A 115,343-nucleotide genomic window follows, 5' to 3' on the forward strand; every position below is an offset into this window, starting at 1 on the left:
TCTTCTCCGTCAGTAGAAAAAGTAAAACTGATGGTAACAGATATAACTGGTAAACTGGTTGCTCAGCATGGCGCGCAACTTGTAACTGGAGACAATCAACTCCAGGTGCCTGTTCAGCAACTTGCACCAGGTACATACATCATAAAAGCTGTATGTGCTAATGGATGTGAAACTGCTGTACACAAGTTTGTAAAACAATAGAACTACCCATTTGTAATTAAGAAGCCTGGCTAAATGCCGGGCTTTTTTTATGTGCATAATTTAATGAAAAGCAGGCAGTGCCTGCTGGTTTCCCCAATTTTAAGACTCATTAGAATGCGGTTAGAATACACCGTAACAGAAGCTGCCGGTGCTCTTTTAAGATAATTTTAAAGTTCAAATCATTATTCATGTACGGCATCAAGATCTTCTATCACCAACATCCTGGTGAATGGATACTCATTCCTTCACCTCCTTTTCTCTAATGTTTTTATTGCATTTGAATTCCCCCCATTATTCAACTATTACTTCTTCATTATGAGAAAACTTTACGCGTTTTTATTTTTTACGATGTGCTTGTTTGGAATAAGTCCTTCCACTACAGGCCAAACAGTAACCATAGAAGGTACTGGCACAGCCAGCAGCCATCTTTACGGTCCCATCTATACGTGGAATGCAGCGCCCCGTAGCTACAGGAGCGCACTTATCTATCCAAAAACTTTGCTCACAGGTATGCAGGCTGGTAGTATCATTACGCAGCTATCATTTAGTCGTGGTGCAGATGGTGTATCGCTTCCTGCCGGGAACAACCTGAAACTTTACCTGATGAACACCACTCTCAACGATTGGGGTTCTGGCTCACTTCCGTGGGATGTGTCAGGAGCTGTATTGATATACGATGGAGATCCTGCCAACATTATTGGAAGTACAGCAGGTTATAAGGGATTTCCTGCCATGCAATCATTTACCTACTCAGGAGATAACCTGGTTGTTTTTTCTGAATATGCACAAGTGGCTGCTCCATCAAGTACCATAGGATGGCATTATAATACATCTACCACACAGCCTGCTTATTCTACCAATCAAATCAAGTATACGGCTAACAGTAATACGACAATGCCTGCTTCGCTTGGCTCAAGCAATGCCAACCATGCTAATATGATCATTGATTATGCTGCCAGTGGTCCATGTACCAATCCTCCTATGGCAGGTACTGCTGAATCAAATCCTGCCACGGCTGTGTGCAGTGGAGCTTCTGTAAGTTTAAACCTAACTGGTAATACAAGCGGTACTGGTCAAACTTACCAATGGCAGGAAGCGTCAGACCCTGCAGGTCCTTATACCAATTTTGGTTCTGCTTCAAATACTGCATTCGTTACGGTTAATCCTACCACTACTACGTACTATCGCGCAGTGGTTACTTGTAATGGCGTTAGCGATACATCGCAACCCGTAACTGTTATTGTTACTCCGCCAATGTCCGGCAGCTATACCATCAACAACGGCCTGCCAAGTGGCAGTGGTAACTTCCAGACATTTGCTGAAGCCATCAATAGCCTTACTTGTGGTATCAATGGCCCGGTACGTTTTGATGTAACACATGGTGTGTACAATGAACAGGTAGTTATCCCTGCAATACCTGGTGCATCTGCTACTAATACAATTACTTTCAAAGGTAATCTTGCTACTATTTCTTTCAATTCTACTACCTCTGGTTCACGTGCTGGTATCACGCTTAATGGTGCAGATCATATCATCATCGACAGCCTGAATGTAGATGCAGGCACAGGAACTTATGGCTGGGGTATATTACTTACCAACCAGGCAGATTCCAATGTCATTTCCAATTGCCAGGTCACTACTAATACCTCTGCTACAACTACCAATTATGGTGGTATTGTTATCAGTGGCTCTGCTACTTCGTTAAGCTCAGCTGGTAACAATGGTAACTATAACCTGATAACTGGCAATACGGTAACGGGTGGTTATTATGGTATATCAGCTTATGGTAGCACAACCACATACAACAAAGGAAATGTGATCAGCAACAACCTGGTGACCGACTATTACTACTACAGCATTTACAGCTATGGTAACGATAGCATCACCATCAGCAGCAACGAGCTAACAAGACCAACACGTACCAGCGTTTCCAGTTACAATCTCTATTTATCATCAAGTACCGGAATTTTGGCAGAGAAGAACAGGATGCACAACTTGTTTGGTGGTGCTACCTCTAGTACTTCTGCCTTCTATAATATTTACATCAGCACTTCTGGTACAGCTACTGCTGTAAACAGGTTGGAGAATAACCTGGTGTATAATATCAACAATGGTGGCGGAGCTATATACGGAGTATATGCATTAGGCTACAACTACTGGAATATTTACCACAACACCATAGTACTAGACGATGCTGCTGCTACTGCAGGTACCACCTATGGTATATATGCATATGGTTCTACGGAAATGCATGTAAAGAACAACATCGTATACATCACTCGTGGTGGTACGGGTACAAAATATGCCCTGTATTATTCTACTACAGGTGTTACATCTTCTAACAACAACGTGCTGTACATGAATGCACCTGCAGGAACAAACAACCTGGCATATCACAGTACAGCTTATGCTACACTGGCTGATTGGCAGCAGGCACCTGCAGGTTACGACCAGAACAGCCTTAGCTTAGATCCTATGTTCCAGGCGCCGGGAGCTGGCGACTTCAAACCAATGGAGCCGAACATCAACAACATGGGCGACAACGTAGGTGTAACAACAGATATATTGGACAGTGCACGTTTGGTAACAGCACCTGATCCTGGAGCATACGAGTTTCAGCTGCCTGCATGTACCAATCCTCCTGTTCCTGGTATGGTATCTACAAGTGAAATGAATGCATGCGCCGGAGCAGAATTCACGCTTGATCTTTCTGGTAACAGTGCAGGTGAATACCAGCTTTACCAGTGGCAGTCATCTACAGATAACATCAACTTTACAAACATTGGTGCTGCGCAAACAATAACTTCATACACCACATCGCAACAAACCAGTACATGGTATAGAGCAATGGTAACATGTAGTGGAGGCGCACCAGTATATTCTGATACAATACTTGTTTCCACGCCAGCATTTGTGTCAGGAACATTTAGCATCAATAGTGGCCAGCCTACAGGTGGTGGCAGCTTCCAGACATTTACTGAAGCAATTAACCACATTAAGTGCGGCATCAATGGTCCTGTAGTATTGAATGTAGCGCCAGGAAGCAGCTACAACGAACAGTTTACCATTCCTGCTATTGCGGGTACTTCGGCTACTAACACCATTACTATAAATGGTAACGGAGCATATATTTCTTATACTTCTACATCATCGTCGGACAGGGCCATCATCAAACTGGATGGTGCAGATTATGTAACTGTTGATAGCTTATTCATAACAGCTACCGGCTCTGCCACTACAGAATATGGTTATGGTATACAGCTGGTGAATGATGCAGATCACAACACGATCACAAGAAACACGATCATGTTGACATCAACTCCTGCAACTGCTGCATCATCAGCTTTTGCCGGTATAGTAGTAAACAGCAGTGGTGCTACTTCACCTACAGGTACAGGCGATAGCAGGAGCGATAGTAACTACATTGCCCACAACAGGATCTCCGGAGGCTATTCTGGTATATCACTTACAGCAAGTGGTACCACCAGCAACATCTTTGGAAACGTAGTTGCTAATAATATTATAGAAGACTTCTACCTGTATGGTATTTACCTGAATGGTACACATGGTACTGTAGTAGAAGGTAACGACATAAGCAGGATGACACGTAGTTCTGTTAGCACATTTAACGGAGTGTACATGAGTACAGGAAATGTAGGTGTGCATATTAACAGGAACAAAATTCACGATGCATTTAATGGTAACACCAGCAGTACCAGTGCAGCATATGGCGTGTATACTTCAGGTAGTGACGCCACAGCTGCTAATCCAAACATCATTAGTAACAATATGATCTTTGGTTTCAACAACGCCGGTACACAGTATGGTATTTATAATACAGGCTCCGATAGCGCGAAGTACTATTTCAATTCTATCCTGCTTGATGGACAGGCTAATACTTCTACCACTTATGTTACACGTGGTATATACCAAACCACCCTTGCATATGGATTGGAGTTCAAGAATAATATAATAGTTGTAAGCAGGCAGAGCGTTGGCCAGAACCATGGTATTTATATGAATACTGCTACCACTACTTTCGTATCAGATCACAACAATATTTATGTTCCTACTGCTACCGGTTCAGTTAATAATGTTGGATATGCCGGTGGATCAGAATATATCACCTTGGCTGACTGGAAAACAGGAACATCGCAAGATGCAAATTCGTGGAGCGTAGATCCTCTGTTTGTTTCTTCATCTGATCTTCATCTGATTGCAGGTTCGCCTATGGATGATAAAGGCACTCCTGTAGGAATAACAACAGATATTGATGGCGATGCAAGAGATGCTAATACGCCTGATATAGGTGCTGATGAAATGCCATTGAGCACAGGCGTAGATCTTCAAATGGTAGGGTTGGTTTCTCCTTTATCCACAACTACTTGTTACAACCAGGAGCCTGTTGTGGTTGAAATAAAGAACAACAGCCAGAATCCAATAAGCTTTGCAAACAACAATGCTACTGTAGTAGTAGAAGTAACCGGAGCTACAAATGCTAACTTCTCTGCAATAGTAGATACAGGTTCACTAGCTAGCGGTGAAACCAGGTTGATAACGCTTAGTCCTGCAACACTTAATATGAGTGCTCCGGGTGGTTACACTTTTAAAGCTACAGTGGCTGTTAATGGTGATGTGAATCCAGCCAATGACCAGGCGCCAATTGTAACATTGACAAAAGAAACACTTGCCGCAGGTAATATAGAAGCTGAATCTACTGATCTATGCTTGAGTGGTACGCCATCAATGAAACTGCAGAACGTGCAAGGTTATGGTTCATTGCAGTGGCAGCAAAGTACTACAACGGGTACCGGGTTTGTAGACATTGCCGGTGCTACCGATACTGTATACACTGCAGCTGCACCTATCAACCAGACCATGTACTACAGGGTTATAGCTGTGTGTGGCAGTGACTCTGCTACTTCTCCGGAACAAATTATAGTAGTAACCCAGCCATTGGTGATGAATACCACCTCAGGTGCACGTTGCGGAAGTGGAACAGTAACTATGAGCGCAACCGCAAATGCAGGTGCTACCATTCATTGGTATAAAGATGCTATTGGCGGAGCACCTTTGTATACAGGAAACTCCTTTACCACAACCATTAGCTCAGATACCAGCTTCTTTGTGTCTGCTTCTATTGGTGGTGCAAATGAAACAGTAGGAGCACCAAACAATTCCATAGGAACGACCAGTGCATACGCTACTGATTTTTATTACCTGACCTTTGATGTGCTACAACGCGTTACCATCAGGTCGGTGGATGTTTATCCAAATGTGGCAGCAGGTACATCGGCTTATATAGAAATACTCAACAATACAGGGTCTGTACTTCATAGCATACCATACACTACAACTGTAGCAAGTGGAAGTGTGCAGACCGTGCCGCTAAATGTAACCCTGCCTGCCGGTTCTTATCGTATGAAGCAAGGTTCTGGTTCAGGTAATTATATATCCTTGTTTAGAAATACAACAGGCGGGTCATTCCCTTACCAGTCGCAGGCGCTTAATATTACCGGTCACAACCTTTCTGGTAGCCCGCAGTACTATTATTTCTTCTACAACTGGCAGATCTCTACAGGCTGCGAAAGTGGACGTACAGAAGTACTGGCTACGGTGAATGATTGTGCGATGCCGGTAACGCTGGTAAATTTTAAAGGTGAGCGTAAAGGAGAGGTGAACCAACTGGATTGGACAACACTAACAGAAGTGAACAATGCAGGATTCGAACTACAACGCAGTGCAGATGGTGCAGCGTTTACTAAGCTGGCTTATGTAGCCTCAAGAACTGTTGATGGCAACAGCACCAGTAGTCTTACTTACACATTTGATGATGTAAGACCATTTGCAGGCAACAGCTACTACAGGCTGAAGCAACTGGATAAGGATGGTAAGTTTAGCTACTCACCGGTTGTTTTGATCAAAGGAGCTAAAGCCAATTCTGTAATCATCAGCAGCATTTACCCTAACCCGGTAAGGAACCAGCTGAATATGGTAGTTGCAGCACCATCAGCAGAAAAGGTGAACTTGCTGGTAACAGACTTTAGTGGTAAAGTGGTGATACAGCAAGCCGCCCAACTTGTAAGTGGCGATAACCAACTACAGGTACCGGTGCAGCAACTGTCTTCAGGTACATACATTATTAAGGCAATATGTGCCAATGGATGTGAAACTGCAGTTCACAAATTTGTGAAGCAGTAACTTTTATGCTATAGTTTCAAAGGCCTTGCACTATGCAAGGCCTTTGTTGTTATTCTAGTTTTGAAAAGACAAAATTGAGAAGGAGAAACCTAATGATCCATCCTTGCGGCTTCCTCAAGTTTGGCTATATCCATCTTATTCATTTGAAGCATGGCATCCATCACACGTTTTGCCTGTTGAGCATCCTGCACATAAATCAGCCGTTGCAAAGCGGAAGGTATGATCTGCCACGACACACCAAACTTGTCCTGGAGCCAGCCGCACCGTTGCTGTTGTCCTCCGGCAGAAAGCTTTTCCCATAGTTCATCTACCTCTTCCTGTGTTTCACAGTTTACAAATAAAGAAATGGCAGGAGAGAATGAGAACATCGGCCCGCCGTTCAATGCCATGAATTGCTGCCCTTCTAACCAAAATGTAGCAGTAAACAAACTTCCTTTGGCGCCAGGCATGCTGCCATTGTTATACACTTTGTGACCTATTTCAGAATTTTTGAAGATGCCGGTATACATTTCAATGGCCTCTTCAGCATTATCATTGAACCATAGAAAAGGAGTTATTTTTTGCATATATATTTATTTTATTAAATAGCAAACTAGCATTCCTTTCTAAAAACCTGCAGGTATTTTTACGGCAAAATGCGGGTATTTACGGTTTTTCTTATAAATAATTTCTATTGCTTTTTTGACAAAATAGTAAGTATAACATTAGAAATAGAGCAGGCTATTTCGAAGAAAATACATGAACAAATGATGGTAAATAACCTGCGGAGTAATAAGCTTATCTAAAAAAATGCAGCCATTATCTTTTTATTAACCTCTGTATAAATAGTAGGAGTGAAACTGTAAAGAAGGTGAATTTATATTATGATATACAATTAAGTTGTAATCTGTATAGACGCATAATGCATTTCAATTTATTTGGATTTGATGTGCTAGTGAGCTTGAAATGCTGATGGGGAGGGCTTTTCAGCAAATTAATGAGAGAGGAAAAACGTGAGTTGGGAATTTATTCTACATTAAAATTTGCCACTTTTTGTGCCGAGCGGTAAAAAAGTTTGTGAATTAACCTATTTTTAGAACGTCATTTTAAACACCCCCAAATAATTCATTGATGTTTTTTTACAAAGAGCACCCTATCGAGTGGCGTTTGATTCCTTCACCGCCTTTTCTACAGTAGTTGCCGATTGCCCCAGTGAACTATACATATAACGATATTTTTTTGCCGCTATTATTTGATCTCTAGATTTTTTTTTCAAACTCGTTCATGATGAGAAAACTTTTTACACTGCTTTTCCTTTTTGTACTTTCTTGTGTTACAGTTTCAACGGCCCAGACCGATATTGCTATTGGAACTGGAAACGTAGGAAATGGTACAACAACCTACCCTGCCCCGTTACAAGACTACTGGGAAGGACACAGGCAGCAATACCTTTACCGTGCTTCGGAACTGACCGCTGCAGGTATGGGGCCTGGTTTCATTAGCGCTCTTAAGTGGAATGTGCTTGCGCTAACTACCAGTACAAATGCTTTCCCTGCGCTAGAGCAGTACACCATCAAAATAGGAGGAACTACAATTGCTTCGCTTGGTACTACTACCTGGGAGCCTGTAAGCAGCACGGTATACGGACCGATAGACTACCTGCCGGTGATGGGTGTAAATACGTTCAATTTCTCACAACCTTTCTTTTGGAATGGAACAGATAATATAATAGTAGAAGTATGCGGCGGCGATCCTAATAATGCTTCTGACTTATATTATACAAATAATAGCGTAATTCCCTGGACTACCGGTTTGTCGTTTAATGCATCTAGAGTATACGCAGCAGATAATTTAGGTAATGCTTGTGGTACAACCTTAAATACTAATGGCTCTGCTACCACTACAGCTACCTCTCGTCCTAATGTTACTTTTAGCTGGACACCTGCTGCTACTTGCAACGGCATGCCAACTGCAGGAAATGCAGTTTCTACATTAACCACCATCCTTTGTGCTGGTTCTAATTTTACCGTTAGTTTATCTGGCGCCACTGTGGCAACAGGGCTTACTTACCAGTGGCAATCTTCTACTGATAATGTAAACTTCACCAACATAGCTGCAGGTACTTCTTCTAATTATACAACTACACAAACAGCTCCTGTAATGTATTACAGGGCAATCGTTACTTGTGGTGGTCAAAGTGCTACTTCTGGTTCAGTACAGGTAACCGTTAATACTGCACCGCAATACGCTACACTACCTTACAACGAAAGCTTCGAAAATGAATGGCTGAGTGCATGTAACACAAGAGAACTTCCTAACCAGTTCTGGAGAAATACTCCAGGTACAGGCAACAACTCGTGGAGAAGAAATGATGATGGTGCTTCTGGTGCATGGACATCTATAACTACCGGAGCATATACTCCTACAGGTTCTGTAGGAAATTTCTCTGCACGTTTTCATAGTGACATAGCTACCAACGGTTCTAAAGGTCAACTAGATCTTCACTTTGATGGTAATACTGCTGCTTCTGCTAAAAGGCTGATGTTTGATTACATCAACACAACAGGTAATGATAGCCTTGTTGTATTACTTTCTACAAATGGCGGTACCAGCTTTGTTCGCTTAGACAGCTTCAGAACTACTTCTGCATGGTCTACCAAAACCATCACATTTACTACTACATCCGCTACCAGTATCATTCGTTTTGAAGGAACTGCAGATGCTGGTGTAAGTGACATTGGTCTAGATAATATTATACTTACAACATTTGCTGATTGTTCAGGCACGCCAGTAGGTGGAACCACAAGTACTACTAAAACCAACGTATGTGTTGGTGAAACATTTACCATCAGCTTTACTGGCTCTACAGATGGAAATGGTATAAGCTACCAATGGCAGCGTTCTATAGATGGTGGAACTACCTGGACTGATATCACTGGTCAAACCGGTTTTACCTATACAGGTACACAAGTACAAACTACATTATATAGAGTATTAGTAAGATGTAGTTTCTCAAACGCTTCAGCTCCTTCTACAGCTGTACAGGTTAGCTCACCTACACCTGTTATAGGTAATTATACCATAAACAATGGTGCACCTACCAATATACCAGCAAGAACTTTCAACAGTTTCAACGATGCCTATAACTTTATTAAGTGCGGTATTGCCGGCGCAGTTACATTCAATGTTCAGACCTCTAACGTAGGTCCTTACAACGAGCAGCTGATCATGGATGCCGTTCCTGGTGCATCTCAAACTTTTACGGTTACATTCAAAGGAGATGGTACAGCAGCAATTGGTTTCAATGCTACTACCAATACACAGCGTGCGATCATCAAACTTCGTGCAGCTGACCATATCATCTTTGATAGCCTGATCATTAATGCGAATACAGGTACTTATGGTTACGGTGTACAGCTGGTGAATATTACCGGAGGCGATGGTGCTGACTTCAACGTAGTAAGGAATTGTATTATCAATAGTTCCATGACTGCAAGCAACGGAAACTTTGCAGGTATTGTTGTTAGCGGATCTGACACCGATCCTATAGCTACAGGTTCTAATGTAGTAGCCGATAACAACACCTTTGAGAATAATACCATCATTGGTGGTTTCTACGGTATCACTTTAAGTGCAACATTTACCGGGGGTGCAAATGGTAACAACAACATCTTATATAATGACATCAAGGATTTCCATCAGACAGGTATATATATAGCTGGTAGCTACGGAACGAACGTAGTAGGCAATCGCCTTCACCGCCCAAGCCGTACTACAGTTGGTGCTTTCACAGGTATATTGGCTACTGCCCAAAAGAGCACTTTGCTTAATGTAGCAAAGAACAGGATCTATAATCCTTATGGTGGTGCACCTACTAATGCAAGCACCTTTACCGGTATCAGCTTCGAGAATGCAGATGGTACTTCAGGTACAGGTGAAAACTTTGTTTCTAACAACTCTATCTTCCGTATCAATGGTAATGGTGCATGGACTGGTATCAACAACATCAGCTCAGACTATGTGTATTACATGCACAATACAATAGACTTCAATGACTCTGCTTCAACAGCTACGGCTGCTACAAGAGCGTTCAACCAGCAGACAGCGGCAGCTTCATTGTTCTTCTATAATAATATGATCTCTATTACCCGCGGTGGTTCAGGAAGTAAGCATGCAATGTACCTGGCTTCAGGTACACTGGCTGGTCTTGACTTCAATAACTACTTTGTAGGAAATGTAGGGACCAACAACTTCACCGGCTTCCTTTCTTCCAATCGTGCTACACTGGCTGATTGGAGAACTGCAACCAATGATGAAGCAGGTTCTTATGCCATCAATCCTTATTTCGTTAACAGGGCAAGCGACGACAGGATACCTGGTAATGCTGCCATAGACAATAAAGGTTTATTTGTAGGTGTTCCTGATGATATCAATGACGTTCCACGTGCTGATGGTACGCCTACACCTACCAATCCAAATGGTAATCCTGATATTGGAGCACACGAGTTCACACCTCCCCCATGCGTTATTCCACCAGCTACAGGTCCGGTGGCAATCACTCCAACAATCACTTGTCAAAATACGCCAGTGTCTTTGACAGCCAATGTAGGTCCTTACGGTTCTGCACAAACATTCCAGTGGCAAACATCAACTACACAAAGCGGAACATACACCAGCATAGGCACACCAATGAACACGCCTGATACAACTATCATGGCATCATCTACATTATGGTATCGTCTTGCTATCACATGTTCTGGTGTTACAGTATTTACTGATGCTGTTCAATTAACAGTTAATCCTGCTTTACCAGCAGGTACTTATACCATCAACAATGGCCAGCCTACTACTTATGCAGGTCCAAATACAGGTACCAACTTCGCTAGCTTCAACGATGCTAAAAATGCAATGTTTTGTGGTATACTAGGTGCAGTTACTTTTAATGTAGATGCTAACTCTGGTCCTTATGTGGAGCAACTGATACTTGATAGCATTAAAGGTGCAAGTGAAATCTTTACCGTTACATTCAATGGTAATGGTAGAACCATTCGCTTCAGCCCTTCTAGTACAAGTGGAAATGAAAGAGCTGTTATTAAGCTGAAGGGTGCAGATCACATTATTTTTGATAGCCTGGTGATAGATGCAACCGGTGGTACGTTTGGTTATGGTGTTCAGCTAATAAACAATGCTGACTCTAATACCATCCGCAGGTCTACAATCATTACTCCGGTAACTACCAGCACCAACTTTGCAGGTATAGTAGTAAATGCTACTGATGCAGGTGTAATAGCAACTGGTAATACCCTAAGCGATGGCAACACCTTCCAGGGTAATACAGTGATCGGAGGCTTCTATGGAGCTACTCTTATAGGAAGCACAACTTCTACAGCATACATCAACAACAATAAGTTCATAGGTAACACCTTCAGGGATTTCTACTCTACAGGTATACAGGTAACTGGTACATCTAATACAGTGATAGAAGGTAACAGGTTTAGTCGCCCGACTATCACCAACCATCCTACTATTGTATATGGAGTATTTGCTACCGTTGCTCCTAGCTTACGTTTGAAGATCACAAGGAACAGGTTCCATAACTTCTTTACCGCTACTCCTACAAGTACATCTGTTTTCTATGGTGTAAACCATAACAACGTAGATGTGTCTTCTGGTAGTGAAAATGAGGTAAGCAACAACCTGTTCTATAACATTGAGCACAATGGACCACTGTACGCTATGTACAACACCAGCGCCGACAATGTTAACTACTACCATAACACTGTTTCTTTAGATAATACTGCAAGTACTGCTACAGGTGCTACTGCTGGTTTCTTCCAGACAACAACTGCAGTTGGTATCAACTTCCAGAACAACTTGATCACCATTTCACGTGGTGGTAATGGTTTGAAGCACGGGCTTTACCTGGCTACTACTGCAAGTGAAATAATCTCAGACTACAACAACATCTTCCTGAATGGCACTAACAGCTATTTTGGTTTCAGCGGTGGTAACAGGCTTTCTTTGGCTGACTGGCGCCTTGCTACTAATAAGGATATGAATTCGTTTGACATCAATCCACTTTATGTAGATAGTGCCAACGGTAACTATGCTCCTGGCATCACACCACTAAACGACAAAGGAAACTTTGTAGGAGTATCGGTTGATATCAACCTGGCTCCAAGACCAACAGATCCGAATGCACCGGCTCCAACGCCACGTCCTGATATCGGTGCTTTTGAATTTATGCCACCAACATGTGCTAACCCTCCTGTTGCAGGTACAGCTACAGTTACACCAAACAGCAGTATCTGTTTGGAGACGCCACTGCGCCTTGACATCACAGGTCATTCACCTGTTGGTTCTATTACTTTCCAATGGTTCTCATCTCCTGATGGCACCAACTGGACTCCATTAAGCGGCATCCAGTACGGACCACGTTACGATACATTGGCAACTACCAACACATACTACCGTGCAGCGGTAACATGTAATGGCGTTACTACATTCACAAACGTAGTACAGGTAACACTTGGCAACATATTGCCAGCAGGTACCTATACTATCAGCTCAAGCCCTACCACATACCCAGGCGGAACAAACTTCCAGGGTTTCCAATCTGCAGTTAATGCAATGCAGTGTGGTATTGGTGGTAAAATAGTATTTAATGTAGCTGCAGGTACTTACGACGAGCAGATTAGGATCGGTAACATTCGTGGTGTAACAGCTGCGAGAACTGTAACCTTCCAATCAGCTAACGGCGATCCTTCAAGTGTAAACCTTACTTACAATTCTACTACTGCTACTAACTATACTTTAAGGTTAGACAGCACCAGGTACTTCATATTTAAGAACCTGACCATTAGCGCAACCAATGCTACATTCGGTCGTGCAGTAGAACTGGCTGGTAATTCTTCTTACGACAGCATTCTTAATTGCGTGATAACTACTCCTGTTGCCGGTGCATCTACACCTAATATAGTTGGTGTATACGCAGGAGGTTTCCGTGGTACGGAGATCGTTGTAAAAGGAAACACGATCAACAATGGTTCTTATGGTGTGTTCTTTACCGGTGTAGGACAGGCAGCTAACCTAACAGTTAACCAGCTGATTGATAGCAACACTGTGAATAATGCTTTTGCATACGGTATCTATACCAGCTTCCATAAGCGTGCAAACATTACACGTAATACGGTAAATGTTACTTCGCCTGCTTCACCTACTACTTATGGTATCTATGCCAACGATAATGACTCTGTCTTCAACATCTCTGGCAACCGTGTGAACATCAACAACACTACATCTAATGTGTATGGTATCTATGTAAACAATAGTGACAGTTCGCTTACTGAACTCAGCAGGCTAGCTAATAACATTGTTGCATCTACTGGTACCAATACAGGATGGTTGTATGGTATATACATGAACAACTCTCATGGTCACATGGCAGTTAACAACGTGGTATCGCTAAATAATACCGGCACCACTTCATGGGGATTATGGACAAACTCCACCGGTACATCGTACTGGAATAACTCGATTAAGTTGACTGCAACATCTACAACCAACGGTTACGCAGCCTACTTCCAAACTACGGCTAGCACAAACATGAGCATTCGCAACAACATCTTTAGCAATGAGGGTGGTGGTAGAGCCATGTATGTAAATGCTACAAACCAAAGCGGTGCATCAGATTACAACATGTTGTATACAACAGGTAGTGTACTGGTACAACGTGGAACACCAGCAGCCAGCTTCAATACCCTTGGAGCATGGTCTACAGCAAGCTTCTGGGATGCAAATTCAATAGTATACCAACCGGCATTTGCAAATAATACCACCCTGCAACCAAACCTTTCTAACCCGGATGTTTGGGCTATGCATGGACGTGGTGTGCAGATACCTGCAAACAATGTAGATTTCAATGGTCAGGCTCGTCCTACCACACTTACAGCTGGTGTGCCAGACCTGGGTGCTTATGAATTCTATCCAACAGTACAGCCAACTGTACTAACAGCTATACCGGCAGTACCAGCGCCAAATACTACACAGGCCTTCATGTATGGAACCGATACAGTAATGAAGGTGACATGGGGTGCAACTGCTCCGCCAACAGTAGAAGGTAGAAGGTTCTCTGGAGTAGTGCCGCAAGGCTTACCTGCTGGAATGGACTCTATGTACTTCTATACTAAACTTGAGTCTCCTGCCGGCGGAACATTTCCGTACACTATGGAGCTGTTCTACCTTGATCCTTGGCAGGGTTCTATACCAGATCAAAATCAACTTGGTCTTGGTAAAACAACACCTTCTCTTGTGAATTGGGTTGTTGGCTTTAGCAGCAGGGTAGAAGTGAGAAGAAAACTCATCCGTCAAACTAATCTTGACTTCTTTGATAAGTTCACTGGATTATTAAATCCATATGCACCACCGGTACTTCCTGAAAAGGACAGCTCGAACCGTGGTCGCAAATTCTGGGTAGCTTATGGACACCACCAGAGCATGGGTGATGGTGGAAGCTCAGGTGCACAGAACATGGTGCTTTACCTGAGTGCACAAGAGCCTACTACAGTTAAAGTAACATTGAACAGTACCGGCTGGACACGTACTTATAACATTCCAGCTAACACGGCTATAGCTACAGATCCAATGCCTAAAGTTGTAGGTGGTGATGACGCAAGGATCGTGAATGAAGGCTTCTTTAACCGGGGCATCAGTATAGAAAGCCAGGAACCGATAGAGGCTTATGCTCATACTTATGATGGAGCAAACTCTGGCGCTACCATGCTATTCCCTGTTGGTGTGTACGGGTATGAATACATCACGCTTAACTCGTCGCAGTACTATGCTTCCAATACTTACTCATGGTCGCTGGTAATTGCAGATAAGGATAATACTGTTGTAGAAATTACACCGTCTGTTACCACACGTGCTGGTCGACCTGCAGGTGTACCATTCACTGTTACACTAAACAAAGGTGAGGTGTACAACATCATGGGTACAACCAGCGGTTCTGCAGGTACGGATCTTACAGGTACCAAATTCAAATCAATTCCTAACTCAAATGGTGATTGTTTCCCAATAGCTGTTTTTGCAGGTAGCAGCCGTACTGCCCTGTGTAATACTTCTAACGGTGATAACATGATCAACCAAATCTTCCCTTACTCAGCGTGGGGTAAGCGTTATGCTACATTCCTTACTGCTCAGTCTACATCTACTACCAATTACAACACTAATAAGTTTAGAGTTCTGGTAAAAGATCCAACTACCATTGTTATGGCAAATGGTAACCAGCTTACGGGTATGGTTACGCCAGGCAACTACTATGATTTCTTTATTAACTCAGCTGGTGCTGCTAACGCTGGGGTGTACATAGAAGCTGATAAACCAGTACTGGTGGCTCAATACCTGATCTCAACTTCTGCTACCACTGGTGGTGCAAATGGTTGTCCTGGTATTACTTCTCCAACGGGTGTTGGTGATCCATCAATGATCTACCTGAGCCCGATAGAGCAGGGTATTAAAAAAGCGATTTTCTACAACACAAATGCAAGTGCAATTACTGGTAACTATATAAATGTGGTGATACCTACACCAGGTTTGGCATCACTTAAGATAGATAACCAGTCTGTGTTCACGCATACTTTCCCACATCCTACTTTGCCGGGTTATACCTGCGTAAGGCAGAACCTGCCGGCAACTGCAGGCCAGCACAGTATTGAAAGTGACTCTGCCTTTACTGCCATCACTTATGGTTTAGGTAGTGTAGAAAGTTATGGTTACCTGGCAGGTACGTTGGTGAAGAGTTTAAATGCATTAGGTGCAATCAACAACACACTGGATACCTTGAACCAATCACACGAGTATACCTGCGTTGGTTCACCGTTCAGGATTACTGCGCTGCTTCCGCTTCAGCCAACCAGCATTACATGGAAATTCAGTGCTGTTCCTGGTTTGAACCCTGGCCGCGATACAACGATCAGCAACCCGGTTTCTCTTAGCACGCAAGTGATCAATGGAACTACTTATTATGAATATTCAGTAAACCAGGACTTCACACTTGCTACTCCAGGTTTGTACCCAGTGCAGATATTCTATGCACACCCGGATGTAGAAAGCTGCGACAACACGCGTCGTGATGTGATCTACATACAGGTACTGCCTTCACCAAAGACCAACTTCACTATCAACTTTACAGGTTGTGAAGGCGAGACAGCACAATTTGTTGGTGATGCGCAAACTGACAATGGTGTAACCATCAACAACTGGAGATGGACATTCCATGATAACAGTGTAACTACTGGTCAAAATACCAGCTATACCTATAACACACCTGGAACCTTCAACGTTACCTTACGTACCGTTACACCGGATGGATGTTTGGGTGATAGTACCAAACCTGTAGTGGTTAATCCTAAGCCTGTAGTCAACGTGGTTACAGATTCTCTGAATGCTTGTACGGGTGCTTCTGTTACTTATAACGTTGCTAACCCTGCAACTGGTGTCACCTACAACTGGTATAGTACTTCTACCGGTGGTACACCAATCAGTACAGGTACAAGTTTCACAATTAATCCTATCACAGGACCGGCAGAATACTTTGTAGAAGCTGTTTCTGCAGTGGGATGTACAAGTGATGTTCGCAAACGTGTGGTACTAACAACATTGTCACCATTTGCTCCTACAGTAGCAACGGTTACAGGTTCCGGACCAAGCTCTGTAACATTTACTTGGACAGCAGTACCAGGTGCTAGTTCTTACCAGGTATCATTAGATAACGGTGTTACATTTATAACGCCAAGCTCAGGTGCTCAAGGGCTTACTCACACTGCTTCTGGTCTATCTACTTTACAATCTGTTTGTATCATAGTTAGAGCTAACGGAAGCACACCGTGCGAAACAAGTATATCAGCCCCTGTATGTGGTTGTGCGGTTTCATCGGCTGTGGTAGTTACAGACTCTATAGCTGTATGTAGCGGTGCAGACGCAACCTTCAATATTCAATCACCAGCAGCAGGTGTTACCTACACATGGTACAATGCAGCAACCGGTGGTACTGCGGTAGGTACAGGATCTACATTTACTGCAACAGCCATTACAGGAACCAGCCAATTCTGGGTAGAACAAACAACTGCCGCAGGATGTAGCAGTGCAGTAAGAACAAGAGTTGTTGCAAGTGTATTAACTGCATTAGCGCAGCCGGTTGTAACAGTGAGTGGAGCAAACGCTACTTCAGTATCCTTTACATGGGCTGCTGTACCAGGTGCAACAGGTTACCAGGTTTCTACCAATGGTGGTACTACTTTCGGTGCAGTTTCTACCAATACTACACATACTGTAAGTGGTCTTACAAGTCTTCAGTCTGTATGTATCATAGTAAGAGCGGTAGGTGCTAACAGTTGTCAGAATAGCCAGTCTACAGAAGTATGTGGATGTAATGTTTCTACTGTTGTTGTTACACCAACTACTACTTCTATATGTAGCGGTTCTACTACTACATTCAATGTACAGTCACCTGTAGCAGGAAGCAACTACAACTGGTACACTACAGCTACTGGTGGTACGCCTATCTACACAGGATCAAGCTTTACAACACCAGCTGTTACAGGTACTACAGAATATTTTGTAGAACAATCAGCAGGAGGATGTACTAGTCCTACACGTACAAGGGTAGAGGTAACAGTACTGGCTCCATTGGCAGTGCCTGTACCAACTATGACGTCAGCTACCGCTAACAGCATCACGTTTACATGGTCTGCTGTACCGGGTGCTACAGGTTACCAGGTTTCTACCGACAACGGAACAACATTCGGCGCAGTTACTTCCAGTACTACACATACGATTACAGGATTGAACCCAATGCAGCAAGCTACAATTGTGGTGAGAGCAGTAGGCAATATTGCTTGCCAGAACAGTACATCGGCTGCGGTTACGGGTAGATCATTAGGCGACCAGGTATTTATACCAAACACCTTTACACCAAACGGTGACGGAGTGAACGACGTTCTGCAGGTGTATGGTGATATAGTAAGAGAAGTTGTATTTATGGTCTTCAACCAGTGGGGTGAAAAGATCCATGAATCTAGAGACAAAAACAGGGTTTGGGATGGTACCTCAAAAGGTAAAAACCAACCTGTGGGGGTTTATATATATGCTTGCCGTGTGACATTGCTTGACGGATCAGTGATAGAGAGAAAAGGCTCAATAAACCTTGTGAGATAATAACTGCACACATACTATACTATGAGAGTGACTTCTAGGATATTTACGTTAATTGGCCTGCTATTCTTAGGAATAGCAGGTTTTAGCCAAGGTATTTCCAACAAGGGAAAAGAATTCTGGGTAGGGTATGGCCACCACCAGTTTATGGAAACTGGCACCAACACCCAGGAGATGACCATCTACCTAAGTGCTGAAGAACAACCTGCTACTGTTACCGTTACAATCGACAGCAGTGGTCTGTTTCCGGCTAATTGGTGGAGACGTACCTACAATATTCCGGCATATACAGTTATCTCCATAGAAGATGTGAATGCAAATACATTCTCAAATGCTGCAGGTGCCAGGGGACCAATACCCAAGGGAGCAACCGGGCAGCAATATGATGCAAGATTGTATACAGACCCTCCACCTTCAGGTACCGGCGGAGCGGGACTTTTCCGGAAAAAGGGTATCAGAATCCAAAGTGATGTTCCAATTGTAGCCTATGCACATATCTATGGTTCAGCATCATCAGGTGCTACTACACTCATTCCTGTAGAAGCATGGGGATATGACTATGTATCTATCAACAGCAAGCAGAGCTACGCTTCTAACTGCTACAATTGGATGTACATAATTGCATCACGCGATAACACAGTGGTAGAAATAACTCCTTCAGTGAAAACAAGAGCACAGGATAAAACAGGTTTACGTCCTGGTCAGCCTACGCTGGTAACGCTTATGAAGGGGCAGATGTACCAGGTAATAGGTGCGAATGATGGATCGGACGCAAATGGTAATGGTGGAACATCCAGTACAGGTTTGGAGCTTACCGGTACGCGTGTACGTTCGTTTGCACAGCCAGGTGGTGAATGTTTCCCCATAGCTGTTTTCTCTGGAAGCAGCCGTACTTCTAACCCTGCTTCTTGTGGCAGCGGTGGTGGCGATAACGACAACTACCAGATGTACCCGCAGCATGCATGGGGCAGGCGCTACCTGTTAGCACCATTCTCAAGTGGCGCAGGGGTAAGTTCATATGCCACAGCTACCTATAAGATTGCTATTAAAGATGTAGGCCAGACTGAGGTAAAAAGAAATGGACAAACCGTAGTTGCTGTTGGTCAAAATACAGCTGTCTACCAGTTTGAAAGCAACGGTTTTGAGTACATTGAATCAACAAAGCCCATCACCATTGTTCAGTTTATGACTGGCGGTGGTTGTATGCCAGGCAGTATAGGTGATCCGGCTAAAGTGGCTATCAGTCCACTAGAACAGGGAATTAAACAAGTAGGGTTTTATAGAAATACAAAGGAAGGCATTAGTGTAAATTACCTGACACTTATAGTAAAATCAGCTGGGGTACCTAGTTTACGCATAGATAATTCTAATGCGTTTGACCAGGTAGTGCCTCATCCGAGATTGGCCGGATACTCTGTAGTGACCAAAAGGTGGAACGCGGCCAAAGCCCAGGTAATTGTGAAATGTGATTCGGCGTTCAATGCCATTACTTATGGATTGGGTAGTGTAGAAAGTTACGCATACAGTGCAGGTGCTTATTTCAATAACCTAAACGCGATCTCCAACATCAGCAATATACCTGATACCAGTAATGGTGGTAACAACAGGCACTTGTATACATGTGTCAATACGCCATCGAAACTTTCGGTGTTGATGCGTTACCAACCATTGACATTGAAGTGGAACCTTGCCAGCATGTGTAACGTGGTGGCGCCTTGCCAGGATGTGACCATGAATCCCGCATCTACTTATTATGAAGGTCCTGTTACCGTAGATGGTATTGTGTACCACAAGTATACTTTGCCCGGTACTTATACATTTAGCCAGGTTGGTATGCACGATATAAAAGTGGAGGCTACCAGTCTTACCCTTGACCAGTGTAATAATAAAGAAGACTTATATATTTCAATAGATGTAAAGCCAAAGCCATACGTCAACTTTAGTATAAACCACACTACCCGCTGCGAACTGGATACGGCTTATTTTAATGGACCTGCCTCCTCGGCTAACGGCTATACCCTTGGATATTGGGACTGGTCGTTTGACAATGGAGCAGTGATAGATAGTGTTCGTAATCCAAAACATTTGTTTGCACCGGGTGCGCACACGGCCAAACTTACTATTGCCACCACGCAAGGTTGTGCTGCTGATACTAGTATCAACTTTAATGTTGTGGCAAAACCTACAGCTGATTTTACAGCTAACCCACCAGCTGTTTGTTTAGGGCAGGCCATTACCTTTAATGGAACATCAACCTATACAGGTCCAACGGGTATCAATGGATGGCATTGGGATTTTGGAAATGGAACAACTGTAAATGCTACCAATGGTAATGCACAAACTGTTACCTATACAACACCAGACCAATACGTGGTAAAGCATATGGTAAAAGTGTCAGCACTTTGTGTGAGTGATACGGTTGAGAAAATTGTTCCAGTTCATCCTGGTGCTGTACTTGGATTTACTTATCCTACCGGTTGTTTACCATCATCAGGAATTGCACAGTTCACCGCCGATGCTACCGATGTAGGTGGGCAACCAATCGTTTCTTACCTATGGAATTTTGGTGATCCAAATGCTACTGCTAGTAATCCTAATACTTCTACTGCTCAAAATCCAACACATACTTACTCAGCTTTTGGCAACTACACAGTTACGCTTAGTGTAGTTACTGCAAGTGGTTGTGCCGGAGATACTGCAGCATTGATATCAATGAATGTGCAGCCTACGACTACATATCCTGCACTGAATCCTGTTTGTATAAATAGTGGAGTTATATCAGTTGCCACTGCTTCTGTTACCAATGGTGTTCCTGGAAGAGGTAAATATTTTGGGGCAGGTACAGATACATTAGGAAACTTCAATCCTGCTGTTGCAGGTGCAGGCCCTCATGAAATCAGGTGGATCTTTGTTTCAGATGGTGGCTGTACAGATACTGCTCGCCGAACAATAATTGTTAATCCGCTGCCTGCTAAACCAGTTGTTTCCTCGCCGGTAAATTATTGCCAGAATGCTACTGCTACGGCATTAACTGCTACCGGTGATGCAGGAAGTACTTTCATCTGGTATAATAATGCAGCGCTTGGTAATGGTAGTCCTACCGCACCTACGCCTTCTACGGCTACGGCAGGTTCTACTACTTACTATGTTACTCAAACCAATACAGAAGGCTGTACAAGTGATACAGCTACTATAGAAATAGTAGTTAGCCCGGGTATAACAGGTAATACAATAGGTGCTGATCAAACATTATGTTCGAGTGGCGCTTCGGCTGATACACTTCGCTCAACTACAACTGTAGGAGGTGGAAACGGAACTTTGAATTACCAGTGGCAACAATCAACAGACAATGGTGCTACCTGGACAAATATACCTGGTGCAACGACTGAAGCATATTTCCCTGGTGCAGTTAATGGTGAAGTAAGATTTAGAAGAATAATCACCAGCGGCCTTTGTACCAGCACATCAAATGTTGTTACTGTTACAGTGGTACAAGGCTTCACCAATGCTGATATTGCTGCAAGTCAAACGATATGTGAAGGAAGTGCTCCGTCATTGCTCAATGGTCAGACCGCACAAGGTGGTGGAACCATTGCTTACCAATGGCAGGTTTCTACTGACGGTACCACATGGACAAATATTGCCGGTGCTACTGGTGAAGATTACCAACCAGGCAGCTTGACCACAACAACCTATTACCGCAGGCAAGTTAGCAACAGTGTATGTACTGCTACTTCTTCTGTGGTAGAAATAACAGTAACTCCAATAGCAAACGGAGCCATCACAGGTCCTGCAGCTATATGTGCTTATGATGCTGCCGCAGTTACATTTAATGCATCTGCAGGCACTGCACCGTTCACTGTTCAATTAACTATCACTGCTCCCGGAGGCGCTAGCAGCACCATAACAGAAACTGTGAATAATGCTGGTCCTGCTACTATAAATGTATTAGCAGCCAACAGTGCAGCAGGCAATTATACAGTTGCCATCAGCAGTTTACAAGATGTAAATGGTTGTGCTCGTACTACAGGTTTTGCTCCTGTAAACATCACAGTGCATCCTAAGCCAGTGCTTACTGTAACTGCTGATGTAGCAGTTTGTGCAGGCACATCTACTACTTTACAAGCAAGTGGTGCAACTGACTATAGCTGGTCGCCAGCCACTGGACTAAACGCCTCAACAGGAAACCAGGTGATAGCAACACCAACTGCCACAACTACTTATACAGTAACTGGAACAGCAAATGGCTGTGCCGCTGACCCGGTAAGTGTAACTGTAACAGTTAATCCTGTTCCAGCAAAACCTACAGTAACTACACCTGTGGCTTATTGCCAGAATGATGTAGCTACCGCACTAAGTGCAACAGCTGCTGCAGGTAATACACTTACCTGGTACAACAATGCTGCATTAACCAACGGTACAACAACTGCTCCTACGCCTTCTACGGCAGTAGGTGGTACATCTAATTATTACGTAACACAAACCAACGCGGCAAGCTGCGTAAGCGATACAGCTACTATCACTGTAACTGTTCAGCCATCTATTACAGGAAACAATATTGGTGCAGATCAAACATTATGTTCTGCCGGTGCTGCAGCTGCTCTAAATGGTACTGCTACAGTAGCAGGTGGAACAGGAACTTATACTTATGTGTGGGAGCAATCAGTAGATGGTGGTACTACATGGACTAGCATTACTTCAGCTACTGCAGCATCGTATAGCCCGGGGACACTGACCACTACTACAATGTACAGGAGGTCGATCACAAGTGGTCTTTGTTCCAGCACATCAAACGTAGTTACCATTACAGTACTTGCACCATTTACCGGTACAGGTATCAACGGTAGCCAGGTTGTTTGTGCCAATGTAGCACCTTCTGTTTTAGATGGAGATGCTGCATCAGCAGGTACTGCTGCTGTAAATTACCAGTGGCAACAATCCCTGGATAACGTTACGTTCAATAACATTGCTGGCGCTGTTGCAGAAGATTACCAGCCGCCGGTTCTTACCGCTACTACACATTTCCGCAGGCAGGTAAGCAATGCTACTTGTAATGCAATGTCTAATGTGATAACTGTAACGGTTAATCCTTTACCTAATGGTGCTATCACTGGTCCTGCATCTATTTGTGTGTATGACGAAGGTTCTGTAACATTTACTGCTAATACAGGTGCAGCACCTTATACCGTTCAACTAACAGTTACAGGTCCTGCTGGTTATTCCAATACAGTTACGCAAACTGTACCTAATAATAATGCTGCAACTATTAGTGTGATACCTGCCAATAGTGCTGCAGGATCTTACCAGGTAGTTATCAGCAGCATTACTGACAACAACACCTGTTCGCGAACTACTGGTTTTACACCGGTTACTATTACTGTAAATCCAAAACCTGTATTGACTGTAAGTGCAAACACTGCAATATGCGGAGGAGACTCTACTGCTCTTACAGTTACAGGCGCCACTACGTACACATGGTCACCAGCTACAGGACTTAGCAATACTACCGGCAGTACAGTGATGGCTAAACCAACAGCAACCACTACTTATACTGTAAACGGAACTTCTAATGGTTGTACAGCTGACGCGGTAACTGTAACGGTAACTGTTAATCCTGTTCCGGCTAAGCCTGCGGTTACACGCCCGGTTGCTTACTGCCAGGATGCAACTGCAACACCATTGAACGCTACCGCAGCAGCAGGCAATACGCTTACATGGTATAACAATGCTGCATTAACCAATGGAAGTAATACTGCTCCTACACCAACTACTGCTTCACCAGGAAGTACCAGCTATTTTGTAACACAAACAAGCAGTGCAGGATGTACAAGTGATACTTCAAGAATAGTGGTAGTGGTGAGTCCATTGCCTACTGTCAACTTCCAGTTACCAGAAGCAATGTGTATGACCAATGGCCGGGCTACGGTTCAGTTTATGAACCAAACATCAGTAGTTGGTGGTGGTGCATTCACCTCTAGTTGGAATTTTGGTGATGGCAATACATCAACTGAAAGAAATCCTGTTCATTCATATTCTACTCCTGGTCCACACCAGGTAACACTGGAAGTAACAACCGCCGGTGGTTGTATAGGCCAGGTAGTGAAGACGCTTCCTGCTTTCCTTCAGAAGCCGGTTGCAGACTTTGCTGTTACACCTGATACTCTTTGCCAGGGAACACCTAGTTCATTCACTGATCTAAGTACTGCACAAGGCAGCACTGTACAATCATGGAGATGGTCGTTTGGTGATGGTTCTACATCGCAACTAAGAAACCCTGTGAAGAACTACCCGCTTCCAGGTAATTATACTGTGAAGCTGACTGTGATGAATGCGCAGGGATGTCAATCTGATACTACACGTACAGTGAGGGTATACCTGCAGCCGGTGATTGATGCAGGTCCGTCATTCGTGGTAGCGCAAGGTACAGTGGTCACTTTTGCTCCTTTTGTAAAAGACTCTACTAACCTTACCTACCTATGGACTACATCTTCTAATACGCTACCACCAGCTTCAGGATTAAGTGATCCAACCATACTTTCACCTTCATTGGTTGTTGAGCGTGACCAGGTGTATGCGCTTACTGCTACAGGCCAGGGTCAGTGTACGGCTAGCGATACATTGTATGTAAAATCACTGCTGCCACTGCGTATTCCAAATGCGTTCTCTCCAAATGGCGATGGCATCAACGACACATGGGAAATCCCTAACCTGAGAGATTACCCGGGAAGTACCGTAGAGGTATTCAACAGGTATGGCCAGAGTGTGTACAGGACTATTGGTTACGACAAAGGATGGAATGGAACCTTCAACGGTTCTCCTCTTCCTGTAGGCGTTTACTATTACATCATCGAGTTGAAGAATGGTTTCAACCAGGTAACTGGTTCGGTGACCATATTGAAATAAAGAAATTGAAGAGTACAAGTTTTTAATATTACAACTAGAACACCATGAAATATTTTTACCGTCTTTCGCTGTCATTGCTCTTGCTAACTGTGTGTAAAGGTTTAGTAGCGCAGATCGATCCACATTTCACCCAGTATTATGTTTATCCTTCGTGGCTCAATCCTGCATTAACAGGTGCTTTCGATGGCGACTACCGTATTTCGGGCATTTACAGGAACCAGTGGGGAAATGTATCAGCTCCTTTTAGCACACCGGGTATATCAGTAGATTTCGCTGGAAATAAGAACCTGAACTATGGTGTAAGTGCTTTGAATCAAACAGCGGGAAATGGCGGTTACCGCTACCTTACTGCGTACGGATCATTAGCATATACTGGTGTTCGTTTTGGTGCAAATGGCAATCAACGCGTAGTATTCGGTATGCAGGCAGGTTTGATCAACAGGCGCTTCGATCGTTCTAAGTTCACCTTTGGTGACCAGTACAATCCAACTACAGGTTACAATCCTTCAAATCCAACTATGGATATTCCTACCATCAACCAATCTATGGTGTTAGACATTGGTGCAGGTGTGTTGTACTACGATGCACAGCCGGGTAAGAAGGCAAACTTTTATGGTGGATTTTCTGTGGCACATCTTAACCAGCCTGAAGATGCATTTGTACAGTCAGCAAAAGAAAAGCTGCCAATGCGTTTTACAGGTCACGCAGGTGTTCGCCTATTGGTATCGGATGTGCTAAGCATTACACCCAATGTAATGTACGCACGCCAGGGAACTGCAGAAGAAAAAATGGTAGGTGCGTATGCACAACTTCGTGCTACTGAAAATACAGAGCTTTTGTTAGGAGCCAATATGCGTTTGAATGATGCCATCTCTCCTTATGTTGGTTTTTACCACAAGAACATGGTTTTAGGTGTTAGCTACGACATCACTACTTCAGACCTGGGAAAGATAGCAAGGTCTGCCAGCAGCTTCGAGATCTCTTTATCATTTATTGGCAGAAGATCAGTTAGTACACCAGAACAAAACTTCATCTGTCCAAGGCTGTAATTGTTCCAGTTTTAACCAACACGTCGTGGAGACACATTCTAGTATTATCGATGAAAAAATATATTAACCCTCGTATGAAGAAAGCCTTGTTGTTTGCCGGATGCTTTATGCTGGTACAGGCATTGGATGCACAGTTTGCTTATAATTATTTAAAAGCAGCAGACGACTACTATAAAAAAGGTGACTATTTTTCTGCAGCACAGTATTATGAAAGAGCGCTTGGCCAAAAACCAAGCAAGCTGGATAAAGTAGATCCTTATAAAATTGAGTCTCTAAAAAAAGAGGCGCAGACCAATACTGCTAGCAACCGCGAACAGGTATTGTATAAGACAGCTGAAAGCTATAGGATGGTAAATAACTACCTGAAAGCTGAGCCTTATTATAAAGAAGCTGCTGACCTGGCGCCTGCTGCTTTTCCATTAGCCCGCTACTGGTATGGTAAAAGCCTTCGCTACAATTCCAGGTTTGCTGAAGCGGAAGCTGCACTTACACAGTTTTTACAAGAATTTACATCCACTGATGAACAGGCAGCTGATGCCCGAAAAGAGATAGCTAACCTGCAGTTTATACAGAAAGAACTGAGAAAAGATACAAGTGTATACACGGTGCAGAAAATATCTGCAGATGCATATACCAATGGTGCCGATTATGCTCCATCATTGATGAACAATTCGACGCTTGTTTTCACTTCTACAAGAGCAGACGAGAAAGCAACTAAGAACACTCCTCACCTTAACCGCCTTTACAAAGGAACAGCAGGAACAGGTGTAACCTTTGCGGCTACTAAAGTAGAAGTACCACAGGCATTAGATGTGCACCAGGGTGTAGCTACTTTTACGCCTGATGGCAACACCATGTACCTTACTCGCTGGACTGGTTTGAATGGCCGTAACACTGCTTCAATATTTACCAGTACTAAAACTGGAGACACATGGAGTGAACCAACACCATTGAAAGGTGATGTGAACGTAGAAGGTTATAGCTCGCAACAACCTTTTGTTTCTGCTGATGGTAAATACCTTTTCTATGCAAGCAACAAGCCTGGTGGTAAAGGCAAGTTCGATCTTTATGTTACTCCTGTAGAAGGTAGTGGTGTATCAACTAATTTAGGTGATGCCATCAACACTGAAGATGATGAGCAAGCTCCTTATTATCATCCTGGCTCTGGCTCTTTGATCTTTTCGAGCAAAGGAAGAGTAGGTATGGGTGGATTTGATTTCTACCAGGCAAAAGGAACAGTAGGTTCTTTTGCTACACCAGTTAATCTTGGCTATCCTGTTAACTCTGTAAAAGATGACATTTATGTAGTTAGTACCGGGGATAAATATGTGCTTGATAATATCTACTTCAGCTCAGATCGTTCTTCTGTTTGTTGTTTAGAAATGTTCACCCTGAACAAAAAGCGCTTTAAGAAAACGATTTTTGGTTTGGTGGTTGATTGTAAAACCGGCGAACCTGTAGCAGGTGCTTCAGTGAGAATTCTTGACAGTATCAATAACCAGCAAGTTGTAACGCTTACAACTGGTACTACTGGTAAATATGAACTAACATTGGATGAATACCAGCCTTTGCAACTAACTGCATCTGCCGAAGGTTTCACTGCTCCTAAAAGCATTCACTTCAATGCGCCTGCAAATGATGAGGTGAATACGTTAGTTAACCCGACTGTTTGCCTGGTAAAACCAGAACCTGTGGTTCCTTACGAAGTAGAGAAGCCGGTACTGATGAACAATATCTTCTTTGAGTTTGACAGGTACAAATTGCTGCCAACTTCATATCCTAAGCTAAACGAGCTGGTAGCCCTTCTGAAAGAATATCCTAAGGCTGAAGTTGAGATTGGTGCACACACGGATGGTCTAGGTGATGATAGTTACAACATGCAATTGTCTGAGCTAAGAGCGAAATCTGTGGTTGAATACCTGGTGACTCAAGGTATAGAAGAAGGCAGACTGCGTGCTAAAGGTTATGGTGAAACAATGCCGGTAGCGCCAAATAAAACGGCTAGTGGAAAAGACAATCCTGAAGGCAGGGCGAAGAACAGGAGAGTCGAATTCAAAGTTCTTCATTATTAAGTTGACATTCTCCCATTATAGAAAAGAGCTTCCGTTTGTGAAGCTCTTTTTGATTCTATGCATTTTTGGTGGAGCAGAGGCGGGGTGTGATGCAATTGAAAGTTTTCCATGCGCAAGAAGATTTGCATCCAGATGCGCATAGCGCATCCCCGTTTGTAGAAAAATTAAAATGATGCGGTTGTTGAGCATCGCTCAACCCTCAGATGCATCTAAACATTGTGAAACAGGATTGGGCTACGCCCAGTAATTCTCTACCACATTTCCTTATACAAACAGTGTTGGGCGATGCCCAACGAGCAGCTACATTTTGAAATGTTTTTGTTGGTGTATTACATCCAGATGCGCATAGCATCCCTGTTTGTAGAATGGATGTTGAGGTTGATTGTTGAGCATAGCTCAACCCATTGACGCTTATAAACTTTGCGAAACAGGATTGGGCTACGCCAAATAATTTTCAATCACATATTCCTTCTACAAACAGCGTTGGGCGGAGCCCAACGAAATGCTGCATATACTACAAATTTGATACGTGTTACTGATATAAACTTTTAATTCATCCCGCCATACCAACCTTACCCTGCGCTATTCCTTCTGCGGGGCAACGCCATCCTCTGAAACGGCATCTTTTACTGGCGCAATTCAACCGATTTACCGGCTCGCCACCTCATTTACATATGTGGTGCGGCTACAAATGCATTAAGACGTATTTTTAAAGCCTGCTTTTTTACCTGGTATTAACTGGACGAAGCAGGGCCGGATCATATATAATGATTAGCCACACCGATATTCTGGACAACCACCTAATTGCTTGTGTGCTTTAATATCTTCCAATTGTATGGGGTGTAAATCTTTTCTTTTAATGATTTTGTTGGTAGCCGGATCTTTAGGGCTGCAGGCGCAGAACCTGAGCAATCGCGGCCGTGAGTTCTGGTTGGCCTATGGTCATAACAATTTATTCCATCATGGCAATGGGCAGCAACTGGTGCTGTACCTAAGCACGGAGCAGGCAGCCACCGTTACAGTTTCGGTAAATGGAACAGGCTTTTCTCAAACCTATAATATACCCGCTAATACGGTAAGACAAAGCATAGAGATACCTAAGAATGGACCTAACGATGCCCGTATTCAAACAGAAGGAGAAAGTAACAGGGGAATTCATATTTCCAGTAATGTACCCATAGTAGCGTATGCACACCAGTATGGTGCTAACTCATCGGGAGCCACTATGCTCATGCCGGTAGAAACTTTTGGATATACCTACTACTCACTCAACTATCACCAGGAGAGTAATTCCAATCCTTCCTATTCTTGGTTTTTTGTAGTTGCCAGCGAAAACAATACACGTGTTGAGATCACTCCATCGGTGGTTACACAAGGTGGAAGGGCAGCTAATGTCCCTTTTGTAGTAAACCTGCAACGTGGCCAGGTGTATAATGTATTTGGCCAATCTAACAGCCTTGTGGGGCAGGACCTGACAGGAAGTAAAATAAGATCTATTGCGGGTTCCGATGGTAAGTGTCATCCCATCGGCGTTTTCTCAGGTGCCAGCCGGATGATCATTTGCGGTAGCAGCGGCGAGTTTATGCAACAGCAAATATTTCCTGCAAGTGCGTGGGGAACTAGATATCTCACCTACAACACCATTAGCACAGCTAATATCAATTCACCTAATACCAACTGGTACCGTGTGGCTGTTCGCGATCCCAATACGGTTGTTTACAGGAACGGGACAAGGTTGACGAACCTGCAGCGCAATTTCTATTACGAGTTCTCTGGAACATCAGGTGATTATATAGAAGCAGATAGACCTGTCCTGGTTGGCCAGTATGTTCCATCCATGCAGAGTTGTGCGTCGTATACAGGTAATGGTGATCCTGAAATGTTCTTCTTGAGCCCGTTGGAACAAGCCATTAACAGGGCGCGATTTTATGCAACCAGTAACCAAAGTATCACCAATGTATATGTAAGCGTGATCATTCACCAGCTGGGTTTTAATTCACTTACAGTTAATGGCAGCAATGCATTTGATGTTGTAAAGAACCATCCGCAAAACCCGGATTACCGTGTTGCTATAAAATTACTTCCTACCAATAGTCCGCATACTATACAAAGTGACTCTGCTTTTACTGCTATTACTTATGGTTTTGGAAACGTAGAAAGTTATGGTTACAACGCGGGTACCCTGGTTAATAATTTGGATGCTCTGCCATCAGTTACCAATACGCTTAGTACTATTGGAAGTAGTACTAGTGCCTGTACCAATACTCCTTTTAATTTCACCATTAAGCTTTCGTACAAACCAATCCAGATGGTGTGGAGGCTTAGCCAGGTTGGTGCCATGCAGCCCAACCAGGATGTAACAGTAAATAATCCTGTTCCTTTTGATTCATCATTGGTTGGATCAAGAAAATTCTATGAATACCGCCTGCCGGGAGAATACCTGATTAACCAAACCGGCACATTCAACATTCCTATTTCCATTACTTCTCCTGAAGTAGATAACTGCGACAACACCACAGAGATCACCTATAGCCTTACTGTCAATCCACCTCCTCGTGCTGATTTTACAACCTCCTATACCGGCTGCAGATTGGACTCCGCTTACTTATCTGGGAGTTTCATTGGAACAGGATTCTCTGTTAACCGCTACCGTTGGACATTCCCTGATGGCAGTGTAGACAGTGTGAAGAATGTTGCTTTTCTATTTCCCAATATTGGCAGCAGCAATGTGCGGCTGCGGGTGATAGCAGATAATGGCTGTATTGGCGATACAATTAAGGCAGTAGTTACTAGTCCGCCGCCTACGGCTACTTTTGGTTTCAGTCCTGCAAATGCCTGCGAAGGAGGAACCGTCAACTTCACCGATACCTCGTCGTATAGTGGAAACGCTATCCATAGCTGGTACTGGGATTTTGGTAATGGGGTACAGGTAAATGCACCTACCAATGCACCACAGAGCCAGCAGTACAATGCGCCCGGTACGTATATAGTAAAACATGCTGCCCGTGCAGGAAGCTGTACAGGCGATACAACACAAAAGGCAGTAACAATTTTTGCAAAGCCCACTCCTTCATTTACCGTACCTACAGGCTGTCTTCCCGATAGCATGGCCCAGTTCATAAATACCAGTACGGTTCCAGATGGCCAGGCACTTACTTACCTGTGGAATTTTGGAGATCAGAACGCTACGCCTGCTAACCCTACTACTGATACTGCACGCAACCCGCTGCATAAGTATACTGCCTACGGAACGTATAATGTTTCGCTTACAGTAACTACTGCCAATGGATGTACCAATACTTTGGCAATGCCTTTTACTACCGGCGGTTTTTCACCTGCCATCAATTATGCCATTGTAAATGAAAATGCATTGTGTGTGCGTAACCAGGTACAACTGCGAAACCAGATGAATGTAACTGCAGATTCTATCTACAGGATGGACATTTACTGGGATGCGGTAAACCAGCCTGCTGTATTTACACAAATTGATAACCCGGCAGCCAATGCCCTTTACCCGCATTTATATCCTTCATTTACTGCCCCGGCTACGGTTGGTGTTACCATTAAGGTTGTGGTGTATTCAAGGGGAGGATGTATAAGTGAAAAGGCCAAAGACATTACGCTTCATGCTGTACCGGTAGTGACACCTGCGCCGGCACAAACCGTATGTTTTAGTGAGCCGGCTTTCACGCTGCAATCATCCGTTTCTAATGTACAAGGCGGTGGTGTTTATTCAGGTAATGGAACAACGGCAGCGGGTGTGTTCACCGCGGCACAGGCAGGTGTAGGCCAGCACGAGATCAAATATGTTTTTACAAGCGTTGGCGGATGTAAAGATTCAGCAATAACAACTATTACTGTTTTACCACAGCCTGTTGCTGATTTTACTTTCTCCAGTATTTGCGTTGGCGACTCCACCAGTTTTACCGACAATTCTTCCATACCTACAGGCTCTATCGCATCGTATGCATGGACGTTTGGTGATGGTACAACGGGTACTGATCGTCCACCGTTCAGGAAGTTGTATGACAATTACGGCAACTATAATGTGCAGCTGGTAGTAACCAGTGATGCAGGATGTAGTAGTGCACCGGCAACAAAGGTTGTGCGTGTACATGCTTTACCTGCTGTTGATTTTGCTATGCCTCAATCGGTTTGTCTGCCGGGTGGTTCATTACAATTTAATAACCTCACTACACTACCTAACGGCACCCTTTCCGAACTCAGCTTTACATGGAATTATGGAGATGGTAACAGCGCCACTACATTCAATGGATCGCATGTTTATGAAGATAGCGCCAGCTACAATATCATGCTTATTGCTACCTCTGCAGCCGGATGTACCAACGACACCGTAAAAACTTTCAATTCGTTTTACAGACGACCGGTAGCTGATTTTGAAGTATCTACTTCATCCGTTTGCCAGGGCGAAGCAACCACTTTTACGGATCTAAGCTCTGCGCCTAATAGCACTATCAGCAGCTATGTATGGCGGTTTGGGGATGGTACAATGAGCACTGCGGCCAATCCTGAAAAGGCATATGCTCTGCCGGGTAATTACACTGTTCGTCTTATGGTTAGCACACCTGAAGGTTGTATGGCCGATACCACTCAAGCTATTTTGGTAAATGTGCAGCCACGTGTAGATGCAGGCGTTAACGTATTTATCCCGCAAGGCTCCACTTACCAGCTTCATCCATTTGTAAATGATACCTCTTTATCCTTTAGGTGGACACCTGCTACTTACCTAAACAATGCAAACGTGTTGCGTCCGGTTTTCACTGCCGTAGAAAGCCAGACCTACAGGTTGATGGCTACAGGTGCAGTTAATTGTACAGGAGAGGATACAGTACGTATCACTGTGCTAAAACCACTAAATGTGCCGAATGCTTTTTCGCCCAATGGTGATGGCATAAATGATACATGGCTTATACCTAATCTTGCTGATTACCCGGGTAGCGTACTGGAAGTGTACGACAGATATGGTCGTGTGGTGTACAGGACGATTGGCTACACCAGCGGATGGAATGGAAGCTTTAATGGCCAGCCTTTAGCCGTGGGTACCTACTATTACATCATTGATCTGAAACAGCCAGGTTACCAACCAATCACAGGTTCTGTTACCATTCTTAGATAGAAGTACAGGGTAACCTTATAGATGTGACCCGCTTTTTAAATCACACTAACTCCTTAAAAACTTGCAGCCATGAGCCAGCACGCAGCCACTTATTTTGAAGCAAATAAAGATGCCTGGAATAAAAGAGCAGCGGTTCATAAAGACACTGCTTTTTATGATGTGGATGGATTTAAAGCAGGTAAATCTGCATTAAATGCTATTGAGCTGGAAGAGCTGGGAAATGTACAGGGAAAGTCGCTGCTTCATTTGCAATGCCATTTTGGAATGGATACACTCAGCTGGGCCAGGGAAGGAGCAACCGTTACAGGAATTGATTTTTCGGAGGAGGCTATTAAGCTTGCCAAGGAACTGGCGGCAGAAGTGCAGGTGCCTGCGGAATTTATCTGTTGTAATGTATACGATGTGCCTGCGCATGTCAACCAGCAGTTTGACATAGTGTTCACTTCATACGGTGTGGTAGGCTGGCTGCCCGACCTGGATAAATGGGCAGAAGTGATTGCTGCCTGCCTGAAGCCCGGCGGCACATTTTACATGGTGGAGTTTCACCCTGTGTTGTGGATGATGGATGACAACTTTACTTCGCTTATGTACCCTTACCACAATGCGCAGGTAATAGTGGAAACCAAGACCGGTACTTATGCTGATAAAGATGCTCCTATACATTACGAAGAATATTCCTGGAACCATTCCCTCTCGGAAGTTATTACCGCGTTACTAAAACATGGGCTGAAGATCACGCTGTTTCACGAGTTCCCTTATTCCTGCTACAATTGTTTTGAACACCTGCAGCAAGGTGCCGATGGCTACTGGCGTATACATGGTAAAGAAGTGCTGCCCATGATGTATTCTATCAAAGCCATAAAAGAATAAATAAGTAGTGGCATCATTTTATCTGCCAGTGGTATTTTTGCGCCCACTATGAGAAAATTACTTTTACTACTGGCATTCTTTTCTGTAAGCATTATACATGCACAAAACAGGATCAGCGATCACAACCAAATAGGCTGGTTTTCCACCACTATCACACCTGCCATCAGCAATAAAGTAAGCGGCCATATAGAATATCAATGGCGCCGCGACAACTTCATTAAAGATTGGCAGCAAAGCCTGTTGCGTGTAGGAGTCAATTACAAGTTCCACCCGCAGGTGACGGCACATATTGGTTATGCATGGATTGAAACCTATCCGTATGGAGAATATGCCTTGTCTGGTGTGCCCAAACAATTTCCTGAACACAGGATCTACGAGCAACTGGTGGTGAACTCGCCGGTTGGTAAGGTTAACCTGATGCACAGGCTTCGCCTGGAACAACGCTGGTTGGGCAGGCTGCATTCTATGGCTAGCGAAGGCGCTGATGAATACATTTACCTGAACCGTGCCCGTTATATGCCGCGTGTAGATATTCCTATTGGCAACAAATGGTTTGCTGCAGCATATGATGAGATCTTCATTGGTTTTGGAAAGAATGTTGGCGAGAATGTTTTTGACCAGAACAGGATAGGCTTGATGATAGGCTATAAAGCCAACAACAACTTCAGGGTAGAAGGTGGTTTCCTTAATCAAACTGTACAATTAGGCAGGGAGATCAATAACCGCAACGTATACCAGTATAACAATGGGTTTATTATAAACACCTACTTTAATTTTTAAGTAAAATCATAAGTCACAAGTTTGGTATGTAGGAGCCAAATATCTTGTATCCTCTATCCAGCATTAAGCATCATGCATCCAGCATCCGGTATCCTGCAATCCTTTTTTTAAAACCCTTTGCTTTTCCTTTCTTTGCACACGAAATAAAACAAACATGCTTCCTAACTACAAACGTATCCTTTTAAAGCTTAGCGGTGAATCATTGATGGGTGATAAGAATTATGGTCTGGATTCAGATGTTATCTCTCAGTACGCACAAGACATTAAATCAGTAATAGAATTAGGTGTACAGGTAGCCATAGTAATTGGTGGTGGCAACATCTACCGTGGAATGAACGAAGCAGAAACCGGTATAGAACGTGCCCAGGGCGATTATATGGGAATGCTTGCTACTGTTATCAATGGAATGGCACTACAGGCTGGCCTGGAGAAAATAGGCGTATATACAAGATTGCAGAGCGCCATCAAAATGGAGCAGATAGCAGAGCCTTATATCCGTCGCCGCGCCATTCGCCACCTGGAGAAAGGACGTGTAGTGATTTTTGGTGCCGGTACAGGTAATCCTTATTTCACCACCGATACTGCAGGTTCGCTAAGGGCAATCGAAATAAAAGCGGATGTGATCTTAAAAGGTACACGTGTAGATGGTATATATACAGCAGATCCTGAAAAGGATCCTACTGCACAGCGTTTCGATAAGATCAGCTTTGGTGAAGTGATCAACAAGAATTTGAAAGTGATGGATATGACAGCTTTCACGCTTTGCCAGGAAAACAACCTGCCGATCATTGTATTTGATATGAATACACCGGGTACACTACTACAGGTAGTGCAAGGCATGGACGTAGGAACACTGGTGACCAACTAATATTTAAAAGCGGCTCTTATGCCGCTTTTTTTATGATGACACGGATCAGTAGCACGAACACGCTGCAGGTTCTACATTTGCATAAAACCCGCCGATGAAGTCAATAGCAGACATACGTAAAGATTACAAGCTCAGGTCGCTGATGGAGCAGGATGTACAAAAGGATCCTATTCAACAATTTTCTACCTGGTGGGATGAGGCGGTGGAAAGCAAGCTGGATGAAGTAAATGCTATGACACTTGCTACGTCCACCACCGATGGTCATCCTTCTACGCGTATTGTTTTGCTAAAAGGTTTTACCAACGAAGGCTTCATCTTTTTTACCAACTACCAAAGCCGCAAAGGCACCGAGATAGGATTGAACCCAAACGTATCGTTGCTGTTCTTTTGGCGTGAGCTGGAGCGGCAGGTAATCATAGAAGGCAAAGCTGAAAAAATAAGTGAGGCAGACAGCGATGCTTATTTTCATTCGCGGCCCGAGGGCAGCAGGATAGGTGCCTGGTCGTCGCCACAGAGCACAATCATAGCTGGACGTCATGTAATAGAAGAGAACGTTCAGAAATATACAGAACAGTTTGCTGATGGTAATATTCCCCGTCCGCCGCATTGGGGTGGTTTTATAGTGCGACCTGTGCGAATGGAGTTCTGGCAGGGGAGAAGTAGCCGCCTGCATGACAGGCTGGTATTTACCTTAACAGGAAATGAGTGGCTGGTACAAAGGCTGGCGCCGTAGAGGTGGCACTTGCCGTTGGTTGTAGAAAAGGTAGAAATGGATATTGCTGATCAGTTGACTCGATTGATAAGTTAATTAGGTACGGCTGGCGCCGGTCACGGATCAACCTATCAACTGATCAACTGGATTATCCTTCTTTTTGCTCTGTAGTAGCAGGCTTAGCTGCTTTAGTAGCGCGTGCAGGGCGTGCTTTACCATAAGATCCTTTGAAGATCTTGCCCTTCTTTGTTTTCTTGTCTCCTCTTCCCATGATAAAAATTTTAAAGTTTGACGGCTGCAAACGTACATGATATTGCTGAATGGAACAAAGTAAAGCTTGAGCCGGCAGTACAGTAACGAGTTCGGGCACCTTTTAGCAGCGTTTCAAAAGAAAGATCAGTGGATGCCGCCAACAAAAAAAGCGGCCATGAGGACCGCTTCATTCCTATATATACATGCAAGTTAGATTCTTGCAGATAGTTCTTTACCAGCTTTGAATTTTGCTACTTTCTTTGCTTTGATCTTGATCACCTGGCCGGTTTGAGGGTTGCGGCCATTACGTGCAGCTCTTTTAGATACAGAGAAAGTACCGAAACCAACCAGGGTTACTTTTCCGCCACCTTTTAGAGTCTTGGTTACAGCTTCTACAAAAGAGTCAACAGCAGCATTTGCTTGTGTCTTTGTGATCTCTGCATCGTCAGCGATTTTGGCAATCAGTTCAGCTTTGTTCATAGTAAATGTTTTTTTGTTTGTGATTAACAGAAACAAATTTATTTGCTTTTAGTTACGAACAAAAACTTTAGTTGAAAATAAAGCTATCAGTATTTGGCCGAAAGCCGCACCACGTAAGGGTTTCAGCGTATTAGTAATACAATACACTGATTGATGAAAGGCTGAAACTCGCTGCCAGCAAGCGTTTCAGCACTGTTTGCCTTGCATAATCCAGTAAAAACGGTCGTTTTAGTTAGAATGCTTACTGCGTTGGTAGTAACTATTTGTTATTACTAAAAGTTTCCACAACTACTGTACTACCTGCATAATGGTGCGGTATGCAATAAACTGGTCGCCCCATTTATCGTAGCCTTGCTGGCGCAGGGTGGGGGAGTATTGCTCCAGGTAATCATCTATTTGTTGTTTGGAATGGGCGGTAAACTGTGCTGCATAAGTAGGGCCTTCTGCTTCGTCAATATCCAGCAGGCGCACCAGCTGGTGCGACACAAAACATCCCGAAGCCATCATGCCGGGCATATGTGTTTGTTGCATCCATTGCAACCACTCATCTGCTATCTGCCAGGCCACTTTGATTGTTACATTATAGATCACCATCTGCATGCTGTATTAGGGATGCAAGGTAAAAACAAATTGCCGCAGCAGCGTGTTGCAAAAAGCAGCATTTTTGTTATTAACCCCTATTGATATGAGCTACCAGATACCCTATGATTTTGTACTCCAATACCTCTATCCTGTACGGCCGCATGTACAAAAAATGCTTGGCTGCTATGGCTTGTTTGTAAATGGTAAAAATATATTGCTGCTTCGCGAAACGGATGTCAACCCTGAATTCAATGGAGTATTTGTAGCCACACAGCCTGAATTTTTTGAAGCGCTTTCCAACGAGCTCCACCACTCACACATGGAATTCGATATCGACGGCAGCCACCACAGCTGGATATTCATCAGCGAAGATCTTGACGATTTTCAAGGAAAAGTTCAAAAAGCCTGCGAAATGATAAAGCAAGGAGATGAGCGGATTGGGAAGTGATTTTTGAGAGAAGGTGAATTTCCAAAAATGAAATTGTATGGTAAAAAGAAGGATTAGTTGGCAGTAGCACATTCATACCTTTTTAGCATTTATAAAAGCTCATGAACCTGAAATTAAGTTGTTTACATCTTCCATGGTTTCTTCTTTCGTGAAGTAAATATCAGCTTCAACTTCTGTAGTATATGCCGCTTATTCCTGTACAACTGGAACCATCTTGATCAAGGGAAGCGAAATAAAAGGGGGCATTTTTCGTTTTTGATTCATGGAGATATAGCAGAAATGTCTATTCTTACCCCGTTTGAAGGTCTATATTTGCTGCCCCTGGACACCCTGAGCTGTACACTGATTAACTCATATCGCAGCAGTTTAAGGTACAATGTTTACACCCTCGTGCAGCTTCTGCTTGAAATAAACCTTCTACAGGTGATACAATCACCAACGGTGGGTAAGAACGGCGGAATGTGAGGAAAAAGGAGTAAGAAGGTTGGAGGTTGTATCAAATTATAATTTGCGCATTTATCATGAATTTTACTCTTACTGTTGCTGATATTAAACGAGAAACAAGTACTGCAATATCTCTTCATTTCAAACAGCCAGCTTTAAAGAAGATAAAGTATAAATCAGGGCAATATATTACGTTAGTTGTCAAGATCAATGGGCGAACATACAGGCGACCATATTCAATTTCTTCTGTATATGGGTTGGACAAGACACTTAACATTACCGTCAAAGCTATATGTGATGGTGTAGTTTCTAGCTATTTGCTTAATAATGCAAAACCTGGTGATGCCTATGAAGTAATGGAACCAATGGGACGTTTCGTATGTCCAGATGATAAAGAAGTGGACCATATTACCTGCTGGAGTGCGGGTAGTGGTATAACTCCTGCATGGTCCATCATCCGAGATGTATTACATAATAAGGCAACTACCTCTGTTAGTTTAATTTACTGTAACAGGAACAAAGAATCCATAATATTTGGTGATGAGATACAATCATTAGAGAAAGCTTTCCCTGATCGTTTGAAGGTATACCACATCTTCAGCAAACCTGTACCTGGTGATGACTGCTTTTTTGAGGGCCGTATTACAAGGGAATGCGTCAGCCAGGTCATGAACTATATCCACGCTAACAGTTATCACTACCTTTGTGGACCTGTGGACATGATGGACATGATACATCATGAGATACTAGCTCATGCGCCTATGTCAACCGTTCATTTTGAAAACTTTCATAATACTGTTGATCCATCTGCACTGCAGGGTGTTATGGATGCCGATGTTGCTGTAGATTTCGAGGGAAGAGTTCATAACGTTAAAGTTCCTTTTGGCAAATCCATATTAGATGCTTGCTTAGATGCCAATATTGATATCCCTTATAGTTGCCAGACAGGCTCCTGTACCTTTTGCGCTGCCACATTGTTGCATGGCTCACTCAAGACAGTAACTCATCAACAACCAGAAAAAGAAATACAGCAGGACGAATATCTATTGTGCTGCAGTTTTCCTACACAACCACATATAACAATCAAAGCCTAACCAAAAACTAGCCAATAAAATGAAGGTCGTTCTTTTAGCCGGTGGACTGGGAACAAGATTATCAGAAGAGACAACTCTGAAGCCAAAGCCTATGGTAGAAATAGGAGGTATGCCAATACTATGGCATATCATGAAGATCTACTCTTCACATGGCTTCAATGATTTTATCGTTTGCCTTGGATACAAAGGGTACGTAATCAAAGAATATTTTGCAAACTACTTTCTGCACAAATCCGATGTGACGATTGACCTTGCAGACAATTCAGTGAAAGTACACGATAGCCAGGCAGAACCATGGAAGATTACCCTTGTCGATACCGGGAATGGGTCTATGACAGGAGGAAGGATCAAGCGGGTGCAGCCACACATCGGGAACGAGCCATTCATGCTTACCTATGGCGATGGAGTGGGCGACATTGACATTTCTGCATTGGTGAATGTTCATAAGCGAGAAAAAAAATTCTGTACAGTCACTGCTGTTCAACCCTCAGGTCGTTTTGGAGCATTGAACCTGAATGCTGAAAGTTGCGTGGATGGTTTTGTTGAAAAGCCTAAAGGAGACGGATCCTGGATCAATGGAGGTTTTTTTGTTTGTGAGCCGCAGGTATTTAATTACATAAAGGATGATGCTACCATATGGGAAAAAGAGCCAATGGAGAAATTGGCACTCGATTGCCAGATGGCTGCCTACAAGCACGAGGGTTTCTGGAAACCTATGGATACCTTGCGCGACAAGCACGAGCTGGAAAATGATTGGATGATGAATAAAGCAAAATGGAAAACCTGGTAAATTTTAATATGGCTTTTTCAAATATATATGAAGGAAAAAAAGTGTTGGTAACCGGCCACACTGGTTTCAAAGGTTCATGGCTAGCTTTATGGCTCATACACCTGGGTGCTGAAGTTTATGGATATGCTTTAGATCCTTATGGCGATAAAGATAATTTTGTTCGATGTAACCTTTCTTCCCGTATCAATCACTACGTAGGTGATGTAAAGGACAGGCAGAAACTGGAAGATTATTTCACATCTGTTCAACCAGAAATTGTTTTTCATCTTGCTGCACAACCGCTTGTTCTACGTTCTTATAAAGACCCTGTAGAGACTTTTGAAACCAACTTGATGGGGGTGGTTAATTTTTTTGAAGCAGTTAGAAAAACACCCTCTGTTAAGGTTGCTATCAACATTACCAGTGATAAGTGTTATGATAATAAGGAATGGGTGTGGGGATATCGTGAAAATGATGCAATGGGTGGCAAGGATCCATACAGTGCTAGTAAAGGTTGTGCTGAACTGATCACATCTTCTTATTTGCATTCCTATTTCAATCAACCCAATAGTTGCCGTATTGCTTCTGCACGTGCAGGTAATGTGATAGGTGGAGGTGATTGGGCAGAAGACAGAATTGTCCCGGATTTTTTTAGGGCACAGGAAACTGGTACTTCTTTATACCTGCGCAATCCTTGTGCTACCCGGCCATGGCAACATGTATTAGAACCTTTAAGTGGTTATCTACATCTAGCTAGTGCTTTATATACCGATGAAAGATTTGCTGGTGGATGGAACTTTGGTCCATCTTACAATGGTAATTTTTCTGTGAAGGAATTGATTGATGAAATGATTGCGTATTTAAAAAGCGGGAATTTTTCGTTTCCTTCTGAGGCAGTAGAAAAACCACACGAAGCAAATTTGTTGAAACTTGATATTTCAAAAGCTGTTTCTATATTAAAGTGGCAACCTGTATTAGACTTCAATGAAACCATAGCCTTTACAGCTGATGGATATATGCATGAAGCAGATCTTTCTTCACTTATAGATCAAAGGTTGTTACAAATTGACCAGTATACTCAAAAGGCATTTAATAAAAATATTGTTTGGGCAAAGTAGGATTTAGAAATACTGTTACAGAAATAAATGAAATTACTTAAAACTGAAATGGATGGTTTGTTCATCATCCAGCCGTTTGTACATCATGATGAAAGAGGCAGTTTCGTAAAAACGATTCATGACGGTTTTTATGCAGAGAACGGACTTGATCCTTCTTTTACTGAAAGCTTTTATTCTATTTCAAATAAGGATGTGATCAGGGGAATGCATTTTCAATATCCTCCCCATGCACATGATAAGCTTGTATATGTCTTACAAGGATCTATACTGGATGTGGTGCTTGACCTCAGGAAATCTTCTGCTACTTATGGACAGACTTTTAGCCGGCTACTAACTGCTGAAAACCGGGAGATGCTATTCATTGGAAAAGGTTTAGCACATGGTTTTCTCAGTCTAGAAAGCAACAGTATAGTTGAATATCATACCACCACCTCCCAAGCAAAAGAAGCAGAAGGAGGGATATTATGGAATTCGTTTGGTTTTGATTGGCCGGTGAAAGACCCTGTTCTATCTGGTCGCGATAAAGATTTTATTTCCTTCACTCAATACACAAGCCAATTTTAATGAGAGTACTGATCATTGGAGGTTCGGGATTGGTAGGAGGCAATATTCATCAGCTTTTCCAGGAAGAGCAACCTTTCTGGAACATATGTTCTACACATAGAAACTATGCAACCGCTCATACTGTAGCTTTTGATCCCTGCACTTCTATGGAAGAATGGCCGACTTATATAACATCTATTGATTGGAATGTCATTATACATACAGGTGCATTAACGCATGTAGATAGGTGTGAAACAGAACCGGAACTTAGTTATTTACAGACTGTTGTTTCTACACAAAACTTGGTTGCGTTTGCCAATCAAAAAAATAGCCGTTTCATTTATATCTCTACTGACTATGTATTTGATGGCACCTGTGGCCCGTACGACGAAGCTGCTCCGGTAAAGCCTTTAAATATTTATGGCCAGCATAAACTGCTAGCTGAGAAATTGGTAGCAGAAGGATGTGATGAACAAGGCTACCTGATCATACGAATCACAAATGTGTATGGTAACGAGGAGCGAGGTAAAAACTATGTACTACGTACAATTGGGCAGATAAAAGAAGGGGTTAGCAATTTTAGTGCGCCTTTCGATCAATATGCTACTCCTATAAATGCGACGGATATTGCGCGTGCAATATTGTTATTGATTAATGGTATGAAGAAGGGTGTGTACCATCTTGCTAGTACCGATTATCTAAGCAGGGTTCAACTACTGCAAAGGATTTCAATCGCATTGAATATCCCTATCAAAGTATCGGCAGTAGCGACAAACGAATTGAACCAGCCTGCTGCTCGTCCTTTAAAAGGAGGGTTATTTGCACAAAGATTCCTGATGGAATTTCCTGATTTTAAATTTTCAAACCTTGATGATTTTTTAAGAAAATAACTTTAAACATGATTATTTCGGCGCCTGATTTTAAAATGAATGTTTCTAAGCCTGTTAAAGCGGGCGAACAATACATACCTGTAACAGGAAAAATCATAGAAGAAGATGACCTTCTGCTGGGTATGGAGGCTGTAGCAGATGGCTGGCTGACTGCGGGTCGTTTTGCCAACCAGTTTGAAAAAGAATTCTCTGCATATTTCGGAAGTGTGAAGACCTTACTGGTGAACTCCGGTTCATCTGCCAACCTGGTTGCCTTCTACGCCCTTACTTCTCCTAAGCTGGGAGAACGAGCCATTAAGCCAGGCGATGAAGTGATAACAGTAGCAGCAGGTTTTCCAACTACTGTCAATCCAATGGTGCAGTTTGGTGCTGTACCTGTATTCATTGACGTAGATATAGCCACACATAATGTATTGCCTGAAATGATTGAGGCAGCTGTTTCTCCAAAAACTAAGGCTATAATGATCGCTCACTCACTGGGCAATCCCTTTGACCTGGACGAAGTGATGCGTGTTGCTAAAAAATATAACCTATGGGTAGTGGAAGATGATTGCGATTCTCTAGGCGCAACATACAAAGGAAAGAAGACCGGCACCTTCGGCGATATCTCTACTTTTTCATTTTATCCTGCGCACCATATTACAATGGGAGAAGGTGGCGCTGTACTGATCAATAATCCTGTATTGTCAAAGATCGCTGAAAGCTTCCGCGACTGGGGAAGAGACTGCTATTGTGAGCCTGGTAAAGACAATACCTGTGGTTGCAGGTTTGGCCAACAGCTAGGCAGCCTGCCATATGGCTATGACCATAAATACACTTACTCGCATATTGGATTCAATTTGAAAGTAACCGATATGCAAGCTGCCATTGGTTTGTCGCAGTTACGGAAAGTGGATCGTTTTGTAGAGAAACGTAGGGCAAATTATACTGCGCTTTACGAGCGAATGAAAGAGTTTGAAGAGATCTTTATCCTTCCTGAGCCTACACCAAAAAGTGATCCTTCATGGTTTGGATTTTTGATGACCTTAAGAGAAGGAGACGCTTCTGACAGGCATATGCTGGTACAGCACCTGGAGGAAAAAAAGATAGGCACGCGTTTATTGTTTGCAGGCAACCTGCTTCGTCAACCAGCTTATGCAGGGGTAAATCATAGGGTGGTGGGTGACCTTAAAAATACGGACATCATCATGAACCAGTCTTTCTGGTTGGGTGTGTGGCCGGGCCTGGACGAAGCGCATTATGATTATATTGCAGATGTGATAAGGAAGTATATCAGCGCCTAAAAGCGTCTTCTTTATTGAAATTATCACAAGCCGTTAAAGTACTTCGGCAGTAATAAGCAGAGCCCGGGATTAATGATCCCGGGTTTTTTTTAGAAAGCCTAGCATGTGATTTTAGAGTAGGGAGTGGTGAGGGAGTAGTAAGTAATTAGTTTTAAGTAGTAAGACAAAGGCCAAAGCTAGAGGGACTTTCTACTTAGTAGCTTCCACTTTTATTAACACCTAACGCCTAACACCAAACACCTAACATCTACCATCTAGCATCTTCCATCTAACTTCTAAAACCTAAAGTCTAATCCCTACCGCCCATACTTCCTTCTCCTCTTCATTTGTTCATCTCCAGATCCCCGGGCAGATGGATGAGTGGAAAACAACGCTTGTTTCAAGCGTTTTCAAAGCATGACCAAATCAAGACCAAACCAAGAGTAAACCAAGACCAAAGCAAAACCACTTCCAGGTAGGTTATAGGTACATTCTTGGTGCGTTATGTGCATTTAGATGACAATTCGTGGTTTTAGCGTGTATTGGTGGGTATGGGGTATGGGGGGAGTTGTGAGGTGGGAGTTTTCAGTTGTGAGTTGTGAGGTTATAAGTTGGAAGTGGAAGTAGAATTTTAGATGTCTGATGCCTTCAACCTAACGCCTGATCAAGTAACCACTGTCATCCCGACAACAGGAGGGATCCAAGGAAAATATTTTGAGATTTCTGATTTAGGGATTTCAGATTTAGCACGCGGATCACGCAAACGAGACGGATGGTTGAAAGGGCATTAAAAGTTGATCAATAAGCCTACCTGTTGCTCATTGCTCCATTTTATTTTCAAATCTTCAAATTCTCAAATTGTCACATTCTCCAGCTTCTTTTCTTTTCAAATTCTCAAATTGTCAAATTGAGCATCATTCATAATTCAGCATTTCCTTCCATCTGCGTAATCAGCGTTCAAGCTTTCCCGCGTTCCCTATTCCTTTTAATCAAAATTTAATATTATCTAATGCATACTAGTACAGCCTGCTACAGCGTTTAGACTACCTCCAAAGGAGTAAAAATCCTGAAAAAGGGAAAGGAAATTAGGATTTTAGGATGGCTTTGCTACTTTTGCTGTACTTCTGTTGTCCCCCCACCGGCAGAAGCACGATTATTTGCCTGTAGCAAAGACCCCTGAAAAACGATAAACAACCTTAAACAAATGTGTGCTATGGCTGATAGAGAATGGTATGTTATATCCACCAGTGAGGGGAGCGAGATCAGACTTTCCTCTACTTTACAAAAAAAAGGATTTGCAACGTATGTGCCGGTTTCCTTTCCAGCGGATGCATTTACACATCGTGCAGTAAAGCCCGCAGTTATTTTTCCTACTTATGTATTTGTGCACTGTCATGCTTCAGAGCTGGCGGTTTTGCGGTCGTTCAACCAGGTGGAACATATTATCTACTGGCTGAACAAGCCTGTAGTAGTACCACAACAGGAAATGACTGACCTGGTGCATTTTGTAGAGCGATGCAACGATGTACAGGTGCGGAAACCTGCAGATGTTGTTGCTCATTTTGGCGCTACGCCCATCAAGCACCAAGATGACCGGGAAGTTATAGAGATATCTTCTTTGTTCATCACCCTTACAGGTACCAGCAGGTTGCGTGTAATATTTGAAATGCCTGCAAAAGTTCCTGCAGTAGTTGCCTAATTATCTTGAACTGTATGTGGCGGAGCATTTGGTTAAATAGCGGCTATCGGTTTATCATCAAACTGCTTGGGATATTCTGCGTGCTGTACTTTGGACATATTTTCTATTGGTCAGCATCAGATCCAAAGGGTTTGATCTTTATACCTATTATAGAAAGTGAAGGACAGCCATTCTACATGGAATTTTTACGTTCCACCATTTTACATTCAGCAAATAATGTGCTGCATCTACTTGATCATAATGCTTCTATCTATGGGCATGTATTAGTATTAGGAGAAAAAGGTGTGCGGCTAAATTCATCATGTATCGGCATTGGCTTATTTAGCTTCTGGATTGCTTTTGTTGTTGCCCATGAAAAAAATTTTAAAACAACAATTACCTGGATACTGCTGGGAGTACTAATATTTTGGATAGTAAACGTTATTCGAATTGCTACGCTGTTGATGAGCCTGATAAAGGGATGGAAGCCCGTATTCAATATAGAACATCACGACTTGTACAATTTCTTTGTGTACCTGGTTGTGCTGTTGCTTGCAATCTTTTTTAATAAACGAGCAGGCCAACTGCAAAGACCTGGTGCCCATAGCTGAGAGTGGTGTTTTTGTGGATTTAAAGATTAAAATATTTTATACTTTAAATCTGGTGTGTGATGATTGGCAATGATATATTTGCGCCCAATCTGGCAAGGGTGAGACGCCAGGAACCTAAACCAAATACTAAGTGCCGGGCTGTGCCAGGTGCTTTTTTTATTGCCTGAAGTGAAGGATAGACCTGTTTGAAGTTTGAGGTTTAGGGTTGGAGGTTTGAGGTGGAAGTTGGTGGTTTAAATAGTAAAACTGCCATAACCGATCCAGGTGTACAATAAGCTGTTGCCTTTCCACGTTTGAGAATGCGCTCCCATATTGGGGCGGTAGATAAGATCGTTTCACGCTTCTAAATTGCCACCTCTGTAAGTGAGGGTGGCGAAGCCGTGGTAACAATTGATTATATATCTATTAAAATAACAGCGTTTAACAACAACCGCGGGTAATGCTGCTGCTTTGTTTCTATTTTTGAGACTATATGAAGATTTCCCTACTCCCTTTGAAAACTTTGGTATTTATTGTTTTTCTCCTGTTACTAATGGCAGCCTGCACCAATACCAGGAAAGCAGTTTATTTTAATACCCTGCAGGATACCACAATTCAGAAACTCAATGTTAACCTGGAGCCGGTAATACAGCCAAATGATATCCTCAGCATTACGGTTAGCAGTCCCAATCCAGAGGCTACCCTTGTTTTTAATACGCCTAATCTGCCTACCGTGTCGGTGGCTACCTCAAATAGTTCCGCAACGCAAACAGTTGGTTACTTGGTAAATCCCGATGGCACTTTCCAGTTTCCTGTTTTGGGTGCCATTGTAGCTGCCGGTAAAACAAAAAAGCAATTGTCGGAAGAACTAGTAAAGAAATTGGTAGAAGGAAAACAACTGGTAGACCCAATTGTTCATATCCGATTTCTCAACTTCAAAGTGACCGTACTGGGTGAGGTGGCGCGACCAAACGTGATCACCGTGGCCAATGAAAAGATCACCATATTAGAAGCTTTAGGACTGGCGGGAGACCTAACCATCTATGGCAGGCGCGACAATCTGCTATTGATACGCGAAGAAGCAGGTGTGAAGACTACCCACCGGGTTAATTTGAACAGCAGTGATATCCTGTCATCACCTTATTATTACCTGAAGACCAACGATATCATTTATGCAGAACCCACACCTGCGCGTATCTCTTCTGCAAGTAGCACACGCCAGTTATTGCCTATCGTTTTAAGTGGATTATCCTTTTTTGCCATTGTTGTTGACCGGGTACTCCGGTAAAATCTTTCCATATGCAAACAAATCAATTGTCTCCGTTTTCGCAAGAGTATAAGCCAAAGGAGGAAGAAGGGCTGAGTGAACTTGTGGAAAAGTACCTGCCGTGGTGGCCGCTTTTTGTGGCATTGATGCTGCTGGGAGGTATCTGCGCGTATATCTACTTGCGATATACCATCCCTGTGTATGAAGTGACAGCCAACCTGTTGGTTAAAGATGAAAAGAAAGGGATCAACAGTGCCGATATCATGGAGTCGCTTGACCTGTTTGGGTCAAAGAAGATCGTAGAGAACGAGATTGAGGTACTGAAGTCGAGAACACTGATGAAAGAAGTGGTACAGAACCTGCACCTGTATGCCCCTGTTATGGAAGAGGGAAGGGTGAAGGATGTATCTGGCTACCTGGCATCCCCGGTGCTGGTACAGGTGAAAGATCCTGCACATATCAATGGCATTATCAAGGAATACTTTTATGTAAAAAACGGTAAGGTGGTACTTGATTCAAAAGAGTACAACCTGGATACATGGATAGTTGTTGACAGTGACACCATCCGATTTGTAAAAAATCCTAATTACAGGCAAAGCAAGGAGGATAAACCCTTCTACTTCTCATTGGTGGATGTAAAAAGAGTGGTAAATAGTTATGCATCCGCTCTTATCGTGTCACCTACGAGCAAACAGGCTACAGTAATAAATCTAAAATTAAAAGATCCTATACCGAAGCGTGGGGAGGATGTACTGAATGAGCTCATCCAGGTGTACAACCGTGCTGCTATTGAGGATAAAAATAAACTGGCTGCCAATACCCTTGCCTTTGTTGAGGAACGATTGCATTTTGTAGTAAATGAGCTTGACTCTGTGGAAGGTGCGATACAACGTTACAAAACGCAAAAAGGCATTGTGAACATCAGTGAACAGGGGCGACTGTTCCTTGAAAGCGTAGAGAGCAATGACCAGAAGGTGGCAGAGATGAATATGCAGCTGGCGGTGCTCGACCAGGTAGAGCAGTATGTACGCAGTAAAGCGGGAGCAGCAGGTGTAGTGCCGTCCACTTTAGGCGTCAATGATCCGGTATTAAGTCAATTATTACAGCGCTTATACGAACTGGAGGTGCAATATGAAAAACTTAAGAAGACAACCGCAGAAGGTAACTATGTTTTGGTAAGTGTACAGGACCAGATTGAGAAGGTAAAGCCTAGTATATTAGAGAACATCCAGAACCAGCGTAGAAGCCTCAATGCAGGAAGAAACAATTTAACAGGAGTTAGCAACCAATATGCTTCAGTATTAAAAACCCTTCCGCAAAAGGAAAGGGAACTGCTGGAGATCAGCCGTCAGCAGTCTATCAAGAATAATATCTATACATTTTTGCTACAGAAACGAGAAGAGACTGCCCTGTCTTTTGCGAGTACGGTAGCAGATAGCCGAATAGTAGATGTGGCAGAAGCTTCTCTTGCGCCTATTAGTCCAAAAAGGTCGGTTGTTTATTTGGGTGCCATTGCTGCAGGACTTGTAATAGGAATTGGTTTTATAAGTTTTAAAGAAATAATTAATCGAAATGTCTTGTTTAGAAACGATATTGTCAAATATTTAAGCTGGCCTATTATTGGTGAAGTAGCACATGACCTTAAAGGCCAAGAAATAGTCATTGGAAACGGGGAACGTCATGTCATTGCTGAGCAATTTCGGCAAATACGTTCATCTTTAGCTTATTTGGGCATCAACCAACATCGAAAAACAATTTTGATAACCTCTACCATCTCAGGTGAAGGAAAAACATTTATAGCGGCTAATTTAGCAACAAGTTTAGCTCTTACTGATAAAAAAGTTGTGCTTCTTGAGTTAGACTTACGCAAGCCCAAATTAAGTCCGCTTTTCAAAGCTGATTCAACTATTGGTATAAGTAGCTACTTAGTGGGAGCAGTTGGTATGGGTGAAATTATTCAACGGACTGACGTTAATGAAAATCTTTTCTTTATTTCATCTGGTCCAATTCCTCCAAATCCCTCGGAACTAATTTTAAATGGCAGAATGTCAGAGTTGTTAACTTTTCTAGAACAAGAATTTGATTATATACTTATTGATACAGCTCCTATTGCCCCTGTTACTGATGCAAGTATACTAACAAAACTTTGCCATACTACTTTGTATGTTGTGCGTCATGGATATACCCCCAAATCAATTCTGAAAAAGCTAGATGAGAACAAGAATGTTACTGGTTTAAAGAACCCTGCCGTCATCTTCAATGGTTTAAAAAGTCGTGGATTTCAAAAGTATGGTTATGGCTATGGTTATGGTTATAGTTATGGCTATGGTTACGGTAATGATATACAAGGCTCAAAAAATAAAACTTTGCTTCAGAAGATATTAAGCTTTTTCACCCTTTAAAAAATTATTTTGCGTTCGGAAAAAAAAGTTTTGGGAAAGAACCTTCTTTCCCTAGGGGTAATCCAAGTTGGTAATTATCTTTTTCCTTTGATAACTCTTCCAATAGTTACACGTATTATAGGAGCGGAAAAATTTGGTATATTAAATTTTACTGCCTCCTTTGTCGCTTACTTTACACTATTAATAAGTTTTGGATTCGAACTTACTGGAACAAGAAGAGTTGCCGCAGATCCAGAAAATGAAGAGAATAGAAACAGAGTCTTCAGCGAAATTTTCTTTACGCAGTGCTGGCTGCTTTTAGCTTCAGTTGTAATATTTATTGTGGTCTTATTCAATATCTCTGAATTGAACGCAAATAAACAAATTTCAATATTTACTTTTTTGACATGTCTTGGAACAGTTGTGACACAAAACTGGCTTTTTCAAGCAATGCAGGAGCTATCAAAAGTAGCAATTCTTAATTTTTTCGCCAAGCTAGTATCTACTATATTGATTTTATTTTTTATCCGAAAAGAAGCTGATTTCATATGGCAGCCACTGATTTTAAGCTTAAGTACTTTAACTGTTGGTTTAGCATCATTTATTTGGGCGATTAAACGGTATAAACTAAGACTTATTCCAGTGACACTGCAACAGTCTTTAAAGGTTATGTGGAAAGAAAAGATGTTTTTCTTTTCTTTATGTGTAATCAGTCTTTATTCAAATACGAGTGTCATTATTTTAGGTATACTCCGTGATCTTGAGCAAGTAGGATTTTATACAGCTGGTGAAAAGCTTATCAATATAATTAAAGCATTAGTTTTGATCCCATTCACTCAAGCTTTGTTTCCCTACATTGGAAAAGCATTTGGGGAAACTTTTGATAAAGGACTAAGCGTTGTACAAAGGTTATTTCCTATTGTTATTTTTGGTGGTCTAATTTCAGCTGGATTTATTGTTATATTAAGTCCATTAGTAGTTAATTTATTATACGGTGCGGATTTTGAAAAGTCAATTAATATTTGTTATGTGCTTTCCCTGGTGCCTCTTTTAGTAGGATTAAATTCTCTGCTAGGGCTCCAAGTGATGATTAATTTGAGAATGGATAGAACCTTCTTCTTTGCAACACTTCTGTCAGCGACTGTAGGATTAATTTTCAGTCCGATCCTTTCAATTAGACTAGGTTATTTGGGACCTGCATTTACATGGCTATTTGTGGAACTGCTAAATTTTTCTGCTTTTTACATAATTCTTTCAAAAAAGAATATACAAGTTCTACAATGGCAAAATTTTTCTTTAAAAAACATGGCTAAAAGCTTTAATTAAGAGGATGAAACTAGCTTTGAAGTTTGTTTATCAACTGATAAAGTTGGTATTTGGTAATTTTCAAAATCTGCACATTAGGCTCTTGTTTTATGTTAAGGATGTTAAATTTTCGACTTTCCCAGTAGTCATTGGTTCTTTAAAAGTAAAAAATGAAGGGTTGTTCATCATTGGTAAAAATGTTCTGTTTAATGGTTCATCTAGCTCTAATCTTGTTGGTTTGTATAAAGGATGTACTGTGGCTGTTTCTAAAGGAGCAAAGTTAATCATTGGTGATAACTCCGGATTTTCCGGTGTTTCAATTTATTGCAGTACAGAAATAACTATTGGGCAGTATGTTAATTGTGGTGGAAATGTTTGCATTTGGGATACAGATTTTCACCCTCTTCAAAAAGATTCTAGGAGGTTGCATGTGTTATCTGAAATACAGACTTCTCCAGTCAAGATTTGTGATGATGTATTTATCGGTGCTAATAGTATAATCCTTAAGGGAGTTCAAGTTGGGGAGGGTGCTATTATAGGTGCAGGTAGTGTAGTGACAAGAGATGTTCCTGCAAATGAAATTTGGGCTGGCAATCCTGCAAAGTTTATAAAGAAAGTTAATTTAGAAGACTAATTGTGTTAGGATTAATAGTATTTCTTCTTTATTGGTTTTGTGTTTTAAATAATGACAATAAGGGAAGCCTTTTCTTTTTGTTCCTTCAATGTACTTCTATTTTTCAACTTGTTCCAGTTGAATACATAAATTTACCGCCAGTAATTACCAAGCCATATGATTGGCTATGTATCTCCCTAATTATAAATATTTTAATTAGTTCTAGAAATTTACGACTCTTCAAGGTCTGGAATAAGGCAACTGTATGTTTTATTCTGTTTATTTGCTTGCTGTTATTGTATTCTTTGCTGATTTTGAACCATGAAACTAAAGTGTCTTTATCAGTGTTCAGGCTTTACTTGTTTTTTCTTCTTCCCATTTTATTCATAAGGTATACAATTAACGAACTTCAGGATGCGCTAACAGTATTATCAAATTTTACTGTTTTTGCATGTCTCATTTACATAATTCAGGCGTTTGCTGGTGTGCCTCTTTTGTCTTCTTTTCAAAGTGATTCTGTTGCTTCAAACATTGGCGTAAGTGGTATCCGAAGGTTTTACAATATGCCCTTTTACACTGTTTTTGTCGTACTAGTTTATTTTAAATTTCTAGTTGATAAAATGAAACTAAAACATCTAGCTGCATTTGTAGTTACTTTTAGTGCTGTTCTTTTATCATTCAATCGCAACACATTAATAGTTGCTTTGATGTCATGCCTTTTTATCTTTTTCTACAAGAGGCGTTTCTCTATTTCCCATTTTGTTATTGGCTGTGTTATTGCCATTGCAGTTTTCGGCTCAATAAGTTTTTTCTCTAATGAAAGAATGGAACAAGGCTTTGATGATATAACCAGTATTGTAGGGTCTTCATCCTTTTCTAATATTCGAGATGTAAGTGTTAACGAAGTGTCTACCACAGAGTTCAGGCTCTTGCACTTTTATGAACGATTTATTTTTTTATTGAACAGTGGGGTAACAGAGACACTTTTGGGAATTGGACTTGTGAGTAATCAATCTGCTATAGTTAACAACCTTAGCTTCAATATAGGATTGCAAAATGATTTCAAAGAAGTAAGCCAGATTGACACAGGCGATATTATTTGGTCAGTTTTAATTCTTCAAGTAGGAATAATAGGTGTACTTCTATTCGTGAGTTTAGTGTTTCAGTACATTTACTTTTTCTTATTAAATAAAGAAATTTCAATAGCTTTTATATCTGGGATGTTCTTACTGTCTTTGTTTATCTCTTCGTTTTTTAGCATAGAAATACTTTTTGTTCCAAATATTGCCCTTTATTCAATGCTTTACGTTTATGTTAAAAAGCTGAAACTCTCAAATCGTAAATTAAATTAAATCTTTTCTATAAATCCATGTGTATAACAGCAGAATGTGGTACAATTAAAATATCAATTATAACTTCTATATACAAAGGAGAAAAATTTTTAGCACATTTTCTTGATCATCTTAAGAGGATTGAGAATTGTTCAGAAAGCGAAATCATCTTTGTACATAATGATCCTTCTGAGGAAGAATTAAGTCTTATTCAACAATTTATTGAGCAACAATGGATGAAAGTAAAGCACCTAATTGTTCCTCGTGAAGGATTGTATTGTTCCTGGAATAGAGGTATAAGTGCTGCGGACGGTAAATATATCACAATCTGGAATATTGATGATGTTAGACTGCCAGACTCATTGAAGTTACAATCAATTGCCCTTGATCAAAATCCTTCAAGTTTTTTAACGTATGGTAATTTCAAGATTGTAAATAATTACGGGCAACTGGAAGGTTTTGACGTCATTGTTCCTGAATACAATAAGTCCAACAGTAGTTTTAGGAGGAGGCACCATGGCGGGAGTTTTATTATGTGGAGGAAGGATTTGCATGAGAAAATTGGATATTTTGATGAACAGTTCAAATTAATTGCTGATTTTGACTTTCAAATTAGAGTTTGTCATGCTTATCCTATTGTAAAAACAAATCATTTTTTAGGATATTTCTTAGCAGGGACTTCTACTAATCTTAGCAGTAATTATTTACTTCAAGACATAGAACATACGGCACTTCACCTAAGATATGGAAATCTAGATCTTGTAAAACTACCGACTATTTTATCTACTATAAAACAAGTTAAAATCTCTCAGTACAGATGGTTTGGTAACTTTTGTTCAACTGACAATTATAGTATTCACCCTCTGAAAAACCTGTTGTTTAATTTTCCTTTAATAGTTATACCTGTTATTTACCTACCTAGGCATCTTGCTAGGCAATACCTAAAAAAGCGGTTCCCTAGTTTAAGCAAAATCAAAAAATGGATCTCATTAAAATGAAGCAAGATAACCCGCTTGTAAGTGTTGTTACGCCTGTGTACAACCGTAGTGATTCGATTGGAAAATGCATCCATAGTGTCATTAGTCAATCATTTAAAGATATTGAAGTTATTGTGATTGATGATGGATCGACTGATAACACTCGTTCAGTTATTGAAAGTATTCTTGAGAAGCATCCTTGTGTTATTTTGGTTAAAAATGAAAACAATAAGGGAGTAAACTTTGCTAGAAACAGAGGCATAGAAAAAGCTCGTGGAAAGTTTATCTTGTTTTTAGATAGTGACGATGAAATTGCACCTTTCGGTTTGGAAACAATAGTTAAATCTATAACACAGGATAATATCTTCCAACATTATTTGTTTAATGTAAGTGATAGGATAGATGATCCAACTTTGCCTATAACAAAATCCATCTTCAAATATGAAGATTGGTTGTCTGGTAGGCTCAGGGGGGACTTTTGCCACGTTGTGGAGCGCTCACTTCTAATAAGATTTCCTTTTCAAGAACAATTTCGAATATATGAAAGCCTAAATTGGTTAAGAATTCTAAAGGAAAATAAGGAGCAAAAATATTCTCCTGATATACTTCTGATAAGGGAAAGAAATAGAGATGATTCTGTCACTCTTGAAACAGTTTTAAGAACACGGAAAGCGGTTTACAACAAATACCTTTTTTTAACGGAATATATAAAGCAGTTTTCAGCGGACCTAATATATTTAAAACATGAAGATTTACTTATTTCTTATCTGAAAACCTGTATTCTGCTTGGAATTGGTTTAGGCGAAACAAAGGCAAATAAGGAAATGATTAACCGGTTTGAGTTGGTTTTGTCTAATTCGTATATTTTTCGCTTGATCAACAAAAAAATGTTCTCTTTAGTTGTACTCCAATTGATTTTTTTAAAATCAAGTATTAATAGAAATCTTAAAAAGATTAGTTTAAAATGAAGGTGATGCACTGTTTTTTTACAATGCAAACTGGAGGAGCACAGGTGTTAGCTGTAGATGTTTTGAACAAAATGAGTGAACAGCATCAGACCTATCTTGTTGTTGTAAACGATTTGTGGAGTCAGGATATATTGGCTGCATTAGACAAAAAAGTTGAGGTCATATTGGTTAAGAGGGAGGAAGGAAGTAGAAATCCCTTCCCCATTTTACGGTTGAACTACATAATTAAAAAGATAAGACCAGATATAATACATTGTCATGAGAATAAGCTTGCAAAAATACTTTTTACCAAGCGGAGAGGAATGATTTTCACTGTTCATGATGTTGGTTTAGATCTTTCATGCTTGTTACAATATACTGGAGTTACATCTATTTCTAATTCTGTTCATGACGATGTCCTAAGCAGATATAACATCAATACTGAGATTGTTTATAATGGTATCCCTTTTGAAAAAGTAACTCGTAGGATCAAGTATTCTTTATGTGACGGAGAGCAAATTAAATTTGTGCAAATTAGCCGACTGGTGCATGAAAAGAAAGGACAAATGGTTCTTATTGAAGCATTTAAGCAGTTGATTAATGAATGCTCTTATAATATATGCCTTGACTTTGTTGGTGACGGCCCCTCCTATACATTTCTTCTTGAGCAAATTCGGGATTATGGTTTAGAAAATAGGATTTCATTGGTAGGAGCTAAAAGCCGTGACTGGATCTTCAGCAATCTTCACCAATATCATGCGCTTGTTCAGCCTTCTTTTTATGAAGGTTTCGGATTGACTGTTGTTGAAGGAGTTGCCGCAGGCTTACCAGTAGTTGCTTCTAAGATTGAAGGTCCATTAGAGATATTAGAACAGACCAATAAACCGTTACTTTTTGAACCAGGAAACGTTGAGGAATGTGCTGCTATGTTGAAGGTGGTAATTCACTCATATCAAAATAATGTTCTACAAAGTGTGATGAATGAAAACTATATGACAATTCAACATAAATTTTCGATAGACAATACAGTGAATGGTTTTTTAGAAATTTACAAAAGTAACTTGATAAATAGACGATGAGACGTTTTAACTTCCTAGTGCAAGATTGGAATCGAAACACTGGCAATACCAAAGGGAGATTTGTTACTTTTTTCTTCAGGATTGGAAATGCCTGTTGTACTAGTAGAATACTAAAAATCATTATGTTACCTTACCTTTTATTTTATAGGATTTTTTTTGAGTGGATTCTAGGGATTGAATTGCCATTTAATACAAAAGTAGGTAGAGGGCTTATCATCTACCATGGTCAGAGTCTAGTTGTACACAAAAATGTTGTCATCGGTGATAACTGCATTTTGCGGCACTCAACAACAATTGGCAACGCTCGAAGTGGAGGACAATGTCCTAGGATTGGTAATAATGTCAATATAGGTTCTAACACATGTATTTTAGGAGCAATCAAAATTGGTGATAATGTGGTTATTGGTGCTGGTAGCGTGGTGGTTAAAGATATTCCTTGCAATAGTGTTGTTGCAGGAAATCCTGCACGTATAATTAAATCAAGAATATTTTTAAATACTGAATTGTAGGATGATATGAAAATACCTAAAGAAGTGTCAGAACAAATTTTGACAATTGGAGAATCTTACATCAATCATCGCGGAGGAATTGCCGGTGTTATAAATTCATATTCTACTAGATTTGAAACTTTCAAATTTATAGCATCTTATAAACCTTTCACCAATAAGCTAGTGGGTATCCCTTATTTCTTAAAAGCTGTTTATAAACTTTTAATTATTCTATTTTTTGATAAAAAGATTAAAGTAGTGCACCTGCATAGTGCAGCTAAGGGTAGCTTTTTTAGAAAGTTAATCATATTTGTGATATGTAAGTATTTTTTCAAAAAAAGCATTGTCTTTCACTGCCATGGGTCTGAGTTCAAGGATTTTTTCACTAAAAACAAAGTATTCAGCTTCCTTGTAAGGTTTCTTGTTAATCGAGTGGATCTTGTTATCTGTCTTTCTAATTCATGGAAAAAGTTCTTCAGTGAAAAATTTTCACCTCGGCAAGTTATTGTTTTAGAAAATATAATTGAACGACCTGTAACATTACTCAAGAATTCAAGTAAATCAGTTAATGGTACTCTAAAACTCTTATTTCTGGGTTCTATTGGTGATAGAAAGGGAATTTTCGATGTCCTAGAGGTTTTTAAAATAAATAAAGATGTTTTCCATGGGAAACTTGAACTAATAATTGGAGGAAATGGCGACATTGGCCGGCTGCAGAATTATATCATAAATAATGACTTACAAGAGCTTGTGAAATATCATGGATGGGTCTCGGGTACAAAAAAGGCAGAATTGTTAGCAGAAAGTAATTTATACATTCTGCCTTCGTACAATGAAGGGTTACCACTTTCTATTCTAGAGGCAATGAGTTATAACCTTCCTATAATAAGTACGCCTGTTGGAGGTATTCCTGAAATTGTTTTTGAAGGTGTTAATGGTTTTTTAATACCTCCGGGAGATCTCAGTCTTTTGACCAAAACTTTGAATTTATTTCTAGACAATCGAAATTGTATAACTGATATGGGAGACCAGTCTTCAAAAGTTGTCATTCCATATTACGAAGAGGGGGTGATTCCTAAATTAACTACATTATATACTTTTCTTCTAATGAAGATTGCAGAAAGATATCCAGAAAAAGTATCCACAATCTCATTGTAAATCATTTTAATAAATTACTATGAATATAAGTATTTTCGGCCTTGGCTATGTAGGCTGTGTAAGTCTTGGTTGCCTTGCCAGGAATGGTCACACTGTCATAGGTGTGGATGTAAGCGAGACGAAGGTCAGGCAGATCAACAGCGGCCTTGCAACGATCATCGAGAAAGATATCGATATCATTATCCAGGAAGAACACCTGAAGGGGCGGATCTCTGCTACAACTGACTTCATAGAAGCAATCAACTCAACAGACGTTTCTATTGTTGCGGTTGGTACGCCCTCCAGCTCTAAAGGGCATCTGAACCTGGAGTATATCTTCAATGTTGCGGAACATTTGGGTGTGGCTTTGAAAGACAAAAACAGCTTCCATGTAGTAGCTATCCGCTCAACAGTGTTCCCCGGGACTATCCAGAAGTTTCAAAAGGTAATAGAAGAAACATCTGGTAAGGTTGCCAATGTTGATTTTGCAGTTGTCTCCAATCCAGAGTTCTTGCGTGAGGGTACGGCAGTACATGATTACAATCATCCACCGCTTACACTTATTGGTAGTCAAAATAAGAAGGCGGCAGATATCATGGCGTCGCTTTACAATCACTTGCCTGCCGAGGTGGTGATTACTGATGTTCAGGTAGCGGAAGTAATGAAGTATGTAAACAACACCTTCCATGCTCTTAAAATCGGTTTCGCTAACGAAATAGGCAATATCTGTTCAGCCTTGAATATCGACTCTCACAAGGTGATGGAAATATTCTGTATGGACAAAGAGTTGAATATCTCCTCTTATTACTTTAAACCTGGGTTTGCATATGGCGGATCTTGCCTGCCTAAAGACCTGAAAGGCTTACAGACATTAGCGCACGATCTTTATGTGAAAGCCCCCATCCTGGAGAGCATCGATAAGACGAATGAGATACAAATATCCCGTGCGGTAAACCTGGTGCAACAACTTGGAAAAAAGAAGATCGCTATTCTTGGTCTCAGCTTCAAGGCAGGAACAGATGACCTGCGTAATTCACCTGCAGTAACTGTTGTGGAAACGTTGCTCGGAAAAGGATTCGAGGTACAGATCTATGATAAGAATGTACAACTCTCTAAGCTAACGGGAACGAATAAAGAATATATAGACCAACACATCCCACACCTCAGCAAACTGATGGTAAACCACCTGGATGAACTGGTGGATTATGCTGAAGTAATTCTAGTAAACAACCGTGAAAAGGAATATGTAGATATGCTGTTAGAAACTGAATCGGCAGCTACAATAGTGGATATGGTACGTATGCCTGAGCCAATAAGGGCGAGGGCCAATTATATAGGCATAAACTGGTAATCATGTTTGCAAAAAAACACATTTTAATTGTTGTTGAGAACCTGCCGGTTCCCTTCGACCGCCGCGTTTGGCAAGAAGCCAACACATTGAAGGAGAACGGCGCCCATGTTTCTATCATCTGTCCAAAGATGAAAGGTTACACGGCGGCTTTTGAAACAATTAACGGCATTGATATTTACAGGCATCCGCTACCGCTGGAAGCTAAGGGGGCAATGGGGTATTTATTAGAGTACACCATTGCCATTTTTTGGGAATTTGTTCTCTGTTGGAAGATTTATTTCAAGAAACGGTTTCATGTTATCCAGGGCTGTAATCCGCCTGACCTCATTTTTTTCACTGCATTATTTTTTAAACCGTTTGGTGTAAAATATGTTTTTGATCACCATGATATCAATCCGGAGTTATACATAGCCAAGTATGACAAAAAAGGATTTTTTTACAAGTTTCTTTTGCTTGTTGAAAGGCTCACTTTCGCTACTGCTAATTATAGTATTGCAACGAATGAGTCTTACAAGGCCATAGCAATTGGTAGAGGTAAAATGCCTGCGGATAAAGTACAGGTAGTGAGAAGCGGCCCTAAGCTCGACAGGTTGAAGTTGACAGCAGGTAACCAGAAGTATAAGAAAGGAAGAAAGTACCTGGTTGGGTATGTTGGTGTAATAGGTGAGCAGGAAGGCCTCGACCTTTTGCTTGAATCAGTGAAGCATATTGTAAAGCATCGCCAGGATGTACAATTTGCAATTGTGGGTGGCGGAACTGACCTGGAAAAGATCAAAGCGCTTGCGAGTGAGATGGGACTTCAGGATTATGTAGACTTTTATGGCAGGGTAGATGATGAAACGATGGTAGATGTACTGAATACTGCAGATGTATGTGTTAATCCTGATAAACCAACTGAGATGAACAACCTTTCCACAATGAATAAGATCATGGAATATATGGCTCTGCAAAAGCCAATTGTTCAATATGATCTTAAAGAAGGACGTTTCTCTGCACACCAAGCATCTCTTTATGCAGAAAACAGTACAATAGATTTCGGTAATAAAATTTGCCAACTATTGGATAACGAAGAACTACGACTTAATATGGGAATGTATGGGTACAATAGGGTAATTACTGAACTTTCATGGGATCACGAAAGCAAAAAACTTGTATCCTTTTACAAAAGGGTTTTGAACGTTGCAGAACCATTTGGGCTAAACGTACCAATTGAAACTAGTAAGCGAAAAGCCACAGAAACAGAAGTGGTACAACATACAATTAGCTAAAGGGATCCCTGATAACTGAAGTTGGAGTAACGGTCTGTTGAGGCTAAGAATTGGTTTAAGGTTTAAAGTGTGCGTTCCTAACACTAATCTCTGGTCTCTAACAAAAGGGAACGCGGATGGCGCAGGTTTGTGATGATGAGAGATGCTGGATACTAGATGCTAGATCGATGATGAGAGACGGTTTAAGGTTTAATGTTCAATGTTTAAAGTTGTGCGTTCTGACCACTGATCTCTGACAAGAGGGAACGCAGATAGCGCGGGTGGTTATGATGAGTTATATGGTTTTAGGATGCTGGATCGATGATGAGAGACGGTTTAAGGTTTAATGTTCAATGTTTAAAGTTGTGCGTTCTGACCACTAATCTCTGACAAGAGGGACGCAGATTGCGCGGGTTGTGATAATGGGAAGGAAATGATGAGTGATAAATGATGAATGATGCTAGATACAGGATGGTGGATCGATGATGAGAGACGGTTTAAGGTTTAATGTTTGAAGTATAATGTTGTGTGTTCTGACATCTGATTTCTGATCACTGATTTCTGATCTCTGATCTCCGATCGCTGATCACTGATCTCCCTTTCGACTTGTTTTTAATTTATAATTTTTCATTTTTAATTTATAACTGTGAAAATTGCAGTAGTAGGAACGGGCTATGTAGGCCTGGTTACCGGGACTTGTTTTGCAGAAACGGGCAACTATGTTTGCTGCGTAGACATTGACCAGCGTAAGATAGAAAAGCTGAGCAATGGCCAGATCACCATCTTTGAACCAGGACTGGAGAAACTTTTCCAGCGTAACCTGAAAGAAGAGCGCCTGAAGTTTACAACCAATCTTGCTGAAGGTATAGAAGATGCAGAAGTGATCTTCCTTGCGCTGCCTACACCCCCGGGTGAAGATGGTAGTGCCGACCTGAAGTATATCCTGAAAGTGGCTGACGATCTTGGTCACCTGATGAAGGATTATAAGGTGATTGTAGACAAGAGCACCGTTCCTGTTGGTACTTCTGAAAAAGTAACCAAGGCTATTGCTGCCAATGCTACTGTGGAATTTGATGTGGTAAGTAATCCTGAGTTCCTGCGTGAAGGCGTGGCGGTAGATGATTTCATGAAGCCTGACCGTGTAGTGATTGGTACTACTTCTGAGCGTGCTAAGAAGATCATGAACGAACTATATGCACCGTTTGTTCGCCAAGGCAATCCTATCATCTTCATGGATGAAGCATCTGCCGAGCTTACTAAATATGCAGCTAACTCATTCCTTGCAACCAAGATCACTTTCATGAACGAGATCGCTCGTCTGTGTGAGCTTGTAGGTGCTGATGTAGACCTAGTACGCAAGGGTATCGGTAGCGATGAAAGGATTGGAAAGCGCTTCCTGTTTTCTGGTATTGGTTATGGTGGTAGCTGTTTCCCTAAAGATGTAAAAGCACTGGTGAAATCATCAGAAGATGTGAACTACGACTTTAGAATATTGAAGGCAGTTGAAGATGTGAACGAAGACCAGAAGCTGTACCTGTTACCATACATCAAAGAATTCTTTGGTGGTGAATTAGCTGGTAAAACAATCGCCATCTGGGGACTAGCTTTCAAACCAAATACAGATGATATCCGTGAAGCACCAGCCTTAGTAATGATAGATGAATTGCTGGCTGCTGGTTGCACTATCAAAGCTTTCGACCCGGAGGCTATGAAGAACGTCCAGGAGATCTATGGTGAGAAGGTTCAATTTTCACAAGGTCAATATGAAGCGCTGGAAGGTGCAGATGCACTGATCGTTGCAACTGAGTGGGCTGAGTTCCGTACACCGGATTTTGAAAAGATGGAAACAAGACTGAAGTCGAAAGTTGTTTTCGACGGACGTAATGTATTTGATCTTGAGAAGATGGAAGAACTGGGATACTACTACAAGAGCATTGGACGCAGAACTGTGGTACCGGTAAACCTGGAAGAGGAATTGGGCGTGAAGAGGGGAAGCTAGGTGTTAGGCTTTAGGTGAAAGGCGTTAGGAGGATGTTGGATGCAAGATTTTGGATGCTGGATGGATGATGGGGACGGTTTAAGGTTTGATGTTTAAGGTTTGATGTTTGAAGTTTAAAGTTATGCGATCTGATTCACTAATCTCTACTCACCGAACTCTGATCTCTGACTTCTGATTTCTGACTACTCACAGCTCATGGCTCACAGCTGATCTCTGGAAAATGGAACGCAGATTACGCGGGTTGTGATGATGAGTTATGTGGTTTTAGGATGCTTGATGTGGGATACTAGATGCTGGATGGATGATGAGGGACGGTTTAAGGTTTGATGTTTAAGGTTTAAAGTTGTTTGTTGGACACTCGAATACCAACTTTACTGACCGCTGACCACTGACCTCTTACAATAGGAACGCAGATTGCGCGGGTTGTGATGATGATTTATGTTATTTTAGGATACTTGATGGGGTACTAGATGCTGGATGGATGTTGAACCACGAAGGCAAAGCGGCACAACGATAAACGACGGCCTGAAAGCTCAAAGCTGATAGCTGATACCTGACGGCTCACACCTGACCTCTGGCAAAAGGGAACACAGATTGCGCGGGTTGTTATGATGAGTTATGTGGTTGTAGGATACTTGATGCTGGATCGATGCTGAGAGACGGTTTGAAGTTTGATGTTTGAAGTTTAAGGTTTTTCGTTCTGACCACTGCCGTATGACCACTAACCACCAATCACTGATCTCCCTTGTTTATTTTTGACAGTAGCTCCTTTCATTCTCAAATTGCCGAATTTTCATATTATAAAATTGCCCTCAACCCTTCTCCCCGCTTATCATTTGATAAATTTCAATAATCTATACTCCAAAAGGGGTATAATTCGAAACAATTCAAATCTTTGCTAGGAAAATATAATTAACAAGCTCTATCTTGAGCCCAAATTGTGTGGAATGAAATTGGTGACCCTAAACCTAATTGCACTGGTAATGGTGTGTTGTGCCCATGCGCAACTCAACTTTACCTTCACCGCCTATCAAGGTACCTATACCCCTATTTCAGGGGGTATTAACGCTACACTTGTGCAGGCTCAACCTCCATATGCGGCGCATGATGAAGGTATAGCAAATGGTATACCAATTGGCTTCAATTTTGCCTACAACGACACAAATTATACAACAATTAGCGCCTGCAGCAACGGGTTTGCTTCTTTTTCTACTCTTTTACCTATAGCTAATCCCTCTACAGAAGATTATTATTCTGCTGATCTGGGTTATGGACCACTGCGCCCGGGTGCCCGTCCATTATTGGCCCCACTTTGGGATGATCTTGACCTTTTTTCTGCTACTGATATCAAGTACATTACTACAGGGACAGCACCTAACCGTGTCTTTACCATGCAGTGGAGTAGAGCTTATTTTGATATAACGGCTACAGAGCTGAATGTTGAGTTCCAGTTGAAACTTTACGAGACCACTAACAGGATCCAGTTTGTTTACCAGCGACTACCTGGTGAAGTGGGCATCAATCCCGGAGGTGCTATTGGTATTACAGCTAAGGCTACCGGTCCGGGTAATTATATAGCGCTTAGCGATGCATCTGCATCACCAATTGCATCGTCAACTACCAACTACTTCAATATTAAGAACCGCCCTGCGACAGGGCAGATGTACGAGTTCACACCTTTCAGCCCGCTGTATATTAACCTACTTAAGTTTCATGGCGAAAGGGTGAATAATATTCACCAGCTTACCTGGACCACGCAGGTCGAGATCAACAATACTGGCTTTGAAGTGCAGCGTTCTGTTGATGGGGTGATCTTTGAGAAGATCGGGTATGTAGCTTCCAAAGCCAGCGGTGGAAGTAGCACCTCACCCATAGATTACAATTTTGAAGACATTAAACCGTTAGTAGGTACAAACTACTACCGGTTGAAGCAGATAGATAGGAACAATCATTTCTCTTATTCAAGGACCATACTGGTGAAAGGTGGTTCCAAGGGCAGTTTTGCCATCAATATCCTGTATCCAAATCCTGCCACAGATCTTATCAAGATCGTACTTGCCAATGATGTTGCCGGGCCTATTGATATCATCGTTGCTGATGTTGCCGGTAAGGTGTACATCCAGCAACGTTCTGCTGCAATTGCCGGTGAGAACCATTATTCGATTGATGTTGCCAAACTAGCGAAAGGAATGTATTATTTAAAGGCAATAGGAGGTGATGGAGACATTACAGTTTCCAAGTTTATCAAGTAACCTGTGAAGACGCAAGTAAAAAATTTTGTAAATCAACTTTAAACATATATCTAAAACAACTGCAATGAAGAGATATCTACTAGTACTGGTTGTACTGGCTACTGCAAGTATGTCTATCGCCCAAAGTGATGGAGGGCCTCGTGGTAAAAAGCCGAAGAAGGCAAAAGGCAACCACTCAAACGGCCGTACTCAATTAGGCTTTGCCGGATCAAGTTCTGTATTGTACAGCGTGGACCTGGCAAATCCTGTATCTGCTGATGTGCCTGGGATAGCTACTGCTGAAAATTCGAGCAGCAGGGTAACCAGCACAACATTGATGACACCTACGGGATGGGGAAGCCGTGAAACCTTTGCTTTTGCTACTGTGGGTGGAACACCTACCCAAGTATACAACGATAAGCCAGATCTACTAGGCCAATTTGGAGCCGGTTTTGGTGATTATACTAAATGGGCCAGCGTTGTGGGTATCCTGAACGTGAACGACCTGAGCAAATTCAACAATCTTTCAGCCAGCATCATTGCCAGCCGTAAGGTTGGAACCAATGGTAGTGTAAGCGTAGGTGCGCTTCACCTTTTTGCTGATGCCTGGCTTACTGATGCGGGTGAAAGCTTTTACGCTGCCTATAGCCATGCGATCCGCAATTCTAAATTTAGCTATACAGTGGGTATCGGTTCGGGCCGTTTCTACGACAATAGTGAAAAAGATATTGAAACTGGTAAAAAAGCACATGGTACTGCTGTTTTTGGTAGCCTTGCCTACAGCATCACCAATAATGTGAACGTAAGTGCAGAGTGGACAGGCTTGAACCTGGCAATGTCCAGCTCAGTACGTATCAAGCCTAAATGGCCTGTTCTCACTTTTGGCGTGTCTGATATTACGCGTTTGTCTGGTGATAAACCCACCTTCTACGCGGGACTTGGACAGGCGCTTGTGTTCAACAGGAAGAAGTAGTCTTATTAATATAAGCTGAAATTACAGGGTATTACCTCTTATTAGAAATGGGGGTAATATCTTCGCCGCCCTTAAAACAAGCTGTTTAGCCAATAACCTTCTATGAATAGTCGCGCTTCTAATTTGTATCGTTTTTCATTTGCCTTGTTTGATATCATCAGCCTGAACGTGATATGTTTCCTGCTGCTGATGGTGTTGGAATCTGTGCCGGTGTCGAAACCTTATATCCTGTTTTTGCTGGTGGCAAATATTGCCTGGATATCCTGCGCTTATGTGAGTGCAGTATATATTGGTAAGTCAAGGCGACAGGATGGTTTCTTTAAGCGGTCCATCATGGCTTTGCTGGCTTTCTCTACTTTGTTGTTGTTGTTCATCGTTGCTTATAATTATTCGTATTCCCGCCTTTATGTATTTAGTTGTATGGGCAGCTTTGGTATTGTGCTGGTGGTAAGTCGCACCATAGCAATGGGCACTTCTCATTACCTGCAAAAGCAAAAGCCCTTCAGCAAAAAGATAGTTGTGGTTGGGTATAACGAATTGAGCAAGCGACTGGTGGACATCTATGGGGAGGGACAGAGCCGCCGCAAGTTTGAAGTAGAAGGTTACTTCGAAAGCGCGGAGAACGTAAAGGAGCTGTCTAAGTACCCGATACTGGGCGACCTGGATGAGGTGATCTCTTATTCACTTGAGAACAAGGTGCAGGAGATCTACTCAACCATTTCACCGGAAAAGAATGAGCATATCTACCAGATGGCACAGGAGGCTGAAAGGAATTTCATCCGCTTCAAGCTGGTTCCTGACTTTAGTTCTTTTGTGAACAGGAAGGTGTACATCGATTTTGAACGTGATATTCCTATTCTTTCTATGCGCCCCGAGCCTTTAGAAGAATATGATGGCAGGTTTAAGAAGCGTGTGTTCGATGTTCTTTTTAGTGCATTTGTTATCGTAGCTATATTATCGTGGCTGGTGCCCATCATTGCAGTATTTATCAAGCTTTCATCTAAAGGACCGGTATTCTTCAAACAGCTACGCTCAGGAAAGAACAACCAGCCATTCTGGTGTATCAAGTTCAGGACACTGCGGATGAATGATGAAGCAAACAGTAAGCAGGTAACAAGGAACGATAACCGGATAACGCGTGTAGGTAAGTTCCTGCGCAAGTCGAACCTGGATGAGATGCCACAGTTCCTGAATGTGTTCATGGGTGATATGTCGATTGTAGGTCCACGTCCGCACATGCTAAAGCATACAGAAGAGTACTCGCAGATATTGAACGAGTACATGATCCGTCACTTTGTGAAGCCTGGTGTTACGGGTTGGGCACAGATCAATGGATACCGTGGAGAGATCACCGAAAAGCGCCAGTTGCGCGGAAGAATAGAACACGATATATGGTATATGGAAAACTGGAGCATGTGGATGGATCTGAAGATCATCCTGCTTACGGTTTACAAAACAGTGAAGGGAGATGAGAAGGCGTTTTAGGATGTCTGATGTAGGATTTAGGGATTTCAGATTTGAGATTTCTTTTTTCAACTATCAACCATCAACTAACTCACTACTCACCATTCACTACTCACTTTTAATAAATATTTTTTTTGAATAATCAATCAGCCAAAATGAAACAGTTGTACCTAGCCCTTGTGGCGCTGGCACTCACATTTACGAGTGTACACGCCCAGATGAACTATCACTTTTCTGCGGTACAGGGAACATATTCTCCTCTTGTAGGAGGCATTGTTCCTACAGTTGAAAATGCGCAATCGATCTATGACACGCACGACGAAGGTTTTGCGAACAATATACCGATCGGCTTCAACTTTACCTATGAAGGGAATAGTTACACGCAGATCCATGCGAATACCAATGGATTTGCTGCTTTCCGACCATTTACGCAGATAACAGATCATGCAAACCATGACTATTATACTGCTGATCTTGGTTACGGACCTTATGGTAGAGCCACACAAGTAAGGCCTATATTGGCACCTTTGTGGGATGACCATGATCTATTTTCTACAAGTGATATCAAGTATCTGACTACAGGGACAGCACCTAACAGGGTGTTTACGCTGCAGTGGAGCAGGGTATACTGGGATGCTTCGGCTTCTCAATTGAACATAGAATTCCAATTGAAGTTGTATGAGACAACGAACGTAGTAGAGTTTCATTACAACCGTCTGCCAGGGGCACTGGGATCAAACCCTACTGCAGCTATTGGTATAACAAGTACAGGTACTGGTCCCGGAGCTTACATCGCTTTAAGTGATGCATCAGCTAATCCTACGGCTAGCCAGTTTACTAACTACTATAATATCAGCACTAAGCCTGCAACCGGCCAGGTGTATCGTTTTACAAGTCTTTGTGCAAATGATAATACCCCTCCGGTTATTTCAATGAATGATGTACAGGAGGTATTCAGTAATAGTAGTAATCCTACTTATTATCTAAGTCCATTCAACCTCGCTCAAATAACAGATAACTGCGATGTTAACCACTCCAATACGACTGTTACACCTACCAGTATTAACTGTAGCAGCCCTGGCGATGCAACCCGGCGAGTAGCCAATGTGGCGCCCTATGCACAAGGTAACCAGGCATTTTATGGCTCTTTAGGTACCCCATTTGAGGTAAAAAATCTTGGGGGTATTTACCTGACCAGTTTAGGTGCTTTTGATCACAATGGTGATGGTATTCGCGGAACACAGGATGGAGGTATACGCGTAGGAATCTTCGACGAGTGGGGCTTCGAGGTTGCGCAGACAATCATTAAAGGTAATGCAGAAGGTATAAGAGGTAATTATAGGTTCAAAGCAATTCATCCAGTGTTGTTACGTCGTGGTCGTTATGTAGTGGTAGCCAAAGGATATAATGATACTGAGTTGGCAGGTAATGCTGGTATCCATGGTGTTGGCAGTTACCCTGCAGGCGATTTGGGTGGTGGAGCTATTGCTTACTCAGGAACCAGCACCTACGGTAACAATGATAGTACTGGTGGCTTTACAGTGCCAACCAACGGTGATGCTACTGCTAACCGTTACCAGGCAGGTACTTTTGAATACTATATTGGTGGTGGAGGAGAAACTACCCTATTCACGATTAGGGCTGAAGACATAAATGGTAACCCGGCTCAAAAGCAAGGCTATGTTACATTATATTGTAATCCACTAGACTGTACTAACGACACTATCGCTCCGGTAGTTACAACGTTAAATACAAGTATTCATACAAATTCTAATGGAGTTGCTACAATCAATAAGTTCGATGTAATCGACAATGTGACCGATAATTGTAGTATTCATTATGATAGCGTATTCGTTAGTCAAACACAGTTCACTTGCAACAATCCTGTGGGAGCTGATGCGACACTTCGCCAGGCTGCAAGTAGCAATACTTCTACAGGTAATCAGGACTTTGGCGGTGAACTAGGTATTCCTTTCACAGTGAATGCTGCCAATGGTATCGTGATCAACAGGCTGGCAGCTTTTGATCATAACGGTGACGGTATCAACGGAACCATCAATGGTGGTGTACGGGTAGCAATATTCTCCCTCAATGTGATACCATTTAGCAAGTATGCTAACCTGGATGTTACAATTGTAGGAAATGCAGATGGTATATCGGGCGGGTACCGTTATAAAAATGTATCGCCAGTACATCTTCCTCCTGGAAATTATATAATAGTTGCTAAAGGTTACAACGCTAACGAGTTGAATGGAAACCTGAAGATCACAGGAACCAACACCAACAGCAATGTTGACCTAGGTAACGGTGCAATCAGCTTTACTGGAAACAGCCGCTATGGTGAAGCAAACCCTGCAACCTTTACTTATCCTTCTAATCCTGACAGTTATCCTAATCAATACCTTGCTGGTTCCTTCTTCTATAGCAAGCCAGGAAGCCAGGATTATACTGTGACTGTAACTGCAAAAGATAATGCTGGAAATATCGGCCAGGCAACAGCAACCGTTACCGTAATATGCAGTGGTCAACTTGATCCTTGTGCAAATGATGTAACACCGCCTACAATTGTTAGCAAAGACATCACTGTAACAGCCGGTTCTAATGGTTCAGCTACTATTCAGCCTTCTGATGTAATTGAATCTGTTACTGACAACTGTGCTGTGAACACAAATTCATATAGTGTAACACCTTCAGTATTTACTTGTACAGGTGGTGGCGATGCTACGCCTCGTCGTCCAATCGTTTCCCCTTCTAACCAGGGTAACCAAGCGTTCACTGGTGAATTGGGAACTCCGTTCAGAGTTAATGGCGCAGGTATTATGATCAATCAACTTGGTGCATTTGATCACCTGGGCGATGGTATCAATGGTACACAGAATGGTGGTGTTCGTGTTGCTATATTCAATGCTAACACACGTTCTATTGTTCAAGGTCTTGATGTGATCGTATCTGGAAACGGTGAGAATTTCATCAATAACTTCAGGTTTGTTAGGGTTAACCCTGTTATGCTACCAATGGGTGACTACGTAGTAGTTGCTAAAGGGTATAGCAGCAACGAGATGAATGGTAACGCTGCCATTGCAGGTATTGGTAGTTATCCTGCCGGCGACCTGGGTAATGGTGCAGTTTCGTACAATGGTAACAGTATGTATGGTGCTATGAATAGCAACAGCAGCTTTACCTACCCTGGTAATCCTGATGGTACACCTAACAGGTATCTTGCCGGTAACTTTATCTATAGCATTCCTGCAGCGGATACGGTAACGGTAACTATTACTGCACAAGACATAAATGGAAACACAGGTCAACAGACAGCAAGAGTGGCTGTGATCTGTCCTCCTGCTAATCCTTGTACAAATGATACTCAAGGTCCAACTATTGTTCCTAAAGATGTAACTGTAAGGGCAGATGCAAATGGAAATGCAACCATCCAGGCTTCTGATGTGGTAGAGTCTGTAACAGACAACTGTACAGTAAGCTCAATCCAACTTAGCCAAAGCCAATTTACTTGTTCAGGCGGTGGTGGTAGTAGTTCACCTACACGCCAGGCTATTGTTGCTCCAACATCTACAGGTAACCAGGACTTCTACGGTGCTATGGGTACACCATTTAGCGTGAACGCTTCAAGTGGTATCGTTGTTAACCAACTGGGTGCATTCGACCATAATGGTGATGGTATCCAGGGAAGCATCAGGGTAGCTATCTTCAACACTTCTACAGGTTTGATCGTACAAGGTTTGGATGCAACTATCTCTGGTTTGGCTGATGGAGTTGTGGGTGGATTCCGCGTGAAGAATGTAACTGGAGTGTTCTTACCACAAGGCAATTATATAGTAGTGGCTAAAGGTTTTGATGGAGTAGACATGAACGGCAATGCGGCTATCGGTGGTTCTGGTAGTTATCCTGCTGGTGACCTTGGTGGCGGAGCAATCAGCTACAATGGTCCAAGTGCGCACGAGTTAAGTAATGACTTCAAAATTCCTTCTAACCCTGACGCTACTTCGAACAGGTACCTGGCTGGTTCATTCAGCTACAGGATACCTACTCCTGATACTTACCAGGTAACGATCACAGCTACTGATCCTTCTGGTAATCAATCTACAGCTACAGCAACAGTAAATGTGGTTTGTCAGCAAGGTGGAGCCAGAACAACTTCAGAGAAGCAAGCAATTGTTTCCCTGCAGGAAGTGGGTAAGTCGAACGCTGTTAGGGTTGTTCCTAATCCTTCTAACGGAAGATTTACACTACAGCTTGCTAACCTTTCTGTACAGAAAGTAACAGTACAAGTGTTGACACAAAGTGGAATGCTGGTAGAACAAAAAGCAGTTAACCTTACAGGTAACACAGCTCTGCTAAGCGTACCATTTGATCTTACAAGACAACCAGCAGGAATGTACTTTGTAAAAGTTATCTCTGCTGATGGTGTACAAACACAGAAAGTGGTTATTCAACGATAAGATCTCAAAGGTCTTTCAATCATACAAAAGAGGCTGCCCGCAAGGCAGCCTCTTTTTGTTTATATGCATTCCCGGATGATATAGGATGAGTATTTACCAATGTTCATTGATCTAATCAAATCCTTTATCCTTTTCATTGGACATAGCTTGTGCTTGATGCATCGTCGAGGGGAGAAGCTATTATTTGCATCTATCCATCATGTTAACATTCAGCCTGACTGTTGAGTACCGCCTTCTTAACTGCTGCTATTTTGATTGATTTATCTGCTGTCAATCTATTTGTGGCTTAGCTTCTTCCTTTAAAAAGCCTATTATGTACTTCCTTTATTTCCATATATTAAGCTGCATTACGACCAGTTGAAAGACAGTGTTATTTTGTGTATTTCGCTTGATTCTTTCCCTCCATGGGAATATGTACTGATGTGCCATACCTATAAGTAGGTATATTCTCTTTTAATTCCATATTAATTTGCCTGTCTATTAACATTTCATTTATTTGCTCCCCTGTTTCCTTATAATCATCCGGCCTCACCCCTATAGATGCATCTTATTGAGCCTGTGAACAATCAATTGATTGTGTGCTAGTAATGGCTTTAGCATGTATCTATTTTAGAGGCTTTGCTAACAGCTATATGAGAAAAAACATTATCCTATTGGCTTCTTTCATTAGAAGCCTGTATCCTCCTCCGCAACCTACACTACTGAAAACGATCCGTGCAACCTATACTTGGTTGGCATCATTAATAGCCCGGAATTATGTTCCGGTAAAACTTGTATTGGCCTAAACTCTTAATAAAAGGTATATGAAGAAGTACTTTTACTTTTCTCTCATTTTGTTTTGTCTATTGCTTTCCAGCACCTACGGTTATACCCAGAATATAGAATGGGAAAAACGTATGGGCGGCTCTGCACAATGGACAAAAACAACTGGTATAGACCACGGTAAAAGCGTAATAGCACTGGCGGATGGCTCTACTGTTGTACTTATTAATTCTACTTCTACCGAAGGTGATTTTGTAGGTAACAACGGGCACCGCGATGCTTATCTTTTTAAATACAATAGTAGTGGTACGCTGCTATGGAAGCAACGCTTTGGCGGCTCAGGCGACGATGTAGGCAATCAACTGATAGCAACACAGGATGGTAGTTTCATCATTGCTGGTACCAGTAGTTCTTACCCTGGCCCTGATGTAAATGCATGGGTGGTAAAGACGGATGGCGCAGGCAACCTGGTCTGGAGCAAGTCGTTTGGTGGCAGCCAGGCAGATGCAGCCAATGGTATCTGCCAGGTGCATGATGGATATATTTTCACAGGTTATACTAAGTCTAACAATGGACACCTGACAGGTCTTAGAACCAGCACATCGGAAGAAGATGTTTGGAATGTAAAGCTTGATTTTTCAGGTAATATTGTATGGAACAGGATATTTGGTGGAGGCTGGATAGACGTAGGTAATGCTATTGTACCTGCTGCCGATGGTAGCGGGTTTATTATTGCGGGTAATGTTCAATCGAATGATAGAGATGTAGCAGGTTTGCTTACCAACAAAGGCTGGCGTGCTGCGCTACTTTTTAAGATAGACTTCAATGGAACTGTTATCTGGAAGAAGAGTTTTGGCGGCACCGATGACGACCGCGCCGTAAGCGTGGTGAATATAGCAGGCGGTTATGCTTTCCTGGGTTCTACCCAATCGAACAATGGTGATATAACAGGTGCAAAAGGTGGCTTGGATTATTGGCTGGTAAAGGTGGATCTTAATGGAAACCTGTTGTCTTCTAAAAACTATGGTGGTCCTTCAAGCGACTTAGCATCGCAGCTTGCTACTACACCCGATGGTGGCCTTGTACTAATAGGAAGAAGCGATTCACCAAGTGGTGGTACTTCAGATCTATCTACCAACTCCCACACATGGGATAGCTGGACCATAAAAGTGAATGCTTCGGGAGCTAAGGTGTGGGACAAGCATCATCGCATTGGTAACGACTGGGGATTTGATGATGGTGCAGGTGTAGCCGTAAATGCAGTGGGTGAAGTATTCACTACCGGTGCCATAGCACCAGGTTTAGCACATTGGGATTGGCAGGGTGCAAAAGATGAGAATGCCTTTTTGATAAAGTACAACGATATAGGTGCACAACAATGGATTAAGGAGTTTGGCACCGAAAGGAAATTCACTGGCTTCGACAAAGGAGTTGCACTTAAGCAGGCGCAGGATGGCAGCTATTTCTTCCTGGTTGCTACTGAATCAAATGATGGTTTTGTAGCAGGCATGGGAGCAAAGGGATTGCGTGATATTGTCTTGCAAAAGTGGGATGCCAACAGGAACCTTGTTTGGCAAAAGCTAATAGGCGGTTCTAAAATGGATGATCCGCAGGATATGAAAATAACACCTGATGGTGGCGTTGTAGTGGTAGCTACATCTAATTCAACCGATGGCGATCTGCCTGGTTTAATCGGTGCTCCATTTGCTGACCTATGGGTGATAAAAATGGATTCAACAGGTGCAGTGCAGTGGAAGAAAAACTATGGCGGCTATGGCGACGATTATGCACATTCTGTTGAGCTGGCTGCTGATGGTGGTTATATCATCGCTACCCATACATGGTCTGGACAAGGAGGCGATGTGACGGCTACAAACGGGCAAAGTGAAGCATGGGTATTGAAAGTAAATGCAAGTGGAGTAAAGCAGTGGGATCGTTCATTTGGAGGTAGTGGTCGCGATGAAGGTTATAAAGTGATCGCTACTACAGATGGTGGCTTTGCCTTAGCTGGTTGGACTGAATCTACCAATGGCGAAGGCACAGGCAACAAAGGCGGCATGGATGCTATGGTGGTAAAATTTGACGCTAACGGTACTAAACAATGGTCGAAGACCTACGGTGGTTATGGCGAAGAATTTTGCAGAACGATTACACAAACAACCGATGGAAATTTTGCCATCAGTGGTTATACTAATACAAATAACCATGGCGATATAGGACCTACGGAAGCGGGTTCAAGAGATGTATTTGTTATCAAGTTATCTGGTGCCAATGGTGATTTGATCTGGAGCAAGAACTACGGTGGGCATTGGAATGATGAGCCAAGAGACCTGCAGGCAACTGCTGATGGAAACATCATGCTGCTGGCGCTGTCCGATGGCGGTACTGGTCTTTTCTCAGACAATGCAGGATTTGCAGATGTATGGGTGCTGAAGCTGAATGGAAATGATGGAACGATCAAATGGAAGAAGAATTATGCTTCGCCAATGTTTGATATTCCTTCTACAATATCTAAAGCAAACGGTGGCGGTTACCTGGTAACAGGTATTCGTAATCTTGATAATCGCTGGGATGTGGTAGACTACGAAACCAACGGTGAAGCATTCGCTTTTAAAATTTCTGATAACGAAGTACAAAGTGCTACAATCTCTTCATCAGGTCCTACTACTTTCTGCGCCGGAAGCTCTGTAACGCTTACAGCTGTTTCTGCCGGTGCTGTTTCTTACCAGTGGGTAAAAGATGGCGCTACCATGGCGGGTGCAACGCAGCAATCTATTACAATTAGCACAGCAGGTACATACGAAGTAATAGCAACCACTGCAGGTGGTGGAATAGCTACTGCCAGTGTAACAGTTGTTGTTAATCCTGTTCCTTCTTTCTCTGGAAGTTATGGACCTGGTGAACTAAAGCAAAACATAACTTTTGGTGGTAATGGTGCAGACCAGCCTACTTCATTCCGCCAGGGATTGGTAGCAACTGCAGACGGTGGTTATGTCTTCACCGGATTTAGCAATACAAACAGGAACGGCGACCTTGCCGAAATGCCTTACTACGGTCAAAACGATATGATCGTGGTGAAGCTGGATTGTGGTTTTAATATACAATGGAAGAAGTCGTTTGGCGGAACGGGCGACGACAGGGGATATGCAATCATACAAACCACTGATGGTGGTTATATGGTAGTTGGTACTACCTCATCACCTGTATCAGGCGATATTACATTGGCACACGGAAACATAGATGCATGGCTTGTAAAGCTGGACGCAAATGGTAACAAGCAATGGCAGAAGAGCTATGGCGGTACTGGTGTTGACGTGGTGAACTCCATTGTGCAAACAAACAGTGGTTATATCTTCTCTGGTAATACATCATCTGCTGATGGTGAACTGGCTGGTACCACAGCTAAAGGTGCTGGTGATATATGGATAGTAAAAATAGACGCAGCCGGAGCTATTGTAAAGCAGAAACGACTGGGTGGCACACTTTCCGAGGATGCTTATTACATCACCAAAACAAATGATGGCAACATTATCTATTGTGGTTTTACCCAATCTAACGATGGTGATATAGTAGGCGCTAAGGGAGGACAAGATGGATTTGTAGAGAAGCTGGACCAGGATCTAAACAAGATATGGGCTTATAACTATGGTGGAAGCAATACTGACCAGGTGGTAATGATAAAGCCTACCACAGATGGCGGCTTTATGTTCACCGGCCTATCAGTTACCGGCAACGACAGTGCTTCTGGCAATGGCGGAATTGACTACTGGCTCGTGAAACTGAACGCCAATGGAAATATTGTATGGGAGAAGCTATATGGTGGTAGCAGTACCGATCAGCCGCAGTCGCTCGATCTAACTACTGATGGCGGCGCGGTTTTAACCGGCGTTACGCTTTCTAACAATGGACAGGTAACCAACTTCAAGGGTGTACAGGATGTTTGGGTGGTTCGTACAAATGCAACCGGTGATCTTGTATGGCAAAAGACATATGGTGGTACAGGTGCTGACTATGGTATGACCATCACCCGCAACACCAATGGCGAGTATGTAACTATGAGCCGTTCTGTTTCTGTTGATGGTGACCTTGCTGGACTTAACAAAGGAGGTTTCGATATTTGGATAACGCGTATTGCTGATTGCGGATCTGTAATCACAGCTACTGTTACACCAGCTAATCCACCAGTTGTTTATGGCAGTCAACTAACGCTTACTGCTAATGCTGGTCCAGGATATACTTACCAGTGGTTCAGAAATAATACTATAATAGCCGGAGCTAACGGACAATCTTACACTGCCACACAACATGGCTTGTATAAAGTGCAGATCTCATCTTCGGGTTCATGTGCATCATTCTCTAACGAGGTACAGGTAATATTCAACAGCAAGTTTTATGTAAATGACAACACTACCAGTGGTGATGTATTTACTACAGCTATAGGTAGCAATAGCAACCCCGGTACGGCAAGTGCTCCGTTTGCTACTATACAGCATGCAATTTCGCAGGTAAAAGAAGGAGATACCATATATGTGGATGCAGGAACTTATGTAGGTCAAATAACTATTGATAAAGGTGTATACATTCAAGGTGCAGGCAGAACAAAAACAACTATTGCACGCGATACAACAGCGACCCTGGCAATGACACCAGGTCTTAATGAAGCTGCTATTGTACAAACTACACAGAACATAGGCAATGTGTATATCAATGATCTGGCAGTAGACGGGCGTAATGGTATGTCTTCTTTCACCGGTTCTACAACAGCTATTTTGTTGCAAACAGGAGGAGCAGTGCGCAACATCGACATCAGGAATATGAAGCTGAAGACATCAGGCTCTGATGAAGGTAATGGCTTGTATGTTTATTATAATCATGGTGTACTGCCTCGCAGAACATTAGAAATCACAGGTAACACCATTAGTGGTTTTACATGGGTGGGTATGAATATACAAGGTGATAGCCTTGTTGCTACAGTATCACAGAATGAAGTGGATGCAGCAGGCGCCAATTATGGTATGGCTGTGTCTGCGGGTGTATGGGGTTCTACTTTGCGTGACTTTACATTTATATACAACAGCTTAAAGAACTTCAACGGCTTCGGCTTAAATATCGGAGCCATCAATCCTGTTGTGAATTTAAACAGCTTTGTTCCTGCTAGTGGTGCTAAAAACATCATCAACAATGGTGGTAGTTTCAGTGCACCTTGTAACTGGTATGGCACTACAGATTTCTCTGCTATCAAAAACACCATCCAGGGCGATGTATACTTTACTCCATGGCTAATGAGTGGTGTAGATACAAGCAGTGCTGTAGGCTTCCAGCCGGGCGGCGAATGTAATGGTGTGCCTACTACTTATTATGTAAATGATGGTAGCCAGTCAGGCGACAGGTACACTACAGCAATAGGTAATGATGCTAACGATGGATCTTCATCTGCTCCTTTTGCTACCATTCAAAAAGCATTTGAATACCTTCCAGCTGGTGGTACTATTTACATAGATGCAGGTACTTATGATTTTGCAAATACGACTTTCACGCTAAACAAAGCAGTGACTTTAGTTGGTCCAAATGATACCATTACGCCAAACAATGTTGCTGATAAGTTATTGCCAAACACGGGCAGGTTTGCTGAAGCTACACTTACCAATCTTACGCTTGGTATAGCCACCAGTGGCATCAGTTTCAGGGGTCTGAACTTTGTTCCGGGTACACGTACATTGGCAGTATTGTCCAATGCTTCAGCAGGTAACTTCCAGTTCAGGCACAATAAAGTAACCATAGCTTCTACCATTGCTTTTTCATTTAATGGTGTAGCTACTACCCATGCTGATTCTATTGTTTCAGCAGGTTATGTTTTTGAAGACAACAGGTTTGAAAAAACCACAGATGCATCTGCGCAGGCCATCAATATCAACTACGTGAAGAATGTTGATGTGATCAACAACTCGTTTGTACGCGTAGGCACAACAGCGCGTAGTTTCATCATCAATGTGGTTGGCCAGACGGGTATTGTTGATCAATACAGGCTGATCGGTAACACCATGAAAGGCGTTAACTACGGCTTGTTCTCATTAAGGGTTGCAAAGGTTACGATCTCCAACAACAACATTAGTGAGTACAACCACGGACTGATGCTACAGGCATCAATACCTGGTTCTACAGATATCACTGTCACCAAAAATATTTTTGAGAATGCTTTCCCTACTTCTAACCATATTACTTGCCGCCTGTTTGAAGGCGCAAACCCTGGTAGTAGTGGAAAGGCATTGATAGAAGACAATACTGTTATTGCAAATGGAACAGGATTGACCAATATGCCACCTGCTATTTCTACGCAGGTTACAGGTACTGTACTCAATCCTCAAATGACGATCAGGAGAAACAGGATCGTTCACACTGGTGACTACAGTAGCTATACTTCATCGCTACTGGGCGTTAGCTTAAATGGTAACACCACCAACACCACAGTAGAGAGTAATGAAGTAACATATACAGGTACAGGTTTACAACCTTCTGCTACTCCTGGTATGTTCATGGCGGGTATGTTCCTGGCTACCGATGGCGGTGCAAATGCAATTGCGCCTGGTTCTACCCTCAATTTCAACAACAACAAGTTGAGAGGTTACAAGCACTCGATCGCTTTGTACGACGGTATCACAAGCGGCGTCAATACCAATCCTTACACTGGCTTTGGTAATGTGCCTGCTGGTGTTACTATCAATTTCAACAACAACAGTTTTACCAACGACTCTATTTCTATCAATGCTGGCGATACAGGTAACGTAGTGCATGCAGATTGCAACTGGTATGGTAGCAATGCTGCAACACAGGTTGCAACGAAAGTCACATCGAAAGTGAGTCAAACAAAGTGGCTGGTAAATGGAACAGATGCAAGCACTGAAACAGGTTTTCAACCGATGCCAAACGTTTGCTTCGGCAACCAGGTATTGTTCTATGTAAACGATAGCACGCAAACCGGCGACAGGTTTACCACTGCTATTGGAAATGATAATAATAATGGTTCAGCTGCCAGCCCGTTTGCTACCATACAAAAAGCCTATTCAGTAGCACCGGCAGGAAGTACTATTTATGTAGATGCAGGTAACTATGATCTGGGTGGTACAACTTTGACCCTTGATAAACAAGTAGTGTTTGTAGGGGCTAACCAATCTGTTTCTCCTAATAATGCTACTGATAAGCTGCAGGCAAATACCAGCAGGTATACAGAGTCAATTGTTAGAAATGGAAGATTTGATCTGCATACTAGTGGCGTTACCATGCGTGGATTCTCTTTCGTGCCAGGTAGCAGGTCACTTGTAACACTTGCCAATGTTGCAGTTGACAGCTTTAGCTTCATAAAGAATCGCGTTACTGTTTCCTCGGGTACAGCTATAAGTTTGGCAGGTCCGGCATATATATATGTTGACTCGCTTTTATCAGCTGGTCATCAATTTGATGATAATCGTTTTGAGAAAGTATCGGATACTGCGGCAACCGCCATCACGCTCGGATACATGAAGAACGTGAGCGTAACCAATAACACCTTCGTTGGAACCACGCCTGGTGTACGAAATATGCGTTCAATAAGTTTTGGAAGCTTTGGACTGGTTCACCAGTTTCTGATGGATGGTAACACCATGGCTAACGTACAGCAAGGTGTGCATACGCTGTATGTAAGCAAAGGAGTGATCAGTAACAACCTTGTGAAGGACTATAACCAAGGCATCTTTGTGCAAACAGTGTTTGGAGCATCCACTGATGTTGCTGTAAGTAAAAATGTGCTTGAATCTGCTGTTGCAAGTACCAACCACATCGTGTTCCGCCAGTTTGAGGGAGGTTTTGCAGGTAGTACAGCAAAAGCAGTCATCAAAGACAACACCATTAGTATAAACGCGACAGGTTTAACAACTGTGCCGCCGGCAATTACTAACCAGGTATTGGCCAGTGTAGTAAATCCACAGTGGACGATCAGCGGTAACCGCATCATCCATTCGGGCAACTTCAGCCAGGTTACATCTGCTATCCAGGGTATAACCTTAAATGGTAAAAACGCTGGATTGACTGCAACCAACAATGAAATAACGTTTTCCGGAACAGGTTTGCCGGTAACATCTATACCGTCAGTGTTTCGAGCGGCAATGGTGGTATCAACAGATCTTGGCGCACATAAGCTAACACCGGGATCAAATCTTGCTTTTGCAAACAATAAGATAACTGGCTATCAGCATTCCATTGCATTCTACGACTACAACGATAGCACCGCAGGAGGCGATAACTATGTAGGTTTTGGAAATATTCCAACAGGTGTCAACGTGAGCATCGTTGAGAATAGCTTCATCAATGATTCTGTTTCAATTAATGCGGGAGATACAGGCCAGGTGGTAATGGCTGGATGTAACTGGTACGGTGGCGCAAGCGCTACTTATGTAGCAGGTAAAGTAACATCTAGAGTTAGCCAGTCAACCTGGTTGAATAATGGTACAGACGCAAGTAGTGATGTTGGTTTCCAACCTGTCGCTAATGCATGTATCTCTGGCCAGACCAGGTACTACGTAAATGATAACAGCAACACCGGAGACGTATTTACATCTGCAGTGGGTAACGATGCCAATGCTGGTACAGCATCTGCTCCGTTTGCTACCATAGCACATGCATATAATGTAGCACAGGCAGGCGATACCATATTTGTGGATGCAGGTACTTATGCTGCAACCGATATATTTGTTGGCAAGCCTCTGACTTTTGTAGGTCCTAATAGTACAATATCACCTAATGATACAGCCAATGCAAAAGCTGCTAACACAGCACGCCGCGCAGAGGCAGTTATAACAGGTGCAACGTTCAATATTGGCACCAGCTTCCTGGGCTTCAATGGGTTCACGTTCGATGCAGGTAACAAGCCAGCGTTTGCAATGAATGATACGCTAGGTTTCAAATCAATTGACATCAGCGCCAACATCTTCAAGATCACCAATACTGAGGGCAGGAATGTGATCAACCTTAACGGTAGGTTTGCTGCTGCCTCTGAGCAGATCACATCATCTGGTGTGGAGATAACAAATAACAGGTTCGAAAAATCAGGTAGTGCCGGTGGTACATCTATCAATGTAAACTACCTGAAGAATATACTTGTACAGGAGAACTCGTTTGTGGTAACAGGTTCTACTTATAGAACACAGACCGCGATGAACTTCGGTGGAACAGGTATAGTAGACTCTGTTGTGGTGACTGGTAATACAATAGATCAGCCAGCAACGGCTATCAACGGTCCGCGTATGCTTAGGGCAACTATCACCCACAACGTGATCGACAACAGTGCAACAGCCTTTGCATATTCCAATGCCTTGGCAGAAGCAACCACATTAGTGATTGCCAATAACAAGATGGCAAACACAACTGGTGGTGCTCCTTTCATGAACTTCAATCGTACTGGTGCAACAACTGGTACAGCAATCAATAGCATCAGCATTCAGAACAACACCATCAACGCTCAACCTGTGGTAGGTTTGGCTAACCAGCTAATGGCTTCTATGATAGTGACGTTTGCAAATGCTACGAAGAATACAGTTGCTTCTATCAGTAACAATCGCATTACGTACACAGGTGACTTTAGCACCATTGAAAGCCAGTACAACAGGCCTGTTACAGTAAGAGGTAACATAGAGCAGGCTGTGCTGGAAAACAATGAGATCGTACTGAACCGTACAGCGAACATGTTGCCGGTACCTGCTGGTTTCCCATTACCAGACAATCCTGGTATAACGATCATCACCGACAACACAACCAATAGCTGGATGCCTGCAACTGCAGTTGTAAGTGTACAGAACAACCTGGTACATGGTTTCAAGCAGTCTGTAGTGCTGTACGATCAGTCATCTACTGGTAAAGACAGCTATGTTGGTTACGGTAATGTACCAGCAGGAGCAACAATCCAGATCAATAACAACAGCTTTACCAACGACTCATTGTCTGTCAACAGTGGCGACATGGGTGCTACCGTAAACGGCGATTGCAACTGGTATGGAGATGCTTCAGCTTCTTACGTTGCAGGTAAAGTCACGCCTGCTGTTATCTACCATTCATGGTTAAGGAGTGGCATCGACTCAACCAGTGCAGTTGGTTTCCAACCTGCGGGTGAGTGTGCTGGTTTAGATTGCACAGGTCTTACAGCCACCATCGCATCAAGTGGTACCAAAATTATTTGTGGTCAACCGGTTGTTCTTACTGCCAACACAGGTGCAGATTATAGCTACCAATGGATAGTAGGAGGTAATGACATAGCCGGTGCAACTGACAGTACCTATACTGCAGGTGCAGCTGGTGCTTACCAGGTGAAAATAAGCCAGCCGAATGGTTGTTCTGTACTATCAGATTCAGTTGTGATAAGAATAGAGGCTGATACTGTGGCGCCAGTTATTGTAGTGAAGAACGTAACTATAAAAACAGACTCTACCGGAACAGCATCAATTGTTCCTTCGGATGTCATTATAAGCATTACAGATAATTGTGGAGTAAATGCAGACAGCACTTTCATTAGCCAGACAGTGTTTGACTGTGCAAACTCAAGCGGTGCAGATGCTACATTGCGCCAAGCCATCAAAGCAAATACCTCTATAGGTAACCAGGTTTTTAGCGGTGAATTGGGTACACCTTTCAGTGTTAACAATCCTGCTGGTATCATGGTCAGCAAGCTGTCAGCTTTTGACCATAATGGTGATGGTATTAACGGTGCTAATAATGGTGGTGTACGTGTGGCTATTTTCAGTGAAGCAACACGAACCATTGTTCCGGGTTTGGATACAATCATTGCTGGTAATGCGGATGGTCTTGTTAATGGGTTTCGTTACAAGAACATACCTGCAGTACACCTGGCTCCAGGAAACTATGTAGTAGTAGCAAAAGGATTTGGTGCAAGCGAGATGAATGGAAATGCAGCTATTGCTGGTGCTACCAGCTATCCAGCTGGTGATTTGGCAAATGGTGCAATTAGCTACAATGGTAATAGTATGTATGGTGAAGACAATCCTTCTACATTCAGCTATCCAAGCAATCCAGACCATTCACCTAATCGTTACTTGGCAGGTTCGTTCACTTATACACTTCCTGGCACCAGTACGTATGCGGTAACGGTAACAGCTTGGGATGCTAGCGGTAATGCTGCAACAGATACAGCAACAGTAACAGTAGTATGTACAGGTGATGCAGATCCATGTATGAATGATACAACAGGACCGGTGATCATTGCAAAAGCTTTTGCAATTACAGCGGGTGCCAGTGGTTCTGTTACTATACAGCAGTCAGATGTTATTCAATCTATTACTGATGAATGTGCAGTTAATGCAAATAGTATTCAGATAAGTCCTGCAGTGTTAAGTTGCGGTAATACGGCTGATGCAACGCCACGTAGTCCTTTTGTTTCTCCTTCAAAAGAAGGTAACCAGGTATTCCATGGAGAGTTAGGAAATGCATTCTCTGTAACCAAACCAGTTGTGATTAACCAGCTGGGTGCTTTCGACGATGAAGGAAATGGTATTACTGGTACACAACAAGGAGGTATCAGGGTGGCCATATTTGATGCCGCAACTAAAACAGTTGTTCCTGGTTTGGATGCGATTGTAGCAGGGAATGCAGACAACTTTAAAAATAACTACAGGTACAAACTAATCAACCCTGTTCTACTTCCTGTAGGTAACTATATGGTGGTGACGAAAGGTTACAACAGCAGTGAAAGAAGCGGTAATGCAGCTATTGCAGGAACAACTTATCCTGCTGGTGATCTTGGATCAGGAGCAATAGCCTTTAACGAGGTAAGCGCTTATGGTGAGGATAATACATCTTCTTCATTCATCTATCCAGGCAATCCTGACGCTACAGCAAATCGTTACTTGAATGGAAACTTCATTTATACGATAGCAAGTGTTACTGAGCATACAGTTACAATAACTGCTGCTGACGTTAAGGGTAATGTTACCCAAACAAATACCATTGTAACCTTAACATGTCTGCCAGCAGATCCATGTGCAAACGATACAACAGCACCGGTGATTACCGCCAAAGATGCAGTGGTAACAGCCAATGCCAGTGGTAGTGCTACATTAAATGCTGCTGACTTTGTACAATTCATCAGTGACAATTGTGCGGTAGATTTTAATACTGTACAGGTATCACCTGCACAGCTAAACTGCACAGGCGGCGATGCTACCACACGTAGTGCAATGGCTGCTTCAACAAACATGGGTAACCAATCATTTGTTGGAGAATTAGGTAATCCATTTACAGTACATGCACAAGGCGGAATTGTTATCAACCAACTGGGGGCATTCGACCACCAAAGCAATGGTATCAATGGAACACAAAATGGAGGTATTCGTGTAGCCATTTTCAATGCAGCTACACAAGCAATTGTTCCAGGTTTAGATGTGGTAGTAACGGGCAATGGTGATAATTTCGTCAACAACTATAGGTTCAAGAGGTTGAGCAGCGGCGTTACATTGGCTCCTGGTAATTACATGGTAGTTACCAAAGGTTACAACAACAACGAGTTGAATGGTAATGCAGCTATAGATGGAATGAGCAGCTATCCTGCAGGTGATAATGGCAATGGTGCCATCAGCTTTACTGGTAGCAGTGCTTATGGAGAAGGTAATGCAAGTACTTCCGTATTTAATTTCCCAGGCAATCCTGATGGTAGTGCCAATAAATACCTTGCAGGAAACTTCCTGTACAGCATTGTAGGCAGCAATACGCAAACAGTGACCGTGTCAGCAAAAGATGTAAATGGAAATACAGGTTATGCAACCGCTACGGTAACATTGATCTGTCCTCCGCCAGCTGATCCATGTGCTAATGATACAACAGCACCGGTGATCACAACCAAAGATGCAGTGGTAACAGCCAATGCAAGTGGTAGTGCTACATTGAATGCTGCTGACTTTGTACAGTTCATCAGTGACAATTGTGCGGTTGACTTTAATTCTGTCCAGGTATCGCCTGCACAGCTAAACTGCACAGGTGGCGATGCTACCACACGTAGTGCAATGGCAGCTCCATCCAACATCGGTAATCAATCATTTGTTGGTGAATTGGGCAATCCATTTACAGTACATGCACAAGGTGGTATTGTTATCAACCAGCTTGGTGCATTCGATCACCAGGGCAATGGTATCAATGGAACACAAAATGGCGGTATTCGTGTAGCCATTTTTAATGCAGCTACACAAGCAATTGTTCCTGGTTTAGATGTGGTAGTAACCGGCAATGGCGACAACTTCATCAACAACTATAGGTTCAAGAAGTTGAGCAGCGGCGTGACATTGGCTCCTGGTAATTACATGGTGGTTACCAAAGGCTACAACAACAATGAGTTGAATGGTAACGCAGCTATAGATGGAATGAGCAGCTATCCTGCCGGTGACAATGGCAACGGTGCCATCAGCTTTAGTGGTAGCAGTGCGTATGGAGAAGGTAATGCAAGTACTGCAGTGTTCAACTACCCAGGCAATCCTGATGGTAGCGCCAACAAATACCTTGCAGGTAACTTCTTGTACAGCATTGTAGGTAGCAATACACAAACAGTAACAGTATCAGCAAAAGACGTAAACGGAAACATAGGCTATGCTACTGCAACAGTAACATTGATCTGTCCTCCGCCAGCTGATCCATGTGCTAATGATACAACAGCACCTGTAATTGTTTCAAAGGAAGCAACCATCAAAGCAGGTGCAAATGGTATAGCTACCATACAACCTGCTGATGTAATACAATCGATCAGTGACAATTGTGCTGTTAACTTCAACAGTATCCAGTTAAGCCAAACGCAGTTCACATGTTCAGGTGGTGGAAACAGTTCACCTACTAGACAAGCAATTGTAGCACCATCTAGCACGGGGAACCAGGGTTACGGTGGTGAATTCGGTACACCATTCACTGTGCATAATGGCAGTGGAATCTTCATCAATCAACTAGGTGCTTTCGACCACCAGGCGAACGGTATAACAGGATCAATAAATGGTGGAGTACGTGTGGCTATATTCAATGCAACTACAAAAGCTATTGTACCTGGGCTGGATGTAACCATCTCCGGCAGTAGCGATCCATTGGTGAGTGGCTTCCGTATAAGAAGTATTTCTCCTGTCTTTCTTCCACAAGGTAATTACATGGTGGTTGCAAAGGGATACAATGCTACAGAGCTAAATGGTAATGCTGCTATTGATGGAATGAGCAGCTATCCATCAGGCGATTTGGGTAATGGTGCCATCAGCTACAACGGCAACAGTGCTTATGGTGAACCAGGAGCTAGTTTCAATTATCCTGGTAATCCAGATGCAACACCAAACAGGTACCTGGCTGGAACATTCGGATATCAAATACCTGCGCCAAGTGTATATACTGTTACCATCACAGCAAGTGATGTAAATGGAAATACAACATCGGCTACAGCTACTGTGAATGTAGTTTGTGAACAAGCAGGATCTGGCGAGGTTTCAGAACGTAATGTTTATGTTAGTACGCAGCCGGTCAACCAGCAGGTGGATGCAAAAGTATTCCCTAATCCATCATCAGGCAGGTTCACTGTACAACTTTCTAATCTTTCTGTACAGCAGGTAACATTGCAGGTGATGACCCAAAGCGGTGTAATGGTAGAGCAGAAAAAGATAGATCTAACAGGTAAGACAGCATTGCTCTCAGTTCCATTCGATCTAACTCGTCATGCTTCAGGAATGTACTACGTACAGGTGATTTCTGGTGACGGAGTTCAAATGCTGAAAGTAATGATCCAACGATAGGTAATACAAGAACAATCAAACTTACAAAGCCCCTCTTCCAGGGGCTTTGTTGTTTCAATGATGTTATCAAAAAATTTTCTTCTATAAATCTAGGCTGATAAGAGTGGTGTTATCATTATTCAAGTTCAATGTTACATTTAATTTATTTTTAATCACATTGCGCGTTCACCTATTCATTAATCCATATTGCCCGACTATATTTGGCAGATAGTTATTGTCTATTAAAGAACTTGTACCATAACTATTTGCCATTGAATATCCCAGAACATATACATGTAAGCTTAAACAAACTGTTATGAGATCTAAACTTCTTTCAGCCTTCTTTATCCTGGTGGCCTTTATGATGCCGGTACTTCTGAATGCACAGACCGATATTGATCCGGGCGGTGATCCTGATGCCCCTATTGATGGTGGTTTGAGTTTACTATTGGCTGCAGGCGTTGGTTATGTAGCCAAGAAAGGTTACGATGCAAGAAAGAACAGAAATAGCAAAGAAGTTACTGAGTAGATTAAAAGATTGATTGTGATAAAGCGGCTTGGTTACCAGCCGCTATTTTGCTTTATAGCTGTTTGTAGTCAGCATGTCTTTTTTGAAAAAATGGTTATGTAGCCAATGTGGTACGTGTAACTGGGAGAGGATCTTTGATGAATACAGTTACTGTTCTGTAAAGCGAAATTTACTGTTGCTTATTGCCAACAGCAACTGGCTTTTCCATCCGTGACAGTAGTACAAGTATTCCAAAAGGTAGGGGACTTGTGAAAAACATTCTCAGGCTAAATAGGAAGTTTCGCAAGTTTGTATTACCTACGCCAAAAAGTAGATCCAGCGTACCAAAGAACAGTACGCCCAAGATTACGAAGCCATACACCCAAAACCAGGTGCCTTGCATCCAGTCTTTTTTTTCTTTCTTCAACCCATACCATCCAACAAGATAAACCAACAGTAATAAAAAGAAGTTGATTGAATATTTATAGATCGGCTTGATGTAAGTAAAGAGTTTGTAGCCTTCTATGCCCTGGTAAGTGCCCCAGTAGATGATGGTAATGCCAGCAGCCACCCACCAGATCCTTTTAGACATTCCTGAAGAAGTTTTTTGCGAACCTTGTCCATGTGAAGAATATGATTCCATAGATGATCATCTTGAACAAATAATGGTGAGCAAAATTGGCTATTGAATAATTGTGCAGGTACAGCCAGGCAAGACCAAAGCATCTGAATAAATTAAGTATATAGATACCGGCAATACCGAGGATTATATAAGCCAACTTCTTATTCCGGGAAGCTGGAATGCACAGCAGGAAGCCAACATAAAGGACATGTATCTCAAGTGCGTTGCAACCATCTGCTATCCCAACCGCTGTTTTATTGTTCACCAACAAACTGGTTTTGGTAAAGTCCGGTAACTCTTCATGTTTTAAGGTGGCATTTGATCCCGGTAATAAAATATTGTAAAGCCAGGATGTGTGTGCTGCGGTTAATTGTGTGAGATCACGATCAGGAAACCTAAATGGATAAAGAACCAGGTGATACAACAACTTCCATATTATGAAGAGTGTAAGGGCCTTGAGCAAGATTGACTTAACTGCTTCCGGCATCTGTTTAAAATATGAAGCTGAGGCTAGATTCTTAATCATGCACAAGAATTTCGGATGGAAGATAATTGCTCTTCCTAAGAAATTTCAAATGGAAGATCTTTTCTAAGTATTCTTTAATGATGGTGCATTTGTATTTGTCTATATATTTATGCGATTTTCAATCGTGACCCTGAAATGGAAAGAGGTGTTTCTTCTTGTGATATTTCCAGTATTTGTTAACTGATAGGCTCTAGTAACTGAGGTGACATGGTATGTTGCCTTTTTTTGTATTATCAATCAGCTAATGTGACTGAGGTGGCGAAGCTATAACTAGTATATATGAGTGGGTACTTACGTTTATTTATTCTATTCCTGTTTTTTTCAGCTTCTGTAGAGGCGCAGTTCAACCTGAATTCGAGTGATCTGAGTAATGTAAAAATTAGCAGCTTAACGGATGAGGAACTGCGAAGCTTTCAGCAACAGGCGAAATCTATGGGTCTTACCGAGGCCCAGGCAGAGCAGTTGGCAGTTTCACGGCGGCTGCCTGCTACAGAGTTGGTTGCTCTCCGGAAAAGGTTGGTTTCCCTCCAGGGAAGTACATCTACACCAAGTAATGGAACGGCCAGCAGAACTTATACTGCAACTGAAGTAGCCACCAGTGCATCTGCCGCTATGTTGTCTCCCATAAGTACAGTATTTGGTTCTGAATTATTTGGAACAACTTCATTGTCCTTTCAGCCTGATCTCAAAATTGCTACTCCTGTTAATTATGAACTCGGGCCGGATGATGAGTTACTGATTAGTGTTTACGGGGTTCAAGAAGCATCCTTTGCTTTAACGGTATCTCCTGAAGGATCAATTTATATTCCTAATGTAGGTTTGATACGAGTAGCTGGTGAAACGGTAGAGGCTGCAAGTTCAAGGATCAAAAACAAGATGGCTTCTATTGCATACGGTACTTTGCGAACTGGTGCATCCAAGCTGTCGGTGACATTAGGAAGAATTAGAAGTATAAGAGTTACTGTACTTGGCGCTGTAAAACCAGGAACATATACCGTTTCTTCACTTTCTACGCTTTTTAATGTTCTCTACCTGGCTGGTGGTCCTTCTGCTATTGGTAGTTTCAGAGAAATAGAATTACTACGGGGTAATAAGGTGGAACGTAAAATAGATCTATATAATTTCTTACTGAAAGGTGATCAACAAGATAATGTACGGCTGCGCGAAAATGATGTTGTACGTATTCCACCATACAACAAGCGTGTGGAACTGGCAGGAGAGGTGAGGCGCCAGGGTTTTTATGAACTACTTCAAAAAGAAACGTTCAATATCCTGCTTCAATATGCGAGTGGATTTACAGATAATGCCTACCGGGCTTCTGTAAAAGTGCAACAAATAACTCCGCGTGATAGGCGTGTACTGGATCTTGATGCTAATCAATACCCGAATTACATCCCCGGCTCGGGTGACGTAATAGAAGTGGCAAGGGTATTAGATAGGTACCAGAACAGGGTAGCCGTTGCAGGTGCTGTATTAAGACCAGGAACATTTGAATTAGTAGATGGCTTAACCATAGGTGGCTTAATTAGAAAAGCAGATGGCTTACGTGAAGATGCTTTTGCAGAAAGAGGGCACGTGAAGAGACTTAAAGAAGATCTGTCTGTTGAGATCATCCCATTCAATGTGATGAATGTGATGAAGGGGATCAATGACCTGCCATTGAAGAGGGAAGATGAAGTGACCATTTCTTCCATCTTTGAATTGCGCGATCAGTTTTCAGTAACTGTACAAGGGGAAGTAAGGAACCCGGGTGCTTTTCAATATTCTGACAGTTTAACCTTAAAGTCGTTATTGTTCAAAGCTGGAGGTTTTTCAGATGCAGCCTTTCCTCAGCGAATTGAGATTGCCCGCCGCATAAGACGTGATACACTTACTGCTACCGATGCACGATTGAGTGAAATAATAGAGATTACTGATGTAACAGATTTTTCATTCGATCAGCACGATATTACATTATATCCTTATGATGTTGTGACGGTTCGCCGGATGCCGGGGTATTTACAACTAGAGTCTGTTAGTGCTGTAGGCCAGGTTCAGTACCCGGGGCCTTATGTAATTGCTAATAGGATGGAGCGGGTTAGTGATCTTTTGCGCCGTGCTGGTGGACTTTCCCCTGAGGCATATGCAGATGGTGCATACCTGGTAAGACATAACCCCGGAAACCTGGTACGAAGTGTAGAAGCAGCTAAAGTTGAAAAGATCCAGCGACAAATGAAGGATACTACAGGTACCGTAACCAGTTCAATTAATCGTCCTTATGATCTTATTCCTCTTGACCTATCGCAGATTATAAGTAAGCCAGGTAATGCATACGATCTATTGCTAAAACCTGGTGATGAACTTTTTGTTCCTCGAAATGATGAAGAGATTTCGGTTACGGGCGAAATACTTTTTCCAACCAAAGTGCCATATGCACCCAATAAATCGCTAAAAGAATATATAAGCGATGCAGGTGGTTTTGCTGACAACGCTCGTAAGTCCAAAGCTTATGTTTTATATGCGAATGGTAAAGCAGCCACTACCCGAAGATTTTTGTTCTTCAAAAACTACCCTGAAGTAAAGCCAGGTTCTCAAATCATTATTCCTCATACGGTAGAAAAGGTGCCTTCACGAAGAACTACGGCAGAAACAGTAGGTCTTGCAAGTGCATTTGCATCGCTTGCTGGTGTTGTAATAGCAATTCTAAATTCTACCAGGTAATACAATCAGCTTGAAAGAAGAAATAACAGTCAAAGAACTATTTGCTAAAATTGGGGCATTGGTGCGCTTTTTCTTAAGAAAATGGCCGGTGCTGGCTGTCTCGACCGTGATCGGGGTAATGGCTGGTTATGTGGTAGCTGTAGTTTCTAAACCAACTTACACAGGTCAACTCACCTTTGTTCTTTCTTCAGAAAATAAACCGACAGGTTTATCAGGTGTCGCAAGTCAACTGGGCGTGGATTTTGGAAGCTCCGGTACGAACAACGCTTTTGCAGGAGATAACATACTCACGCTTTTTAAGTCGGAAAGGATGATCAAAGCAGCTTTGCTAAAGAAGCCGGAAAGCCAGGATGAAATACTGGCAAACCTGCTAATGAAAGAATATAAGCTGGATGAAAGTTGGGCTAAGAGTGAAAGGTTAAAGAAGCTACTTCCTTTTCCTGCAGATGCTGCGGCCATCACTCCTGTGCAGGACAGCCTTTTAAGAGAGCTACATGGAATGATTGTAAAGAAGTGTTTATCAGTGTCTCGTTTAGATAAAAAGTTAAGTGTCTTCCAGGTGAGTACAACTTCTACCAATGAAGTTATCTCCTGTTTTCTTACGCGCTTTTTGATGGATGAAACAGCCAACTTTTATATAGAGACCAAGACCTACCTTGCTCGGCAAAATCTTCAAATGCTGCAACGTGAAGCTGACAGCATCAGGCGTGTCTTAGGTGGAAGCATTGTTTCTACAGCCTCACACGTTGACCGAACCTACAATTTAAACCCGGCATTGCAGATTAACAGGGCGCCTATACAGCGAGAACAGGTAAATAGTACGGTGATGAGTGCTGCTTATGGTGAGATCATTAAGAACCTGGAGCTAGCTAAAATTAACCTGCAGAAAGAGACACCTCTTTACCAGGTAATTGATACGCCTCAACTACCGTTGAAAAGAGTGAAAGCCGGTAAAATAAAATTGATGTTATTAGGAGCATTAGCATGCTTCTTCATAACAGCGTTATACCTGGTTATAAAGCGATCCTACACTAAATATTCTACCTAATTACAATAATGCAAATGGAAGTAAAATGTCCTGTTTGTGCAAGCGCTACCAACCAGGTAAAACAGCTTAGCCAGGCTTTCATTGTAGAAAACCTGGAAAAATATTATTCCAGTAAGGTGGATAGAAAGATACTGGATACAGATTATTTTATCCATCAGTGCAAAGGTTGTACACTAGAATTTGCTTACCCGCTTATACAAGGAAATGATGCTTTTTATTCATGGATTACTACGCGAACTACCTATTATCCTCACTTGCGTTCTGAGTACTTGCAAGTAATAGATCATATCAATTCTTTACCCACTGGTAAAAAAGTAAAAGTGTTGGATATTGGGTGTGGCAGTGGATTGTTCATGAAGTTGGTTAAGGAGAAGTGCCCAAATGCAGAAATAGATGGGTTGGAGACCACACCGGAAAGTGTAGCAGCATGTGTTGATGCAGGATTAAACGCATATCATTCATACCTGGATGAATACGTGGAACTGTGCAGGCAGAAGGAATTGGCATACGATGTCATTGTTGCTTTCCACGTGCTGGAGCATGTAGAGGATCCAAAGGGTTTTGTAAGCACTGCAGCCAGCTTACTTGCAGCAGGTGGTGCTTTATTTATTAGTACACCTTTATCACCAATGAGTTTTGAAACTGATTGGTATGACCCGCTTAACCATCCGCCACACCACATGACAAGGTGGACAATTAAAGCATACGAAACATTAGCAGCAAAATGCCAGTTACAAGTAAAGGTTTGGCTGGAGGATGCAGTAAAGCCATTGAGCAGGGCTTTTACAACCTGGAGGTTGGTAAAGGAAATGAAGCAATCTTCAAAAACAAAAATTGCTGCCAGTATTGTTGCATCGCCATTGGCTTTTGCCAAGGTTTTACAAAATCAAAAACAAAGGCAGCAGGTAGATGATAAATACCTGCCTGATGTAATACTGGTTCAACTTTATAAGTAATGCTCGCAAAGCTACTGTCCAAAGATCTGCGGCCACATGTTTACAACTACCTCTTTAGGTTGCTGTACCTGTTGTTTTCTTTTCTTACCATCAGGGCTTTATTGCAGGTATTGGGCACTGAAAGATTTGGAATCTGGCAGGTTTTTCTTGTAGCAATTGAATACATAGCATTAGCCAATTTTGGTTTAAGTAACAGTTTACGAAATGCTACCGCCCAAAACATATCTCACAACGATCAGCACTCTTTGAACAAAAACATTAGCAATGTTATCTTGCTACTGGTGCTTTTGTTGATCGGGCTATTGCCTATTGGCCTTTTGCTCATATCCGGTATTGACCCACAGTTTTTATTCAAAGAGACCACAATCACAACATCGGAGATCAAGAGTTCATTCCAGGCCTTGTACGTGTTTAGTTGTTTCAACCTGTTATTGGTGCTGGGAAATATGCTGGCGTTTTCTATCCAGCGCAGCCAATTAAATAGCATTGTTCAGTTCCTGCAGGTTTTTCTTTTTTATGCAGCACTGCAGGTGCATGCTTATGTGCAGGCAGAGCCAGCAGAGTTAGCTACCATTGTTACCTATTTTGTAGTCAGCCAATTGGTCACTTCTGTCCCTCTAATAATTTTTCTTTTTAGAAAGATCCGATTCAGGTTCATATGGAACGCCAACTTCATTAAAGAGTCTTACAGCCTCGTGAAGATTGGCTTTGGTTTCTTTTTACTCCAGGCGGTTAGCATGGTATTGGTAAACTTTGATGCTATCCTTGTATCATCAACAATTGGTGTTAGAGCAATGGCTACCTATGCTATCATCAACAAGGTTTTTAATGTTATCATCTCTTTGTATGCCATATCCATCATTCCGCTATGGTCGCAGGCTACACATCTTCGTGCACAAAATGATATACAAGCACTGGTAGGAGTTACACAAAAATATTTTAGAGGAAGTGCTTTGGTAGCTGTGGTGGTAGCTATAGTGATTGTTTTCTTCAACCCAATAATGAAGTTACTTTTCAATGTGGGTGCTGATGTAAGCTTCCTGTTGTTACTGATCTTCGGACTCTTTGTGTTCCTTAATTATTTTGCTGCGGTGGTAATCAATGTTCTGAATGGCTTATCGATTATCCGAAGCCAGCTTCTTTCCCTTAGCTTATCTGTCATAGTAGTGTGTGCTGTTCTTGTTATTGGAAAGTTGCTAAACTACATGTCTCTAGAGTTGATTGTTACTGCTAAGGTATTAGGCTCATTTACTTTATTTTTTACCTCGTACAAGAACCTAAACTTCTCGTTTAGAAAGTTGCAGCCTGCATTTTAGATGAAGGTATTATTGAATTATGCATCTCCTGGTTGGAAGTGGCGTCAAAGGCTGAATTCCATTACAGGAAAATGGATTGCTGGATTTGATAAAGTAATAGAAGAGGGACCAGAAAGTATAGAACAAAGTTTTTCGGAAGAGAATAAGGCAATTCTTCTTTCAAAAAGGGGAAATGGCTACTGGTTGTGGAAGCCATATCTTATCAATAAACATCTTTCGCTATTGCAGGATGGAGATTACCTTTTTTACTGCGACTCCGGATCTTTTTTTACGGGTAGTATAAATAAACTGATACAGGCCCTGGAACGGACTGGACAGGATGTAATGGTTTTTGACTTGCCTTTTGTAGAACGACAGTATACCAAAGCAGATGCTTTCAAGCAATTAGGCTGCGATACAGAAATATTTCAATCTTCTAATCAACGGCTTGCCACATTTGTCTTGCTTAAGAAATCTGCAGAAAGCTTGAAGCTTGCAAAGGAGTATTTAAAATTATGCTGTGACAGGAATGTGATCTCGGATGACCTTTCTGTTGTTGCGAACGCTCCTGATTTTATTGATCATAGACACGATCAATCTGTGTTGAGTTTATTATCTAAAAAATATCGCTTAGCTTCTTTTAGAGATCCGAGCCAATATGGACGACACCCATATTCATACAGGCGCGCTGGGGCAATATTGCAAGTGGTTCAACACAACAATTCGAATTATCCTACAACTTTGATTTTATACAGGAATTTGAACCCGATCGTTTGTTATTTCAAAACAAAAATCAAGGACCTCCTACTAGTTTCCAGGACAGGAGGAATAACCAAGAAATTTTATAAGTAGTGTGTGGCATACTAGGCAGAGTACCTGCTGCTGATCCAATACCGTTCAAACAGGCCTTAGATAAACTGTACCATCGTGGCCCCGACGGGTATGGTACCTGGAGTGATGATGTAAATATTACTTTAGGTCATAGAAGGTTATCCATTCTTGATGTATCTGATAATGGAAAGCAGCCTATGCACTATGGCAACTACGTTATCACATTTAATGGTGAGATATACAATTTCTTAGAGATAAGGAAAGAGCTCGAAAAGAGCGGGTATACTTTTAAGTCAGACAGTGATACTGAAGTAGTACTGGCTGCATACACAAAATGGGGTGAGGGATGCTTCCTGAAGTTCAATGGCATGTGGGCGTTGGCTATCTGGGATAAGCTGAATAATAAACTAGTACTTAGCAGGGATAGGTTTGGGAAGAAGCCATTGTTCTACACGTTGTCAAAGCAGTTTGTTTTTGCATCCGAGATGAAGGCCATCATACCCTTCCTTGATGAAGTGCGACCTTCCGATGATTTTGACTGGTGCAGGCAAAACATCTTTTTGTACGAGAGCACAGATAAATGTTTGATTGCTGGAATAAAAAGATTTCCAGCAGGAAGTATTGGTGTGTTTGATTTTGACAGCATGCAATTGTCAGTAAAAAAGTTCTGGAATACCCTTGATCATTTACAGGAGGTGCCTGCTGATTATAATGAGCAAGTGGAGCAGTTCCGTGAATTATTTATTGATGCATGCAAAATAAGAATGCGTTCAGATGTATCCATTGGTACTACATTAAGTGGTGGTTTGGACTCTACTGCTACCATTTGTACCATGGATCATATAAACAAGCAGCATAAGGCAGAGCGACAATCAAATGATTGGCAGCATGCCTTTGTTGCATCAATAAAAAATACTCCATGGGATGAAGCTGATTATGCAAGGAGCGTTACGGATAAATTAGGCATCAACAATACATTTATAACTGTAGATGGTGCAGGTCAATATGATAAGTTGCAGGAGTACATTTACCTGTGTGAAGATCTATACATGACTTCCCCGATCCCAATGATACAGACGTACAAAGCTGTAAGGGAAGGTGGAGTAGTGGTGACTATTGATGGCCATGGCGCAGATGAATTATTGTGTGGTTATAACTATGATTTTTACGAGGCAGCTTTTGATGAAGGTTTTGATTTCAAGGTATTTAAACAACTGGTAAACACGCGCAAATCCACTTTAGTGGCTGGTTACAAAGGGCCTGGAAATATAGAGGCAGCAAAAGAATTGACACAATATGTAGGAAGGATTAATATGGTGAACCTGATGCATGTGGCTAACCGCAGAATACTTAAGAACCGGATGCGACTTCCTATAAAAAGATATAAGAAGTTGGAGGGACTGAGCCACTTCAATTCACTCTTATACAACATGTCACACAATACCATTCTGCCAACACTGCTTCGCAATTACGATAGGTATTCAATGGCAAGCAGTGTAGAAGTAAGAATGCCTTTTCTAGATTACCGGGTAGTCACTTTTTTGCTTTCAATTCCATGGAATTCAAAAATAAAAAATGGATTTACAAAGGCTATTCTGAGAGATGCGCTGAAGGATATTATGCCGCAGGAGATACTTAGCCGTAAATCGAAAGTTGGATTTAATACTCCTATGTTGGAATGGATGAAGGGGCCGTGGAAGGAAGAGTTGGAGGATACATTAAGTTCTTCAGCATTCATCAATGCATCACTGATCAATGCAAAAGAGGTTTCGAAGAAGATCAGGCAGATAATAAATAATCCTGCAGCAACCTATGCTGATGGGGTTTATGCATGGCAAGAGTTTATGCCTTACCTATGGGAGCGCTCTTTTATAACAAACGCAGGTAATGAAACTTCCGCGCGTTAGTATCATTACAGCTGTGTATAATGCCTGCAGCACAATTGAAGCTACTATTCAAAATGTGCTGGAGTTGCAATACCCCGACATTGAGTATATAGTGATTGATGGAGGGTCTACTGACGGAACTTTAGAGATAATTGAAAATTATAAGTCGCATATTAATGTCCTGGTCTCAGAGAAAGATAATGGTGTTTTTGATGCGATGAACAAAGGAATAGCACGAGCTACAGGTACGTGGGTCAACTTCATGAATGCCGGTGATACTTTTTGTAGTGAAAGCATTATTGGTGACTTGCAACTGCAGCAATACCCGGAAGCTGGTATTGTTTATGGAGATACATTAGTGGCAGCAGACGGTTCGCTTGTACCTGCGTTTTCTGTTGCCAGTTTGCCTTTCGGTCAATTGATGACTTGTCATCAATCGATGTTCTTCAACCGTGTAAAACTTCAGGATAAGCTTAAATATGTTGAGCGGTATAAGGTGTACGGAGATCTTAAACTGGTAATTGACATTTATAAAACAGGTGCTGAATTTGTTTACGTTCCTCTACCTGTAGCATCTTATTTGAGGGGGGGCTTATCAAGTATTGCTTCCTGGCAAAACAGGAAGTTTAAATATTCAATTCTATTTAAAGAATATGGCTTAGAGGGTTTGGCAAAAGGTATTCTTGATAAACTACAGTATCATCCATATAAACTGAAGAACCAGTGAAGTTAACCAATCCACTGTTTTACAAGTTGGACTACTCTCCTCAGAAGGTAGCGATCTGGTTGGTATGTTTATTAAGTTTTGCTTATCCTATTTCTGCTTGTATTCCCACAATATTGGGAGCTTCTTCTCGTCCTTTTAATATGGCTTACCGGTTGGTTTGTGTAGCTATGGCGGTATACATTATACTGGTGGTGTTGGGTAGAAAGAAAGAAGATTTTAAAACCTCTATTCCTATTTACCTTTTCCTTGCATTCTGGCTTGTCTATAGCATTCGCCTGTTTATCGATATTTCTATATTAAAAGTGCCAAACAATGTAGATACAAATTTTGCTATCTATTCCTTTGCCTTCGGAAATTGCCTGTTACCGTCTTTAGCTATTTTACTGATAGCAAAAAAAATCAACCTGAACAAAGCGCTACCAGTAATGTTTGGGCTTGTTCTATCATCCAACATAATTATTTTTCTTTTAGTAATAGTAAAACAAGGGTTCAGCCTTGAAATATTACAATCAAGACTATGGTTAGCGAGTGATGAGGGAAAGGCAACTATCAATCCAATCACCATCAGCTTATATGGCTCTTATCTCTTCATTCTTTCGTTGATCATTTTGATAACAAAACAATGGAGGCTGAATATGGTTAAACGATCAGGTATTATCATCGCCCTTCTACTTGGCCTCTTGAATATTATGATGGGTGCTTCCCGCGGTCCAATGTTATTTACCGCTTTAGCCCTGGTTGTGATTTTAGTAAATGCATGGCGCTTGAACAGGTTTTCAATAAGGGGACTATTGAAATTTTTTGTTGTAGGAATAGCCCTAACAGTTGCATTCGCTCTATTCGTTTGGCCTTCTATTGCTGATGTAGATCTTGAGTTCATTACAAGGATCAGCTTTTCCTTTGAAAAAGGTTTAGAAGGAGAAGAAAGAGACCTTTCAATTACTGCAGCCTGGCACGATTTCCTCCGACATCCATTTCTTGGTTCTAGTTTCGTTGGCACTTTTGATGGGTACTACCCACACAATATAGTAGTAGAAGCACTTATGGCTACAGGCGTTTTAGGAGGGTTCTTTTTTATCAGCTTCCTTGGCTTTGTAATCTTCAAATCCTTCATGCTTTTACGGCAAAGCAAGTATTTCCCTTTTGGTATGATCATGCTGGCTATCATATTTACTTCACTATTATCTGGTGCATTGTTTATGGGAGTTGACCTGTGGCCTTGGTCTGTCCTCATTGCATCTACCTATCATCAAAAACTTGCAGTAGACTGATGAAAGCACCTGTTGTTATTTTTACTTACAACCGGCCGCTGCACCTAAAGGAAACATTGCGCTCCTTGCAGTCATCAACAGGTATAGCCGAAACAGATGTATATGTTTATTGCGATGGTCCACGTAACGAACAGGACAGAGAAAAACAGCAGCAGATAGTACAACTTGTTGAGGAAGCAAAGCAATCAAATTGGAGTAAAAGCTTCCAGTTTGTTTTAAGTGAAAACAATAAAGGTTTAGCACCTTCTATTGTAAGTGGCGTAACAACCTTGGTAAATCAATATGGAAGAGTGATCGTTCTTGAGGATGACCTTGTGGTTTCCCAAGGTTTCATCCTATATATGAATGAGGCATTGCAAGCCTATGAAAATGCTGGTAATGTGTACGCCGTCTCAGGCTACATGTTCCCGATCAGTACATCTTTAAAAAAGTCTGTTTTACTTCCTTACATCTCATCGTGGGGCTGGGCTACGTGGAAACAAAAGTGGAAAATCTTTTCTTTGGATACACCTCCAGCCGCCCTGGTTAAACCCTCTTTTGCTTTGCGTGGTAGGTTCAATTTAGCTCATTATAACTACCACCACATGTTTATGACCGAGCGAAATAAATCGTGGGCTATAAACTGGTATTACCAGGTGTTTAAGAGAAATGGATTAAGTGTGTATCCCTCAAAAAGTTTGGTTATCAATAATGGCTTTGATGGCACAGGGGAGAATTGTGGCAGCAACATTTTTCTTCAGCAGACAGAGCGAATGACTGACAAGATAGAAGTTGTTTTTGAAGACAGCATCGATATTGATTTTTACAACGCCTTCCTGAAGCATTTTGGTACACCCATGCAAAAGCTGAGAAGCATCATCAGGTATGTTCCGTTCAAAAGACAAATTAAAAGCCTCCTTAGAAAGTGATATTTAAATTAAACAGGTTTCTGCTCCTTATATCAGTTGTGATGTTTTCTGCCAGAGCTGCGTTTGGTACCGAGATCATAGTCTGCATGGGAGATCTTTCCCCAGCAACAAAGGCAATGCTTAAAAAAGATAATGTAAGTATAGTGCCACTGATAGATGGTCGGTATATTGATCCGGATGGAGATGAGATTGTTGACTCGGCAGCTTTAGTTGATGGCATTACAAAAAGCTTTCCTGGTGTAAAAGCAAAGGGAATTGGAATATTAGATTGGGAAGGAAAAACATTTGATCAGCTAAAAGAATGTCCTGTAGGTAGCGTTTGTTTCAATGCTGCCATAGAAAAGTTTTTGACGGTTTTACGTATTGCAAAAGCTACTCGCCCTAATGTTCGTTGGGGCTTTTATTATATACCATTTACTTTTTATTGGCAGAAAGATCTCAGGGAGCCAGTAAATAATAAATTGATAAAGTTGCTAAAGCAGTGTGACATACTCCTGCCTTCTTTATATGATTTTTATCCTGACAGGAATATTCATCAACAGAATGAAAATTACCACAAGAATAATATGGAGGTGGTAATGAAACTTGCTCACCAGTTGAAAAAGCCTGTGTATGTTTTTATATGGCATCGCTGGCATAACAGTAATGCCGAAGAAGGCTTACAGGCTATACCTACTGAAGAATTTCAACAACACCTTGGTTGGATAGTGAATTCTGGTTACAAAGGGAAAAAACCTAATGGAGTAATATGGTTTAGCGCCGAAAAGTATTATTACCAGCAAAAGCCTTCAGCATTTAAAGAAGTTAAAGGAGATGTTCAGGATGCATTAGATGCAGTTTTCAAAGATTATTACACAATTATAAAGACGGAGGTGAAAAAGGTAGGAAGAAAGGGCTAGCCTTCTTCTGCTTTCATCTTCATCAACTAAATACTTTACTTCAACTATGGGCTTAGATATAAATGGCGCCCGCCTTATTGTGAAAGCCAAATCCGATGGAGTGAGCTACGAAAAAGTAGTGACCATTGGAAGGCAGGGTTTACATTTATCTGCTGGAGAATTAAAAAAAATTCTATCTGCATCAGGTTATCAAACAGCTGATGCTTCAAAAATTTTATTAGGTCAAAATGGATATTCAGAACCACTGTTTGAAACATTGGGTGCATCTGTTATAGACTCGATAGATGCTTCTGAATATGAGAATGCTTCTATCATTCACGATATGAACCTGCCAATTCCTGACCACCTGAAAGGAAAGTATACTGCTGTAGTTGACGGAGGGACATTGGAGCATGTTTTCAATTTTCCTATTGCAATAAAAAATTGTTTGGAATTATTAGAGACGGGTGGAACTTATATTGGTATAACACCAGCGAACAACTTCTTCGGGCATGGATTTTACCAGTTTAGTCCCGAGTTATACTTCAGGATATTTAATGAAGAAAATGGTTTTAAGATTGTTAGGATGCTTTTTTACATAGATAAAAAGGGTGCTACTGTTTATGAAGTATCGGACCCGAATGAAGTGAAAAGCCGCGTCTTGTTATCTAATACCTCACCTTCCTATTTATTTATAATTGCGCAAAGGGTTACAAAAAAAGAAATTTTTTCCAGGCCACCACTTCAGAGTGATTATGAGAATATTTCGTGGAAACATAATCAGCCTGTAACAAGTACTGCCAACTTACGCTTGAGAAGCTTGGTAAAGAAACTGGTGCCAGTTAGCATTATACAACATGTTATAAAATCCTCGGATTTTGTAAAAAAGTTAATAAGACCTACAGGAACCGGTAAAAGGATTTTTTTCAAAAAAACAGAACTCTAAATCACTGAATCGAGCTTTGAATCTTGCAACCTTTCTAGAACAAAACCGCCACCAGGAAATTGATCTTATGAAGATGGATATAGGTCATGAGTAAGCTTTCTGCAAGAAAAGTGAGAATACTTTATCTATACTTCTATCATCAATTGTGGTTATGTATGGCAATAAGCCAATAAGTGATTGAACCCTAAGAAATCAATATGAGACACCAGGTTAAGAACATTATCAGAAGTTCAAGAATTTTAAATATTGTGCCGCGGATTGCAGTTGCCTCACAATACTATAACCATCGTTATTGGCAGATCCTTAAGTGGTCAGTATCATCGAAAGAAGATACCAATTTTACGTATCCTCTTACTAAGAGAAACTTGCAAACACTGTATCAGCTCATATCTGTAGTAACAGGAAGATCCTATCAAGACGTGGAAGGTCTTGGAAATGAAGTTCAGGATGATGAAGAACTAAAGGCGCATGTGATAAAGAAGATTCAAGCATCTGATCAAAGGTCGGTGGCAGACTTGAGATGCGACCTTCATAAACGGATCGGCTGGTATATCATGGCGCGGATCACCAAGCCTAAAGTTGTTATAGAAACAGGGATCGACAAAGGGTTAGGAGCTGTCACATTATGCGCAGCTTTGCTGCGTAATAAAGCAGAAGGATTTGATGGCTTTTACTATGGAACAGATATTAATCCCGAAGCAGGGTATATGCTGGATGGTAAATATTCTAGTGTGGGTAAAATACTTTATGGTGATTCTGTTAACAGTCTGCAGCAATTTGATAAGCAAGTGGACCTTTTTATCAATGACAGTGATCACTCTGCTGAGTATGAGTATAGGGAGTATGAGACTATCTTTCCAAAGCTGTCTGAAAATGCGATCATTTTGGGGGATAACTCCCATGTAACGGATGAGCTACTGAAATTCTCGATGGCAAAAGGCAAAAAGTATCTTTTCTATAAAGAAGAGCCACTTGATCATTGGTACCCGGGAGGTGGAATAGGCTTTTGTTTTTAATTATCTTTCAATGAGAAAAATTGTTTTTGTAGGGCTACTTCCTCCTGTTGTTAATGGCCAGGCTATTGCCACTGATAGGATATTGAAGCACTTAGTGGAAAAGCATCCTGATATTTCCGTTTTACCCATTCCAGATCATCATGAACCTGATACCCTAAAAGGTAAACTTCAAAAAGTATTTTCATTTGCATGTTTGATGATTAAATTCATATATAAGTCAGGAATATCAAGAAAAATTATTTATTTAAGTGGTGCAAGATCTGTAATTGGATTTTACCGGAATATGCCTTTCATCCTTTGGAGCAGCTTGTGGGGGCATAAGACAATCCTTCATTTTCATTGCGGAGATTATAGTGAGTTTTTAAGTACAAAGAATTCTTTATTTAAGCTTCTAAATAAGAAGATTTATTCACTTGTTGATCGTGTAATTATTTTAGGTGAAAGTATCAAACCGAGTTTTACGCTAACACCATCTTTAGGTAATAGAATAAAGGCTGTTCCTTATGGAGTTCCACTAACGGCTAACATTTATCCGAAGAAGCTCCCAGAAACTGCTGATGAAAAAATTCACCTGTTATTCCTGTCTAACTTGATTGAATCAAAGGGTTATTTAGATGTTCTTGCGGCTGTAAGAATACTTGTGCATGAATATGATCAGAAGAATATCATTTGCCATTTTTGCGGAGCTTTCATGTCAAGTCCTGAAGACGATGATTTGGTCAGAAATGGTGATCCTGAAGCTTATTTTTACAAGTTGATCCACGATTATAATGTAGATGGGAATGTGATTTTTCATGGAGTGGTTGGTGGAGAAAAAAAAGAAACACTGCTTTCTTCTGCTCATTTCTTTTTGCTGCCTACCAATTACCGAACAGAAGGGCAACCTGTTTCTATATTAGAGGCAATGTCTTATGGCCAGGTGGTTATTTCAACCAGGTACCGTGCCATTCCAGATATGGTGTTAGACAATAGCACAGGTTTTTTAGTTCCATATGGTTCACCTGCAGATATTGCTCTTAAGATTCGTGAGTTGGTAGATGAACCTGCAGTTTATCATGCAATGAGTAGTAAGGCATTGCAACATGTACATGAAAACTTTAAACTTGAATCTCATTTGCAGCAAGTATATAAAGTTTTCCAGGAAGTAGCTTAATAAGCAGGTAGAATGACTATCTCTATAATCACCGTTTGTTTCAATAGCGCAAAAACAATAGCTGAAACTATTGAAAGTGTGCTTTCACAATCGTATCCGCACATCCAATACATCATCATTGATGGGGGGTCTACTGATGGCACCTTAGAAATTATCAGGAGCTATGGTCCGAAAATAAATATCGTTGTTTCTGAACCGGATAATGGTTTATATGATGCCATGAATAAAGGCATTAGCATGGCGACTGGTGAAATAATAGGTATCTTAAATTCAGATGATCTTTTTTATTCCAGCACTGTGTTGCAAAAAGTAGCAAATGCTTTTTTATCTGCTCAGCCTGATATTGTTTATGGTAATATCTGGATGAGTTCAAGCGACCAGATGAACAAACCTGTGCGGAAATGGATTGCAGGTCGCCAAAGACCGTTTACTTCCGGTTGGCACCCACCACACCCTGCAGTTTATGTAAAACGTAGATGCTACGATGATTTTGGTTTTTATAAACCAGACTTTGCTGTTTCAAGTGATTTTGAAATGATGCTGCGTCTCTTTCATGTACATAGTCTTAAAGCACATTACCTAGATGAGGTAATAGTGAACATGCGTATGGGAGGTGCGAGTACTGGTTCATTAAAAAATATCATTGTTGGTAACCTCAACATAAAAAAGGCATTTAGGGAAAATCAGGTTTCATACCCCCTTCTTTACCCTGTTAAGCGTGTGATTAAAAAGCTGAAACAATACATTTAGCAGGCGGCTTTCATGGTTCGTCCTATAGACTCATGAACTTATATTCCTTACCTGCGGAAGGAGGGTGCGATTTCCTGATCCTGCTTAAATCATAATTAAAAACCTTTCTATCTTCTGAGGGATTAGAAGATTAGAAAATTATGTACTAGTTTGCCATCGCTTGTCCTGTTATCAGAATAGTACAATTTTCAGGTATAACAAACCCCCTACCTACACATGAAGACTGTTATAATTGGAGGCTCCGGATTTATCGGGACAAATCTGATTAATCTCTTAAATCCGACTTCAGATATATTGAACCTGGATAAAAACCAATCCTGGCAACATTCTTCTCTTAGCCGTGTCGCTGATGTAAGGGATAAAGGAAAGCTTGAAGAATATATTCCTTATGACACCTCGGCAGTTATTCTTTTAGCAGCGGAGCACCGAGACGATGTATCACCCGTTTCCCTATATTATGATGTAAACGTACAGGGCACGCAAAATGTTATAGATACGTGTATAAAAAAGGATATTAATAAAATTATTTTTACTAGTTCTGTGGCTGTTTACGGCCTAAATTCTGAAGATACCACAGAAGACGCTACACCTAATCCATTTAATCATTACGGAAAAAGTAAGCTACAGGCAGAGCAGTTACTAGTTAAATGGCAAGAGGAATGTCCTGGTGAAAGGACTCTTATCGTTATTCGGCCAACGGTTGTTTTTGGTCCGGGTAATAAAGGAAACGTATATAATCTCCTGAACCAGTTGGTTAATGGAAAGTTTATGATGGTGGGGAAGGGCCACAACAAAAAATCTTTAGCTTATGTTGATAATGTTTCAGGATTTATTGAGCATTGTCTGAATAATATCAACAATGGATCACACATATTCAACTATGTAGATAATCCTGATTACTCAGTTAATGAGTTATTGCTTTTTGTCGAAAAAGTACTGAAGAAGAAGCTGCCACCTATACGAATACCTTATGTTTTTGGTTATTCAGCTGCTAAATGCATTGATTTATTATCTAAAATAACCAACACGAGGTACGCTATCAGTAGTGTTAGAATAAAGAAATTTTGTGCTACAACACAATTCTCTGGTGAGAAGATGCTTGCATCTGGTTACAGTCCCAAGATAACATTACAAGAAGGGCTTAATATAACAATAGACGCCATTTGTAGTTCAACTACTACTCGTGGTACCAATGTGAAAGTGATGACTCCATCTGTTTATCATGTAAAAGAAGCTCAATCATAACCTTAAGGTAGGTTGGCAACTGTTGGTTTGGCAGGAGTGAACAAGCCTCATTAGAACATTTACCTGAACCAATAGAAACATAAAAGCATGATTGGTATCAGAAACAACTAGTGTACACGTTTATTCATATCATTAAAAGGTAATAAGGCCCTTCCTTATTACCTTTTTTTGTTCGTACTCACTCTTCACCTGCACCCGCTATCCGCTCCAAATACTGGTTCTGCAGCATCTTTAACTACTTCCTTTGTCAAAAGCCTTTAAATTGCGCACTAATTTTTACCAGATTTTAAGTATGTCGAAGCTCAAGATATTCCTGACCCTTGTTTTGCTGGCGTTCTCTTGGTGTTTGTTTGCCCAGATACCTAATCTTCCCTCTAATCTTTACAATGTAAGATCCAGTGACATCCCGGAGGAAAGGGTGGTGCAGATAGCTGCCTACCTCCGCGAAAACAAAGTTTCTGACCAGCAGGCGTATGAGCAAATGCTATCACGCGGAATGTTGGCTTCGGAAGCTGCCGCATTGCGCACTAGGATTCAAAAGGCTTTACAACAGACAAATACTACAGATAATCCTAATGACAATAACAGGTCGTCACTCGATAATTCCGATAAAACCCGTTATAACGAAACACAAGAGTCTATAGCAGAAGTGAAAAATCCGCAGAAGATCTTCGGTTTCGAAATTTTCAACCTTCCTGGTGGCGTTTTTGAGCCTAACCTGAAAATAGCAACGCCCGTTGGCTATGTTTTAGGGCCGGACGACCAGATAATATTAAATATCTACGGTTACCAGGAAGCTAATTATACGCTTACCGTTAGTCCTGAAGGAAGCATTATCATTCCTAATGTAGGAGTCATATATGTAGCAGGTCTTACATTAGAACAAGCTACCGATAAGATCAGGAACAAACTGGCGACATCCGGTTATTCGCTTATACGTTCAGGACTCACCAAGATCAACCTGTCTGTAGGCAGGATCCGGAGTATAAGGGTGACTGTTCTGGGAGAGGTTAAAAAGCCAGGTAGTTATACATTGCCATCTTTGGCTACAGCTTTTAATGCTTTATATCTTTCTGGTGGACCGAATGAGATCGGTAGTTTTCGTGAGATAGAACTTATTCGCGGAGGTAAAAAGATACAGCTACTCGACATATATGACGTGCTGCTGAAAGGAGACCAGGCAGGTAACCTGCAGTTGCGCGACCAGGATGTTATCCGCGTTCCTGCTTATAAAGTAAGGGTAGGGCTGGCTGGTGAGGTGAAGCGTCCAGGGTTGTTTGAAGTATTGCCAGGTGAAACCTTTGAAAACCTATTAGGTTTTGCAGGTGGCTTTTCTGATAGCGCCTACACTGCCAGCGTTACCGCATATAAATCAACTGATACTGAAAAAAGGATCATCGATATTGAAAAAGCACAATTCAGTACCTATACACCAAGCAGGGCAGAGAGTTTTCTTGTAAAGAAACTGGTAGAACGTTATACCAACCGAGTTACTGTTTCTGGTGCTGTTTACCTACCTGGCGATTATGAACTATCACCAGGTATGACCTTGTACGATCTTTTAGTGAGGGCACAGGGGCTGAAAGAAGATGCTTTTGCAAAGCGTGGTATCATCATGAGGCAAAAGGCTGATCTTACCCCTGAATATCTTGCTTTTAATCCTGCTGAGGTGATGCAGGGACAGCGCAACCTGGAGCTTCGCCGAAATGATGAAGTGATCATCACATCAAACACACTTTTGCGGGAAGAACGTCAAGTTTCTATAACAGGTGAGGTAAGGCGTGTAGGTAACTATCCTTATGTAGAAAACATGACTTTAAAAGACCTGATACTTTTAGCAGGTGGTTTTACAGATGCAGCTATTCCGCAGAAAATAGAAGTTGCACGCCGTATACGCAAAGACAGTTTTGGTGTAGCGGATATACAGATTGCAGATGTTATAGATGTTACTTCCATTGCTGACTTGGAGCAAAATGGAAGAGACATCCAGTTAACTCCTTATGATGCTGTGGTGGTTAGAAGAAATCCTGGTTACCAGGCGCAGGTAAATGTGCGTGTGGAAGGAGAGGTGATCTTCCCTGGACCATATGTATTGCGAAACAAGAACGAAAGAGTAAGTGATGTAATTAGACGTGCTGGTGGCTTAACTAACCAGGCTTATAAAATGGGTGGTTACCTGACACGGGTAAACAATCATAATGTAGTAAACCAGCTGAACTCTGAAAAGGTGACCAAGATACAGGAGCAATTGAAGGATAGCACCGGGAAAGTGGAGCAGGAAGTATCACGCCCGGTAGACCAGATCGCCATCAATCTTAGTTCTATCCTGGCTAACCCTGGAGGTAAAGAAGATATTGTAATGGAAGATGGTGATATACTCAATATCCCGAAAGAGAAAATGGAAGTACGGATTAGCGGCGAGGTACTTTTTCCTACACGTGTGGTGTACGAAGAAGATATGGACCTGAAGGATTATATAGGCCGTGCAGGTGGATTTACAGATAATGCACGGAAGGCGCGGGTATATGTTCTTTATCCAAATGGTAATGCGGCCAAAACAAGCAATTTCCTCTTTTTCAAAAGTTTCCCGCGGGTAACACCTGGTGCAGAGATCATAGTTCCTAAAAAACATGAAACCGAAAAACGCAGGATGACAACTGGTGAGATTGTTGGTATAACTACAGCACTTACATCTTTTGCGGGGGTATTATTGACTCTGATCATCAACTTGAAGTAAGCTTGTAAGTCTTTACCGGTAAGAAGTGGATAATACTCATGATATTTTAGTGAGGATTTCGATTCGAACAAGAATTATAAGACAGTTACTGTAAGTGAAATGAGTAAGTTTAACTCTATTACATCAATTCAATCTATTCGAAAGCAACTTACCTGGATCTTCTTGCCTTAAGGCAACTTGGTACTTTCAGGTCAACATAAGAGATTTTCCTCCATATTTGCGAAACTTTTCACGTAACAGCTGGCATTTTCATGTTTTTGTGTACGTGCAGGGGGAAGTTTGTTATAAGGTCGTTGTGACTGAGTAGGCGAAGCTGTGCCTTGGATATGCTGAATATTTATTTTGAGCACAGTTTTTAAACATGATCTAATGCTTCATATTATCTAATTGTAAAATGATTGCCTGGAAATAAAGATGAGTACTGATAAAGAGATATCGCTGGTTGAGGTAAATCATATCATAAGGGGATGGTTTAGGTATATCATGAGCAAGTGGCTTATAATAGCTCTTATAGCCCTTGTATTTGCTGTGCTTGGAGTGCTGTATGCCTGGTCTCAAAAAACAGAATATACAAGTGAACTTACTTTCGCTGCAGAGGGAGAAAGTAAAGGCGGACTAGGCGGTTATGCATCATTAGCAGCAACATTTGGTATAGATATGTCTGCTGGTGGGGGTGGCGCTTTTGAAGGAGATAATCTTATCGAATTGATCAGGAGTAGGAGAATTGTAGAGAATACTTTTCTCACACCAGTAGATATCAATGGGAAGAAGGAATTACTCGTTAACTATTATATACGTGCTACCGATAAAGATTTTGCCAAAGATCAACAAGTAACTTTTGAGGTAGACCAGCAGCCAGGTAACAGGAAGCGCGACAGTATCATGGATGTATTTTACCAGGATGCATTAACGCGTTTGAACATTGGCAGGGTCGACAAAAAACTAACAATTGTTTCAGCTACTTTTCGCTCCGAAGATGAATTATTTGCTAAGCTATTTCTTGAGAACCTGGTAAATAATGTTATAGACTACTATATAGATTATAAGAGTTTAAAGGGGAAGCAAAATCTAAGTATCCTGCAGCGGCAGACAGATTCGGTAAGACGACTGATAAGTGGAGGAATAGTGGATGTAGCAGCTACCAACGATCTTAATGTAAATCCGCTGCGCCAGATCGTTCGTACGGGTGTACAAAGAAAGCAGGTAGATGTGCAGGTAAACAGTGCACTGTACCAGGAATTGGTAAAAAACCTGGAGCTATCAAAGATATCATTGCGTAAAGAAACTCCTTTGATCCAGATCATTGATTCACCACGCTTGCCGCTAAAAAAGAAGAAGATGGGCAGGTTGAAAGGTGCGATCATCTTTGGATTGGCAGGAGGGATATTAGCTTTACTGATCTTCACAATTAAGAGAATGCTGACGCCCAAGGTTTCGGACCCGAAAAAGTCGGCTTAATAAGCCGGTATACTTATCCTATGCAAATGCCAGAGCCATACATAATAGAGTTACCTAAAATACTCGATGAAAGGGGAAACCTCTCATTCTTTCAAAACGAACAGCATATTCCTTTCAAAATTCAGCGGGTATATTGGATTTATGATGTACCTGGAGGAGAGGTAAGAGGTAGTCATGCATTCAAGCAACAAGCTGAATTGATAGTGGCTTTATCAGGAAGTTTTGACCTTGTGCTTCACGATGGTAAAAAGGAAATAAAGTATAGTCTCAACCGTTCCTATATGGGTGTTTACATACCTCAAATGATCTGGAGAAGATTAGAAAATTTTTCTACTAATTCCCTGGCACTCGTTTCGGCCAATACTGTTTTCGATGAACAAGATTATATACGTGACTTCAATGAATTTTTAGCTTTAAAAAATGAACACCTCTAATACAGTCTTCGACTGCTCAATTGTCCAGCTGGATAGGATTCATTTCAGGGCAGGAAATATAACTCCAGTCACCAACCAGGTTCAGATACCATTTGATGTGGAGCGGATCTTTTATTTGTATGACATACCTGGGGGAGAATCGCGTGGTGCTCATGCACATAAAGAATGTCATCAATTCCTGGTGGCAGCCAGTGGAAGTTTCGAGGTGTTGCTGGATGATGGTAAAGTGCAGAGGCTGGTTCAACTAAACAGGCCTTATCACGGTTTACATATACCTCCTTACATATGGGCAAGTGAAATTAACTTCTCTTCGGGAGCCATCTGCCTTGTATTGGCATCACACAAGTACAACGAAGAGGATTATATAAGGGATTATGAAACTTTCAAACGTTTAAGTAACAAGGAAGGTTTGAAATAACTTATTTCAAATTTTAAGAAAAAAAGGCAAGTTGAACAGGGAGAGTATATGGTAGCTTTCGATAAATATGGATTGTCTTTAAGGACTGTAGTAGAAAATGATGCTGATTTCATAGTTCAATTAAGAACAGATCCAAAGCTTAGTAAACACTTGTCAAGTACAAGTACTGACATTGAAAAGCAAAAAGAATGGATTAGAGATTATAAAGAAAGAGAGTTGCATCGAAACGAATATTATTTCCTGATTTCGTCCAATGAAGGTCCCGTTGGTTTAAATAGATTATACAACTTCAAAGAAGATACTTTCGAAATTGGTAGTTGGTTATTTAAACCAACAGCTAATGAAAAATATTCGATCTTAGGAGACCTTGCTGCAAGGGATTATGGTTTCGAAGAGCTTCATTTTTCTTTCTGTACTTTTGAAGTGAGAAAAGAAAATAAATCAGTATTACGTTATCATAAACAATTTAAGCCCGAAGCTATAGGGGTAGATAGTGATAATTTTTATTTTAAATTATCATACAACAGCTATAAATGCTATAGAGATAAATTATTAAGTATTCTTTTATGAATGATATTACAACCTTTGTTGAACAGTTTAAAGAGCAATTCATTGATGCAGATGAGATAACAATTGACCCTTTCACTAACTTCAGGCAAATTGAAAGTTGGGATTCTTTAACAGGAATGTCAATACTTGTGATGATAAAAGATGAGTTTGATGTTGATATTACTGTAGAGGAGTTTAAGAATTGTAGTAATGTGCAAGAAGTTTACGATTTGGTTCAAGCAAAAAAAAGCTAAGTGACAACAGTTTATCTATCAGCTATTGAATATTACTTACCTGAGCAAGTACTTTCGAATGAATTGATTGCTGCAGAACATCCTGATTGGAGTATTGAAAAAATTGCAACAAAAACTGGAATCAACAATAGGCATATTGCAGGTGTGGAAGAATTTTCAAGTGATATGGCTGTGATTGCTGCTCAAAGATTATTTGAAAACCATAAGATAGATAAAGGAATAATTGATTTTGTTATTCTTTGTACCCAAAGTCCTGATTATTTATTACCCACCACAGCTTGCATCATACAAGATAAACTAGGGCTTTCAAAAAGAATAGGTGCATTTGATTTCAATTTAGGGTGCTCAGGTTTTGTGTATGGTTTAGGTATAGCTAAAGGATTAGTTGCTTCTTCCCAGGCAAGTAATGTTTTATTACTAACTTCAGAAACTTACTCAAAATTTATTCATAAGGCAGATAAGAGCAATAAAACATTGTTTGGAGATGCAGCTGCAGCTACTCTTGTTACTGCGAATGATATCAATGGAATTCTTTCTGGTTCCATCAAAGATTTTAGTTATGGTACTGATGGTAGTGGGGCAGAATACTTGATTGTGAAGAACGGAGGCGCTAAAAGTAATTTTTTACGGAGGGATAGCAGCGAAAGTGAGATGCCGGGTGATGACAATCTTTATATGGATGGGAAAGCAATTTTCGAATTTACCGCTTTCCAAATACCAACACTTATCAATGATACCTTAGAGAAGCATCAGTTACAAATAGAAGATATTGATCTTTTTGTGTTTCACCAGGCGAATGAATTCATGTTAAATACTGTTCGTAAAAGATGCAAAATTCCTTCTGAAAAATTTTTTATACACTTATCCGATTGTGGTAATACAGTTTCATCTACTATTCCTATAGCTCTTAAGGAAGCAGTAAATGAAGGAAGGATAAAAAAAGGCGATAAAGTTTTATTAGCGGGTTTTGGTGTAGGACTATCAATGGCAGCCACCATTATACAATTTTAAGTAAATGAATATTCCTTTTCTTTCATTTGATCCTGCTAATCGGTTGATTAAGCATGAGATTCTTAACAACTTTGAAAACTTTTTTGATAAAGGCTGGTATGTATTAGGTGAACAAGTAAAGCAGTTTGAGCAAGAATATGCTAATTATAACCAGGTAGAACACTGTGTGGGTGTAAGCAATGGTTTAGATGCTTTGCATATCGCATTGAAAGCACTAGAAATAGGTGAAGGTGATGAAGTGATTGTTCCTTCCAATACCTATATAGCAACGTTGTTAGCAGTATCATATGTTGGTGCTTTGCCTGTCTTGGTAGAACCAGATATCCAAACCTATAATCTTGATCCGGCAAATATTGAAGCGGCTATTACTCCACGCACAAAAGCTATCATGCCTGTGCATTTGTATGGACAGAGTTGCGATATGGCATCAATAAATGCTATTGCAGAAAAACATGGTCTTTATGTAATAGAAGACAATGCTCAATCCCAAGGTTCACTTTTCAATAACAAGCTTACTGGTTCATGGGGCCATATCAATGGTACCAGCTTTTACCCTGGCAAGAACCTGGGCGCACTGGGTGATGCAGGAGCTGTTACAACAAATGATGCGGCACTAGCGGCTAAGGCAGCTGTTTTACGCAACTATGGAAGCCAAAAGAAATATTACAACGAGGTGATCGGCTTCAATATGCGACTGGACGAGTGCCAGGCTGGATTCCTTTCTGTCAAATTGAAATACCTGCATGAATGGACAAGGCAAAGACAGGAAATAGCTGGCTGGTACAATGAGATACTTTGTAACAGCCAGGATCTTATCCTGCCATATACCAATCCACAAGCTACACACGTATATCATCTATATGTTGTTCGCACACCTCTACGCGACCAATTGCAGCAGCATCTTTCTGCACAAGGTATTGGCTCACTTATCCATTATCCAATACCACCACATCTCCAGCAAGCCTACCAGAGCCTCGGCTTTAGCAAGGGAAGCTTTCCAATAGCTGAAACGATAGCAGACACCTGCCTTAGTTTACCTTTATGGCCAGGCATGACAAAGGAAATGGTGGAGGAAGTTTGTTCCGCCATCAATAGTTTCTTCCAATCCACATCTAAGCCACAGGCAGCTGCAATCACATCCATCAATAGTTAATGCATCTATACTGCTTTTGTAACAAAGGCATCAAATTCTAGTGGAGGCAACTGAAGAAAAGGAAGTAGTTACGACTGCAGAAAAATTAACCGAGCAAGATTCGTACAGTAAGATTTTTAAATCATCATTTCTAATTGGTGGTTCACAGGTCTTC

The 115,343-nt window shown here is 41.6% G+C and carries 69 protein-coding genes (2 of these 69 cut by a window edge); 63 read left to right on the forward strand and 6 right to left on the reverse strand.

Annotated features, from left to right (window positions below):
* Both J4N22_RS13005 and J4N22_RS13010 read left to right on the forward strand, forming a co-directional pair.
* Window positions 1-201, forward strand: the 3' portion of a protein-coding gene (locus tag J4N22_RS13005) for a fibronectin type III domain-containing protein (RefSeq protein ID WP_207495228.1). The gene continues 4,638 nt to the left of window position 1, outside the view; only the last 201 of its 4,839 coding nucleotides appear in the window; the start codon falls outside the window, past its left edge; the stop codon is at window positions 199-201.
* A gap of 315 nt (window positions 202-516) precedes the next feature.
* On the forward strand, window positions 517-6,402 hold the full coding sequence (locus tag J4N22_RS13010) for an Ig-like domain-containing protein (RefSeq protein ID WP_207495230.1): 5,886 nt from the start codon (window positions 517-519) through the stop codon (window positions 6,400-6,402).
* A gap of 89 nt (window positions 6,403-6,491) precedes the next feature.
* Here the strand turns inward: J4N22_RS13010 and J4N22_RS13015 are convergent, their stop codons facing one another.
* Complete coding sequence (locus J4N22_RS13015; protein WP_207495232.1) at window positions 6,492-6,968, reverse strand: VOC family protein; 477 nt, start codon at window positions 6,966-6,968, stop codon at window positions 6,492-6,494.
* A gap of 697 nt (window positions 6,969-7,665) precedes the next feature.
* On the opposite strand from J4N22_RS13015, the gene J4N22_RS13020 reads away from it, so the two are divergent.
* The 9 genes from J4N22_RS13020 to pdxH all read left to right on the forward strand — a co-directional run bounded on the left by J4N22_RS13020 (window position 7,666) and on the right by pdxH (window position 37,006).
* Window positions 7,666-18,597, forward strand: coding sequence for an Ig-like domain-containing protein (locus J4N22_RS13020; protein ID WP_207495234.1), 10,932 nt, complete (start codon window positions 7,666-7,668; stop codon window positions 18,595-18,597).
* A gap of 21 nt (window positions 18,598-18,618) precedes the next feature.
* Complete coding sequence (locus J4N22_RS13025) at window positions 18,619-25,497, forward strand: PKD domain-containing protein (RefSeq protein WP_207495236.1); 6,879 nt, start codon at window positions 18,619-18,621, stop codon at window positions 25,495-25,497.
* A gap of 44 nt (window positions 25,498-25,541) precedes the next feature.
* Window positions 25,542-26,546 (forward strand): PorP/SprF family type IX secretion system membrane protein, encoded by a 1,005-nt coding sequence (locus J4N22_RS13030; RefSeq protein WP_207495238.1) that lies wholly within the window; start codon window positions 25,542-25,544, stop codon window positions 26,544-26,546.
* A gap of 74 nt (window positions 26,547-26,620) precedes the next feature.
* Entirely contained in the window at window positions 26,621-28,618 is a 1,998-nt protein-coding gene (locus J4N22_RS13035; protein WP_207495240.1) for an OmpA family protein, read from the forward strand.
* An 859-nt stretch (window positions 28,619-29,477) separates the two neighbouring features.
* Window positions 29,478-33,755: a PKD domain-containing protein gene (locus J4N22_RS13040; RefSeq protein ID WP_207495242.1), complete on the forward strand. Its 4,278-nt coding sequence runs from the start codon at window positions 29,478-29,480 to the stop codon at window positions 33,753-33,755.
* Window positions 33,756-33,824: 69 nt separating this feature from the next.
* On the forward strand, window positions 33,825-34,625 hold the full coding sequence (locus J4N22_RS13045; protein ID WP_207495243.1) for a class I SAM-dependent methyltransferase: 801 nt from the start codon (window positions 33,825-33,827) through the stop codon (window positions 34,623-34,625).
* Window positions 34,626-34,673: 48 nt separating this feature from the next.
* A complete protein-coding gene (locus J4N22_RS13050; RefSeq protein WP_207495245.1) occupies window positions 34,674-35,405 on the forward strand; it encodes a DUF2490 domain-containing protein in 732 nt (243 codons plus the stop codon).
* A 154-nt stretch (window positions 35,406-35,559) separates the two neighbouring features.
* The gene (gene pyrH / locus J4N22_RS13055; RefSeq protein ID WP_207495247.1) at window positions 35,560-36,273 is read left to right on the forward strand and encodes a UMP kinase; all 714 of its coding nucleotides are present in this window, start codon (window positions 35,560-35,562) and stop codon (window positions 36,271-36,273) included.
* A 94-nt stretch (window positions 36,274-36,367) separates the two neighbouring features.
* Window positions 36,368-37,006: a pyridoxamine 5'-phosphate oxidase gene (gene pdxH, locus J4N22_RS13060; RefSeq protein WP_207495249.1), complete on the forward strand. Its 639-nt coding sequence runs from the start codon at window positions 36,368-36,370 to the stop codon at window positions 37,004-37,006.
* A 127-nt stretch (window positions 37,007-37,133) separates the two neighbouring features.
* On the opposite strand, the gene J4N22_RS13065 is transcribed toward pdxH, so the two are convergent.
* The 3 genes from J4N22_RS13065 to J4N22_RS13075 form a co-directional block, all read right to left on the reverse strand.
* Window positions 37,134-37,256 carry a 30S ribosomal protein THX gene (locus tag J4N22_RS13065; RefSeq protein ID WP_242692215.1) on the reverse strand — a complete coding sequence of 41 codons (123 nt, stop codon included), beginning with the start codon at window positions 37,254-37,256 and terminating at the stop codon, window positions 37,134-37,136.
* A gap of 191 nt (window positions 37,257-37,447) precedes the next feature.
* A complete protein-coding gene (locus J4N22_RS13070) occupies window positions 37,448-37,717 on the reverse strand; it encodes an HU family DNA-binding protein (protein ID WP_207495251.1) in 270 nt (89 codons plus the stop codon).
* A 288-nt stretch (window positions 37,718-38,005) separates the two neighbouring features.
* Window positions 38,006-38,311 carry a DUF4286 family protein gene (locus J4N22_RS13075; protein WP_207495253.1) on the reverse strand — a complete coding sequence of 102 codons (306 nt, stop codon included), beginning with the start codon at window positions 38,309-38,311 and terminating at the stop codon, window positions 38,006-38,008.
* A gap of 91 nt (window positions 38,312-38,402) precedes the next feature.
* Between J4N22_RS13075 and J4N22_RS13080 the strand changes: the two genes are divergently transcribed.
* From J4N22_RS13080 to J4N22_RS13215, 28 genes are all read left to right on the forward strand, one after another.
* A complete protein-coding gene (locus J4N22_RS13080; RefSeq protein ID WP_207495255.1) occupies window positions 38,403-38,747 on the forward strand; it encodes a hypothetical protein in 345 nt (114 codons plus the stop codon).
* A gap of 521 nt (window positions 38,748-39,268) precedes the next feature.
* Window positions 39,269-40,285: a ferredoxin--NADP reductase gene (locus J4N22_RS13085; RefSeq protein WP_207495256.1), complete on the forward strand. Its 1,017-nt coding sequence runs from the start codon at window positions 39,269-39,271 to the stop codon at window positions 40,283-40,285.
* A gap of 19 nt (window positions 40,286-40,304) precedes the next feature.
* Window positions 40,305-41,075 carry a glucose-1-phosphate cytidylyltransferase gene (gene rfbF / locus J4N22_RS13090; protein WP_207495258.1) on the forward strand — a complete coding sequence of 257 codons (771 nt, stop codon included), beginning with the start codon at window positions 40,305-40,307 and terminating at the stop codon, window positions 41,073-41,075.
* An 8-nt stretch (window positions 41,076-41,083) separates the two neighbouring features.
* Window positions 41,084-42,172 (forward strand): CDP-glucose 4,6-dehydratase, encoded by a 1,089-nt coding sequence (rfbG, locus tag J4N22_RS13095; protein WP_207495260.1) that lies wholly within the window; start codon window positions 41,084-41,086, stop codon window positions 42,170-42,172.
* Window positions 42,173-42,199: 27 nt separating this feature from the next.
* Complete coding sequence (gene rfbC / locus J4N22_RS13100; protein ID WP_207495262.1) at window positions 42,200-42,736, forward strand: dTDP-4-dehydrorhamnose 3,5-epimerase; 537 nt, start codon at window positions 42,200-42,202, stop codon at window positions 42,734-42,736.
* The gene (locus J4N22_RS13105; protein ID WP_207495263.1) at window positions 42,736-43,605 is read left to right on the forward strand and encodes an SDR family oxidoreductase; all 870 of its coding nucleotides are present in this window, start codon (window positions 42,736-42,738) and stop codon (window positions 43,603-43,605) included. The genes rfbC and J4N22_RS13105 overlap by 1 nt, the downstream gene beginning before the upstream one ends.
* 8 nt (window positions 43,606-43,613) lie before the next feature.
* Window positions 43,614-44,888: a lipopolysaccharide biosynthesis protein RfbH gene (gene rfbH, locus J4N22_RS13110; protein WP_207495264.1), complete on the forward strand. Its 1,275-nt coding sequence runs from the start codon at window positions 43,614-43,616 to the stop codon at window positions 44,886-44,888.
* Window positions 44,889-46,080: 1,192 nt separating this feature from the next.
* Window positions 46,081-46,566 (forward strand): transcription termination/antitermination NusG family protein, encoded by a 486-nt coding sequence (locus tag J4N22_RS13115; protein WP_207495265.1) that lies wholly within the window; start codon window positions 46,081-46,083, stop codon window positions 46,564-46,566.
* 14 nt (window positions 46,567-46,580) lie between these two features.
* Window positions 46,581-47,156, forward strand: coding sequence for an archaeosortase/exosortase family protein (locus J4N22_RS13120; RefSeq protein ID WP_207495266.1), 576 nt, complete (start codon window positions 46,581-46,583; stop codon window positions 47,154-47,156).
* Between the two features lie 472 nt (window positions 47,157-47,628).
* Window positions 47,629-48,423 (forward strand): polysaccharide biosynthesis/export family protein, encoded by a 795-nt coding sequence (locus tag J4N22_RS13125; RefSeq protein ID WP_207495267.1) that lies wholly within the window; start codon window positions 47,629-47,631, stop codon window positions 48,421-48,423.
* An 11-nt stretch (window positions 48,424-48,434) separates the two neighbouring features.
* Complete coding sequence (locus J4N22_RS13130) at window positions 48,435-50,804, forward strand: GumC family protein (RefSeq protein ID WP_207495268.1); 2,370 nt, start codon at window positions 48,435-48,437, stop codon at window positions 50,802-50,804.
* A gap of 9 nt (window positions 50,805-50,813) precedes the next feature.
* Window positions 50,814-52,109: an oligosaccharide flippase family protein gene (locus J4N22_RS13135; RefSeq protein ID WP_207495269.1), complete on the forward strand. Its 1,296-nt coding sequence runs from the start codon at window positions 50,814-50,816 to the stop codon at window positions 52,107-52,109.
* A gap of 4 nt (window positions 52,110-52,113) precedes the next feature.
* Entirely contained in the window at window positions 52,114-52,722 is a 609-nt protein-coding gene (locus J4N22_RS20155; RefSeq protein WP_207495271.1) for an acyltransferase, read from the forward strand.
* Window positions 52,723-52,724: 2 nt separating this feature from the next.
* Entirely contained in the window at window positions 52,725-54,053 is a 1,329-nt protein-coding gene (locus J4N22_RS13145; RefSeq protein ID WP_207495273.1) for a hypothetical protein, read from the forward strand.
* Between the two features lie 17 nt (window positions 54,054-54,070).
* Window positions 54,071-55,030, forward strand: a complete 960-nt coding sequence (locus J4N22_RS13150) for a glycosyltransferase family 2 protein (RefSeq protein WP_207495275.1) — start codon at window positions 54,071-54,073, stop codon at window positions 55,028-55,030.
* Entirely contained in the window at window positions 55,012-55,977 is a 966-nt protein-coding gene (locus J4N22_RS13155; protein ID WP_207495276.1) for a glycosyltransferase family 2 protein, read from the forward strand. The genes J4N22_RS13150 and J4N22_RS13155 overlap by 19 nt, the downstream gene beginning before the upstream one ends.
* Complete coding sequence (locus J4N22_RS13160; RefSeq protein ID WP_207495277.1) at window positions 55,974-57,035, forward strand: glycosyltransferase; 1,062 nt, start codon at window positions 55,974-55,976, stop codon at window positions 57,033-57,035. The genes J4N22_RS13155 and J4N22_RS13160 overlap by 4 nt, the downstream gene beginning before the upstream one ends.
* Window positions 57,032-57,544, forward strand: a complete 513-nt coding sequence (locus J4N22_RS19960) for a serine acetyltransferase (protein WP_242692216.1) — start codon at window positions 57,032-57,034, stop codon at window positions 57,542-57,544. The genes J4N22_RS13160 and J4N22_RS19960 overlap by 4 nt, the downstream gene beginning before the upstream one ends.
* 6 nt (window positions 57,545-57,550) lie before the next feature.
* A complete protein-coding gene (locus J4N22_RS13170; protein ID WP_207495278.1) occupies window positions 57,551-58,681 on the forward strand; it encodes a glycosyltransferase family 4 protein in 1,131 nt (376 codons plus the stop codon).
* 19 nt (window positions 58,682-58,700) lie between these two features.
* On the forward strand, window positions 58,701-60,011 hold the full coding sequence (locus J4N22_RS13175) for a nucleotide sugar dehydrogenase (RefSeq protein ID WP_207495279.1): 1,311 nt from the start codon (window positions 58,701-58,703) through the stop codon (window positions 60,009-60,011).
* 2 nt (window positions 60,012-60,013) lie between these two features.
* Window positions 60,014-61,279 carry a glycosyltransferase family 4 protein gene (locus J4N22_RS13180; protein ID WP_207495280.1) on the forward strand — a complete coding sequence of 422 codons (1,266 nt, stop codon included), beginning with the start codon at window positions 60,014-60,016 and terminating at the stop codon, window positions 61,277-61,279.
* A gap of 625 nt (window positions 61,280-61,904) precedes the next feature.
* Complete coding sequence (locus J4N22_RS13185) at window positions 61,905-63,257, forward strand: nucleotide sugar dehydrogenase (protein ID WP_207495281.1); 1,353 nt, start codon at window positions 61,905-61,907, stop codon at window positions 63,255-63,257.
* A 947-nt stretch (window positions 63,258-64,204) separates the two neighbouring features.
* A complete protein-coding gene (locus J4N22_RS13190) occupies window positions 64,205-65,509 on the forward strand; it encodes a T9SS type A sorting domain-containing protein (RefSeq protein WP_207495282.1) in 1,305 nt (434 codons plus the stop codon).
* A 64-nt stretch (window positions 65,510-65,573) separates the two neighbouring features.
* Window positions 65,574-66,461, forward strand: coding sequence for a hypothetical protein (locus J4N22_RS13195; protein ID WP_207495283.1), 888 nt, complete (start codon window positions 65,574-65,576; stop codon window positions 66,459-66,461).
* A 102-nt stretch (window positions 66,462-66,563) separates the two neighbouring features.
* Entirely contained in the window at window positions 66,564-67,946 is a 1,383-nt protein-coding gene (locus tag J4N22_RS13200) for an undecaprenyl-phosphate glucose phosphotransferase (protein WP_207495290.1), read from the forward strand.
* A 134-nt stretch (window positions 67,947-68,080) separates the two neighbouring features.
* Window positions 68,081-72,382, forward strand: a complete 4,302-nt coding sequence (locus J4N22_RS13205; RefSeq protein ID WP_207495292.1) for a T9SS type A sorting domain-containing protein — start codon at window positions 68,081-68,083, stop codon at window positions 72,380-72,382.
* Window positions 72,383-73,185: 803 nt separating this feature from the next.
* Window positions 73,186-87,930, forward strand: a complete 14,745-nt coding sequence (locus J4N22_RS13210; protein ID WP_207495298.1) for a T9SS type A sorting domain-containing protein — start codon at window positions 73,186-73,188, stop codon at window positions 87,928-87,930.
* Window positions 87,931-88,225: 295 nt separating this feature from the next.
* Entirely contained in the window at window positions 88,226-88,438 is a 213-nt protein-coding gene (locus J4N22_RS13215; protein ID WP_207495300.1) for a PID-CTERM protein-sorting domain-containing protein, read from the forward strand.
* A gap of 169 nt (window positions 88,439-88,607) precedes the next feature.
* Here the strand turns inward: J4N22_RS13215 and J4N22_RS13220 are convergent, their stop codons facing one another.
* Window positions 88,608-89,009, reverse strand: coding sequence for a hypothetical protein (locus J4N22_RS13220; RefSeq protein WP_207495302.1), 402 nt, complete (start codon window positions 89,007-89,009; stop codon window positions 88,608-88,610).
* A complete protein-coding gene (locus J4N22_RS13225) occupies window positions 89,002-89,565 on the reverse strand; it encodes an archaeosortase/exosortase family protein (RefSeq protein ID WP_207495304.1) in 564 nt (187 codons plus the stop codon). The genes J4N22_RS13220 and J4N22_RS13225 overlap by 8 nt, the downstream gene beginning before the upstream one ends.
* Before the next feature lie 279 nt (window positions 89,566-89,844).
* On the opposite strand from J4N22_RS13225, the gene J4N22_RS13230 reads away from it, so the two are divergent.
* From J4N22_RS13230 to J4N22_RS20210, 24 genes are all read left to right on the forward strand, one after another.
* Window positions 89,845-92,265, forward strand: coding sequence for an SLBB domain-containing protein (locus J4N22_RS13230; protein WP_207495305.1), 2,421 nt, complete (start codon window positions 89,845-89,847; stop codon window positions 92,263-92,265).
* A 10-nt stretch (window positions 92,266-92,275) separates the two neighbouring features.
* A complete protein-coding gene (locus tag J4N22_RS13235) occupies window positions 92,276-93,313 on the forward strand; it encodes a GumC domain-containing protein (protein ID WP_207495307.1) in 1,038 nt (345 codons plus the stop codon).
* Window positions 93,314-93,321: 8 nt separating this feature from the next.
* Complete coding sequence (locus J4N22_RS13240) at window positions 93,322-94,269, forward strand: class I SAM-dependent methyltransferase (protein WP_207495309.1); 948 nt, start codon at window positions 93,322-93,324, stop codon at window positions 94,267-94,269.
* On the forward strand, window positions 94,269-95,585 hold the full coding sequence (locus J4N22_RS13245; protein ID WP_207495311.1) for an oligosaccharide flippase family protein: 1,317 nt from the start codon (window positions 94,269-94,271) through the stop codon (window positions 95,583-95,585). Before J4N22_RS13240 ends, J4N22_RS13245 begins: the two co-directional genes overlap by 1 nt.
* Complete coding sequence (locus J4N22_RS13250; RefSeq protein ID WP_207495313.1) at window positions 95,586-96,416, forward strand: hypothetical protein; 831 nt, start codon at window positions 95,586-95,588, stop codon at window positions 96,414-96,416.
* A complete protein-coding gene (gene asnB / locus J4N22_RS13255; RefSeq protein ID WP_207495314.1) occupies window positions 96,416-98,302 on the forward strand; it encodes an asparagine synthase (glutamine-hydrolyzing) in 1,887 nt (628 codons plus the stop codon). The genes J4N22_RS13250 and asnB overlap by 1 nt, the downstream gene beginning before the upstream one ends.
* Complete coding sequence (locus tag J4N22_RS13260; protein ID WP_207495315.1) at window positions 98,283-99,008, forward strand: glycosyltransferase family 2 protein; 726 nt, start codon at window positions 98,283-98,285, stop codon at window positions 99,006-99,008. Before asnB ends, J4N22_RS13260 begins: the two co-directional genes overlap by 20 nt.
* Entirely contained in the window at window positions 99,005-100,279 is a 1,275-nt protein-coding gene (locus J4N22_RS13265) for an O-antigen ligase family protein (protein ID WP_207495316.1), read from the forward strand. Before J4N22_RS13260 ends, J4N22_RS13265 begins: the two co-directional genes overlap by 4 nt.
* Complete coding sequence (locus tag J4N22_RS13270) at window positions 100,279-101,187, forward strand: glycosyltransferase family A protein (RefSeq protein WP_207495317.1); 909 nt, start codon at window positions 100,279-100,281, stop codon at window positions 101,185-101,187. The genes J4N22_RS13265 and J4N22_RS13270 overlap by 1 nt, the downstream gene beginning before the upstream one ends.
* Before the next feature lie 116 nt (window positions 101,188-101,303).
* A complete protein-coding gene (locus tag J4N22_RS13275; protein ID WP_207495318.1) occupies window positions 101,304-102,086 on the forward strand; it encodes a hypothetical protein in 783 nt (260 codons plus the stop codon).
* Window positions 102,087-102,132: 46 nt separating this feature from the next.
* A complete protein-coding gene (locus J4N22_RS13280) occupies window positions 102,133-103,011 on the forward strand; it encodes a class I SAM-dependent methyltransferase (RefSeq protein ID WP_207495319.1) in 879 nt (292 codons plus the stop codon).
* A gap of 197 nt (window positions 103,012-103,208) precedes the next feature.
* On the forward strand, window positions 103,209-104,027 hold the full coding sequence (locus J4N22_RS13285) for a class I SAM-dependent methyltransferase (RefSeq protein WP_207495320.1): 819 nt from the start codon (window positions 103,209-103,211) through the stop codon (window positions 104,025-104,027).
* Between the two features lie 10 nt (window positions 104,028-104,037).
* A complete protein-coding gene (locus J4N22_RS13290) occupies window positions 104,038-105,180 on the forward strand; it encodes a glycosyltransferase family 4 protein (RefSeq protein ID WP_207495321.1) in 1,143 nt (380 codons plus the stop codon).
* A 12-nt stretch (window positions 105,181-105,192) separates the two neighbouring features.
* Entirely contained in the window at window positions 105,193-105,930 is a 738-nt protein-coding gene (locus J4N22_RS13295) for a glycosyltransferase family 2 protein (protein ID WP_207495323.1), read from the forward strand.
* A 216-nt stretch (window positions 105,931-106,146) separates the two neighbouring features.
* Complete coding sequence (locus tag J4N22_RS13300) at window positions 106,147-107,175, forward strand: NAD-dependent epimerase/dehydratase family protein (RefSeq protein ID WP_207495324.1); 1,029 nt, start codon at window positions 106,147-106,149, stop codon at window positions 107,173-107,175.
* A 292-nt stretch (window positions 107,176-107,467) separates the two neighbouring features.
* Window positions 107,468-109,912, forward strand: a complete 2,445-nt coding sequence (locus J4N22_RS13305) for an SLBB domain-containing protein (protein ID WP_207495325.1) — start codon at window positions 107,468-107,470, stop codon at window positions 109,910-109,912.
* A gap of 414 nt (window positions 109,913-110,326) precedes the next feature.
* Window positions 110,327-111,370, forward strand: a complete 1,044-nt coding sequence (locus J4N22_RS13310; protein ID WP_207495326.1) for a Wzz/FepE/Etk N-terminal domain-containing protein — start codon at window positions 110,327-110,329, stop codon at window positions 111,368-111,370.
* Between the two features lie 20 nt (window positions 111,371-111,390).
* A complete protein-coding gene (locus J4N22_RS13315) occupies window positions 111,391-111,804 on the forward strand; it encodes a sugar 3,4-ketoisomerase (protein WP_207495327.1) in 414 nt (137 codons plus the stop codon).
* A complete protein-coding gene (locus J4N22_RS13320; protein WP_207495328.1) occupies window positions 111,791-112,222 on the forward strand; it encodes a sugar 3,4-ketoisomerase in 432 nt (143 codons plus the stop codon). Before J4N22_RS13315 ends, J4N22_RS13320 begins: the two co-directional genes overlap by 14 nt.
* Before the next feature lie 48 nt (window positions 112,223-112,270).
* Window positions 112,271-112,792, forward strand: a complete 522-nt coding sequence (locus tag J4N22_RS13325; RefSeq protein ID WP_207495329.1) for a GNAT family N-acetyltransferase — start codon at window positions 112,271-112,273, stop codon at window positions 112,790-112,792.
* Window positions 112,789-113,025, forward strand: coding sequence for an acyl carrier protein (locus tag J4N22_RS13330; protein WP_207495331.1), 237 nt, complete (start codon window positions 112,789-112,791; stop codon window positions 113,023-113,025). Before J4N22_RS13325 ends, J4N22_RS13330 begins: the two co-directional genes overlap by 4 nt.
* Window positions 113,026-114,036, forward strand: coding sequence for a beta-ketoacyl-ACP synthase 3 (locus tag J4N22_RS13335; RefSeq protein ID WP_207495332.1), 1,011 nt, complete (start codon window positions 113,026-113,028; stop codon window positions 114,034-114,036).
* A 4-nt stretch (window positions 114,037-114,040) separates the two neighbouring features.
* Window positions 114,041-115,189 carry a DegT/DnrJ/EryC1/StrS family aminotransferase gene (locus J4N22_RS13340; protein ID WP_207495333.1) on the forward strand — a complete coding sequence of 383 codons (1,149 nt, stop codon included), beginning with the start codon at window positions 114,041-114,043 and terminating at the stop codon, window positions 115,187-115,189.
* 40 nt (window positions 115,190-115,229) lie between these two features.
* On the forward strand, window positions 115,230-115,343 hold the 5' end (the start) of the coding sequence (locus J4N22_RS20210; RefSeq protein WP_207495334.1) for an oligosaccharide flippase family protein. 1,419 nt of this gene lie beyond the right edge of the window; 114 of the gene's 1,533 nt are visible here — the first part of the coding sequence; it begins with the start codon at window positions 115,230-115,232; the stop codon falls past the right edge of the window.

It is taken from the genome of Aridibaculum aurantiacum (genome assembly GCF_017355875.1).
Taxonomy (GTDB): Bacteria; Bacteroidota; Bacteroidia; order Chitinophagales; family Chitinophagaceae; genus Segetibacter; species Segetibacter aurantiacus.

Excerpts from the sequence above, each read along its gene's own strand:
- pdxH (WP_207495249.1), top strand. The coding sequence starts at position 36,368 with ATGAAGTCAATAGCAGACATACGTAAAGATTACAAGCTCAGGTCGCTG.
- J4N22_RS13305 (WP_207495325.1), top strand. The coding sequence starts at position 107,468 with ATGTCGAAGCTCAAGATATTCCTGACCCTTGTTTTGCTGGCGTTCTCT.
- J4N22_RS13310 (WP_207495326.1), top strand. The coding sequence starts at position 110,327 with ATGAGTACTGATAAAGAGATATCGCTGGTTGAGGTAAATCATATCATA.
- J4N22_RS13175 (WP_207495279.1), top strand. The coding sequence starts at position 58,701 with ATGAATATAAGTATTTTCGGCCTTGGCTATGTAGGCTGTGTAAGTCTT.
- pyrH (WP_207495247.1), top strand. The coding sequence starts at position 35,560 with ATGCTTCCTAACTACAAACGTATCCTTTTAAAGCTTAGCGGTGAATCA.
- J4N22_RS13155 (WP_207495276.1), top strand. The coding sequence starts at position 55,012 with ATGGATCTCATTAAAATGAAGCAAGATAACCCGCTTGTAAGTGTTGTT.
- J4N22_RS13325 (WP_207495329.1), top strand. The coding sequence starts at position 112,271 with ATGGTAGCTTTCGATAAATATGGATTGTCTTTAAGGACTGTAGTAGAA.
- J4N22_RS13270 (WP_207495317.1), top strand. The coding sequence starts at position 100,279 with ATGAAAGCACCTGTTGTTATTTTTACTTACAACCGGCCGCTGCACCTA.
- J4N22_RS13070 (WP_207495251.1), bottom strand. The coding sequence starts at position 37,717 with ATGAACAAAGCTGAACTGATTGCCAAAATCGCTGACGATGCAGAGATC.
- J4N22_RS13015 (WP_207495232.1), bottom strand. The coding sequence starts at position 6,968 with ATGCAAAAAATAACTCCTTTTCTATGGTTCAATGATAATGCTGAAGAG.
- J4N22_RS13020 (WP_207495234.1), top strand. The coding sequence starts at position 7,666 with ATGATGAGAAAACTTTTTACACTGCTTTTCCTTTTTGTACTTTCTTGT.
- J4N22_RS13180 (WP_207495280.1), top strand. The coding sequence starts at position 60,014 with ATGTTTGCAAAAAAACACATTTTAATTGTTGTTGAGAACCTGCCGGTT.
- J4N22_RS13030 (WP_207495238.1), top strand. The coding sequence starts at position 25,542 with ATGAAATATTTTTACCGTCTTTCGCTGTCATTGCTCTTGCTAACTGTG.
- J4N22_RS13200 (WP_207495290.1), top strand. The coding sequence starts at position 66,564 with ATGAATAGTCGCGCTTCTAATTTGTATCGTTTTTCATTTGCCTTGTTT.
- J4N22_RS13040 (WP_207495242.1), top strand. The coding sequence starts at position 29,478 with ATGATTTTGTTGGTAGCCGGATCTTTAGGGCTGCAGGCGCAGAACCTG.
- J4N22_RS13130 (WP_207495268.1), top strand. The coding sequence starts at position 48,435 with ATGCAAACAAATCAATTGTCTCCGTTTTCGCAAGAGTATAAGCCAAAG.
- J4N22_RS13230 (WP_207495305.1), top strand. The coding sequence starts at position 89,845 with ATGAGTGGGTACTTACGTTTATTTATTCTATTCCTGTTTTTTTCAGCT.
- J4N22_RS13285 (WP_207495320.1), top strand. The coding sequence starts at position 103,209 with ATGAGACACCAGGTTAAGAACATTATCAGAAGTTCAAGAATTTTAAAT.
- J4N22_RS13260 (WP_207495315.1), top strand. The coding sequence starts at position 98,283 with ATGAAACTTCCGCGCGTTAGTATCATTACAGCTGTGTATAATGCCTGC.
- J4N22_RS13220 (WP_207495302.1), bottom strand. The coding sequence starts at position 89,009 with ATGTCTAAAAGGATCTGGTGGGTGGCTGCTGGCATTACCATCATCTAC.
- J4N22_RS13245 (WP_207495311.1), top strand. The coding sequence starts at position 94,269 with ATGCTCGCAAAGCTACTGTCCAAAGATCTGCGGCCACATGTTTACAAC.
- J4N22_RS13320 (WP_207495328.1), top strand. The coding sequence starts at position 111,791 with ATGAACACCTCTAATACAGTCTTCGACTGCTCAATTGTCCAGCTGGAT.
- rfbH (WP_207495264.1), top strand. The coding sequence starts at position 43,614 with ATGATTATTTCGGCGCCTGATTTTAAAATGAATGTTTCTAAGCCTGTT.
- J4N22_RS13250 (WP_207495313.1), top strand. The coding sequence starts at position 95,586 with ATGAAGGTATTATTGAATTATGCATCTCCTGGTTGGAAGTGGCGTCAA.
- rfbG (WP_207495260.1), top strand. The coding sequence starts at position 41,084 with ATGGCTTTTTCAAATATATATGAAGGAAAAAAAGTGTTGGTAACCGGC.
- J4N22_RS13190 (WP_207495282.1), top strand. The coding sequence starts at position 64,205 with ATGAAATTGGTGACCCTAAACCTAATTGCACTGGTAATGGTGTGTTGT.
- J4N22_RS13330 (WP_207495331.1), top strand. The coding sequence starts at position 112,789 with ATGAATGATATTACAACCTTTGTTGAACAGTTTAAAGAGCAATTCATT.
- J4N22_RS13120 (WP_207495266.1), top strand. The coding sequence starts at position 46,581 with ATGTGGCGGAGCATTTGGTTAAATAGCGGCTATCGGTTTATCATCAAA.
- J4N22_RS13160 (WP_207495277.1), top strand. The coding sequence starts at position 55,974 with ATGAAGGTGATGCACTGTTTTTTTACAATGCAAACTGGAGGAGCACAG.
- J4N22_RS20155 (WP_207495271.1), top strand. The coding sequence starts at position 52,114 with ATGAAACTAGCTTTGAAGTTTGTTTATCAACTGATAAAGTTGGTATTT.
- J4N22_RS13150 (WP_207495275.1), top strand. The coding sequence starts at position 54,071 with ATGTGTATAACAGCAGAATGTGGTACAATTAAAATATCAATTATAACT.
- J4N22_RS13065 (WP_242692215.1), bottom strand. The coding sequence starts at position 37,256 with ATGGGAAGAGGAGACAAGAAAACAAAGAAGGGCAAGATCTTCAAAGGA.
- J4N22_RS13115 (WP_207495265.1), top strand. The coding sequence starts at position 46,081 with ATGGCTGATAGAGAATGGTATGTTATATCCACCAGTGAGGGGAGCGAG.
- J4N22_RS13045 (WP_207495243.1), top strand. The coding sequence starts at position 33,825 with ATGAGCCAGCACGCAGCCACTTATTTTGAAGCAAATAAAGATGCCTGG.
- J4N22_RS13025 (WP_207495236.1), top strand. The coding sequence starts at position 18,619 with ATGAGAGTGACTTCTAGGATATTTACGTTAATTGGCCTGCTATTCTTA.
- J4N22_RS13295 (WP_207495323.1), top strand. The coding sequence starts at position 105,193 with ATGACTATCTCTATAATCACCGTTTGTTTCAATAGCGCAAAAACAATA.
- J4N22_RS13050 (WP_207495245.1), top strand. The coding sequence starts at position 34,674 with ATGAGAAAATTACTTTTACTACTGGCATTCTTTTCTGTAAGCATTATA.
- J4N22_RS13010 (WP_207495230.1), top strand. The coding sequence starts at position 517 with ATGAGAAAACTTTACGCGTTTTTATTTTTTACGATGTGCTTGTTTGGA.
- J4N22_RS13170 (WP_207495278.1), top strand. The coding sequence starts at position 57,551 with ATGAAAATACCTAAAGAAGTGTCAGAACAAATTTTGACAATTGGAGAA.
- J4N22_RS13210 (WP_207495298.1), top strand. The coding sequence starts at position 73,186 with ATGAAGAAGTACTTTTACTTTTCTCTCATTTTGTTTTGTCTATTGCTT.
- J4N22_RS13290 (WP_207495321.1), top strand. The coding sequence starts at position 104,038 with ATGAGAAAAATTGTTTTTGTAGGGCTACTTCCTCCTGTTGTTAATGGC.
- J4N22_RS13240 (WP_207495309.1), top strand. The coding sequence starts at position 93,322 with ATGCAAATGGAAGTAAAATGTCCTGTTTGTGCAAGCGCTACCAACCAG.
- J4N22_RS13085 (WP_207495256.1), top strand. The coding sequence starts at position 39,269 with ATGAATTTTACTCTTACTGTTGCTGATATTAAACGAGAAACAAGTACT.
- J4N22_RS13275 (WP_207495318.1), top strand. The coding sequence starts at position 101,304 with ATGCTTAAAAAAGATAATGTAAGTATAGTGCCACTGATAGATGGTCGG.
- J4N22_RS13280 (WP_207495319.1), top strand. The coding sequence starts at position 102,133 with ATGGGCTTAGATATAAATGGCGCCCGCCTTATTGTGAAAGCCAAATCC.
- rfbC (WP_207495262.1), top strand. The coding sequence starts at position 42,200 with ATGAAATTACTTAAAACTGAAATGGATGGTTTGTTCATCATCCAGCCG.
- J4N22_RS13225 (WP_207495304.1), bottom strand. The coding sequence starts at position 89,565 with ATGATTAAGAATCTAGCCTCAGCTTCATATTTTAAACAGATGCCGGAA.
- J4N22_RS19960 (WP_242692216.1), top strand. The coding sequence starts at position 57,032 with ATGAGACGTTTTAACTTCCTAGTGCAAGATTGGAATCGAAACACTGGC.
- J4N22_RS13125 (WP_207495267.1), top strand. The coding sequence starts at position 47,629 with ATGAAGATTTCCCTACTCCCTTTGAAAACTTTGGTATTTATTGTTTTT.
- J4N22_RS13300 (WP_207495324.1), top strand. The coding sequence starts at position 106,147 with ATGAAGACTGTTATAATTGGAGGCTCCGGATTTATCGGGACAAATCTG.
- J4N22_RS13205 (WP_207495292.1), top strand. The coding sequence starts at position 68,081 with ATGAAACAGTTGTACCTAGCCCTTGTGGCGCTGGCACTCACATTTACG.
- J4N22_RS13080 (WP_207495255.1), top strand. The coding sequence starts at position 38,403 with ATGAGCTACCAGATACCCTATGATTTTGTACTCCAATACCTCTATCCT.
- J4N22_RS13315 (WP_207495327.1), top strand. The coding sequence starts at position 111,391 with ATGCAAATGCCAGAGCCATACATAATAGAGTTACCTAAAATACTCGAT.
- J4N22_RS13340 (WP_207495333.1), top strand. The coding sequence starts at position 114,041 with ATGAATATTCCTTTTCTTTCATTTGATCCTGCTAATCGGTTGATTAAG.
- J4N22_RS13105 (WP_207495263.1), top strand. The coding sequence starts at position 42,736 with ATGAGAGTACTGATCATTGGAGGTTCGGGATTGGTAGGAGGCAATATT.
- J4N22_RS13215 (WP_207495300.1), top strand. The coding sequence starts at position 88,226 with ATGAGATCTAAACTTCTTTCAGCCTTCTTTATCCTGGTGGCCTTTATG.
- J4N22_RS13075 (WP_207495253.1), bottom strand. The coding sequence starts at position 38,311 with ATGGTGATCTATAATGTAACAATCAAAGTGGCCTGGCAGATAGCAGAT.
- J4N22_RS13035 (WP_207495240.1), top strand. The coding sequence starts at position 26,621 with ATGAAGAAAGCCTTGTTGTTTGCCGGATGCTTTATGCTGGTACAGGCA.
- rfbF (WP_207495258.1), top strand. The coding sequence starts at position 40,305 with ATGAAGGTCGTTCTTTTAGCCGGTGGACTGGGAACAAGATTATCAGAA.
- J4N22_RS13195 (WP_207495283.1), top strand. The coding sequence starts at position 65,574 with ATGAAGAGATATCTACTAGTACTGGTTGTACTGGCTACTGCAAGTATG.